The 115343-nt window shown below is 53.9% G+C and carries 98 protein-coding genes, 2 pseudogenes and 2 riboswitches (2 of these 102 cut by a window edge); of the genes and pseudogenes, 62 read left to right on the plus strand and 38 right to left on the minus strand.

Annotation, left to right across the window (positions count from 1 at the left end; translation table 11 throughout):
* Nucleotides 1-676: the 3' portion of a galactose/methyl galactoside ABC transporter permease MglC gene (mglC, locus tag HV157_RS22575; RefSeq protein ID WP_014170905.1), read on the plus strand. 335 nt of this gene lie to the left of the window's left edge; the window shows 676 of its 1011 coding nt (coding positions 336-1011); the start codon falls outside the window, past its left edge; the stop codon is at nucleotides 674-676.
* 49 nt (nucleotides 677-725) lie between these two features.
* Here mglC and HV157_RS22580 read toward each other — a convergent pair whose 3' ends face one another.
* From HV157_RS22580 to HV157_RS22600, 5 genes are all read right to left on the minus strand, one after another.
* On the minus strand, nucleotides 726-2114 hold the full coding sequence (locus tag HV157_RS22580) for a glutamine synthetase family protein (protein ID WP_182268948.1): 1389 nt from the start codon (nucleotides 2112-2114) through the stop codon (nucleotides 726-728).
* A gap of 121 nt (nucleotides 2115-2235) precedes the next feature.
* Nucleotides 2236-2955, minus strand: a complete 720-nt coding sequence (gene sanA, locus HV157_RS22585) for an outer membrane permeability protein SanA (RefSeq protein WP_014170903.1) — start codon at nucleotides 2953-2955, stop codon at nucleotides 2236-2238.
* Nucleotides 2956-3082: 127 nt separating this feature from the next.
* Nucleotides 3083-3967 carry a cytidine deaminase gene (gene cdd / locus HV157_RS22590; RefSeq protein WP_020883200.1) on the minus strand — a complete coding sequence of 295 codons (885 nt, stop codon included), beginning with the start codon at nucleotides 3965-3967 and terminating at the stop codon, nucleotides 3083-3085.
* Nucleotides 3968-4096: 129 nt separating this feature from the next.
* Nucleotides 4097-4792 carry a CidB/LrgB family autolysis modulator gene (locus HV157_RS22595; protein WP_014170901.1) on the minus strand — a complete coding sequence of 232 codons (696 nt, stop codon included), beginning with the start codon at nucleotides 4790-4792 and terminating at the stop codon, nucleotides 4097-4099.
* A complete protein-coding gene (locus tag HV157_RS22600) occupies nucleotides 4789-5187 on the minus strand; it encodes a CidA/LrgA family protein (protein ID WP_020883202.1) in 399 nt (132 codons plus the stop codon). Before HV157_RS22600 ends, HV157_RS22595 begins: the two co-directional genes overlap by 4 nt.
* 194 nt (nucleotides 5188-5381) lie before the next feature.
* Here HV157_RS22600 and dusC point away from each other — a divergent pair, with 194 nt between their 5' ends.
* The 3 genes from dusC (at nucleotide 5382) to HV157_RS22615 (ending at nucleotide 8860) form a co-directional block, all read left to right on the plus strand.
* The gene (dusC, locus tag HV157_RS22605) at nucleotides 5382-6314 is read left to right on the plus strand and encodes a tRNA dihydrouridine(16) synthase DusC (protein WP_047355772.1); all 933 of its coding nucleotides are present in this window, start codon (nucleotides 5382-5384) and stop codon (nucleotides 6312-6314) included.
* A gap of 321 nt (nucleotides 6315-6635) precedes the next feature.
* Nucleotides 6636-8045, plus strand: a complete 1410-nt coding sequence (mdtQ, locus tag HV157_RS22610) for a multidrug resistance outer membrane protein MdtQ (protein WP_151887816.1) — start codon at nucleotides 6636-6638, stop codon at nucleotides 8043-8045.
* 50 nt (nucleotides 8046-8095) lie between these two features.
* Nucleotides 8096-8860 carry an SDR family oxidoreductase gene (locus HV157_RS22615; RefSeq protein ID WP_149376374.1) on the plus strand — a complete coding sequence of 255 codons (765 nt, stop codon included), beginning with the start codon at nucleotides 8096-8098 and terminating at the stop codon, nucleotides 8858-8860.
* A 42-nt stretch (nucleotides 8861-8902) separates the two neighbouring features.
* Here HV157_RS22615 and HV157_RS22620 read toward each other — a convergent pair whose 3' ends face one another.
* Entirely contained in the window at nucleotides 8903-9475 is a 573-nt protein-coding gene (locus tag HV157_RS22620) for a DedA family protein (RefSeq protein WP_032678567.1), read from the minus strand.
* Nucleotides 9476-9632: 157 nt separating this feature from the next.
* Between HV157_RS22620 and HV157_RS22625 the strand changes: the two genes are divergently transcribed.
* Entirely contained in the window at nucleotides 9633-10220 is a 588-nt protein-coding gene (locus HV157_RS22625; RefSeq protein ID WP_014170891.1) for a Yip1 family protein, read from the plus strand.
* A gap of 167 nt (nucleotides 10221-10387) precedes the next feature.
* Nucleotides 10388-11311, plus strand: coding sequence for a D-alanyl-D-alanine endopeptidase (pbpG, locus tag HV157_RS22630; RefSeq protein WP_014170890.1), 924 nt, complete (start codon nucleotides 10388-10390; stop codon nucleotides 11309-11311).
* A 66-nt stretch (nucleotides 11312-11377) separates the two neighbouring features.
* Here pbpG and HV157_RS22635 read toward each other — a convergent pair whose 3' ends face one another.
* Nucleotides 11378-11932, minus strand: coding sequence for a GNAT family N-acetyltransferase (locus tag HV157_RS22635; protein WP_014170889.1), 555 nt, complete (start codon nucleotides 11930-11932; stop codon nucleotides 11378-11380).
* Nucleotides 11933-12043: 111 nt separating this feature from the next.
* The gene (dld, locus tag HV157_RS22640) at nucleotides 12044-13792 is read right to left on the minus strand and encodes a D-lactate dehydrogenase (RefSeq protein ID WP_020883209.1); all 1749 of its coding nucleotides are present in this window, start codon (nucleotides 13790-13792) and stop codon (nucleotides 12044-12046) included.
* Nucleotides 13793-13981: 189 nt separating this feature from the next.
* On the opposite strand from dld, the gene bglX reads away from it, so the two are divergent.
* The 5 genes from bglX to HV157_RS22665 all read left to right on the plus strand — a co-directional run bounded on the left by bglX (nucleotide 13982) and on the right by HV157_RS22665 (nucleotide 20177).
* A complete protein-coding gene (bglX, locus tag HV157_RS22645) occupies nucleotides 13982-16279 on the plus strand; it encodes a beta-glucosidase BglX (protein ID WP_032678566.1) in 2298 nt (765 codons plus the stop codon).
* Nucleotides 16280-16425: 146 nt separating this feature from the next.
* A complete protein-coding gene (locus HV157_RS22650) occupies nucleotides 16426-17343 on the plus strand; it encodes an ABC transporter substrate-binding protein (protein ID WP_014170886.1) in 918 nt (305 codons plus the stop codon).
* Nucleotides 17344-17355: 12 nt separating this feature from the next.
* Nucleotides 17356-18513 carry an ABC transporter permease gene (locus tag HV157_RS22655; RefSeq protein ID WP_182268949.1) on the plus strand — a complete coding sequence of 386 codons (1158 nt, stop codon included), beginning with the start codon at nucleotides 17356-17358 and terminating at the stop codon, nucleotides 18511-18513.
* Nucleotides 18506-19456 carry an ABC transporter ATP-binding protein gene (locus HV157_RS22660; RefSeq protein ID WP_020883212.1) on the plus strand — a complete coding sequence of 317 codons (951 nt, stop codon included), beginning with the start codon at nucleotides 18506-18508 and terminating at the stop codon, nucleotides 19454-19456. Before HV157_RS22655 ends, HV157_RS22660 begins: the two co-directional genes overlap by 8 nt.
* Nucleotides 19440-20177 (plus strand): ABC transporter permease, encoded by a 738-nt coding sequence (locus HV157_RS22665; protein WP_025203651.1) that lies wholly within the window; start codon nucleotides 19440-19442, stop codon nucleotides 20175-20177. The genes HV157_RS22660 and HV157_RS22665 overlap by 17 nt, the downstream gene beginning before the upstream one ends.
* On the opposite strand, the gene HV157_RS22670 is transcribed toward HV157_RS22665, so the two are convergent.
* Nucleotides 20152-20265 carry a protein YohO gene (locus tag HV157_RS22670; RefSeq protein ID WP_010433613.1) on the minus strand — a complete coding sequence of 38 codons (114 nt, stop codon included), beginning with the start codon at nucleotides 20263-20265 and terminating at the stop codon, nucleotides 20152-20154. The two genes, HV157_RS22665 and HV157_RS22670, sit on opposite strands and share 26 nt — an antisense overlap.
* Nucleotides 20266-20334: 69 nt before the next feature.
* A complete protein-coding gene (mlrA, locus tag HV157_RS22675) occupies nucleotides 20335-21075 on the minus strand; it encodes an HTH-type transcriptional regulator MlrA (RefSeq protein ID WP_020883214.1) in 741 nt (246 codons plus the stop codon).
* A gap of 217 nt (nucleotides 21076-21292) precedes the next feature.
* On the opposite strand from mlrA, the gene HV157_RS22680 reads away from it, so the two are divergent.
* The 3 genes from HV157_RS22680 to HV157_RS22690 are packed head-to-tail and all read left to right on the plus strand — an operon-like array spanning nucleotide 21293 to nucleotide 24214.
* Entirely contained in the window at nucleotides 21293-22978 is a 1686-nt protein-coding gene (locus HV157_RS22680) for a sensor histidine kinase (protein WP_025203652.1), read from the plus strand.
* The gene (gene btsR / locus HV157_RS22685; protein ID WP_182268950.1) at nucleotides 22972-23691 is read left to right on the plus strand and encodes a two-component system response regulator BtsR; all 720 of its coding nucleotides are present in this window, start codon (nucleotides 22972-22974) and stop codon (nucleotides 23689-23691) included. Before HV157_RS22680 ends, btsR begins: the two co-directional genes overlap by 7 nt.
* Nucleotides 23692-23743: 52 nt before the next feature.
* Nucleotides 23744-24214, plus strand: coding sequence for a DUF1456 family protein (locus tag HV157_RS22690; protein WP_014170878.1), 471 nt, complete (start codon nucleotides 23744-23746; stop codon nucleotides 24212-24214).
* A gap of 64 nt (nucleotides 24215-24278) precedes the next feature.
* Here the strand turns inward: HV157_RS22690 and metG are convergent, their stop codons facing one another.
* Nucleotides 24279-26312, minus strand: a complete 2034-nt coding sequence (gene metG / locus HV157_RS22695) for a methionine--tRNA ligase (protein WP_182268951.1) — start codon at nucleotides 26310-26312, stop codon at nucleotides 24279-24281.
* A 137-nt stretch (nucleotides 26313-26449) separates the two neighbouring features.
* On the opposite strand from metG, the gene apbC reads away from it, so the two are divergent.
* Nucleotides 26450-27559 (plus strand): iron-sulfur cluster carrier protein ApbC, encoded by a 1110-nt coding sequence (gene apbC, locus HV157_RS22700; RefSeq protein WP_020883218.1) that lies wholly within the window; start codon nucleotides 26450-26452, stop codon nucleotides 27557-27559.
* Between the two features lie 94 nt (nucleotides 27560-27653).
* Here apbC and HV157_RS22705 read toward each other — a convergent pair whose 3' ends face one another.
* Both HV157_RS22705 and HV157_RS22710 read right to left on the minus strand, forming a co-directional pair.
* A complete protein-coding gene (locus HV157_RS22705) occupies nucleotides 27654-28133 on the minus strand; it encodes a GNAT family N-acetyltransferase (protein WP_032669999.1) in 480 nt (159 codons plus the stop codon).
* Nucleotides 28084-28416: an RcnB family protein gene (locus HV157_RS22710; RefSeq protein WP_008500887.1), complete on the minus strand. Its 333-nt coding sequence runs from the start codon at nucleotides 28414-28416 to the stop codon at nucleotides 28084-28086. The genes HV157_RS22705 and HV157_RS22710 overlap by 50 nt, the downstream gene beginning before the upstream one ends.
* 490 nt (nucleotides 28417-28906) lie before the next feature.
* Between HV157_RS22710 and HV157_RS22715 the strand changes: the two genes are divergently transcribed.
* Genes HV157_RS22715 through HV157_RS22725 form a run of 3 tightly spaced genes read left to right on the plus strand, consistent with a single transcriptional unit; the run spans nucleotide 28907 to nucleotide 32693 of the window.
* Entirely contained in the window at nucleotides 28907-30046 is a 1140-nt protein-coding gene (locus HV157_RS22715) for a polysaccharide export protein (RefSeq protein WP_148576207.1), read from the plus strand.
* On the plus strand, nucleotides 30046-30495 hold the full coding sequence (locus tag HV157_RS22720) for a protein-tyrosine-phosphatase (protein WP_050737094.1): 450 nt from the start codon (nucleotides 30046-30048) through the stop codon (nucleotides 30493-30495). Before HV157_RS22715 ends, HV157_RS22720 begins: the two co-directional genes overlap by 1 nt.
* Nucleotides 30495-32693 (plus strand): polysaccharide biosynthesis tyrosine autokinase, encoded by a 2199-nt coding sequence (locus HV157_RS22725; protein ID WP_182268952.1) that lies wholly within the window; start codon nucleotides 30495-30497, stop codon nucleotides 32691-32693. Before HV157_RS22720 ends, HV157_RS22725 begins: the two co-directional genes overlap by 1 nt.
* Here the strand turns inward: HV157_RS22725 and HV157_RS22730 are convergent.
* Both HV157_RS22730 and HV157_RS22735 read right to left on the minus strand, forming a co-directional pair.
* Nucleotides 32690-34033, minus strand: a complete 1344-nt coding sequence (locus tag HV157_RS22730) for an NCS2 family permease (RefSeq protein ID WP_182268953.1) — start codon at nucleotides 34031-34033, stop codon at nucleotides 32690-32692. The genes HV157_RS22725 and HV157_RS22730 overlap by 4 nt on opposite strands.
* Before the next feature lie 20 nt (nucleotides 34034-34053).
* Nucleotides 34054-35832: an adenine deaminase C-terminal domain-containing protein gene (locus tag HV157_RS22735; RefSeq protein ID WP_182268954.1), complete on the minus strand. Its 1779-nt coding sequence runs from the start codon at nucleotides 35830-35832 to the stop codon at nucleotides 34054-34056.
* A gap of 122 nt (nucleotides 35833-35954) precedes the next feature.
* On the opposite strand from HV157_RS22735, the gene HV157_RS22740 reads away from it, so the two are divergent.
* Both HV157_RS22740 and HV157_RS22745 read left to right on the plus strand, forming a co-directional pair.
* The gene (locus HV157_RS22740) at nucleotides 35955-36875 is read left to right on the plus strand and encodes a LysR family transcriptional regulator (protein WP_182269141.1); all 921 of its coding nucleotides are present in this window, start codon (nucleotides 35955-35957) and stop codon (nucleotides 36873-36875) included.
* A 70-nt stretch (nucleotides 36876-36945) separates the two neighbouring features.
* A complete protein-coding gene (locus HV157_RS22745; protein WP_014170867.1) occupies nucleotides 36946-37461 on the plus strand; it encodes a protein disulfide oxidoreductase in 516 nt (171 codons plus the stop codon).
* A 36-nt stretch (nucleotides 37462-37497) separates the two neighbouring features.
* Here the strand turns inward: HV157_RS22745 and HV157_RS22750 are convergent, their stop codons facing one another.
* A complete protein-coding gene (locus tag HV157_RS22750; protein WP_041162772.1) occupies nucleotides 37498-38964 on the minus strand; it encodes an aspartate aminotransferase family protein in 1467 nt (488 codons plus the stop codon).
* An 18-nt stretch (nucleotides 38965-38982) separates the two neighbouring features.
* The gene (locus HV157_RS22755) at nucleotides 38983-40359 is read right to left on the minus strand and encodes a diaminobutyrate--2-oxoglutarate transaminase (protein WP_014170865.1); all 1377 of its coding nucleotides are present in this window, start codon (nucleotides 40357-40359) and stop codon (nucleotides 38983-38985) included.
* Between the two features lie 493 nt (nucleotides 40360-40852).
* Nucleotides 40853-40953, plus strand: a riboswitch (TPP riboswitch).
* A 63-nt stretch (nucleotides 40954-41016) separates the two neighbouring features.
* On the opposite strand from HV157_RS22755, the gene HV157_RS22760 reads away from it, so the two are divergent.
* A complete protein-coding gene (locus HV157_RS22760) occupies nucleotides 41017-42372 on the plus strand; it encodes a tyrosine-type recombinase/integrase (RefSeq protein WP_062932785.1) in 1356 nt (451 codons plus the stop codon).
* 91 nt (nucleotides 42373-42463) lie between these two features.
* Here the strand turns inward: HV157_RS22760 and HV157_RS22765 are convergent, their stop codons facing one another.
* Nucleotides 42464-43486, minus strand: coding sequence for a DUF4062 domain-containing protein (locus HV157_RS22765; protein WP_061354403.1), 1023 nt, complete (start codon nucleotides 43484-43486; stop codon nucleotides 42464-42466).
* A gap of 813 nt (nucleotides 43487-44299) precedes the next feature.
* Complete coding sequence (locus HV157_RS22770; RefSeq protein WP_062932786.1) at nucleotides 44300-44860, minus strand: tyrosine-type recombinase/integrase; 561 nt, start codon at nucleotides 44858-44860, stop codon at nucleotides 44300-44302.
* A 1643-nt stretch (nucleotides 44861-46503) separates the two neighbouring features.
* On the opposite strand from HV157_RS22770, the gene HV157_RS22775 reads away from it, so the two are divergent.
* From HV157_RS22775 to HV157_RS22810, 8 genes are all read left to right on the plus strand, one after another.
* Nucleotides 46504-46932 (plus strand): hypothetical protein, encoded by a 429-nt coding sequence (locus tag HV157_RS22775; RefSeq protein ID WP_062932787.1) that lies wholly within the window; start codon nucleotides 46504-46506, stop codon nucleotides 46930-46932.
* A 293-nt stretch (nucleotides 46933-47225) separates the two neighbouring features.
* Nucleotides 47226-48293, plus strand: a complete 1068-nt coding sequence (locus HV157_RS22780; protein ID WP_062932788.1) for a hypothetical protein — start codon at nucleotides 47226-47228, stop codon at nucleotides 48291-48293.
* A 14-nt stretch (nucleotides 48294-48307) separates the two neighbouring features.
* Nucleotides 48308-48790, plus strand: a complete 483-nt coding sequence (locus tag HV157_RS22785; RefSeq protein ID WP_062932789.1) for a hypothetical protein — start codon at nucleotides 48308-48310, stop codon at nucleotides 48788-48790.
* A gap of 112 nt (nucleotides 48791-48902) precedes the next feature.
* Complete coding sequence (locus HV157_RS22790) at nucleotides 48903-49235, plus strand: hypothetical protein (protein ID WP_062932790.1); 333 nt, start codon at nucleotides 48903-48905, stop codon at nucleotides 49233-49235.
* Nucleotides 49235-51406, plus strand: coding sequence for a hypothetical protein (locus tag HV157_RS22795; protein WP_062932791.1), 2172 nt, complete (start codon nucleotides 49235-49237; stop codon nucleotides 51404-51406). Before HV157_RS22790 ends, HV157_RS22795 begins: the two co-directional genes overlap by 1 nt.
* A gap of 622 nt (nucleotides 51407-52028) precedes the next feature.
* On the plus strand, nucleotides 52029-52379 hold the full coding sequence (locus tag HV157_RS22800; protein WP_047719261.1) for a hypothetical protein: 351 nt from the start codon (nucleotides 52029-52031) through the stop codon (nucleotides 52377-52379).
* Between the two features lie 23 nt (nucleotides 52380-52402).
* The gene (locus tag HV157_RS22805) at nucleotides 52403-53443 is read left to right on the plus strand and encodes a major capsid protein (RefSeq protein ID WP_062932792.1); all 1041 of its coding nucleotides are present in this window, start codon (nucleotides 52403-52405) and stop codon (nucleotides 53441-53443) included.
* A 65-nt stretch (nucleotides 53444-53508) separates the two neighbouring features.
* Nucleotides 53509-53715 carry a hypothetical protein gene (locus tag HV157_RS22810; protein WP_062932793.1) on the plus strand — a complete coding sequence of 69 codons (207 nt, stop codon included), beginning with the start codon at nucleotides 53509-53511 and terminating at the stop codon, nucleotides 53713-53715.
* A gap of 23 nt (nucleotides 53716-53738) precedes the next feature.
* Here HV157_RS22810 and HV157_RS22815 read toward each other — a convergent pair whose 3' ends face one another.
* Nucleotides 53739-54410, minus strand: coding sequence for an EAL domain-containing protein (locus tag HV157_RS22815; RefSeq protein ID WP_062932794.1), 672 nt, complete (start codon nucleotides 54408-54410; stop codon nucleotides 53739-53741).
* Between the two features lie 397 nt (nucleotides 54411-54807).
* A riboswitch (TPP riboswitch) is annotated at nucleotides 54808-54904 on the plus strand.
* Between the two features lie 35 nt (nucleotides 54905-54939).
* Here HV157_RS22815 and thiM point away from each other — a divergent pair.
* Genes thiM through HV157_RS22830 form a run of 3 tightly spaced genes read left to right on the plus strand, consistent with a single transcriptional unit; the run spans nucleotide 54940 to nucleotide 57296 of the window.
* Nucleotides 54940-55710: a hydroxyethylthiazole kinase gene (gene thiM / locus HV157_RS22820; protein ID WP_182268961.1), complete on the plus strand. Its 771-nt coding sequence runs from the start codon at nucleotides 54940-54942 to the stop codon at nucleotides 55708-55710.
* Nucleotides 55707-56507 (plus strand): bifunctional hydroxymethylpyrimidine kinase/phosphomethylpyrimidine kinase, encoded by an 801-nt coding sequence (gene thiD, locus HV157_RS22825; RefSeq protein WP_182268962.1) that lies wholly within the window; start codon nucleotides 55707-55709, stop codon nucleotides 56505-56507. Before thiM ends, thiD begins: the two co-directional genes overlap by 4 nt.
* A gap of 42 nt (nucleotides 56508-56549) precedes the next feature.
* Entirely contained in the window at nucleotides 56550-57296 is a 747-nt protein-coding gene (locus tag HV157_RS22830; protein ID WP_014170861.1) for a GntR family transcriptional regulator, read from the plus strand.
* Here HV157_RS22830 and HV157_RS22835 read toward each other — a convergent pair.
* From HV157_RS22835 to HV157_RS22845, 3 genes are read right to left on the minus strand one after another with little or no spacing between them, the layout of a single operon-like run.
* Complete coding sequence (locus HV157_RS22835; protein WP_020883236.1) at nucleotides 57270-58223, minus strand: PfkB family carbohydrate kinase; 954 nt, start codon at nucleotides 58221-58223, stop codon at nucleotides 57270-57272. The genes HV157_RS22830 and HV157_RS22835 overlap by 27 nt on opposite strands.
* On the minus strand, nucleotides 58220-59224 hold the full coding sequence (locus HV157_RS22840; protein WP_020883237.1) for an ADP-ribosylglycohydrolase family protein: 1005 nt from the start codon (nucleotides 59222-59224) through the stop codon (nucleotides 58220-58222). The genes HV157_RS22835 and HV157_RS22840 overlap by 4 nt, the downstream gene beginning before the upstream one ends.
* Entirely contained in the window at nucleotides 59221-60498 is a 1278-nt protein-coding gene (locus tag HV157_RS22845) for a nucleoside permease (RefSeq protein WP_020883238.1), read from the minus strand. The genes HV157_RS22840 and HV157_RS22845 overlap by 4 nt, the downstream gene beginning before the upstream one ends.
* A 251-nt stretch (nucleotides 60499-60749) precedes the next feature.
* Between HV157_RS22845 and fbaB the strand changes: the two genes are divergently transcribed.
* Nucleotides 60750-61802, plus strand: coding sequence for a class I fructose-bisphosphate aldolase (gene fbaB / locus HV157_RS22850; protein ID WP_014170857.1), 1053 nt, complete (start codon nucleotides 60750-60752; stop codon nucleotides 61800-61802).
* 54 nt (nucleotides 61803-61856) lie between these two features.
* Here fbaB and yegS read toward each other — a convergent pair whose 3' ends face one another.
* The 9 genes from yegS to HV157_RS22895 all read right to left on the minus strand — a co-directional run bounded on the left by yegS (nucleotide 61857) and on the right by HV157_RS22895 (nucleotide 75932).
* Nucleotides 61857-62756, minus strand: coding sequence for a lipid kinase YegS (gene yegS / locus HV157_RS22855; protein WP_149376386.1), 900 nt, complete (start codon nucleotides 62754-62756; stop codon nucleotides 61857-61859).
* A 248-nt stretch (nucleotides 62757-63004) separates the two neighbouring features.
* The gene (gene yegQ / locus HV157_RS22860; protein ID WP_014170855.1) at nucleotides 63005-64366 is read right to left on the minus strand and encodes a tRNA 5-hydroxyuridine modification protein YegQ; all 1362 of its coding nucleotides are present in this window, start codon (nucleotides 64364-64366) and stop codon (nucleotides 63005-63007) included.
* Nucleotides 64367-64520: 154 nt separating this feature from the next.
* Entirely contained in the window at nucleotides 64521-64853 is a 333-nt protein-coding gene (locus tag HV157_RS22865) for a YegP family protein (RefSeq protein ID WP_014170853.1), read from the minus strand.
* 135 nt (nucleotides 64854-64988) lie between these two features.
* Nucleotides 64989-65711, minus strand: coding sequence for a two-component system response regulator BaeR (baeR, locus tag HV157_RS22870; RefSeq protein WP_182268963.1), 723 nt, complete (start codon nucleotides 65709-65711; stop codon nucleotides 64989-64991).
* Nucleotides 65708-67111 (minus strand): two-component system sensor histidine kinase BaeS, encoded by a 1404-nt coding sequence (baeS, locus tag HV157_RS22875; RefSeq protein WP_020883244.1) that lies wholly within the window; start codon nucleotides 67109-67111, stop codon nucleotides 65708-65710. The genes baeR and baeS overlap by 4 nt, the downstream gene beginning before the upstream one ends.
* Nucleotides 67108-68523: an MFS transporter gene (locus HV157_RS22880; RefSeq protein ID WP_182268964.1), complete on the minus strand. Its 1416-nt coding sequence runs from the start codon at nucleotides 68521-68523 to the stop codon at nucleotides 67108-67110. The genes baeS and HV157_RS22880 overlap by 4 nt, the downstream gene beginning before the upstream one ends.
* On the minus strand, nucleotides 68524-71601 hold the full coding sequence (mdtC, locus tag HV157_RS22885) for a multidrug efflux RND transporter permease subunit MdtC (protein WP_182268965.1): 3078 nt from the start codon (nucleotides 71599-71601) through the stop codon (nucleotides 68524-68526). It lies immediately after the preceding gene.
* On the minus strand, nucleotides 71602-74724 hold the full coding sequence (locus HV157_RS22890) for an MdtB/MuxB family multidrug efflux RND transporter permease subunit (RefSeq protein ID WP_014170848.1): 3123 nt from the start codon (nucleotides 74722-74724) through the stop codon (nucleotides 71602-71604).
* On the minus strand, nucleotides 74724-75932 hold the full coding sequence (locus HV157_RS22895; protein WP_182268966.1) for an MdtA/MuxA family multidrug efflux RND transporter periplasmic adaptor subunit: 1209 nt from the start codon (nucleotides 75930-75932) through the stop codon (nucleotides 74724-74726). Before HV157_RS22895 ends, HV157_RS22890 begins: the two co-directional genes overlap by 1 nt.
* 729 nt (nucleotides 75933-76661) lie before the next feature.
* Here HV157_RS22895 and HV157_RS22900 point away from each other — a divergent pair.
* The 8 genes from HV157_RS22900 (at nucleotide 76662) to HV157_RS22935 (ending at nucleotide 85955) form a co-directional block, all read left to right on the plus strand.
* Nucleotides 76662-77246 carry a common pilus major fimbrillin subunit EcpA gene (locus tag HV157_RS22900; protein ID WP_020883247.1) on the plus strand — a complete coding sequence of 195 codons (585 nt, stop codon included), beginning with the start codon at nucleotides 76662-76664 and terminating at the stop codon, nucleotides 77244-77246.
* Nucleotides 77247-77297: 51 nt separating this feature from the next.
* Nucleotides 77298-77975: a hypothetical protein gene (locus HV157_RS22905; RefSeq protein ID WP_014170844.1), complete on the plus strand. Its 678-nt coding sequence runs from the start codon at nucleotides 77298-77300 to the stop codon at nucleotides 77973-77975.
* 55 nt (nucleotides 77976-78030) lie between these two features.
* On the plus strand, nucleotides 78031-80523 hold the full coding sequence (locus HV157_RS22910) for a TcfC E-set like domain-containing protein (protein WP_182268967.1): 2493 nt from the start codon (nucleotides 78031-78033) through the stop codon (nucleotides 80521-80523).
* 4 nt (nucleotides 80524-80527) lie between these two features.
* The gene (locus tag HV157_RS22915) at nucleotides 80528-82144 is read left to right on the plus strand and encodes a fimbrial protein (RefSeq protein WP_164724163.1); all 1617 of its coding nucleotides are present in this window, start codon (nucleotides 80528-80530) and stop codon (nucleotides 82142-82144) included.
* Nucleotides 82141-82836 carry a fimbria/pilus periplasmic chaperone gene (locus HV157_RS22920; protein ID WP_182268968.1) on the plus strand — a complete coding sequence of 232 codons (696 nt, stop codon included), beginning with the start codon at nucleotides 82141-82143 and terminating at the stop codon, nucleotides 82834-82836. The genes HV157_RS22915 and HV157_RS22920 overlap by 4 nt, the downstream gene beginning before the upstream one ends.
* 96 nt (nucleotides 82837-82932) lie before the next feature.
* The gene (locus HV157_RS22925; RefSeq protein WP_182268969.1) at nucleotides 82933-83661 is read left to right on the plus strand and encodes a winged helix-turn-helix domain-containing protein; all 729 of its coding nucleotides are present in this window, start codon (nucleotides 82933-82935) and stop codon (nucleotides 83659-83661) included.
* Nucleotides 83636-84109, plus strand: coding sequence for a hypothetical protein (locus HV157_RS22930; protein WP_020883251.1), 474 nt, complete (start codon nucleotides 83636-83638; stop codon nucleotides 84107-84109). The genes HV157_RS22925 and HV157_RS22930 overlap by 26 nt, the downstream gene beginning before the upstream one ends.
* Before the next feature lie 358 nt (nucleotides 84110-84467).
* The gene (locus HV157_RS22935) at nucleotides 84468-85955 is read left to right on the plus strand and encodes an EAL domain-containing protein (RefSeq protein ID WP_233100644.1); all 1488 of its coding nucleotides are present in this window, start codon (nucleotides 84468-84470) and stop codon (nucleotides 85953-85955) included.
* Nucleotides 85956-85996: 41 nt separating this feature from the next.
* Here the strand turns inward: HV157_RS22935 and yegD are convergent, their stop codons facing one another.
* Entirely contained in the window at nucleotides 85997-87349 is a 1353-nt protein-coding gene (gene yegD / locus HV157_RS22940; RefSeq protein WP_020883253.1) for a molecular chaperone, read from the minus strand.
* A gap of 130 nt (nucleotides 87350-87479) precedes the next feature.
* Between yegD and alkA the strand changes: the two genes are divergently transcribed.
* The gene (alkA, locus tag HV157_RS22945; RefSeq protein WP_182268971.1) at nucleotides 87480-88352 is read left to right on the plus strand and encodes a DNA-3-methyladenine glycosylase 2; all 873 of its coding nucleotides are present in this window, start codon (nucleotides 87480-87482) and stop codon (nucleotides 88350-88352) included.
* Here the strand turns inward: alkA and HV157_RS22950 are convergent.
* Nucleotides 88317-90110, minus strand: a pseudogene (locus HV157_RS22950) (diguanylate cyclase); the annotation flags it as partial. The gene alkA and the pseudogene HV157_RS22950 overlap by 36 nt on opposite strands.
* Before the next feature lie 61 nt (nucleotides 90111-90171).
* On the opposite strand from HV157_RS22950, the gene HV157_RS22955 reads away from it, so the two are divergent.
* Entirely contained in the window at nucleotides 90172-91323 is a 1152-nt protein-coding gene (locus HV157_RS22955; protein ID WP_001254932.1) for an IS30-like element IS30 family transposase, read from the plus strand.
* A 7-nt stretch (nucleotides 91324-91330) separates the two neighbouring features.
* On the opposite strand, the pseudogene HV157_RS22960 reads toward HV157_RS22955, so the two are convergent.
* The 3 genes and pseudogenes from HV157_RS22960 to HV157_RS22965 form a co-directional block, all read right to left on the minus strand.
* Nucleotides 91331-91531 (minus strand): annotated as a pseudogene (locus tag HV157_RS22960) (PAS domain-containing protein); the annotation flags it as partial.
* Nucleotides 91503-91697, minus strand: coding sequence for a hypothetical protein (locus HV157_RS26455; protein ID WP_341767526.1), 195 nt, complete (start codon nucleotides 91695-91697; stop codon nucleotides 91503-91505). The gene HV157_RS26455 and the pseudogene HV157_RS22960, both read right to left, overlap by 29 nt.
* Nucleotides 91679-92659, minus strand: a complete 981-nt coding sequence (locus HV157_RS22965; protein ID WP_000019445.1) for an IS5-like element ISKpn26 family transposase — start codon at nucleotides 92657-92659, stop codon at nucleotides 91679-91681. Before HV157_RS22965 ends, HV157_RS26455 begins: the two co-directional genes overlap by 19 nt.
* Before the next feature lie 338 nt (nucleotides 92660-92997).
* On the opposite strand from HV157_RS22965, the gene udk reads away from it, so the two are divergent.
* The 3 genes from udk (at nucleotide 92998) to asmA (ending at nucleotide 96185) form a co-directional block, all read left to right on the plus strand.
* Nucleotides 92998-93639, plus strand: a complete 642-nt coding sequence (udk, locus tag HV157_RS22970) for a uridine kinase (RefSeq protein ID WP_020883256.1) — start codon at nucleotides 92998-93000, stop codon at nucleotides 93637-93639.
* A 91-nt stretch (nucleotides 93640-93730) separates the two neighbouring features.
* Nucleotides 93731-94312 carry a dCTP deaminase gene (dcd, locus tag HV157_RS22975; RefSeq protein ID WP_020883257.1) on the plus strand — a complete coding sequence of 194 codons (582 nt, stop codon included), beginning with the start codon at nucleotides 93731-93733 and terminating at the stop codon, nucleotides 94310-94312.
* A gap of 22 nt (nucleotides 94313-94334) precedes the next feature.
* Entirely contained in the window at nucleotides 94335-96185 is a 1851-nt protein-coding gene (gene asmA, locus HV157_RS22980) for an outer membrane assembly protein AsmA (RefSeq protein WP_182268972.1), read from the plus strand.
* 46 nt (nucleotides 96186-96231) lie between these two features.
* On the opposite strand, the gene HV157_RS22985 is transcribed toward asmA, so the two are convergent.
* Nucleotides 96232-97815 (minus strand): TerC family protein, encoded by a 1584-nt coding sequence (locus tag HV157_RS22985; protein ID WP_063924759.1) that lies wholly within the window; start codon nucleotides 97813-97815, stop codon nucleotides 96232-96234.
* Nucleotides 97816-98507: 692 nt separating this feature from the next.
* On the opposite strand from HV157_RS22985, the gene HV157_RS22990 reads away from it, so the two are divergent.
* From HV157_RS22990 to wcaJ, 16 genes are all read left to right on the plus strand, one after another.
* Nucleotides 98508-99647, plus strand: coding sequence for a polysaccharide export protein (locus tag HV157_RS22990; RefSeq protein ID WP_014170829.1), 1140 nt, complete (start codon nucleotides 98508-98510; stop codon nucleotides 99645-99647).
* A 6-nt stretch (nucleotides 99648-99653) separates the two neighbouring features.
* A complete protein-coding gene (wzb, locus tag HV157_RS22995) occupies nucleotides 99654-100097 on the plus strand; it encodes a low molecular weight protein-tyrosine-phosphatase Wzb (protein ID WP_014170828.1) in 444 nt (147 codons plus the stop codon).
* Nucleotides 100098-100099: 2 nt separating this feature from the next.
* On the plus strand, nucleotides 100100-102262 hold the full coding sequence (gene wzc / locus HV157_RS23000; RefSeq protein WP_182268973.1) for a tyrosine-protein kinase Wzc: 2163 nt from the start codon (nucleotides 100100-100102) through the stop codon (nucleotides 102260-102262).
* Between the two features lie 22 nt (nucleotides 102263-102284).
* On the plus strand, nucleotides 102285-103127 hold the full coding sequence (gene wcaA, locus HV157_RS23005) for a colanic acid biosynthesis glycosyltransferase WcaA (protein ID WP_014170826.1): 843 nt from the start codon (nucleotides 102285-102287) through the stop codon (nucleotides 103125-103127).
* Complete coding sequence (wcaB, locus tag HV157_RS23010) at nucleotides 103127-103618, plus strand: colanic acid biosynthesis acetyltransferase WcaB (RefSeq protein WP_014170825.1); 492 nt, start codon at nucleotides 103127-103129, stop codon at nucleotides 103616-103618. Before wcaA ends, wcaB begins: the two co-directional genes overlap by 1 nt.
* Complete coding sequence (gene wcaC / locus HV157_RS23015; protein ID WP_014170823.1) at nucleotides 103615-104832, plus strand: colanic acid biosynthesis glycosyltransferase WcaC; 1218 nt, start codon at nucleotides 103615-103617, stop codon at nucleotides 104830-104832. The genes wcaB and wcaC overlap by 4 nt, the downstream gene beginning before the upstream one ends.
* A complete protein-coding gene (gene wcaD / locus HV157_RS23020) occupies nucleotides 104807-106027 on the plus strand; it encodes a colanic acid polymerase WcaD (protein WP_020883262.1) in 1221 nt (406 codons plus the stop codon). The genes wcaC and wcaD overlap by 26 nt, the downstream gene beginning before the upstream one ends.
* A 16-nt stretch (nucleotides 106028-106043) precedes the next feature.
* On the plus strand, nucleotides 106044-106790 hold the full coding sequence (gene wcaE / locus HV157_RS23025) for a colanic acid biosynthesis glycosyltransferase WcaE (RefSeq protein WP_014170821.1): 747 nt from the start codon (nucleotides 106044-106046) through the stop codon (nucleotides 106788-106790).
* 15 nt (nucleotides 106791-106805) lie between these two features.
* Nucleotides 106806-107354, plus strand: a complete 549-nt coding sequence (gene wcaF, locus HV157_RS23030) for a colanic acid biosynthesis acetyltransferase WcaF (RefSeq protein WP_182268974.1) — start codon at nucleotides 106806-106808, stop codon at nucleotides 107352-107354.
* Between the two features lie 24 nt (nucleotides 107355-107378).
* Nucleotides 107379-108500 carry a GDP-mannose 4,6-dehydratase gene (gmd, locus tag HV157_RS23035; protein ID WP_014170819.1) on the plus strand — a complete coding sequence of 374 codons (1122 nt, stop codon included), beginning with the start codon at nucleotides 107379-107381 and terminating at the stop codon, nucleotides 108498-108500.
* A 2-nt stretch (nucleotides 108501-108502) separates the two neighbouring features.
* Nucleotides 108503-109468, plus strand: coding sequence for a GDP-L-fucose synthase (locus HV157_RS23040; protein ID WP_014170818.1), 966 nt, complete (start codon nucleotides 108503-108505; stop codon nucleotides 109466-109468).
* A gap of 2 nt (nucleotides 109469-109470) precedes the next feature.
* A complete protein-coding gene (locus tag HV157_RS23045) occupies nucleotides 109471-109950 on the plus strand; it encodes a GDP-mannose mannosyl hydrolase (RefSeq protein WP_072126435.1) in 480 nt (159 codons plus the stop codon).
* Nucleotides 109947-111170, plus strand: coding sequence for a colanic acid biosynthesis fucosyltransferase WcaI (wcaI, locus tag HV157_RS23050; protein ID WP_025203687.1), 1224 nt, complete (start codon nucleotides 109947-109949; stop codon nucleotides 111168-111170). The genes HV157_RS23045 and wcaI overlap by 4 nt, the downstream gene beginning before the upstream one ends.
* Nucleotides 111171-111173: 3 nt before the next feature.
* A complete protein-coding gene (cpsB, locus tag HV157_RS23055; RefSeq protein WP_014170815.1) occupies nucleotides 111174-112610 on the plus strand; it encodes a mannose-1-phosphate guanyltransferase in 1437 nt (478 codons plus the stop codon).
* Between the two features lie 109 nt (nucleotides 112611-112719).
* Complete coding sequence (cpsG, locus tag HV157_RS23060; RefSeq protein WP_032680630.1) at nucleotides 112720-114090, plus strand: colanic acid biosynthesis phosphomannomutase CpsG; 1371 nt, start codon at nucleotides 112720-112722, stop codon at nucleotides 114088-114090.
* A gap of 62 nt (nucleotides 114091-114152) precedes the next feature.
* Nucleotides 114153-115343 carry the 5' portion of an undecaprenyl-phosphate glucose phosphotransferase gene (gene wcaJ / locus HV157_RS23065; RefSeq protein WP_014170813.1) on the plus strand. 204 nt of this gene lie beyond the right edge of the window, so only the first 1191 of its 1395 coding nucleotides appear in the window; the start codon lies at nucleotides 114153-114155; its stop codon lies beyond the right edge, outside the window.

Genomic DNA, 115343 nt, shown 5'->3' on the forward strand with positions numbered 1-115343 from the left:
CTGTGCGATCGGCGCAGTGATTGGTCTGATTAACGGCATCATTATCGCTTACCTGAACGTGACGCCATTTATCACCACCTTAGGTACGATGATCATCGTTTACGGTATCAACTCTCTGTACTACGACTTCGTAGGGGCGTCGCCAATCTCTGGCTTCGACAGCGGGTTCTCGACCTTTACGCAAGGGTTTATCGCGCTGGGCAGTTTCCGCCTGTCGTACATTACCTTCTACGCCCTGATTGCCGTCGCTTTTGTCTGGATCCTGTGGAACAAAACCCGCTTCGGTAAAAACATCTTCGCTATCGGCGGTAACCCGGAAGCGGCGAAAGTGTCCGGCGTCAACGTTGCCCTGAACCTGCTGATGATCTACGCCCTGTCAGGTGTGTTCTACGCCTTTGGTGGGATGCTGGAAGCGGGCCGTATCGGCTCTGCAACGAACAACCTGGGCTTCATGTACGAACTGGATGCGATCGCAGCCTGTGTGGTCGGCGGCGTCTCCTTTAGCGGCGGCGTGGGTACCGTGTTCGGCGTGGTAACCGGTGTCATCATCTTTACCGTGATCAACTACGGTCTGACCTACATCGGTGTGAACCCGTACTGGCAGTACATCATCAAAGGCGGCATCATCATCTTTGCGGTCGCCCTGGATTCACTCAAATACGCGCGTAAAAAATAATCGCCTCTGGCATTACCTGGCCCGCTCATCGAGCGGGCTTTTTTGTGCTTCACGCCAGACTCGACTCCTCCCGGGTGACAATGCTCTCGAACCAGTCGAGTTCGGAGAGTTTGCAGGCAACCCACTGTTGAGAAAAAGCCTCTCCCAGGCTGTCGGTAAGATACTGACAGCGTGCAAATGTCTCGATCGCCTCCTGCTGAAACAGCGGCAGATCCGGCCCGTCCTGCTGAGGTTCAGGTAAATCCTGCTCGTCAAAATTTTCCAGCCCGTACAGCATTCCGCTCAGAAGCGTTGCCGCCACCAGATACGGGTTTGCATCAGCCCCGGCCAGCCGGTACTCAATACGCCGGTTATGGTCATCAGAGCAGGGAATACGCAGCGCGGCGGAGCGGGTGTTATAGCCCCAGGAGTTAAATAGCGGTTCCGTGAGGTTTTTACGCAGGCGGCGGAATGCGTTAACGCCAGGGGCGAGAATGGCGAGGGAGGCGGGCATCAGCGCCAGCTGGCCAGCGATGCAGAGGCGCATCATGCTGTTCAGCGCTTCCACCGGAGACGCGAATACGTTTTCGCCATGAATATCGTTCAGGCTGAAATGGAAGTGCAAACCGCTGCCGGACTGCTGGCTGAACGGTTTGGCCATAAAGTTGGCCTGCAGACCCTGTTTCTCCGCAACGTAGCGGGTCAGGCGTCGCAGGGCCAGCACGTTATCGCAGACTTCAACGACGCGATGGCTATGCTTCAGGTTTAACTCGAACTGGCCAGATTCGGCCTCGGCCACGATCCCGGTCAGGGGGATACGCTGCAGGTGCGCCAGCTGCTCCAGCTCGTCAAACAGCGCCGCGTGTGCCGTTGAGGTATCCATATGAAAGCAGCCCTGATTTTGTGGATCCTGCGTGCCGCGTCCGGTCAGGTAAAACTCAATTTCCGGGGCAATCACCGGGAAGAGCCCGTGCTGATGGAAACGAGCCAGAACGTTTTGCAATATCACCCTTGGCTCAAGCGGGCACGGTTTGCCGTCGCTCTCTTTCATGGTCAGCAGGATCTGCGCGTTATGCTGAGGGTCTTGCGAACAGGGGCGTAGGGAACCGCCGACGGGAACGCAGAGCCGGTCGGGCTCATCATCAAGCGGGGCGGCTATTTTGCCTTTATGGTCCATGGAGTAGACGGAGAGGGGGAAGTAACAGCCTTTTTCCAGATTCAGCATGCTTTCCACCGAGAGCCGCTTGCCGCGCATAATGCCATTGATATCGTTCAGGTAAACGTCAATATGTTTTGTCTGCGGGTAACGTTCCAGGTAATCCGCCACTTCCAGCGAGACGTTGTGCTGCATGGCATCAAGTTTGTCATCAAGCCAGAGGCCAGCGTTGAGCGCCGTCGGGAGTGATAAACCCGGGAAGTTAAAATAGGGGCGGATATTTTTCAGGAAAAACGCATTCATTATTGAGTTCATAGTCATTCTTCAATGAAGCCGTAGCGGCAGTGAACTCAGCTTAAAAGGGGCGGCGTAAAGGCGGGATAAAAAGCGTTACGCCCGGTATAAAGAAAGTATAAAGGCGAGGCTATTTTTTCTCTTTTTTCTGCATATCAAGCAGTTGTTCTGGCGTGACGGCCGGGTAGCCCTGCGCATCTTCCGGCACTTCATGCATCGCCGGAATGGGTACCAGCGGGCCTAAAAAGCGCGGTTCACGTTTGAAGATGTACAGATCGGCAAGAGCGCCAAAACGCGCGCCAAACTCACGTACGCGGACGCTCAGCATATCTTTAGGCGACGGCACGGCGTAGCACTGCGCCTGGATACCCATATGCAGTGCGATAAACAGCGCCCGTTCGCAGTGGAAGCGTTGGGTGATGATGATGAAATCGTTGGTGTCGAACACCTTGCGCGTACGCACGATGGAATCCAGAGTACGGAAACCCGCGTAGTCGAGCACGATATCGGCCGGATCGACGCCAGCGGCAATCAGGTCTTTGCGCATGGTGACCGGTTCGTTATAGCTTTGCAGCGCATTATCGCCGCTCAGCAGCAGGTAATTCACTTTGCCGCTGTTATACGCGTTCAGCGCGCCCTGAATGCGGTAACGGTAATACTGATTAATTACCCCGGTGCGGTAATACTTGGCGGTACCCAGCACAACGCCGACCTGACGATAGGGCAGGTCCTGCAGGTCGTCAAAGATATACGGAGCCGTTTTCCAGCTCATCCAGCGATCAAGACCCAGCACGATCAACAGCAGTATGCCGACCAGGACAGACAGGCTGTAAAAAGCGCGCTTTAACATGCAGATGGCTCGTACCGAAGGTGAAATTTAACTCAGGCTACTTTACCCGCCTGGTTAGCGCAAGAAACAGCGAATCAACTGAGGGGTTTTTCAGCAAAGCGGCGGGCATTTCTGCCCGCCGGAGGCATTACGCAAGCAAAACACGGTCAATAGTTGAGCAGCCGAGCGCTTTCAGCGTTGCGGCGGTGGCATCCCACTGGATCAACGGCGCGTCGGCTTTCTCTGCCAGAATAGCGCGCTGAATGTCCGGGTAGTCATAGCCATTGAGGCTCAGCAAATTCAGGGCGCCCTGAAGCGGTGGCAGCGTCGGGTTAAAGGCGGCGTTTTCGGCATAGCTTCCGGTGAAGATGCGACCATCACGACACTGCAGCGCCACACCGCTTGGGGAGTGACTGTATGGCGTGTGGCTCTTGTTCGCCGCGCGAATCGCGGCTTCGCTCAGCGCATCGCCGGAAAGGGCAAAACCGTGATCCTGTTCATCCATCAGCAGCGTTTTGATGTCGAGATCTTTCGGACCAAACGCGTCAGGCAGGTAATCCCCGAGGGTATGTGGCGCACGGCCTGGCAGATTGATGCGTAACTCCAGCCCGCTGTTCAGCTCGTTCATGAACTGGCGGCAGTGGCCGCAAGGGGTGTAGTTAACGGTAATGGCGCTCAGCGCTTGTTCACCGCGCAGCCAGGCGTGGCTGATGGCGCTTTGTTCCGCGTGAACGGTCTGCTGCATGGTCGCGCCCAGGAACTCCATGTTGCCACCGAAGTACCAGGTTCCGCTTACGCCGCGTGCAATCGCACCGACGTTGAAATGAGAGAGATCGGCGCGGGCGCAGGCTGCCGCCAGCGGCAGCAGCGCGAAGGCCAGCGCGTCGTCGTCCAGCCCTGTGGCTTCTTTCAGTGCCGTGACGTGTTCAGCCGTCAGCAGGGCCGGGAAATGCTCATCCGCCAGAATCGGGGCCAGAGCTGATTGCACATTCTCTGCAAGCTGGGCGAAAGCAGCTTGAAAACGTGGATGCATGGCGTTTGCCTCATAAAGGTTAATGGATCGGTAGTTTACGGAGCCGCTGGGGCTTTATATGTGATCCACTTCTCATTATGTATGCAACTTATGAAAACAAAATGAAATTTGCGCGACGCATCGCAAATTTTAACCCATGACCGCCACAATCAGCGGGAAAATAAACGGTGCGAGCAGGGAGGTGATAATCCCGCAGATCACCAGTGCGAGTGAGCTAAACGCCCCTTCCTGATAATCCAGTTCAGCGCAGCGCGCGGTGCCCAGGGCGTGCGACGCGGTACCCATCGCCAGACCTCGTGCCGCTTTGGTGTGGATACGCATCGCATTCAGCAGGGTATGTCCAAAGACCGCGCCGAGGATCCCCACGAATATCACACACATGGCGCTGATGGCCGGAATCCCCCCCAGGCTGCCGCCCACGGCCATCGCAATAGGCGTGGTGACCGACTTAGGCAGAATAGAGGCCGCAATTTGCGGGGACGCGCCCATCAGCAGCGCCACCGAGGTGCCGGTGATCATCGCCACCAGGCTCCCGACAAAACAGATGGTAATGATGGATTTCCAGCGGGCGCGGATCTGGTGCAATTGCTCATATAAAGGAAAGGCGAGCGCCACCACGGCGGGCTGCAGAAGGTCGTTCAAAATTTTGCTGCCGGCAAAGTAGCGTTCATAAGGAATGCCGGTGAGAAGCAGGAACGGGATAATCACCACCATCGCCACCAGCAGCGGATTAAGTAACGGCATTTTGAAACGCGCGGCGAGTTTGCGTGCGGCGAAGAACACTGCCAGCGTTAACGGCAGCGACCACCAGATATTGGCCATCATTGTTTTGTTCCTTTCTGCCCAACCACTTTACGTTCGCCATGCACCAGATGCGAACTCCAGCTTACTACCAGGAAAACCACCAGCGTACTGACCGCGCAGGACACCACAATGGGTCCGAATTGCGCCTGGAGCAAATCAAAATACTGCATAACCCCGACGCCGATAGGCACGAACAGCAGCGCCATATAGCGAATAAGGACAAAGCAGCCAGGGTTAACCCATCTGGCAGGCAAAATTTGCAACGCCAGCAAAACAAAGAGGATCAACATTCCGATGATGCTGCCAGGAATGGTGATGGGAAGCAGGGATGCGATAAAGATTCCGGCATACAGGCAGGCGTAAATCAGGACGAATGCGCGAAGATATTGCCAGATAATGTTCAATGATTTTCTCATGGTGAAAGTCCTTGATGAAACGCATTCATCATACAATTAAACCTAAAAATGTGCCACGGATCACATCATGAATTTTGAGCATACCAGACATTCCGAAATGGAACGTCTGGTATAACCTCACCGGGTTAACCGCCGGGCTTTCCTCATGCCGGGAGAGCGGCTACTATAGCGCGTCTTTTTTCACAGGTACTGCTATGCGTGTTTTACTGGCCCCAATGGAAGGCGTGCTCGACTCTCTCGTGCGCGAGCTTCTGACCGAGGTGAACGACTACGATCTCTGCGTGACGGAGTTTTTGCGCGTGGTCGATATGTTGTTGCCAGTAAAATCATTCTATCGCCTTTGCCCGGAACTGCATCATCAGAGCCGCACCTCTTCCGGCACGCTGGTGCGCATTCAGCTATTGGGTCAGTATCCCGAATGGCTGGCGGAGAACGCGGCCCGTGCCGTAGAGCTTGGTTCCTTTGGGGTTGACCTCAACTGCGGTTGCCCATCAAAACTGGTGAATGGCAGCGGCGGCGGCGCCACCTTGCTGAAAGATCCGGAGCTGATTTACCGTGGCGCAAAAGCCATGCGTGAGGCTGTACCGTCGCATCTGCCGGTGACGGTAAAGGTGCGTCTGGGATGGGACAGCGACGCGCGGCAATTTGAGATTGCCGATGCCGTGCAGCAGGCCGGGGCCACTGAGCTGGTGGTGCATGGCCGCACCAAAGAAGATGGCTATAAAGCCGAACGTATTAACTGGCAGGCGATTGGCGAGATCCGCAAAAGACTCACCATTCCCGTTATTGCCAACGGCGAAATCTGGGATTACGAAAGCGCGCAGGCGTGCCTGAAAGAGACTGGCTGCGATGCGGTGATGATTGGCCGCGGCGCGCTTAACGTACCAAACCTCAGCCGGGTGATTAAATATAACGAACCACGTATGCCGTGGGCTGATGTGGTCACGCTACTGAAAAAGTACAGCCGCCTCGAAAAACAGGGTGATACTGGGTTATATCACGTCGCGCGAATTAAGCAGTGGCTCAGTTATTTACGCAAAGAGTACAGTGAAGCGCTGGAGTTATTTCAGGAGATCCGCACGCTGCAGACTTCCGCTGATATTGCACGGGTGATTCAGTCCAGGTAACGGAATTTGCCCGGCGCTGAGCCGGGCAATGAAATCAGAAAATCATCTTGAATACACCGGTTACCACCAGCAGCCCTATCAGAAATATAATTAAAATAACCCACAGTAATATTTTCATTCGTTTCTCCTGCGTCTGTTTGTCGAAAGTAAGTGTAGCAGTGAATTTATAATGAAGATGAATTCACTCATTTAATTCATTCTTATGATGAATAATTTTCTGAGTATGAAAATGTATGACAAATTGCGGGTTGCCACGCGTTACTAAAAAAAAGAGCGACGTCTGGCGTAAGTTGCGCCTTTATTTTTCGCGTGAATGGCGTAATGAAACCTTTATCTCTGAGTATTCCCCTGGTTTTTATTCTGGTGGCCTGCGCGCCGGAACATGCCTCGGTTTCCCCTGTAAATATGCAATCAACAATGGCTGCGGTGAATACTACGCTGAGCCATACCGCGTGGCCGAAAGATGCATGGTGGAAAACGTATAACGATCCTGAACTCAATTCGCTGATTGCGAAGGCGCTGAACGATGCGCCGGATATGCAAATTGCCCGTCAGCGCATCACGCTGGCGGAAGCGCAGGCAAAAGCCACCCTGGCCGCCGGGGGGCCGGAAATTGATTTCGCAGCGGATGCTGAACGGCAAAAAATGTCGGCCGAAGGGTTGATGGGGCCCTTTGCGATAACCGATCCGGCGGCGGGAACCACCGGACCGTGGTACACCAACGGTACTTTTGGTCTGAGCGCGGGCTGGGATCTCGATTTGTGGGGGAAAAATCGTGCACGGGTTGAAGCCCGAATTGGCCGGGTAAACGCGCAAAAAGCGGAGCTTGAGCAAACCCGACAACTGCTTGCCAGCAGCGTCGCACGTCTTTACTGGGCGTGGCAAACCCAGGCCGCGGTGGGGGATGTCCTCACGGAGATTAAACACCAGCAGGACACGATTATTGCAGCCGACCGCGAACTGTATCAGCATGGGATCACCTCTTCCGTAGAGGGCGTCGAGACCGACATCAACGCCAGCAAAACTGACGAGCAGCTGGCAGAAGTGAACGGAAAAATGAAAGCCATTGAGGCGCGTCTGAGCGCCCTGACGAACACCTCCTCAGTGACGCTTACACACCACGCCTTACCCACAGTAGAAGCCTCGCTCCCGGCCACGCTGGGGTATGAACTGCTGGCACGTCGACCGGATTTGCAGGAGGCTCGCTGGTATATCGAGGCCTCCATGAGTGACGTTGAGGCCGCCAGAGCAGCCTTCTATCCCGATGTGAATCTGATGGCTTTCTTACAGCAGGATGCCCTGCATCTGAGCGATTTGTTCCGCTCTTCTGCGCAGCAGATGGGCGTCACCGCCGGGCTGACGTTGCCCATTTTCGACAGCGGCAGGCTAAACGCCGAGCTGGATATTGCCCAGGCGCAGAACAATCTCTCCGTCGCGCGTTATAACAAAGCGGTGGTGGATGCGGTGAATCAGGTGGCGCGCACGGCCAGCGAAGTCGAAACACTGACCGCAAAAAACCAGCACCAGCAGAGTGTCGAAAAAGAGGCTGCCCGCGTTGTTGCACTGGCTCAGGCCCGCTTTCGCGCCGGCATTATCGCCGGCTCCCGCGTAAGTGAGGCCAGAATACCGGCCCTCAGGGAGCAGCTCACCGGGGTGATGCTCAAAGGCCAGTACGTTGACGCCACGCTGCAGCTGACCTCGGCGCTGGGTGGCGGCTATCATCAGGGCTAAAAAGCGCGATTATCTATACTTACCTCTTTGCAGCTTTTCTGGAGGTGAGTATGACCAAAGTCGCGATTGTTACCGCATCGGATTCCGGGATTGGGAAAACCACGGCCCTGATGCTGGCTGAACGAGGGTTTGATATCGGCGTCACCTGGCATTCCGACGAAAAAGGTGCGCTGGGAACCTGCCGCGAAGTCGAGGCGAAGGGGCGGCGTGCAGAGGCGGTTCAACTTGATTTAAGCACTCTCCCGCAGGGGGCGCAGGCCATTGAAACGTTAATTACGCGCTTTGGTCGGCTGGACGTGCTGGTCAACAATGCCGGGGCGATGACCAAAGCGCCGTTTCTCGACATGCCGTTTGAGGAGTGGCGGGGGATTTTTACCGTTGACGTGGATGGCGCGTTTCTCTGTTCACAGATCGCTGCGCGTCAGATGGTCAAGCAGGGAGAAGGGGGGCGAATTGTGAACATTACCTCGGTGCATGAACACACGCCTTTACCGGATGCCAGTGCGTATACGGCGGCCAAGCATGCCCTGGGCGGATTAACCAAATCCATGGCGCTGGAGCTGGTCGAGCATAACATTCTGGTGAATGCCGTTGCGCCAGGTGCCATTGCCACGCCAATGAATGATATGGACGACAGTGAAGTGAAGGCCGGTTCGATGCCCGCGATCCCGCTCGCGCGGCCGGGGCATACCAAAGAGATTGCCAGCCTGGTGGCGTGGCTGTGTGACGGTGACGCCAGCTATGCTACCGGACAATCATTTATTGTCGACGGCGGTTTTATGCTGGCGAATCCGCAATTTAAACCCGCCGGGTAGAAACTTTTCGCCCTCTCTTTCTGCGAGAGGGCGCCATTGCACTTACTCTTCATCCCGCGTCTTTTCCCGATGCTTCAGCCACAGCCGGACCGCAATTACCACCACGACAATCAGGATAACCCATGCCCAGTGCTTCAGATGCTGGTCAACATTATGCAGCCACGGACCAATCACTTCTCCACCCACATAACCGAGCGTGGTAAAGATCAGGGCCCAGGCAATCGCGCCAAGAATGTTCAGCGGCAGGAAAATTTTCGGCGGTAAATGGCTGGCGCCAATCAGTATTGGGCCGATAATCCGAAAGCCGTACATAAAACGGGTGCCAATCACGAACAGGTAAGGGTGACGCTGGATAAGCCGTTGGGCACGGTGAATTTTCTTGCGGTGCTTTGAAAAGCGCTTCAAAAGCGTGGGGCCAAAGCGCAGTCCCAGAAAGTAGAGCAGCTGATCGCCAATCATCCCGCCGAGTGCGACTGCGGCAACAACAAGTGGGAATTTGAGTAACCCCTGATGCGCGGCCACCCCGCCGAGCAGCGTGATGGTTTCTCCTTCCGCCACGCTGCCAACGACCAGTGCAGCGTATCCATATTGTTCAATAAGACTGTTGATATCCATTACGTCAATGTCATCTCCCTTATTATGCCTCGTTTAATCATATACCCCATGAATCAATAACGGGGCAATCAACGGAAATTTCCCACTGTACATAAAATAATCTCTGGCCTGCATTATACTTAAGATATTGCTGACGGGCCGACAACAAGGGGGCGTTATGAACCATGTCTGGGGACTTTTCTCCCATCCCGATCGTGAAATGCATGTCATCAAAACGGAGAACGAAACGGTCTCGCATCATTACACGCATCATGTGCTGCTGATGGCAGCGGTGCCTGTAATCTGCGCGTTTATTGGCACAACACAAATCGGCTGGAACTTTGGTGATGGCACCGTGGTTCAGCTTTCCTGGTTTACCGGTCTTTCACTGGCCATTCTCTTTTATGGCCTGATGCTGGCGGGTGTGGCTGTCATGGGGCGTGTCATTCACTGGATGGCGCGTAACTATCCGCAACGTCCTTCGCTGGCACACTGTATGGTTTTCGCCGGGTATGTCGCGACGCCGCTGTTCTTAAGCGGTATTGTGGCGCTGTACCCACTGGTCTGGTTGTGCGCGCTGATCGGTACTATTGCCCTCTTTTACACCGGTTATCTGCTGTATCTGGGGGTACCAACCTTCCTCAATATCAATAAAGAAGAGGGCCTGAGCTTCTCCAGTTCAACGCTCGCCATCGGCGTGCTGGTGCTGGAAGCGCTACTGGCTCTGACGGTTATTCTGTGGGGTTATGGATACCGTCTCTTCTAGGCTCACTGCATTGCTGGCGTAAATGCCAGCAATGCAGCATCTGTTCACGATTATCCTCTGGCGACAAAGCCCGGTGACCGCTATGATGCCGAAGCCAGCCTGCGTTTCTCCATCGACACAGGCGGTGTACGTCATAACGTGCGTGAATAATTATCAGAAGTCTCACCATGCTGAAATTCCGAGTCTCTTTACTTAGCCTGGCCCTGTTGCTGGGAGCGTCCGCTGCCGCGCCAGCGATCGCCAAAACGCCCGCCGTGACCACCGCTGCTGCCCAGCCGCAAATCGCTTCCGGCAGTGCGATGATTGTTGATCTCAACACCAATAAGGTGATTTACGCCAGCCATCCGGATCTGGTACGCCCGATCGCCTCGATTACCAAATTAATGACCGCGATGGTGGTGCTTGATGCACATCTGCCGCTGGACGAAAAACTGAAAGTGGATATCAGCCATACGCCGGAGATGAAAGGGATCTACTCCCGCGTGCGACTGAACAGCGAAATCAGCCGTAAAAACATGCTGCTGCTGGCGCTGATGTCTTCTGAAAACCGCGCGGCGGCGAGCCTGGCCCACCACTATCCGGGTGGCTACGACGCATTTATTCGTGCGATGAACGCAAAAGCCAAATCGCTGGGGATGACCAATACCCGTTACGTCGAGCCGACTGGCCTGTCGATTCACAACGTCTCCACGGCCCGCGACCTGACAAAACTGCTGATTGCCAGCAAACAGTACCCGCTGATTGGTCAGCTCAGTACGACCCGTGAAGAGATGGCGACCTTTGCGAACCCGGCCTATTCGCTGCCGTTCCGTAATACTAACCATCTGGTGTACCGGGATAACTGGAATATTCAGTTAACGAAAACCGGGTTTACCAACGCGGCGGGCCACTGCCTGGTGATGCGTACCGTATTCAACGGTAAACCGGTGGCGCTGGTGGTGATGGATGCCTTTGGTAAATACACCCACTTCGCGGATGCAAGCCGACTTCGTACCTGGATTGAGACGGGGAAAGTGCAGCCGGTACCGGCCGCGGCGTTGACCTACAAAAAGCAGAAAGCAGAGCAGATGGCAACCGCCCAGAACGACTGAGCCGGATTGCTGATGACTGTGTTTTCGCCCTCTCCCGCGGGAGAGGGCAACAGACCTCGCTGCGCCTTACTCCGGCAGCGTCCAGTCTCCGTCATTGAGTGAGCGCTGCATGATCACCGTATCCCGCCAGTCACCTTTCTTATACCCGACGCTGCGTAACTGACCGACGATTTCGAAGCCGTATTTCTTATGCAACCGTAACGAGCCGGCATTGTTGTTGCCATCCCCCACAACGGCAATCATCTGCCGCCACGGTCCTTGCTCGCAGCGGGCGATCAGCGCATCCATCAGGACGGAGCCAAAACCACGACCGGTAGTACTCGCATCCACGTAAATCGACTCTTCCAGAGTGTAGCGATAGGCATGGCGCGGACGGTAAGGCGTCGCGTAGCAGTAGCCTACGACGATGCCGCGATACAGTGCGACAAGCCACGGTAAGCCATTCTCGGCCACGCTTTTCATTCGCTGACGCATTTCATCAACGGTGGGGGGAACTTCTTCAAAGGATGCGCGCCCGTGAAGCACATGCCAGGCGTAGATAGCGGCGATAGCATGCACATCGTCGGGAAGGGCATCGCGCACTTCCACTTCGGTTTCGGATAAAATATCAACAGCCGACATGATGTGCCTGCTCCTCGTAACAGATGCCGGAGAAACGTTTCTCCGGCGACAGAACGCTACTCTAGTACGATTAAGGCGCGCTTAACAATCTCTCAAATTTGGCTGTGGGAATTAATCAGACGCTTGCGTCACGGGCTGCTCCGCGTCAGGACTCTCTTTCCAGTATTTATTCCGCGTTGTTTTACCAATGCCGGGGTTCATGCTGTTTGTGGGGTCATTCTCGCGATAAAACTGCTTAAGTGCGTCAGGAGCCTTATAAAGATGCCCCACGTTATGTTCCGCAGGATATTGTGCGCCTCGCGCGTGCAGCAGCGCGAGCATCTGCTCTTTCAGCGCGTGCGCATCCACCCCTTTCTTAACGATGTAATCCTGGTGGAAGACGTAGCACATAAAGTGGCCGTAATAGAGCTTGTGGACCAGCTTGCTGTCGATTTCCGGAGGCAGGTGTTCAAACCACTCGGTATCGTTGCGGCGAAGGGCGATATCCAGCGCCAGAATGTCTTCCACCTCGTCTGAATGCACCGCCTGATAACGAATGGCGGCACCCGCAGCGGCGAAACGGTGCAGGAAGGCTTTGCTGCCCTCTTCAGGGGTACAGGCAAAGAAATCGCCTTCGGCAGTTTTGAAGAATTCACTGAGCCAGGTTTGCGCTTCGGCAATTCCGTCCCCGGCCATTTTCAGCAGCAGGTGATGCTCGTACTTATCGCGCCAGGTTTTCATCCGCTCCGGCAGATGTGACGGGAAGACGTTGCCCAGTTTCTGCATAAAGCGGTCGGTAAAGTGGGGTTTAAAGAGCGGCACTTTTTCCAGCATCGCGTCGGTACGGCCCTTCATGGTGAAGAAGAACGGCATTTTATCGGTGCCGAGCTTGTCGATCATCAGGAACGTATCTTTGCCGTAGCGTTCCGCGATGTCGTAAATATCACGGTGCATGTACTCGCCCGCCACCGGCAGGTGAGCGAACTCGCCCAGAATATGACGACGGATCTCGGTCAGCACGTCCGGCTGATTGGTGCCGATGTAGAACACCTGCTGTTTTTTCTCGGCCGGGAAGGTGTCGAGGCGCACGGCAAAAACAGCCAGCTTGCCCGCACAGCCCGAAGATTCAAACAGGCGGTCAGGGTCGGCGTTGTAACGTGCCGGGGTATCCGCTTCGATATCCCGCACGCGGGTGATGTAATCGTGGTCGTGAGCATGACGACCGTCGTGTTGGACGTCTTCATCTTTCACCCGATCGTCGTCGAGCTTACTCAGGATCTGCTCCGGCGTAACGCCAAGATCAATGCCCAGATGGTTGACCAGGGTCAGCTTGCCGTTTTCGTCGATACGGGCAAAAAGTGACATCTCGGTGTAAGCCGGGCCGCGCTGCACCAGCGAACCGCCGGAGTTATTGCAGATCCCGCCGATCACGGAGGCGCCAATACAGGATGAGCCAATGACCGAATGCGGTTCGCGTCCCAGCGGCTTAAGCGCTTTTTCAAGGGAGTAGAGCGTCGTGCCAGGGAACGCGAGCACCTGCTCGCCTTTATCCAGCAGATGCAGTTTGTCGAGACGAAGGGTGCTGATGATCACGATGTCACGATCGTAATCGTTGCCGTTCGGCGTTGAGCCTTCAGTCAGGCCGGTGTTAGCCGCCTGCATGAGAATAATTTTGTCGGCGGCCACGCAGGCGCTCAGGACGCGCCAGAGTTCAAGCAGCGTGCCGGGAAATACCACCGCCAGCGCCTCGCCCTGACCGGAACGAAAGCCCTTACGGTAGCGGGCGGTTTTTGCCGGGTCGGTAAGCAGGTGAGAGGAGCCAACCAGGCGCGACAGTTCGTTAATAAACGTCGTGTTATCGTGAGTTCGAACAGAAGACATCTTCCACTCCTTGTGGTGGGGCAAATTTCTCGCTGTAAAGCATAGCGCGATTAACTGTTAAGCGGTCGAGTATTCACGAGAAAAATCAGAGAATAACCCTGCAACGTTCTGAGGGTTTGTGGCACACTGCGCTTTTCGCACGGTCTGGCCGAGTTCTTCCGGCGGTTATTGATGAGAGAGTAAAACGACATGAAATGGCTATGTTCTGTAGGTGTCGCCGTCAGCCTGGCGCTGCAACCTGCGCTGGCAGAGGATTTGTTTGGCAATCACCCGCTCACGCCTGAAGCCCGGGACGCGTTTGTCACGGAATTGCTCAAGAAAATGACGGTCGATGAGAAAATTGGCCAGTTGCGTCTTATCAGCGTCGGCCCGGATAACCCGAAAGAGGCCATCCGCGAGATGATCAAAGACGGGCAGGTCGGGGCTATTTTTAACACCGTCACCCGCCCGGATATCCGCAAAATGCAGGATCAGGTGATGGAACTCAGCCGTCTGAAAATTCCGCTGTTCTTCGCCTATGACGTGGTGCACGGTCAGCGTACCGTCTTCCCGATTAGCCTTGGTCTGGCATCGTCCTTTAACCTTGATGCGGTGAAAACCGTGGGGCGCGTTTCCGCCTATGAAGCGGCGGATGATGGCCTGAATATGACCTGGGCACCGATGGTGGACGTCTCCCGCGATCCGCGCTGGGGCCGCGGCTCAGAAGGGTTCGGTGAAGATACCTATTTAACAGCCACGATGGGGAAAACCATGGTGGAAGCGATGCAGGGTAAGAGCCCGGCAGATCGCTACGCGGTGATGACCAGCGTCAAACACTTCGCGGCCTATGGCGCCGTGGAAGGGGGTAAAGAGTATAACACCGTGGATATGAGCCCGCAGCGGCTGTTCAACGACTACATGCCACCGTACAAAGCGGGGCTGGATGCCGGCAGCGGCGCGGTGATGGTGGCGCTGAACTCCCTCAACGGCACGCCGGCGACCTCCGATTCGTGGCTGCTGAAAGACGTTCTGCGTGACCAGTGGGGCTTTAAGGGCATTACCGTCTCTGACCACGGCGCCATTAAAGAGCTCATTAAGCACGGTACCGCCTCCGATCCGGAAGACGCGGTACGCGTGGCGCTCAAGTCCGGCATTAACATGAGCATGAGCGACGAGTACTACAGCAAATACCTGCCGGGGCTGGTGAAGAGCGGTAAGGTGACCATGGCGGAGCTGGATGACGCCACGCGCCACGTGCTGAACGTGAAATATGATATGGGGCTGTTTAACGACCCGTACAGCCACCTGGGGCCGAAAGATTCTGACCCGGTAGACACCAACGCGGAAAGCCGTCTGCACCGCAAAGAGGCCCGCGATGTGGCACGCGAAAGCCTGGTGCTGCTGAAAAACCGCCTCGACACGCTGCCGCTGAAGAAATCCGGTACCATTGCCGTGGTGGGCCCGCTGGCTGACAGCAAGCGCGACGTGATGGGGAGCTGGTCTGCAGCAGGGGTGGCCGATCAGTCCGTCACGGTGCTGACCGGTATCAAGAACGCCGTGGGTGAGAATGCGAAAGTGGTTTACGCCAAAGGGGCGAACGTCACCAACGATAAAGACATTGTCACCTTCCTCAATCAGTACGAAGAGGCGGTGAAGGTCGATCCGCGTTCGCCGAAAGAGATGATTGATGAAGCGGTGAACACCGCTAAGCAATCTGACGTGGTTGTTGCGGTAGTGGGGGAAGCGCAGGGAATGGCGCATGAAGCCTCCAGCCGTACCGACATCACCATTCCGCAAAGCCAGCGCGATCTGATTGCCGCCCTGAAGGCGACCGGCAAGCCGCTGGTGCTGGTGTTGATGAACGGTCGTCCGCTGGCGCTGGTCAAAGAAGACCAGCAGGCCGACGCGATCCTGGAAACCTGGTTCGCCGGTACTGAAGGCGGTAACGCGATTGCCGACGTGCTGTTTGGCGATTACAACCCGTCAGGCAAGCTGCCAATGTCCTTCCCGCGCTCGGTCGGGCAGATCCCGGTTTACTACAGCCACCTGAATACCGGCCGGCCGTACAACGCCGACAAACCGAATAAGTACACCTCCCGTTACTTCGATGAAGCGAACGGCCCGCTGTATCCGTTTGGTTACGGTCTGAGCTACACCACCTTCAAGGTTTCTGACGTCAAAATGTCTGCGCCGACCCTGAAGCGTGACGGCAAAGTTACCGCAAGCGTCGAGGTGAGCAACACCGGTAAACGCGAAGGGGCAACGGTCATTCAGATGTACGTCCAGGATGTGACCGCCTCCATGAGCCGTCCGGTGAAACAGCTGCGTGGCTTCGAGAAGGTCAACCTGAAGCCGGGCGAAACCAAAACCATCAGCTTCCCCATCGACGTGGATGCGCTGAAGTTCTGGAACCAGCAGATGAAATATGATGCGGAGCCAGGCAAGTTTAACGTCTTTATCGGGGTCGATTCCGCCCGAGTAAATAAAGGCGAGTTCGAGCTGCTCTGACGTTTCCCTCCCTTGCATCCCCCGCTTTGCGGGGGATGCGTCTTACCTTATGTTAAAAAGGCATTTTGACGGTTAATTCCGCCGTTTTAAGCTACGCTTTTCTCTCAAGCCTCTGAAAAAGGCAGCAAAAAAATGAGGACAGTGGAATGACGATTGCAAAGGGGATGTTGGGTTCAGCGGTGTTACTGGCGGCGCTGAGTCTGCCATTACAGGCGGCAGAACCGGTAAAAGTGGGTTCCAAGATAGATACCGAAGGTGCGCTGCTCGGTAACATTATTCTGCAGGTACTGGAAAGCCACGGTGTTAAAACCGTCAATAAAGTCCAGCTGGGAACCACGCCTGTGGTACGCGGCGCGATTACCTCCGGCGAACTGGATATCTACCCGGAATACACCGGCAACGGCGCGTTCTTCTTCAAAGATGAAAACGATCCGGCGTGGAAAAATGCCAAAGCCGGGTATGAAAAAGTCAAAAAACTCGACGCTGAGCAAAATAAGCTGGTCTGGCTGACGCCGGCGCCGGCCAACAATACCTGGACCATCGCAGTGCGCAAGGACGTGGCGGAGAAAGGAAAGCTGACCTCGCTTGCGGATTTGAGTCGCTACCTGAAAGAGAAGGGTGACTTTAAGCTTGCGGCTTCCGCTGAGTTTATTGAGCGTCCGGATGCGCTGCCGGCGTTTGAAAAAGCCTATGATTTCAAACTGGATCAGGCCCAGCTGCTCTCTCTGGCGGGCGGTGATACCGCGGTGACCATCAAAGCCGCTGCGCAGCAAACGTCGGGCGTTAATGCGGCGATGGCTTACGGCACCGACGGCCCGGTCGCGGCGCTTGGCCTGCAAACCTTAACCGATCCAAAAGGCGTCCAGCCGATTTACGCCCCGGCACCTGTCGTGCGGGAAGCGGTACTTAAAGCGTACCCGGATATTGCTGAATGGCTCAAACCGGTCTTCGAAAAGCTGGATGCAAAAACGCTGCAACAGCTGAATGCCAGCATTGCCGTTGAGGGACTGGATGCCAAAAAAGTGGCCGCCGATTTCCTGAAACAACAAGGGCTTGTGAAGTAACAGGACAGGGCTGTGCCAATAAAATGTCATAACCGCGTACTGCTGCTGTTGGCCTGTGTGGCCATCGCGGCGGTCGCGTTACCGTTTGTGAATGTGGCCCCGAATCGCCTGATGTCGGGGGAGAGTCGCTCGCTCTGGCAGGTCTGGTCATTTACGCCGTGGTTGCTGGTGACGGCGCTGGGCGCGTGGGTTGCGTTGTCGCTCTGGCAAGGACGCACGGCTCAGTGGCTGACGCTGCTCCTTTGTGAAGGGCTGTTTATCGCCTTATTCTGGGGAGGCGGGCTTGCGGCAACACACATGACCTCGGCGGAAAGTCCGCTGGCAAGAACCTCTGTGGGTAGCGGTTTGTGGTTCTGGCTGGCGGTGTGTCTGCTGGCCTGCAGCGATGCTATTCGCCGTCTTATCTCCACATCCGTCTGGCGCTGGATACTCAATGCCCAGATATGGTGTATTCCATTGCTGCTGCTGTTTAGCGGTGAGCTGAATAATCTCTCGCTGTTAAAAGAGTACGCCAACCGTCAGGAGGTGTTTAATGACGCCCTGGCGCAACACCTCACGATCCTCTTCGGCACCCTGATCCCGGCCTTACTGCTCGGCATACCGCTGGGTATGTGGTGCTATCGCCATCCTTCACGTCAGGGCGGGGTGTTTGCCGTACTGAATGTAATTCAGACCATCCCGTCCGTCGCTCTGTTTGGCCTGTTAATTGCTCCGCTGGCCGGGCTGGTGAAGTCGTTCCCGGTGCTGGGAACGATGGGGATCGCCGGAACCGGTTTAACGCCAGCCCTTATCGCGCTGGTGCTCTATGCGCTGCTGCCGTTGGTGCGCGGCGTGGTGGCCGGGCTGAGCCAGGTCGCGCCGGACGTGCTGGAAAGTGCCCATGCAATGGGGATGAGCGCGAGACAATGTTTCTGGAAGATCCAGTTGCCGCTGGCTTTGCCCCTGCTGCTGCGCAGCCTGCGGGTGGTGGCGGTGCAAACCGTTGGCATGGCGGTGATTGCGGCGCTGATTGGCGCGGGCGGCTTTGGCGCGCTGGTTTTCCAGGGGCTGTTGAGTAGCGCCCTGGACCTGGTGTTATTGGGCGTGGTGCCCACGATTGCGCTGGCGGTTGTCATCGACGCGCTGTTTGCTTTATGGCTCGCGCTGCTCAGGAGAAGAGCCAATGATTGAATTTCACGATGTCAGTAAAACCTTTGCGGGTCGTCCGGCGGCAAGCCATCTCAACCTGAATTTTGCCGAGGGCGCATTTTCCGTGCTGATTGGCACTTCGGGGTCGGGAAAATCCACCACCCTGAAGATGATTAACCGCCTGGTTGAGCATGACAGCGGTCTGATCCGCTTTGCCGGAGAAGAGATCCGCAGCCTGCCTGTGCTGGAGCTGCGTCGTCGTATGGGGTATGCCATCCAGTCCATCGGCCTGTTTCCGCACTGGACGGTCGCGCAGAACATCGCCACCGTGCTGCAGCTGGAGAAATGGTCGCGGGCAAAAACTGCCGACCGGGTTGATGAACTGATGTCTCTGCTCGGGTTAGAACCTGCGCTGCGTGAACGCTACCCGCACCAGCTTTCCGGAGGCCAGCAGCAGCGGGTGGGCGTGGCGCGTGCGCTGGCGGCCAATCCGCAGGTGTTATTGATGGATGAACCCTTCGGCGCGCTGGATCCGGTCACGCGCGCCGCACTGCAGGCGGAAATGACCCGCATTCATCGCATTCTGGGGCGAACAATCATTCTTGTGACGCACGATATTGATGAGGCGCTGCGTCTGGCCGACCATCTGGTGCTGATGGACCATGGCGAGGTGGTGCAGCAGGGGACGCCGCTTGAACTGCTGACCTGGCCGAAGAACGATTTTGTGCGTGAGTTTTTTGGCCGCAGCGAGCTGGGCGTCAGGCTGCTCTCGCTGCGTACGGTCAGCGACTATATGCGTCGACAGGACGCGACGGTGAGTGGCGAGCCTCTGCAGGAACAGATGAGCTTGCGGGATGCGCTTTCGGCGTTTGTTGCCCGCCAGTGTGAAGTGTTGCCCGTTGCGGATGCCCGTGGCGCGCCAAGTGGCACCCTGCATTTTCGCGATCTGCTGGCAGGGGAGGTGACACGTGAAGGCACTTCGTGATCCGCTGCTCTGGCTGGTCGTGCTCTTTGTCGCTTTGCTGTTTCTGATGCCGCACAGCGCGGCGCTGTTTAGCACACTCTTCCCCGACTTGCCGCGCCCGGTGTATCAGCAGGAGAGTTTTATTAATCTTGCCCTGGCCCATCTCTGGCTGGTGGTGCTCTCAAGTGCCATCGCTATTGTACTGGGCGTGGGGGCGGGCATCGCGGTCACGCGGCCCGCGGGACGGGAGTTTCGCCCGCTGGTGGAGACCATTGCGGCGATTGGCCAGACGTTTCCGCCGGTGGCGGTGCTGGCGATTGCAGTGCCGGTGATGGGCTTTGGTCAGCAACCTGCCATCATTGCGCTGATTTTATACGGTGTGTTGCCCATTCTGCAGGGTACGCTGGCCGGTATTGCGGCGGTACCTGCGTCGGTACTGAGCGTTGCTGAAGGGATGGGGATGAGTCGCGCAGAGCGGCTGCGCAAAGTTGAACTCCCCCTGGCGGCACCGGTCATCCTTGCGGGGATCCGTACGTCGGTGATCATCAATATCGGGACGGCGACCATTGCGTCGACGGTGGGAGCCAATACCCTGGGAACGCCGATTATCATCGGCTTAAGCGGGTTCAATACGGCCTATATTGTGCAGGGGGCGTTGCTGGTCGCGCTGGCGGCAATCGTCGTCGATCGCGTTTTTGAGCGTCTGGCGCAGTATCTCAGCCGACACCGCCACGAACAATAAACGAATACCCGGCCAGCATCACGCCGCCGATACCGCTTACGGCCATCAGAACAAAAAGGGTAATTACGGCCAGTTTGGTTGCCTTCATCATGTGCTCCTGTTGTTAACGGAACAATTATACGGTGAAGCGCAGCTGTTAATGAACCATTAAATGCCGTTACGGCTCTTCCGGGCCAAGCGAGTAAACCGGGTAACCATGTTCACGCCATTCCGTCATCAGCTGTTGCTGCGAGGCGGAAGGCACTTCCCCGCACCAGACCAGCAGGGTCTGGCCGTCGAACAATTCAGGGCGAAATTGCGCCAGCGAGTGCACAAGGACATCAACGCGCCAGCCATTCTGGGTGGCAATCCAGGCCTCCAGCCACAGACGAGTAGTATCGTGCACGTTCCAGCCGACCACCAGCGCGTCTTTTCCGTGCTTGTTCTTCGCCGAGGCAAGGCAGACGGCAATGTAGTTGATCAGGACGCCGTCGAGCATACTCAGCAGCGCCTGCAGGGTGGTCTGCTGGCACTGCAGGCGTCGACGGAGCGGGATGAAAAGATGCGTGATCAGCGTTTGCGCGGGATAATCGCGCCCTTGCTCTTTTATCCATGCACGCAAGCGCTGCAGATTGCCCGCCTGCAGAAGGCGCAGCAACGTTTCCTGTTGTTCGCGCCAGAGAAGCTGCGTGTCAGGATCGTCATGGCTGAGCAGGGATTTCACTTTGCCAACTTGCACACCGTTATCGATCCAGCTTTTGATCTCGCGGATCCGGTCGATATCGGCATCGTTGAAGAGACGATGGCCTCCGTCCGTTCTCTGCGGTTTGAGTAATCCATACCGTCGCTGCCATGCCCGTAGCGTGACGGGATTGATATCACAAAGGAGTGCCACTTCACCGATTGTGTAAAGCGCCATATTCGCCCCCTGGCTTACGCGTCCCCAGCTTAACTGTAGTCCCTGTTTACTGAACCAGGAAGAAATGGTTGTTTTTTGCACGAATAATGCGAAGCAGGCGTTAGGTTCGGCAAAAGGTGTGATGCCGGGCACGAATTGCAGCTTTTTTGCCGCGCTTCAAAGAAAGTTTACCGCCAGCAGTGTATGTTACGCGTTTTGAGGGTGTGCGGTTTTGAGTATGTACGAGTTTAATCTGGTGCTGCTGTTGCTTCAGCAGATGTGCGTGTTTCTTGTCATCGCATGGTTGATGAGTAAAACGCGTCTGTTCATTCCGCTGATGCAAGTTACCGTACGCCTGCCGCACAAGCTGCTCTGCTACGTGACCTTCTCGATTTTCTGCATTATGGGAACCTATTTTGGTCTCCATATCGAAGACTCCATTGCCAATACGCGAGCCATCGGTGCCGTGATGGGCGGGCTGCTTGGCGGCCCTGTGGTCGGTGGGCTGGTCGGATTAACCGGCGGCCTGCATCGGTATTCGATGGGCGGCATGACGGCGCTGAGCTGTATGATCTCAACGATCGTCGAAGGGCTGCTCGGCGGACTGGTTCACAGCTACATGATTAAGCGTGGTCGTCCGGATAAAGTCTTTAGCCCGCTCACCGCCGGGGCGATCACCTTTGTCGCTGAAATGGCGCAAATGGCCATCATCTTGCTGATTGCCCGACCGTTTGACGATGCGCTCCATCTGGTGAGCAATATCGCCGCCCCGATGATGGTGACAAATACCGTGGGTGCTGCGCTGTTTATGCGTATTCTGCTCGACAAGCGCGCCATGTTTGAGAAGTACACCTCGGCGTTTTCCGCGACGGCCCTGAAGGTCGCCGCTTCGACGGAGGGGATCCTGCGTCAGGGCTTTAACGAAGAGAACAGCATGAAGGTGGCGCAGGTGCTTTATAAGGAGCTGGATATCGGCGCGGTGGCGATAACCGACCGCGAACGGTTGCTGGCTTTTACCGGCACGGGCGACGATCACCATCTGCCCGGGAAACCGATCTCCTCCGCCTATACGCTGCGCGCCATTGAAACCGGGGAAGTGGTGTATGCCGACGGCAACGAAGTTCCTTACCGCTGTTCGCTGCACCCGCAGTGTAAACTGGGCTCCACGCTGGTCATTCCGCTGCGCGGGGAAAACCAGCGGGTAATGGGCACCATCAAGCTTTATGAAGCGAAAAACCGTCTGTTCAGCTCTATCAACCGTACGCTGGGAGAGGGCATCGCTCAGCTGCTCTCCGCGCAGATCCTCGCCGGGCAGTATGAGCGTCAGAAAGCATTGCTGACGCAATCCGAAATTAAACTCCTGCACGCTCAGGTGAATCCGCATTTCCTGTTCAATGCGCTTAATACGCTCAAAGCGGTGATCCGCCGCGACAGCGATCAGGCCGCGCAGCTGGTTCAGTTCCTGTCGACGTTTTTCCGCAAAAACCTTAAACGTCCGTCCGAGATTGTAACCCTGGCCGATGAAATAGAACACGTTAATGCCTACCTGCAGATTGAGCAGGCCCGCTTCCAGACTCGTCTGCAGGTGTCGTTATCCGTCCCGGATGAGCTGGCGTATCAGCATCTTCCGGCCTTTACCCTGCAGCCTATTGTGGAAAACGCCATTAAACACGGTACGTCACAGCTGTTGGGGATTGGGGAAATCACCATTTCCGCCAGCCGCTTTAACCATCATCTGGTGCTGGATATTGAAGATAACGCCGGGCTTTACGTGCCTTCCACCTCAGGCGGATTAGGGATGAGCCTGGTGGATAAACGCCTGCGCGCGCACTTTGGTGATGACTGTGGCATTACCGTTGCCTGTGAGCCCGACCGATTCACCCGTATTACGTTACGACTGCCGCTGGAGGAAAACGCATGCTAAGAGTGCTGATTGTGGATGATGAGCCGTTAGCACGGGAAAACCTGCGCGTTCTGTTGCAGGAGCAGCCTGACATTGAGATTGTGGGGGAGTGCGCAAACGCCATTGAGGCCATTGGCGCCGTGCACAAACTGCGCCCGGACGTGCTGTTCCTCGACATTCAGATGCCCCGAATTAGCGGCCTGGAGATGGTCGGAATGCTCGACCCGGAGCATCGCCCCTACATTGTGTTTTTGACCGCCTTCGATGAATACGCCGTCAAAGCCTTTGAGGAGCACGCATTCGATTATTTACTGAAACCGATTGAAGAGAAGCGTCTTGAAAAGACCCTCAGCCGTTTGCGCCAGGAGCGCACCGTGCAGGATGTCACGCTGTTGCCGGAAAACCAGCAGCCGCTGAAGTTTATCCCCTGCACCGGCCACAGTCGGATTTACCTTCTGCAGATGGACGATGTGGCGTTTGTCAGCAGCCGTTTGAGCGGCGTATTTGTTACCAGCGCGCAGGGGAACGAAGGCTTTACCGAGCTGACGCTGCGGACGCTGGAGAGCCGAACGCCGCTCGTTCGTTGCCATCGCCAGTATCTGGTGAACATGGCGCACCTGAAAGAGATCCGGCTGGAAGACAACGGACAGGCAGAGCTGGTGCTGCGTGCCGGGCAAACCGTCCCCGTCAGTCGCCGCTACCTTAAGAGTTTGAAAGAGGCGATCGGCCTGTAAAACTGGTACACTGCGCCCCATTGCATCATCGACAGTTAAGTTAAAGGCACCCATGCTCAGTAATGATATTCTCCGTAGCCTGCGCTACACCCTGAAAGCAAACAATAACGATATGGTGCGCATTCTTGCGCTTGCTGGCATGGAGTCCACCTCTGCCGGTTTCGACACCTGGATGACAAAAGAGGATGAAGAGGGGTTTGTTCGCTGCCCTGACATTATCCTGTCTGGCTTCCTGAACGGCCTCATCTACGACAAGCGCGGGAAAGATGACTCAGCACCAGAACTGGCGCTTGAGCGTCGGGTGAATAACAACACGGTGCTGAAAAAGCTGCGTATCGCGTTTTCACTGAAAACAGACGACATTCTGGCGATTATGACAGAGCAGAAGCACCGCGTGTCGATGCCGGAGATCACCGCCATGATGCGTGCGCCGGACCATAAGAACTACCGCGAGTGCGGCGACCAGTTTTTGCGTTATTTTTTACGCGGACTGACTCACCGGGTGCATCACGCTAAGCCGTGAGTGGTACCGGGGCGTGAAGGATGAAGAGGCAAAAAAAAGCCGGAGATTATCTCCGGCTTTTTTATTATTTCACCTGCTGACCTGGTTTGGCGCCTTCATCAGGGCTTAACAGGAAGATATCTTTCCCGCCAGGACCTGCCGCCATCACCATGCCTTCCGAGATGCCGAAGCGCATTTTGCGCGGTGCCAGGTTAGCAACCATCACGGTCTGACGGCCAATCAGCACCTGCGGATCAGGATAGGCAGAACGGATACCGGAGAAGACGTTACGCTTCTCACCGCCCAGATCCAGCGTCAGGCGCAGCAGTTTGTCCGAGCCTTCGACAAATTCCGCGTTTTCAATCAGTGCGACACGCAGATCGACCTTGGCGAAATCATCAAAGGTAATGGTCTCCTGAATCGGATCGTCTGCCAGCGGGCCGGTTACCGGCGCAGCGGCAGCCTTCACCTCTTCTTTAGACGCTTCCACCAGGGATTCTACCTGCTTCATCTCGATGCGGTTGTACAGCGCCTTGAAGGTATTCACCTTGTGGCTGAGCAGCGGCTGCTGGATAGCATCCCAGGTCAGCTCGGTGTTGAGGAACGCTTCAGCGCGGGAGGCCAGCTGTGGCAGTACCGGCTTCAGCCAGGTCATCAGCACGCGGAACATGTTCAGGCCCATGGTGCAGATCGCCTGCAGGTCGGCGTCACGGCCTTCCTGTTTTGCGACAACCCACGGTGCCTGCTCGTCAACGTAGCGGTTAGCCACGTCAGCCAGCGCCATGATTTCACGAATCGCTTTACCGAACTCACGGCTTTCCCAGGCTTCGCCAACCGCCGCGGCGGCGTCGGTGAAGGTTTTGTACAGCTCAGGATCGGCCAGTTCGGCAGACAGCACGCCGTCGAAACGCTTGGCGATAAAGCCTGCGTTACGGGAAGCCAGGTTCACGACTTTGTTGACGATGTCGGCGTTCACGCGCTGCACGAAATCTTCCAGGTTCAGGTCGATATCGTCGATGCGAGAAGAGAGCTTCGCCGTGTAGTAATAACGCAGGCTGTCCGCGTCGAAGTGGTTCAGCCAGGTGCTGGCTTTGATGAACGTACCGCGAGATTTGGACATCTTAGCGCCGTTGACCGTCACATAGCCGTGCACAAACAGGTTGGTTGGTTTACGGAAGTTACTGCCTTCCAGCATCGCCGGCCAGAACAGGCTGTGGAAGTAAACAATGTCTTTGCCGATAAAGTGATACAGCTCGGCGTTGGAATCTTTCTTCCAGTATTCGTCAAAGCTGACGGTGTCGCCGCGCTTGTCGCACAGGTTCTTGAAGGAGCCCATGTACCCGATTGGCGCATCCAGCCAGACGTAGAAGTATTTACCCGGTGCGTTCGGAATTTCGAAACCGAAGTACGGTGCATCGCGGGAGATATCCCACTGCTGCAGACCGGATTCGAACCACTCCTGCATTTTGTTCGCGACCTGCTCCTGCAGCGCGCCGCTGCGGGTCCACGCCTGCAGCATTTCGCTGAAGGACGGCAGGTCGAAGAAGAAGTGCTCGGAATCACGCATTACCGGTGTGGCACCCGAAACAACAGATTTCGGATCGATAAGCTCGGTCGGGCTGTAGGTTGCGCCGCACACTTCGCAGTTATCGCCATACTGATCCGGTGATTTACATTTCGGGCAGGTACCTTTGACAAAGCGGTCCGGCAGGAACATTCCTTTTTCCGGATCGTACAGCTGAGAGATGGTGCGGTTTTTAATAAAACCGTTCTCTTTCAGGCGAGAGTAGATCAGCTCCGACAGCTCACGGTTTTCGTCGCTGTGCGTGGAGTGATAGTTGTCATAGCTGATGTCAAAGCCCGCAAAATCGGTCTGATGCTCCTGACTCATTTCGGCAATCATCTGCTCTGGGGAGATCCCCAACTGCTGCGCTTTCAGCATGATCGGCGTGCCGTGGGCATCGTCCGCGCAGATGAAGTTAACCTCGTGGCCGCGCATTCGCTGGTAACGGACCCAGACATCAGCCTGGATATGCTCCAGCATGTGGCCGAGGTGGATTGAGCCGTTGGCGTACGGCAGTGCGCACGTTACCAGAATTTTCTTCGCGACTTGAGTCATAGTAGGCATTACTTCTTTTAACTGTGAAAAGGGTTTTTGATATTACCAAAAGGGGCATTATTAAGTAAGCACAAACCACGGCCTTTCAGGTAAACTTGTTCATCTAAGGTCTTATTCACAAGAACAAAGGAGTCGGGATGAGTTCTCAATCCCAGGCCAAATCACCGGAAGCCTTAAGAGCAATGGTCGCCGGGACGCTGGCTAACTTTCAGCATCCAACCCTGAAGCACAATCTCACCACGCTGAAAGCGTTACACCATGTCGCATGGCTGGACGATACGCTGCACATCGAGTTGCAGATGCCCTTCGTCTGGACCAGCGCGTTCGACGCGCTGAAAGAGCAAACCAGCTCTGAGCTGCTGCGCATTACCGGCGCGAAAGCCATTGACTGGAAGCTGACCCACAGCATCGCCACCCTCAAGCGTGTGAAAAACCACCCGGGCGTTAACGGCGTGAAAAACATCATTGCCGTCAGTTCAGGCAAGGGTGGTGTGGGTAAATCCTCCACGGCGGTAAACCTGGCGCTCGCGCTGGCAGCCGAAGGGGCGAAAGTCGGTATTCTGGACGCCGATATTTACGGACCGTCTGTGCCTAACATGCTGGGCGCGGAAAACCAGCGCCCAACCTCGCCGGATGGCACGCACATGGCACCGATCATGGCCCACGGTCTGGCAACCAACTCCATTGGTTATCTGGTGACTGACGATAACGCCATGGTGTGGCGTGGCCCGATGGCCAGCAAAGCGCTGATGCAGATGTTGCAGGAGACAATGTGGCCCGATCTGGATTATCTGGTGCTGGATATGCCGCCGGGCACCGGTGACATTCAGCTGACGCTGGCGCAAAACATTCCGGTCACGGGAGCGGTCGTGGTAACCACCCCGCAGGATATCGCGCTGATCGACGCCAAAAAAGGCATCGTGATGTTCGAGAAAGTGGACGTGCCGGTGCTGGGTATTGTCGAGAACATGAGCATGCATATCTGCAGCAACTGCGGACACCATGAGCCTATCTTTGGCACCGGTGGGGCAGAAAAACTGGCTGCGCAGTATCACACCCAACTGCTTGGGCAGATGCCGCTGCACATCTCGCTGCGTGAAGATCTGGACAGCGGGAAGCCGACGGTCGTCAGCCGTCCGGACAGTGAATTTGCAGAGATGTATCGACAGCTGGCGGGGCGCGTTGCGGCGCAGCTTTACTGGCAGGGCGAAGTCATCCCGAGTGAAATTGCGTTTCGCGCGGTGTGAGTGCTTTAGTCTGAATTGCCGGGCGGCGTTTGCGCCTGACCCGGCCTAAGGAAATAACGTGTTGTAGGCCGGCTCAGCGAAGCGTCACCCGCGTTTAACGCTGTACGTAATGCATTAAAAAGTACTCGCCTTCCGGCGAGTCACCCTTCGCTTCAATATGCCAGCCATGGCGCTGGTAAAAGGCAACAGCCCTGTCATTCTTTACCAGACACTTCAGCGAACCCGTACTGGTGAACGCGTTTTGCACCTGTTCAAGGAGCAAATGACCGACGCCCAGACCTTGATACTGCGGATCGACAAACAGATTGTGCAGGAAATTGTCGTTCGTCCACACCGAAGCAAAACCCAGTCGATGCCCGTCCTGAACGGCCACCCAAATCACTTCATCGCGGGTTGCCGCGTCAAAGTCTTCAAGCTGCCACTCGGAACCGTCCAGCCATGGCCAGGCCTCGCGCCGCGCGTGGAGATAGAGTGTTCGCAAAAAGGGGCGATCGCTCTCCTGCCAGGGCCGGATTAAAATGTCATTAGCGGTGATAGAAGATATCTCCATTGTAGGCTTTGTAGATTTTGCCATCTGCATCGCCAATCAGGACGTAGTTCTCGCCCATATAGGTCCAGTGGGTACCCGCATCCGGGGCCGGCAGGTTACGCAGCTGGTACTGTTTAATGGTGTACTCAGGCGTTTGATACTGCGCCGGTGCGGTGTCGCCAATCTTGAATTTGGTGAAATCAGCGATGAACTCTTGTTCCTCATAGGCTTTAATGCCTGATGGCGCAGCGGCGGTTTGCGGGGCAGAAAACGCGGAACCCGCCAGAGACAGTAATACACCCAGAAGCAGCAATTTACGCTTAGCCATTTTTTCTCCAGTGATATCGTTACAGATACTTTTCGTCTGCGGGTTCATGGAACGCGAGGCAGACAGTCCATTTTAAGTACCAAAGCATGGTGTGTTTGAAAAAAAATGTAACAAAAATGGACGGTTTTGTGTAGTCGTAATGACGCGCGCAGTATCACTACAGTCAATATCTCCCGAATTTGATATTTCCAATATTTATTATTTCATTAATCAATTCTGAAAATACCTTCTCACTTCGCAAATGGACTGTTCAACGCATGCTTTCCCACGTAAGAACATTTAATATCGCCTCCGTATGACATCAATCTCTTTCCATTTTTTTCAAAAGAATGGGAACGATTTTGCTTTTTTTATCGCCAGGAAGGGAAACGTTGTCTGTTTTTTGTAATACGTCCGCTAAAACAATAACCCGTTGAAAATTTTAATGTAAATGAATTTATTTTTTATCTGTTTAACAACAAACACAACAATAAAAGAACTTTTTATATAAATGAAAAATACAACGCTATTTTCACTTTTATTTCTTTCAGTCGGCCAGTTAACTGGTTGCGTATTTTCGCCAGGTCAGGATCTCAGCATTACCGGGAAAAAAGTCATGGCTGACGGAGAAGCGAATTATCAGCTCGATCAACACGTGGAAATTTATCCCCTGACCCCGGTGCTCGTTGAAAGATTGCGACCGCCTGTCCTCAAATCTCAGGCAAATCCTACTCTGGATGAGCAGGTCAAAAACTGGGAATACCGCATAGGCACCGGCGACATCCTGACGGTCACCGTCTGGGATCATCCGGAATTAACCACGCCCGCAGGGCAGTATCGTACCGCGAGTGACGCGGGTAACTGGGTGAATGCGGATGGAACGCTCTTCTATCCCTACGTCGGAAAATTGCATGTTGCAGGCAAAACGGTCGCGCAGGTGCGTGAAGCAATCACCGCGCAACTGGAGAAGGTTATTGAGAGCCCGCAGGTGGATGTCAGCGTGGCGTCTTTCCGCTCACAAAAAGCCTATGTGACAGGAGAGGTGGCAAAATCAGGCCAGCAACCGATAACCAATATTCCGTTGACGGTAATGGACGCGGTCAACGCCGCAGGTGGGCTTTCAGCGGATGCCGACTGGCGTAACGTGGTTCTCACGCATAATGGCCAGGACGCGCGCCTTTCGCTCTATGCGCTGATGCAGCATGGTGATTTAAGCCAGAATAAGCTGCTGTATCCGGGCGATATCCTCTTTGTTCCGCGTAACGATGCCTTAAAAGTGTTCGTGATGGGCGAGGTGGTGAAGCAGAGCACATTGAAGATGGATCGTAGCGGAATGACCCTGGCGGAAGCCCTGGGGAATGCAGGTGGGCTGGATCAGAATATGGCCGATGCAACCGGGATTTTTGTTATTCGCTCGGTAGCGAAAAAAGGGGCGACGGACAAAATTGCCAATATCTATCAGCTCAATGCGAAGGATGCCTCCGCGATGGTACTGGGGACGGAATTCCAGCTTGAACCGTATGACATTGTCTACGTCACCACCGCGCCGTTGTCACGCTGGAATCGCGTGATCACACAGCTGGTACCTACCATCAGCGGTGTCCATGACCTGACCGAAACCGTCCGCTTCATCCGTTCATGGCCGCAATAATGTTCAACTCAATCTTAGTGGTTTGCACCGGCAATATTTGCCGTTCGCCGATGGGGGAGCGGCTGTTGCGACAACAGCTGCCCGGCAGACTTGTGACATCGGCTGGGATTTACGGATTTGAAGGACGCCCGGCGGATGCAACTGCACGGGAGGTGGCCCGGTGTTACGGCGTTTCGCTGGAGGGGCACGTGGCACGCAAGATGACGCGCAGCATGTTGCAAACTTCCGATTTAATTCTGGTGATGGAGCCGGAGCACCTGCGTTTTATTGCCGCTGTGTCGCCCGAATGTCGCGGAAAATCGCTGCTGTTTGGCCAATGGCTGGAAAACAGGGACATTCCCGATCCTTACCGCAAAAGTCGTGAAGCGTTTGAATATGTTTTCGGGCAGCTGGTAAAAGCCAGTCAGGAATGGGCTCGTCGTGTGGGTCAAAAAGGAATTAAGCATTAATGTCTTCTCATACATCAGACAAATACGGTGCTGCCGCACCGCACAGTAATGAAATCGATCTTATGCAGCTATTTGCTGAGATGATTGATCACCGCATGCTAATCGGGCTGGTCACGCTCCTGTTTACGGTGTGCGCGGGGCTCTACGCGTTTAGCGCCACGCCGGTCTACCAGGCGGATGCCCTGGTACAGATAGAAGCAAAGCAGGACAACTCGTTGCTTAAAAGCTTAAGCCAGTTTGGGTCTGACCTTTCACCCGACGCCGAACCTGAACTGTTGCTGCTTAAATCGCGCATGATCCTGGGGGGAACCGTTGATAATCTGGGGCTGACATATCAGGTAAAACAGCGCGTTCTCCCGGTTGTGGGGCGCCTCTGGGAACGTCTACGCGGCAGTAAACCGGGCAACATGACGATAGGTGAGCTTACCCTGCCCCAGCAGGAGGGAAAACCGCAAGTGGTTGTCCTGACCGTGCTGGAGCAGGGCCGGTATCGCCTGGAAGGGGAGACGCTTAAGGCTGACGGTAGGGTTGGCAAACGGCTGGTGAAAGACGGGGTCACGCTTCTGGTGACCTCGCTCAGCGCGGAGCCGGGGACCCAATTTACCCTTCAAGCCTTTACCAGGCTTGAGGCAATTAACGCGCTGCAGAAGAGACTCTTTGTCGCGGAATCCGGTAAACAGAGCGGTATGATCACCCTGACGCTGACGGGTGAAGACCCGGACAGGATAGCGGTGGTGCTCAATACGATTGCTGAAAATTATCTCAACCAGAATATTGCGCGCCAGGAGGCGCAGGATTCCCGAAGTCTGGCGTTTTTGCAGGAGCAGTTACCTAAGGTCCGTCACGAACTGGATGAGGCCGAAGCACGACTGAATGCCTATCGGGCGAAGCGCGATTCCGTCGACTTATCCCTTGAGGCGAAGTCCGTACTGGATCAGGTCGTTAACGTGGAAAATCAGCTCAACGAACTGACTTTTCGTGAGGCAGAGGTTTCTCAGCTTTTCAAAAAGGATCACCCGACCTATCGCGCATTACGGGAGAAGCGACAAACGCTCGAAGAGGGACGCGCGCGCCTGAACAGCCGGGTTTCATCTATGCCTTCTACCCAGCAGGAAGTGTTGCGCCTGAGCCGTGATGTCGAGTCCGGGCGTACCATTTACCTGCAGCTGCTGACACGCCAACAGGAACTGAACATTTCACGCTCCAGCGCCATCGGCAACGTGCGGATCATTGATACCGCGGTTACGCAACCTGAGCCAATAAAGCCCCGTAAAGCGCTTATTATTCTGCCTGGTGTGCTGCTAGGGCTGATGGTCTCCATGGGTTGGGTGTTGGTTCGTACTGCCTGTCGGCGAGGGATCACCTCGTCTGAGCAAATAGAAGAGCAGGGGATGCCGGTTCTGGCGACGCTGCCGCGCTCGGTCTGGCTGTGGAAAAAAACGCATTTGCGCCGAAAGCACTTTTTGGCGCCCCACGGGAAACACAAAACTTCGGATATCCCCTTCCTGCCCACAGACCGGCCAGCGGATATGTTTGTTGAAGCGATGCGCGGACTGCGTACCAGCTTGCATTTCACGATGATGGATGCCTCAAACCAGATCGTGGTGATTACGGGCCCCACGCAGAATTGCGGCAAAACGCTGGTCAGCACGTCACTGGCATCAATAGCGGCTCAGGCCGGAAAGCGGGTGCTCTTTATCGATGCGGATATGCGTAAAGGCTATGTGCATAATCTCTTTAAGCTGAACAACCATCACGGATTATCCGCTGTCCTTGAGGGAAATGTGGCATGGCAGGAGGCGATCCAGCGCGTTGATAAGGCGGGCTTTGATGTTCTGACCTGTGGTCCCCAGCCGTTACGTCCCGTGGAGCTGCTCATGGGAGAACGCTTCCAGGAGGTGATGTCGGGGATGAATGCACACTATGACGTTGTTATCGTTGATACACCGCCGGTGCTGGCCGTGACCGATGCGGTGCTGATTGCCAGAGTGGCCGCAACCACGTTACTGGTTGCCCGCTTTGGTAAAACCAACGTGAAAGAGACGGAAAACTGTGTAAAGCGTCTGCAGCAGATGGGTGTGCAGGTGAACGGTGCCATTCTCAATGATATCGTGAAATCTGCGGCGCTGTATTACAGCGCGGGGTATAGCCATTTCGATTACGGCTATACCCCGAAGGAAAAGCGGCGTGAGGGTTAGTGCTTCACCAGCGTGGCGAAGTAATACACCAGGGGAATGGCGAGGATCCAAAGACCGACGGGGATATCGCGCCATTTCCCGGCAATCGCTTTGATAACGATATAAAACAGCAGCCCGCCCGCAATACCGGTCCCGAAACTGTTGGCAATCAGCGTAATCATCACCATCATCAACACCGGCAAGCCGTCGGTGAAGTTCGCCAGATCAACCTTACGTAAACCGCTAAACATATTCAGCCCGATGAGGATCAGGGCGGGCGCCGTGGCTTCTTTCGGGATCATCAGCGCCACAGGGGTAAACAGCAGCATCAGCAGGAACATTACCGCCGCGGCCAGCGCGGTCATGCCGGTTTTGCCGCCGGCTTCCGCGGCTGCGGACGATTCAATCAGCGCCGTGGCGGCAGGAATGCCTACCCACGGGCCAATCGCGGCGGCAATGGAGTCCACCATAAACGGGCGGTTAATGTTTGGCATATTGCCTTCTTCATCCAGCAGCCCTGCTTCCCCGCCCACCGCCAGCGTTGTTCCCATGGTGGAGAAAAACTCGGAGGCGAAGAAGACAAACAGGAACGGCAGAAAGGCAATATTCAGCGCGCCCAGCATATCGACATGCCCAAGGACGGGAGTGATGGAGTGGGGCACATCGATAAAACTGGCGGGTAATTTCGTGACGCCCATCGGAATACCCACGAGGGTCGCGAGCAGGATAGCCCACAGGATCGCACCCGGAATACGACGAGCCTGCAGGCCGATAGCCAGGAACAGGCCGAGTAACGCCACCAGTGCACCGGGTGATAAAAAATCTCCCAGCATCAGTGCGTTCGTTTTGGCATTCGCCAGCACCAGCCCGGCGTTGCGGAAACCGAGTACGGCGACAAACAGCCCGATGGAGGCCGTCAGCCCCAGCTTGATGGACTGCGGCACCGAGCGGGTCACCACTTCACGCAGGCCAAACCGGGTCAGCAGGAAGAATAAAATCCCCGACCAGCAGGCGATACCCAGACCAATTTGCCAGCCAATGCCTTCACTGCCCGCAAGCGTCACCCCGACCAGCACCGAGCCACCAATTCCTGGCCCGACGATAAACGGCAGGTTGGCGTAAAACGCCATCAGCAGCGTCCCGGCAACGAAGACCAGAATGGTGCCCGTGGTCGCGGCGCCTTTGTCCATTCCTCCCACGGCCAGCAGCCCCGGGATCACCACCAGCAAATAGGCGGCGGCGAGAAAACCGGTGATACCCGCCAGGCACTCGGTGCGCACGGTGCTCCCGCGTGCACGGAGTGCAAAACGACGTTCAAGCCAGCGCCCTGGTGCTGGCGAATTAACGGTATTGTCGGCCATTATCCGGCTCTCCTTCGGTATTATTGTGTGTTGTCCGGGGTTTCCCGGTAAGAAATCAGCGGATCGACAATCTGGCGCGTGCTGCCATCGGTCAGTCCAAGATCGGTCAAATGTGGCCCGGCATTACAGGCAAGGCAGGTTCCTTCGATGGCCTTAAAGACCCGATACGGCGGTTCCCAGTCGGCAATCAGACTGCTGCGATCGCGCAGCGTCCTGAACTGCAGCGCCAGCTCGGCAGGTGGCAGTTCTGACAGCATGCCCGCAATCGGCATGGCAACGTGGGCAATCACGTCACCCTGTTGCGCCAGCGCCATGCCACCACCGCTGTTGATAAGCGTATTGGCAGCCAGCGCCATATCGTTCGGATCGCGGCCCAAAACCACCAGGTTGTGAGAGTCGTGCGAGTAGCTGGTGGCAATCGCCCCGCGCAGTTCCCCCCAGCCTTCAAGCAGGGCAATTTGCGGTTTTGCTGCATGACGGGCATGGCGATGCTGAACCCAGATCAGACTAAAACCGTCCGGGATCTGCACGCACCCGTTGCGCACCTGCACATCTGTTTCACCCCAGCGGGTAAAGCGCGCGCCGCAGATGTGGCGCAAGCGAGCCACGCCATGGTTCGCATTGCCAATGCGCATGCAAAAATCATCAGCGGTCAGGGCAGACAACCGTACGGTATCACGCGGCAACGTAAGAGACGTATCAGCAACAGGTTCGAGCGTTGCCCCGTCCCGGGCAATCAGCTTTCCGGCGACGTAGACCTGGCGCGCCGTCAGTTTATCCAGCGAGTCAAACACCACCAGATCCGCGCGACGCCCGGCGGCAATCAGCCCCAGGTCGTTACGCTGCAGGCGAATGGCCGCATTGAGCGTTGCAAAACGCAGTGCGTCGGTGGCCGCTAATCCATGTTCAATCAGCAGGTTCAGCAGCGCGATAATCCCGCCTTTTTCCATGAGGATGTCTGGCGGAACATCATCGGTGCAAACCGTGATGTGAGACGAAAGATGGGGGAGCGTTTTCAGGGCGCTGACAATATCGGGCAGCAGATAAGGGTGCGAACCGCGGATCTCCAGCGTCAGCCCGGCACGCAGTTTTTCCAGCGCATCGTCAGCCGACGTTAACTCATGGTCAGAAGTCACGCCTGCTGCAAGATAAGCCTGTAAATCAGCACCGCTGAGACCGCGGGCATGGCCTTCAATCAGCTTTCCGCTGTCGAGACCGGCCTGCATAATTTCAAGCATACGCTGGCTGCCATTAAGCACTCCGTGCATGTCCATCACTTCAGCCACACCGCGCACTTCCGGCCAGCCGAGCAGGGTGTTCATCTCGTCTCCGGCAAAATCCGCCCCGGACATTTCCAGGCCGGGCGTTGAGGGCACGCTTGAAGGCGCGGCGACCATCACCTGCAGCGGCAGATTGCGGCTGGCCTCAATGGCAAAACGGACGCCGTCAATGCCCAGCACGTTGGCCAGTTCATGCGGATCCCAGAAGACCGCCGTGGTGCCCTGTGCAAGCACAATCTCCGCGTAGCGGGCGGGCATAAGATGGGAGCTTTCAAGGTGGACGTGGGTATCCATCAGCCCTGGCGACAGAAACTGGTTGTTCAGCGCGTGGGTCTCATGTGCGTCGTTGCGGCTGCCGCGAGGATGGACACTGGCAATCAGTGATCCCACGATACCGACATCCGCTTCGCGGATCTCACCGGTGACCATATCCACAATACGGGTATCGGTGAGCAGCAGGTCAAAGGGCATTTCGCCTCGTGCAGCCTGAACGGCGCGGCGTCGGGTTTCAGCAGTCATGCAATTAACAGTTCCAGCATCAAAATAATGACGCTACTCTATGCACACGGCAAACGTTTGCCCAGCTGATAAAATTTATCGCCCGATAACCCCGGGTTATTCTGTGACGCGTGTAATGGATAATCATGACGGAACCCTGGCAGCGCTTGCCCGCGCTCTCTCTTCGACAGCTACAGTATTTTGTCACTCTGGCGCAGCTGCGTCATTTTACTGATACCGCCAGCAAACTGGCTATCAGCCAGCCGGCCCTCAGCAGTGCGTTGCGGCAAATCGAGACGGTGCTTGGGGGCAAACTGGTTAACCGGACCGCTTCGGCCGTGACGTTGACGGAGCTTGGCAATGCCATCCTGCCGCACGCGCAGCGGGTGCTCAGCGTGGCGCAGCTTGCGTTTGACGACATGCAGCACATTGTTCAGGCGGGCGGCGAAGGAACGGTGCGTATCGGGTTGATCCCTTCCGTGAGTTCGCTGCTGTTCCCCTTGTTGCCCCGGACGCTCGCGCAGGCTTTTCCCCGCCTCAGGGTGGAATTTCACGATCAAACCAACGATGCGCTGGTGGCCCAGCTGCTGAAAGGGCAGATTGATTTCGGCATTGGTGCGCTCGATAACTCTGTTCCCGGCCAGCTGAACGTGTTTCCCTTACAGGATGACCCGTTTGTCGCGGTCATTCACAGCGACGATCCGCTGGCCGCGTCGGCGCACCTGCCCTGGAAGCAACTGGCAGGGCGGGATATCGCCGTGTTCTCAAAAGGCAATATTCAGCGTCTGGTTGCGGCGCTCGCGGAAAGCCACCGTTTGTCGTTGCCGACACGCTATCAGGTGGACTACATCGAAACTTTGTACGGTCTGGTGCGCTCGAAACTCGCCGTGGCGATTTTACCGCAGCTCTATACCACGCACCTCCAGGACCCGCAGCTCAGGGTGGTACATCTTCAACAACCGGCCCTGGCCCGCACGGTGGCGTTAATGCGCGCGCCGCAGCCGCTTCCTCCGCTTATCGAATCCTGCTTTACGCTGATGGCCGACACGTTGCGAACGAAATGACCCGACACTTCTTTACAGCGTGATGGTGCATTGCTCGCTAAGATGACCGTCGATTCATCAAGAGGTCACAATGGAAAACCGCAAATTCAGTCGACTGCGCCGCTGGGCGCGGGAAGGGATCATCTTCTTTCTGCTCGCGCTGGCCGTAATGTGGGGTGTGGATCAATACCGCAAGCCCACACTCCCCGCCAGCTTTAGCGCTACACCGATGCACAGCATCGACGGAAAGATCCACGATATAACGGCACTCAGCCAGGAACGCCCGCTGCTGATATACGTATGGGCAACCTGGTGCAGCATCTGCCGGTTTACGACGCCCTCGGTCAATACGCTGGCAGAACAGGGTGGCAACGTCGTGAGTATCGCCATGCGTTCCGGCGACGATGCAAAGCTGGCGCGCTGGGTCGACAAGAAACAGCTGGTCATGCCGGTGGTCAACGATGCCAACGGTGCGCTGTCACAGGCGTGGCAGGTGAGCGTAACACCGACGCTGGTGATCGTGTCGAAGGGGAAAGTGGTCAGTACTACTACGGGGTGGACAAGTTACTGGGGAATGAAGCTCAGACTGTGGTGGGCAGGGCTGTAAAGAGAGCCCCTCTTCCGGCGGAAGAGGGGCTGGATATTACTTCGCCAGAACTTCCTGTGCGGTACGCTCAACCAGCGACAGCAGGACTTTAATGTCCTCCAGGGTCACGGTTGGGTTCAGCAGAGTCAGCTTCAGGCAGGTGACGCCGTTATGCTCGGTCACGCCGACGTTAGCACGGCCGGATTCCAGCAGCGCATCACCAATTTTCTGGTTCAACAGGGCGATACCCGCGTCGTCCATCTGTACCTGTCCACGGAAGCGGAACAGTACGCTTGCCAGCTGCGGCTGCATAACCAGTTCCAGAGCAGGCTGCTCTTTCACGTAAGCCGCAACCTGCTGTGCCAGCGTAACACCGTGATCGATGATCGCCGCGTATTGTTCCTGACCCAGCGCTTCCAGGCTCATCCACAGCTTCAGCGCGTCGAAACGACGGGTCGTCTGCAGAGATTTGGACACCAGGTTAGGCACGCCAGCTTCTTCATCGAACTCAGAGTTCAGATAGGCCGCCTGATAGCGCATCAGCTCATAGTGGCGCGCTTCTTTGAGCAGGAACGCACCGCAGCTGATGGTCTGGAAGAACTGCTTGTGGAAGTCCAGAGTAACGGAATCCACCAGCTCGATACCGTCCAGGTAGTGACGATACTGCTCAGACATCAGCAGCGCGCCGCCCCAGGCCGCATCAACGTGTACCCAGATATTCTGTTTCGCCGCCAGTTCAGCAATGGCACGCAGCGGATCGATTGCACCTGCATCGGTAGTACCGGCAGTGGCAACAATCGCCAGGATCTGCTCGCCGTTAGCATTGCACTGCTCAATTTTCGCTGCCAGATCGCTGAGATCCATGCGCGAAAATTCATCCGTTTTCACCTGCACGACGGACTGGTAGCCCAGACCCATCAGCGCCATGTTCTTCTGCACGGAGAAGTGTGCGTTTTCAGAGCACAGCACGCGGATTTTACGCAGATCGCCAACCAGGCCGTCCTGCTGAACGGAATGACCCTGACGCGCGAAGAACGCATCACGGGCCAGCATCAGACCCATCAGGTTACTCTGCGTGCCGCCGCTGGTGAACACACCGGCGTCGCCAGCCTGATAACCCACGCGGGTACGCAGCCATTCGATCAGCTTGATCTCAATGATGGTTGCGGACGGGCTTTGATCCCAGGAGTCCATGCTCTGGTTAGTGGCGTTAATCAGTACTTCCGCCGCCTGGCTAACCACCAGGCTTGGGCAGTGCAGGTGCGCCACACACTGCGGGTGATGAACGGACAGGCTGTCTTTCAGGAAGAACTCCACGGCGCGTTCAATCGCCGCTTCGTTACCCAGCCCTTTCGGGTTGAAATCCAGCTTAATACGGTCGCGCAGTTCCGCGACCGTTTTGCCCTGATACATCTCAGGCTGTTTCAGCCACTGCATCACAGCCTGAGTGCTTTGTTCAATCGCCTGCTGGTAAGCTTCAATGCTCTGCGCAGAGGAGAACAAAATTGGGTTTGAATCTGACATCGTGTTCAACAACTCCGGTTACGCCGGGCGAACGCCCGCAGCAAGCAGTGCCTGCTCGAATTTATCCAGGAAGACTTTCAGCTCATCATCGCTGATCAGCAGGGAAGGCAGCAGACGCAGAACAATACCGTTGCGACCACCGCGCTCCAGAATCAGGCCGGCTTCGAAGCACTTCTTCTGAATCAGTGCAGACAGCTCGCCATCACCCGGGTAGCAACCCATGTGGTCTGCCGCTTCGTGTGGCTTAACGATCTCAATCCCGATCATCATGCCCAGGCCGCGAACGTGACCGATAACCGGATAGCGTTTCGCCATCTCGTTCAGCTGGCCTTTCAGCCATTCGCCCTGTGCGGCCACTTTGCCCGCGATATTCTGGTCTTTCAGGATTTTCAGCGTTGTCAGACCGGTTGCCATTGCCAGCTGGTTGCCGCGGAAGGTACCGGTGTGGTGGCCTGGTGCCCACGCATCGAACTGTTTTTTGATGCCGAGTACCGCCAGTGGCAGACCGCCGCCAACCGCTTTAGACATCACGATGATGTCTGGCTCAATGCCCGCGTGTTCGAAGGCGAAGAATTTACCGGTACGGGCAAAGCCAGCCTGAACTTCGTCGAGGATCAGCAGAATGCCGTGTTCCTGAGTCACTTTACGGATGCGCTGCAGCCACTCAACCGGAGCCGGGTTCACGCCGCCTTCACCCTGAACGGCTTCAAGGATCACTGCCGCAGGTTTACGCACGCCGCTTTCAACGTCGTTGATCAGGTTTTCGAAATAGTAGGTCAGCGCTTTCACACCCGCTTCACCGCCGATACCCAGTGGGCAACGGTACTGGTGTGGGTAAGGCATGAACTGCACTTCTGGCATCATACCGTTAACCGCTTCTTTCGGAGACAGGTTGCCGGTAACGGCCAGTGCGCCGTGAGTCATACCGTGGTAACCACCAGAGAAGCTGATGATACCGCTACGACCGGTCACTTTTTTCGCCAGTTTCAGCGCTGCTTCAACGGCATCAGCACCGGATGGACCGGTGAACTGCAGGCAGTACTCTTTGCCCTGACCAGGCAGCAGAGAGAGCAGATATTCTGAGAACGCGTCTTTCAGAGGCGTAGTCAGATCCAGAGTATGTAACGGCAAGCCGCTGGTAATGACATTTTGGATGCTTTTCAGCACATCAGGATGGTTATGTCCAAGCGCAAGGGTGCCTGCGCCTGCTAAACAGTCAAGGTATTCTTTATTGTCTGCATCGGTGATCCACACGCCTTCTGCTTTAGTGATTGCTAAAGGCAGTTTGCGCGGATAACTCCTGACGTTAGATTCAAACTCGGCCTGACGGGCCAGATAGGTTTCGTTGCTTTTGTGGGCATCTACGGTGTCAATACGGACTTTATCCGTCATCATATCACTCCTACAACCGCCGCTTCGTTATGAGCAACGATTGAATAAAAAGTTAAAAAACAGATGGGGGCCTGAAAAAAACGCCGCCAATATAGAGCCTTTTGTCACGAGGCTCAATGGTTAATTTGTTTACTGTTTTATGACATGCGGTACGGGGGAGGGAATATCCTCATTTTAAGAAGAAAAATTGCGCTTTATGCCAAACAAAAACAGCCGGTTACGCGTATTTTGTCAGGACTATAAAAAGAGAGAAAAGTGTGTGACAAATCGTGCCATTGAGGGACGTTAAGGGGGGCAGATAGCCCCTTTAAGCGTATTATCTCGACATTACCTGCAAAATACCGGGGTCACGACAGGTTGTTTTTATTCCCGGACATAGCGGTTACAGGCTTCTCATTACATCTGATTGGTATAACAAAATCGTGAAAGCGAGAAATCAACAGGTCTTGCATCACTGGTACTCTTCCCCTAATCTGCCAAATGTAAGTGAATTCTTACCAATGACTCGGGGTGCCCTTCTTAAATGAAGGCTGAGAAATACCCGTATTACCTGATCTGGATAATGCCAGCGTAGTCTGGCTGTTATCCATTGAAAATAAAAAGAAATTTCTAGCTTCAACGTCCTGTTTTGATAGTTCATTACTCAATGAGGCTTTCAGAATGGGCCACAAAACCATACGTCACACCATCACACGTAACGGGATTTATTACGTTCGTTTCCGCCTGCCCGGTAATAAATATTTCCGCAAGTCGCTAGAGACTGACAGCCACACCCAGGCGCAGTTGCTTATGTCCTTTGCATCTCCTGTAATTCCTCTGGTTCAACGGGGAACCATCCAGCCGGGTCACTTCGGTAAGCGTCTTTCTGAATATGGCAATAGCCTGAAGCAGCAGAATGAACAATGGCTGGCGCACCAATTTCTGAATGATGAGCAGTGCAATATTCAGCCGATAGTTGCTCAGGAATACCGCGAGGTCGTCACTCCTTTGGGAGATGAGGAAGAACAAACGGAAGCACAACCAAAGGATGTGTTAACACTGGCTGGCGCTTGGAATATGTACAAAAAGGAGAAAGCCCAAAACTGGACGAAGGCAATTTCACAGGCCAATGAGCGCTTTATGGAAGTCATGTTCATTGTCCTTGGTGCATCAACAGATGTAATGACGATCACCAAACAGGACATCAAGCAGGTGATGGAAGTTGTTGAAAACTTGCCAAAGCGTGTTGTGCAGCCTTATCGGTCAATGACGGTTCAGCAACTGATCGAGTGTGATGATGTTCCGCCAGAAGATTTGGTTGGCGCTGAGTCTATCCACAAGCATTTGAAGATTTACAAATCGCTGTTCAAAACCTTCCTGACTGACAATAAAGATATTCTGGAGAAATCACCGACTGATGGTGTAGTCGCCGCACCGTCGAAAGCGAGGTTTGGAGCTTACAGTGCAGCAGAAATGAGAAAGTTTGTAGGGTGGGCGCTCAAGCAGCCTGATGGCTGGCAAAAATGGATCACTCTTTTGTTGGCGTATACGGGAGCCAGGAGAGGGGAGATCGCCAAGCTGGAGAAATCACAGATCAAATTTGATGAAGATAGCCAGCGGCACTATCTCCTGATCGCGGAAGGAGGGCAGGGTAAAACCGAGAACGCTACAAGGCAGGTGGCGATCCATCCCAAACTGATCGAGTGGGGGTTCCTCGATTTTGTAAATCGCCAATGGAAAGAGAAAATCTTCTCGCCTGTGTCGGGTAAGAACATGCCGAAGATCGGCAAAGTTTTAGCCGATGTCCGCGATCAACTTGGTATTCCGTACCTTGATGATTATGGGCAGCGGCGGCTAGTTCACAGTTTCCGGCATACCATGATTTCAACCTGTTTAGCTGGCTGGGTTGGTAATCTGGCACACCTGCAACAGGTGGTAGGCCATGAGAAAAGCGGCTCAGGGATCACTAGACGCTACCTACACACGTTCCCTTTATCAACGATCTGTTATGTGATTGATGGGTTGGGGTGGGAATAGCTGTTTATTAATAAAAGAAAAGCACTAGAAATATTTCCTTTAGTAAGTTTTGGGTATCATTCGCCCCGTAATGGGGCGAAATCAAAACTAGCTATTCGGAAGTGACTTGGCTTTGCTTTTTTATCGTTCTGGTTTTCAACATTTCAATCTGGCCAGCTTCGGTTAATGACCAGAAAGTATTCATGCTGCCATTGGTGGTTTTTAAATATTCAATTTTTATCAAACCATATGCCCTAAATTGCACTCCTATCGTTTTAAGGTCTTGAGAAGACACTTTTGCTGATGTGCCTCCCTTGCCTGCGACCTTTTGAGCGCTTTTGGCAATTGTGTATGATACGCTTGATTCAGTATAATATTGAGTGAGATAGGGGGATATTGAGTGAAAAATATCCTTCCATTTCATTTTCACGGACCAGTGTTTTGTTCCACCGGGATCATACCCGATTCGAGGAAAGGTGGACTCACATCTAAATTCAAAATCATCATCAAAGTCAGCCAGATCCAGATCAAGTGTTTGACTAAGATTACTTGTGGCCTTGGCTAGTTCACTTTTTAACCATTCATTCTCTTTTTGTAAATCAACCATAGCACGTAAATCAGTTTCAGAAGACGTTAGGTTGGCTCTTACCCATCCGATTGCAGGATAAGTTTTCATCGTTTTACTCATACTTAAAGCAACCAACCCGGGTAAATCTTTGGCTGTTGCCCATGTTTTCCTGAGACGATTGGTTGAGGCCTTCTCTATGAATGCAGCTAGCTTCTCTCTGAGTTCAGAATCTTTTTCTGATTTGGCTAAAGGTAGATTTTCCGGATTCTCATGTACCAAAACAACGACGCGTAAACCTTTTGAAACTGCGTAATCAAATTCCTTTTCGGTGTAACTTAAACCATCTTCCGCGACAGAGCCATAACGACCACCAATGATCAACAGATAATAATCACAGTCATCGATTACTTTTTTTATGAACTCCCATTGGCCTTCATCGATTGCTGGGAACAACTCCATGCCTGCTGGAATGCAATCCATTTCCATCAGAGTTTGTATGACGTGTTTTCGTTCTTCTTCTAAATCTGTAAAAGTTGAACTTACGAAAACCTGGTAACGTTTATCCATTTTTATCCCTTAAAAGAGGAAGGGGCCATAAGCCCCTTCATTCAACATTAACCAGCGTGACGGTAGGATTCACGCACACCATCACGATAACCATCAGCAAACGCTGCTTGAGGACTTTTGTGGCGAACGGTACCCGCCTGGCTATCAGGTAAGGCGGCTAAGTCTACCCAAACCTGACCTGTGCGAGCCAAGCCAGCGCGGTAACCCTGATCGTAAGCGCAGCCACAACATTTATGGCGACCCTCACCACCTTGATCGTGAGGTAAGCTAATGAAAAGAGTGTTGTAACGGTGTGATTGTTTACAAATAGTCATGCATTGCTCCTTATGAGCGTCATTTTATGGTTTACATGATCCTCTTTGCCTGGCACAATCAAGCCGTGAAAAATGAAGGCAAGGCTAAGATTCATACGAGTTTGGCGACTCGTATTGGTCATGCTTTGTAAGCCGGGTTCATGCAAATGAATCCGGTTTTTTTACGCCTAAAATTCAGGCGCGGCACTACATGTGGGGGTGGTCAATCAATAGCGGCCCCACATAGTCGATATTCTAGTGATGATTCTTTTCTGCACAAGGGTTGATTTTGACGTTAAATTGAGGTTGTGAAAGGGTAAAAATGCAAAACCCTACACAGCATAAGGCCTGGAAGACATGTCAATGATTAAGAAAAAAAAATCAAAATTTGATCGAGTGCTGATTTCTTCAACGGGAGGGCAGAATTGCGCAACATGATATCGCGCAATCTTTATAAGAATAATGAATGTGCCAGTGGTTTTGATAGTTGCGTGCAACATATAGTTAACATCAACAGTCCTTAATAGTCGATGGTCTGGAATACTTCTTCAACATCCTTATCCATGATCCCACAATACGCCAGCGTGACCGCCTGCGATGAATGCCCGTACAGCTTCGTGAGCGTCGGCAGACTTACCCCACGTTTTATGGCGTGATAGCCAAGGTTCTTACGTGGACTGTGCGCCGCAATGTGCAAATTGAGCATATCCCCGGCTTCTTTGAATTTGGCTGAGACCGTCACCCGGCTGATCGGTTTTCCTTTGGCCCGGTTGCTGTCCACTTCGAACAGGTATTCATGACCGGGATTGTCAGCACGACGTTGTGCAACCAGTTCAAGCGCTTTGGCAGTCAGCATGATCGAGCGGATTTTCCCTGTCTTCTGTTCCTTTAGGTTCAACACGTTCCCTTCGATGTGATTAAAGTCGGCATAACGCAACTTGAGAGCGTCACCAATACGCGCCGCTGTCTGATTCAGGAACACCCACAAATCACCGTAGATAGCGCTGCTGTTATGCTGACGCAGCAGTCTTTCAACCTCTGCGATCTTCTCTTTGTCTCTTACCGGTTCGACCTTCTTCATACAATTCCCCTATTGCTATCTCATTAAGTAAGTTACAAAGCAAATATTGATCATAAAATTATCATTGTAAAGGGTTTTTTATATGTTATTACACCAACTCCCACGCGGTGGAAAACGAAAGTTGGGGTTACTCTTCAGGTTCCAGAGTCGGAAAATATCCCTAGCAGCCTTTGGCTGTGAAGCGTGGCTTCATCCGGTTACGGACTCCCAGCACATGGGCTGATGTGCTGAACCCCCCTCCATGATGGTTCAATAAAAATGAAACATCATTTCAAAATATCGCGGGTGACTCTTTGCACACACAGCGCAGGTGCATAGAACGTGCATAGATGGTGCATAAGACAGCGTGTAGACGCTTCTTTGATGTTCATCCACAACACAACTCATAAGAATCAATGGCTTGCTAAGTTACACATGTACATTGTGTAAGTTAGATGTGAGTTCTTATACCTGCCAGCAGGCCACTACGTCAGCCTCCAACAGGCGAAATTCTTCCGCCCAGCAGGTCACGGATACGTACCTTTTCCCACACCAGCGCAAGCAGTCCCACCAATAGCCCCGTATGCTCCACCAGAAGCGCTACAGCGCGTCATCTCAACACAATTGTAAACTGACCCACCGATAGCACAGCGCCCCACTGAGAGGCTCTCACAGGCCCAGAAATGGAGGTTTTTTATTGTTTTTGCACGAGAAATTATTTTTTCGGTATGGAAGGGCGGATCGGTGATTGTGTTTAGCCACACCACGAGTGACAGATCTGCCGAGGCCGTGCCATTACTGGCTTCGTTGTATACCTTACACCATAACGATCAGCACATCCCACAGGCGAGCCAGTGAAACGAGGTTGTATTAACAGTGACATATGGTCCTTTAAAGGCGTATTTCAGGCTATTTATTCCAAGCGTTGCGATGGCGAGTCATCGGAGAGAGTGTTACTGCTACGGGGGTATACTGGTTATAACAGAAAGGGTTTACCGGTTATTACCGAGAAGGTACACCGGTTATAACAGGGGGGGTAATACTGGTTATTACCAGTAACAACTAGACCCGTACGAGATCCTTACAAAATCTTTCACAAGATCTAACCCCAAGACCTAAGACCTTAAGGTCAAAGGCAGGAATAGACATGCGTCTATTTTATTGTTGGTGTTGATGTTAAGTGAACAGGCCAGCCTGTTTACGCTCTGTGTGGAAGACAAGCGCAAGCGCGTCAGTTCAATGTGAACGACTGCGATGCAGTCAGGAGCTTTAAACGCGACGTAACTCCCCCCTTGGAGGGGCGGCGCTCCCCCCTCAATCTCGCAAGGCGATAACGGCCCTCTGATTCTGTGGCGATGCCATGATGCACAGCGGTCCTGTAACGCTCCCTGTCGCGTTCAGGGCGTCTTTCTCCTGTTGCTGGTCACTTTGTACCGCTTCGCTTACAGCGTTGAATCTGAAGCGTCTGAGAGCGTTTTGTGATGGTGGTACTTGACAAAGGAAATGGACATGTATATGGTGGCGGGGTGTTGACATAAAACACAGCCACTATTATATGTAAATAATGAGAATTGTATTGACAATCATTCTCATTTACTGTAAACTGTATATTATCAATTGAGATGATTTTTATGACTAAACAATAACTTAAATAGGAGAGATACATGGCGAAGCCTGTTCTGTTCGATTTCTCGAACGCCACTTCCTCAGAGATTGTCGCTGCAATCGATGCAAAAATTACCACAGCTCAAAACCTTCACGCTTTCCGCACTCGTATGGGCGGAGCCAAGAAAGCTGATAAGCTCTATCCAGCTACTCGCGAAGCACTGAACATCATCAAACGCCTGCGACAGCAAGCAAAAGACGCAAAAATCATCCGGGATATTCTTAAACCATACTCAGCAGAGTTGGCAAAAGGCCGTGATGTTATGGAAATCATTGAACCAGTGCTCTCTGCCTGGCGTGTCTATTACGCCTCTCATGGCATCGGTCTGATGAATGAGCAGATCCTTCTGCTTAAGATGATTGAGTCTGGCGGTGAACTCGAAGGCATTACCGGAAAAGCCATTCCCGAACTGACCACAACCGAATAACCATTCTCAGCTTTACTCCGTTGGCAGCAACGCCACCAAACGAAATCGCCGCAAACACGGCTCCTTACCCCTGATCAATTCCATGATCGCAGGGGCGCACCCGCATATCTAACGCATAGGAGAGATGATTGTGAAACTGTCACTAGACGATGAAACATATGCAATTTTACGCGAAGAATCTGACCGTTTGGGGATGCCGGTTCCGAGGATGATCCGGAACATGTGCCAGAACCTGGCGAAACACATTCAGAAACGCAATGAACAACCACTGACGAACCCACAGGGAGAACAACATGACCGAGACAGTAGAAGCTAAGCCTAATTTTGACCAAGCCGCCAGCCCGTTAAAAGGTATCAAAAACATCATTACACCTTCCGGAGTTGTAATGCGTGTCGCTGCTGTTGATCTACAGTGGTTCAATCACTTTTACACCTTCGAGGCGCAGGGCAAGAAATGTTACCAGAGCATTAAAACAATAGCTAAGGAGATGGGCCGAGCCGTCTCAGTAGCACAGGAGAGGATCGACAAACTGCAAGCGCTGGGCCTTCTGGAAGTAGGTAAAGAGCCATTCAAGGACGGTTGGCGCAATACGTACACCTGTACGCCGATTGATATCGTCGTGTCTCGCATGACTGATGCACCAGTGACACCCCAAGTTAAGCCGCTGAAAAAATCACAGCTCAATTCCTTACTGAAGAAGTCCGGACAAGTTGATCCCCATGCAGTTAACCGTGGGATCAAGGTGATGGCAAAAACTATCGCAAATCGTGATCTCTCTGATGAAGAGGTGATGCAATTTGCCTTTCAGATCGCGACTGAGAAATTAGCCGCGCTTGGGTGGAATATTGAAACAATCATTGAGGAGAGGAATGATGAAGACGAACAGCAACCTGTTACTGATGCCCCTGAGACTGCCGCGCCTGTTGCTGGACAAACCGGATCTTTACCTCCTGTGGATGCTGGTGATGATGTTGGCCTATCCTCTGATGCTGATGCGATGAATCAGATAACGATCTTCGATGAAGATGGTGTGGTTACTGAGGAGTTTATCAATTCCCTGAGCGGTGGCGCTGCCCCTAATCGTAATGCTGACGGTACGTTGCAGAGTTTCCGGTACGTGTATTGGGTTGCCCGACATTCACAAGATGAACGTGACGGTATACCTGTACGGACACGCGAGGAATACATGGAAGAAGCCAAACCAGAATACTTCCCTTTTCACTTACTGCCTGATGATGTACCCGCGCCTATAACAGAACCAGCGCCAGCAATGCAGCAGGTTAATGGGCCTGATGTGGACCACATCAACTGTGAAGATAGTGAAGAAACACAGGAAGAAGTGTTTGAACCCCCATTTTAACATTTGGAGGAAAATTGTGTGAGAACGTAACTGGCAACAGCCACTCTCTGGCTGACCAGAAAAAACCAGATTTAGAGCGTCTTTTTAAAAAGCGCCGCCGTGATGAGGATATTGTTAAAACCGCTAAGGCACTCCTTGTGCATGGCATGACCCCCGGCAAAGTTGCCTTGCTATTACGTCTTGATCCGGAGTTTGTAGCTGAACTGGCTAAGACATGGAATCCCAAGTTTCGAAAGGTGAAGTACACCAGTCAGTACGCAACTAAGCGAACTGTACGCCAATATTTTGACTCGGGTGCAATGCTCGAAAAAATCTGTGCTGACCTCCAGTTACCTCTATTTTCTGTGATCACGTTTCTTCAACGTGACGGAGTAAGCGATCAGGAAATGGCATCCCGAATGCCTGTTAGTGACGATCCGTTGTTCATTGAGTACCGGAAGACTATTTCACGCAAGCAGGCAGCGCCCCAACGCCGATCACCACGCCTGCATTATTAATACCCCAGCCGGGGAAACTTGACCCTATTTGAATATTTATCCTTTCTGCCGTTAACGGTAGCCGTATTTCTATGGCTTCGTGACGGCCTGGACCTCTACAGGAAACATAAAAATGAAAAACGTAAACGACATCCGCGCCGATATTCTCTCCGCAATGCAGGCCGCTGCCGAACCGGAGAGCGGAGATCTGAATAAAAGCGCCGATCAGGTGTTGGCTGATGCTATCGAGGGATATCTGACCGCTTCGACTGCAACAGCCAGCAAGTCAGCCCCGAAAGCAAAGACCATAAAGGAAAAAGGGATCGCGCTGTGCCACCAGGCCCAAGGTTATAGCGCTAATCTGCGTCCGGTCAGCCTCATGATGAAGGCAAGCCTTGATGAGCTAACACCTGAACAACGCGCCGCGCTTGAGCGTCTGGGCTACGTTATCAATCAGGGGGTGTGATGAGTAGTGGAGCAACCAACAAGATAGTGACGAGCACCGTCAATATCGTAAGCTGGGAAATTTCCCGCTCTAGTTACGAAGCAGCGAAGAAGAAAATTCTGTCACTTCAGCAATTAACTACCAAACCCGCTAAAGCGCTGGAGCAAGCTCAGAAGCGAACCGCCCAGAGTGAGGGTAAATCGGCTCTTGAAGCAGCCCGCGCTCAAACACAGCGCCTCAAAATGGCTCAAAACCTTTCGCTAGAGCAACAACGCCAGGCCCAAGCCCAGGCAAAGATCGCAAAACAGGAAGAGGCTCACGCCCGGAAAATGCAGGCTCTTAACGCCAGAGGGCAGGCTCAACAATTGGCAGATAGTGAACAGATCCGGAGACAAAACGCCCGTTTAGCCAATATATCCGCAAAAGTGCAGGCCGCAGCCAGATCACGAGCGATGACCTACAACCCTAACATGGGCGGTCAACATTACGATCCTGATGTTGTAGCCAGACAGAATGCGGCTATGAATCGCTCACATGGTGCTGTTGCTGCCGACATCGCAGCCACCAAAAGGGCTATGGCCTTAGAAGAGAAGCGCCAGCGTGAGAAAGAGGCCAGTCTGAAACGCCAGAGCACTGCATACGATACTCTACGCCGTGCCAGTTTAACTATCAGTCATATCGAAGGCGCTAGCCTGGCTGACAAAATGAAAGCGGTGCAGGCAATCAAAGAAGCTACAAAAGGCTACGCCGAGCAGCGTTATACCATTGCAGAGATGCGCCATGAACTTGCTAAAGCGACTCTGGAAACCAGACGCCAGGCAAGATTAAACCGCCAGATTGTTAAAGATAAAGCGAAAGCCGAGCGAGCAGGGCGCATCAATACTCAACGTCTGACCCGTGAACGTAGCGAACGTGGTTATGGTGGCCTTGCTGCCACTGGTGTAATTGCAGGTGGTTCCCTGATTGGCTCAATGGGAGTTGCTCGTGTTGGTCAGACCCTCCAGGGGAGTCTTGAACGCTCCAGAGAGGCGCAGCAATTAAGGCAGTATGACATTAGCCAGCTTGAATTTAATGCTATCCATGACGTTGTACAGAAGCGTACAGGGTACGACCTGACCGTAGATAAGTATGCGTCCATGAATAAGGATTACTTCGAGAAAGCAGGTGAGCTACTGAATACCGGTTCCTTTAAAACTAACAAGCAAGGGGTAACAACATTCAGCGGAGGTGGTGAACTTGCCGATCTGGTGAATGCAGTTCTTAGCAAAACCAACCAGCGAACAGCACAAAAAGTGATTGGCGAGCTTCAGAAATTGGACATGGGGACCTTCGTTACCTACGTGCGGCAGTTGGGTAAACAATTCGGCTGGACAGAGAATTCCATGCGTCATTTTTTGGAAGCGATCGATGACGGATCGGTCTTGATGGCGGGTATCAGTGGGGAAGGTGATGAAGTTATTGCCCGTATGCATCAACTCGCTTCTGAAGGATGGACCCTATCTGATGCACAGCAGGCCAACCTTGATAAGCTGGCAGCTTTGGGTGCTGAGTACAACCGAGTACAAACAAGTCTTGCGGATCACTTCTCAGCCTCGTTTGTTGAAGGCCTGGGGCAGTACGCTGCCAATACTGACACTCTACGTCAGAATATGACTGGACTGATCCCAATTTCCGATGCCCTCGGCGTTGCTCTTGGTGAGCTAACCACCAACATTCTTTCCTTCGCTGGTCGAGTCGGTGAAGAACTCAAGAAAGGCGCAACATTGCCGGATGCGGTTTATACGAGCGTGGTAGATGATTCAGCAAACGGTGCTGCCGATTGGATTAAGGAAAAGACAGGCTTTGATCCTCGAAGTATCGGTCAAACGCTCAAACAGATTTACCCGTGGCTGGATAGTTCCGCTTCGAGCAATATCGGCTCAGGCACGGCTTACAACGATCCAGCGCTAGCGTTGAATGTTCCTGGCCTGAACTATCTGACACCCCAGCAACCAACGTTCACGGTTCCGACAATTGATAGCATAGTTCAACGACAGCCGATTCCTGTTGCGGTCACTGGCGAAGCTGAGATTAAACTCTCACCGCTTGATATCAACGTTAATGATGGTGCGATTAACGGTCTAATTGATACAAAGCTGAGGGACTACGAACAGGCCCAAAACAACCTGATTCTTGGTGTAGCGCAGAATTAATATATAGGGCGGCGAATCTGCCGCTCATATATCAAATTTAGCGACAAATCAAAGATCTCTCGTGAAATTTGTTGCAAATGATAATCATTCGTGTTAAAATAATATGCATAGGGTGATGATTTAAATTGTATGTGCGTACAAAAGCCGTTGTCATTCTTTCTCCTTACGAAATATAAAGTGCCTGTGTGAACACCGTGCGGGCCTTTTCTCATACAGCCAATATCCGCACCCTCTCACGGTAAGGTTAGGCCATTGCCGCTGGCTGTATCAGAAAAGATTTCCACCTAAGGTGGATTTGCCAAAAGTCCTGTCCTCGGCGGGCTGTCAGCCGGACACTAACGGCATCAGGTGGCAACGTTTTTGGGTCTCCTTACCCATTCTTTGGAGCGTTGTCGCCTCCTTATTCCTGAAGCGTGACCCACCGATCATGCTTTCTAAATCTCTCCATCAGAAAACTACTGACCTACACCAGGCGGGATATTCTCGCCTTGGTCTTTTTCTGTATGGAAAACGAAGTGAACGAAGTCGCTGATAGCGGCTTTCTTTTCGCCCCTCAATGGCAAATTTGCCAGAGAAATAATAACGCCATCATTGGCGATGACCTGAATGGAGATTCAAGACTGTGAAACTGGAAGATTATCCAAAAACGTATAACAACGTGGTGAAGAATTCTGCAACGGCCAATTTTGACCGCAGAGCGATTGTATTCGCGACACTCGCACAGGCTGTGGAACCAGGTTCCGTGGTGACCTCTACCGGAACGCTTTACACCTCTGGGACTGATGCGCTTCTGTGCCTCTCCTACGCTGAGGCAGGTTCTGATGTTCCTGTCATCGTGGCTGACCGCCTGATTTATGTGTACCCAGAAGCAATCCGCGCCGTAATGGGTTCAGCAACAAATGCAGCACTAGCAGCATTGACCGCTAACGGAAACATTCGCCTGACCTCTGACGATGTTGTCATCGCAGAATAACTAACAAGAAAAGGACTTCAAAAATGGCTATTAAATCATTTGATTATGTTAATTACAGCAAGGTCTTCCGTACTCAGGTTCCACAGAGCAATTTACTGCTGACTCACCTTAATGTATTTGCAGACCGTCAGATCGCAGATTCCCACAAAGTTAGTATGGATCGTATCCAAGAGGCATCTATTGGTGTGGATGCGCCATTGATGCGTTTCAGTTCGGAGTGGGGGACTATCGAGAAGCCGACAGCAGGATCATATCTCTACGAGTTGCCTTGGGCGGGTGTGACTGACCGTGTGACTTCGGCAGATCTCAAAGGTTACCGTAAGCCGGGCAGCACTATTGAGCAGTCTCTTGATGAGATTGAGGCCAATAAGTTTATTCATATGCGTGCTAAGTTTGAACGCTCCCGCGAATACGCCTATTGGCAGACGCTGATCTTCAACAAGGTTGATGCATTTGGTACACAGCAGAGTGAGATCGACTGGGCTGTAGAGTTTGGACTGAACCAGCGAACCGCTGACCTTCATCAGGATGTTAGTGATGATCCGATGCGCGATATTGACGATCAGGTCAGTGCCACAAAAGCACTGATGGGTGGTTTGACTCAATACCTGCGTGGCTGGGTTCTGCTGTGTGGCTCTGATGCCTATCGTGCTGTGCGATATCATCCACAAATCCGCGAACTCCTGGTCTATTCAAACGGTCTGGTTGGTTCTGATGTGCTGTTCCCGTCTGACGTTCTGCCGGGCTTTAGTTCCTTTATGTTGGGTTCTGTACGTCTGATTGAGGTTAGCGATTCCGCATTTAGTGGAGTGAAAAGCAACGAGGCATTCCTCGTGCCTGTATTCGGCAACGCTCCGGTTGACCAAAGTCTGCCAATGGGACGTTTCGTTGGTCCGTGCGCCCGCCATCTGGAGATCTCCGCTTCTGGTGATATTGAAGATTGGTATGCCTACCGTGCGTTTGATGAACTTCGAAACCGCAACCTGTACTCAGAAAGTAGCCTTCTGGCATACAACTTCAGGCCGGATCTGGTCTGTAAGCTGACACTGCTACCAACGGCATAAAAAAGCGGTTTGTGGGAGCGCATTGCTCCCGCTGCCAGGCGAGGCAAAGGAAAGGAGATTTACATATGCACATGAAACTGTTCAATTCAAAGGGGCTGCCACTTCTGGCAATGAGTCTCGATAACCGATCCGATAAATGGCTGAACCTGTCAGCCATTGCTAGATACTTCAATGTTCCCCGTAGCACATTTCTACAGCGCGTGAACGATTACGGCTGGGAGTCAGCATTAGCTCACTTTGAGCAGCAGCGAAAGAAAAAACTGAAAGCATAAGAGCCGGGTTAATCCCGGCTTTTTTATAACAATTTTTCAACTTTGTGAAACGGGACCGATTTGAAAAGGTATCCTTGAACTCCCCAAATACCAACCTCCTGTAGAAGGTCGAGATACTGTCTGCTTTCTACGCCTTCCACCACTATCTTATCGCAGTACCGCTTTATATTTTTTATCAATAGAGGAAATGTGGGTTTATCAATTTGTTCATTAAAGAAATGACGGTCAATCTTCGCCACTTCGAAGTAACCCTCAAGTAGGCTGGCAACATTTGCATTTCCGGCTCCCAGATCATCCAGCCACAGGGAGTTAACACCCTGACATAATGATTTCAGAATCGGGCTTTTAAGCCCTTGTTCAAGACCAGGAAAATCTTCTGAAACTTCAAGTTTGATAAATGGCATGGAACTGACGGTTAGTTGTAACAAACCGTCATGCCTTAAGAGTGTCGCCATATCGTAGTCAACATTGAGCGAGCAGAACAACCCGTGATGCTCGAACCAGTCCTGCTTACTGGCTATGACCCCAAACTGTTTGTATAGAAAAAGTCGTTTCTGATCGAAATCCCATCCTGAAATGACAAACGCTGGGTGAAGGGGCCGTTTGGACTCTGAGATAAACCGCGTAAGAAGTTCGACTCCTAACAGCTTACCTTCAAGGTTCATGATGGGTTCAGCAACGAATTCAGAGTGCATGTTATGTTCCAGTTGAGTGATAACTGCCTGATAATGCACCTTTAAAAATTATTGATCAATAATAACGATCAATAATCAATTAATGATCGATAAAAACGATAACGCTATGCTGTTGATTTTGTTTGCTAATTTATTTTTAGGATTATTTTTGGGTTGGCGAGCGCTAACAGGTTTATTCATCACATGCATAGCTACGGGTTCGAAACAACGAAAGATCACAATTAAACGAGGCTGGGGCAACCCGGCTTTTTTGTGTCTGTAGTTTGCTATTGGGTCACTTCTTGGGCCGCGATGTGGAGCACATGCTGTTTTTGAGGGGGTTGTGTCTTTGGCTTCCCGCTGGCATGATCCAGAACAGGGATTAACGGGACGTTAATCGCAAGCTTTTGATTTTGATTTATTTGACTCGGGGTGCCCTTCTTTGTGAAGGCTGAGAAATACCCGTATTACCTGATCTGGATAATGCCAGCGTAGGGAAGTCAGATGCCTTCCCGGTCATCGCTTCTTCACGCACGGCAGGAGCGATACCATGCAGCCTGACCTGCTCGATTTACACGTTTTACATCAGTTTCGAACCCGTTCCCCGCTTACCCACTGTATGACCAACGATGTGGTACAGACCTTTACGGCCAATGTGTTACTGGCGCTTGGCGCTTCTCCGGCTATGGTGATTGAAGCCGAAGAGGCCGAGCAGTTTGCCGCGCTCGCAGATGCCCTGCTGATAAACGTCGGGACGCTGACGGCGCCGCGCGCCCAGTCGATGCGCCGGGCGATTGAGAGTGCAGTGACAGCAGGGAAACCCTGGACGCTAGACCCGGTTGCCGTAGGGGCGCTGACGTTCCGCACCCGTTTTTGCCACCAAATTCTCGCCCTGAAACCGGCGGCCATTCGCGGCAATGCCTCGGAAATTCTCGCCCTTGCCGGGATGAGTGCGGGCGGGCGCGGCGTCGATACCACCGACACGGCGGCGGCTGCGCTGCCTGCCGCGCAGGCGCTGGCTCGCCAGACGAATGCCATTGTGGTGGTCACCGGTGCACGGGATTACGTCACCGACGGGCAACGCACCCGCACGGTCGTGGGCGGTGACCCGATAATGACCCGCGTGGTGGGAACGGGATGCGCGCTCTCGGCAGTCGTGGCGGCGAGCTGCTCGCTTCCCGGTGACCGGCTGGATAACATCGCCGCCGCTTGCGGATGGATGAAACGTGCCGGAACGGCGGCCGTCGCCCGGTCTGGTGGTCCCGGCAGTTTTGCCAGCGCGTTCCTCGACGCGCTCTACACTCTGGAGGAACGGGTATGAAACGGATTAACGCCCTTACCATTGCCGGTACCGACCCAAGCGGCGGCGCGGGCATTCAGGCTGATTTGAAAACTTTCTCCGCACTCGGCGCATACGGCTGCTCGGTGATTACCGCGCTGGTGGCGCAAAATACGCGTGGCGTGCAGTCGGTTTACCGCATTGAGCCGGACTTTGTCGCCGCACAGCTGGATTCGGTTTTCAGCGATGTGCGAATCGACACCACCAAGATTGGGATGCTGGCCGAGACCGACATTGTTGAAGCGGTGGCAGAACGGCTTAAACGTTACCAGGTGCAAAACGTGGTGCTGGATACCGTGATGCTGGCAAAAAGCGGTGACCCGCTGCTGTCCGCCTCCGCCGTCGAGACGCTGCGAAATAAGCTGCTGCCGCAGGTTGCGCTTATCACGCCTAATCTGCCTGAAGCCGCTGCGCTGCTGGATGCGCCGCACGCGCAGAATGAGCGCGAAATGAAAGAGCAGGGGAATGCGCTCCTGGCGATGGGCTGCGGCGCCGTGCTGATGAAAGGCGGTCATCTTGATGATGAAGAAAGCCCTGACTGGTTGTTTACCCACGACGGTGCGCTGCGTTTCACGGCCCCGCGGGTACAGACCAAAAACACCCACGGGACCGGCTGCACACTCTCTGCCGCGCTGGCGGCTTTGCGCCCTCGTCGTGACAACTGGGGGGAGACGGTCCGCGACGCTAAAATCTGGCTCTCCGAAGCGCTGGCAAAAGCCGATACTCTCGAGGTTGGTCACGGTATTGGTCCGGTACACCATTTTCATGCCTGGTGGTAAGCCGTATACTGGCAACACACACCAGGCCTGAGAAAAACAGAGATGGAACAAGCGCATACCCGGTTAATCGACCAACTGAATGAACGCATTGCCGCCCCGGACAACACGCCGCTGTATCTGAAATTTGCCGAAACGGTAAAAAACGCGGTACGCAACGGGGTGCTGGAGCATGGGAATATACTGCCCGGCGAGCGCGATCTCAGTCAGTTAACCGGCGTGTCGCGCATTACCGTGCGCAAAGCGATGCAGGCTCTGGAAGCCGAGGGCGTAGTGACGCGCGCCCGCGGCTACGGGACGCAAATCAATAACATCTTTGAATACTCGCTCAAGGAAGCGCGCGGTTTTTCTCAGCAGGTGGTGCTGCGCGGCAAAAAACCCAACACGCTGTGGGTGAATAAACGGGTGGTGAAATGCCCGGAAGAGGTGGCCAGCCAGCTGTCAGTGCCGCCGGAGAGCGAGGTCTTTTTGCTTAAGCGCATCCGCTATGTGGATGATGACGCCGTATCGATTGAGGAGTCCTGGGTGCCGGTAGGGTTGATTCACGATCCGGATGCAATTGGGATTTCCCTGTATGACTACTTCCGTAGCCAGAATATCTTCCCGCAGCGCACCCGCTCGCGCGTCAGTGCCCGCATGCCGGACAGCGAGTTTCAGACGCATATCCGCATGGATGACAAAATCCCGGTGCTGGTGATCAAGCAGGTTGCACTTGATCAGCAGAACCGGCCCATTGAGTTCAGCATCAGCTACTGCCGTAGCGATTTATACGTCTTTGTGTGCGAGGAGTAACGCCTCGCGCCCTGGCGCGCAGTCGCCGCCGCGGTGGCTAACGACCCAGGCCGCCACTGCGTTGCCAAGCGTAACGGCATCAGCCAGCGACCATCCTGCCGCCAGCCCGGCAAGCGTGCCACCGGCGTGGCTGTCGCCCGCACCGATCGTGTCGACGACGGTTGCGGGAAACGCCGGAACGTAGCCCGATTTATCACCCTCATACCAGGCGGCACCGTCTTTATCGTGGCGAATAATCAGCGCAGAACTAAACCGCTGTAGCCACTGCGGGCCGAGTGTTTCAGCTTCCATGCCAAATCGTCCCGCTGCCATCTCCGCTTCCTGGCGATTAAGCGATACCATCGGCTTACAGGCCATGATCCGCGCCATCAGCGCATCAGGAATATCGGCAATGCGCGGCCCAAAGTCGATAAACGCGGTAACGTTTTCCAGGCCTTCCAGCCAGTCCGTCAGGAGCTCTCCGCACGGTGACGCCAGCTGATAGCCTGAGAGGTAGACCAGGCTTTCAGGCGGCACGTGCAGCGCATCCAGCCAGCGCTGTTGCCACTGGTTCTCCACGCCGCTAAACGACATAAAGGTCCGCTCACCGTCCGGTTCGACCAGCGCCAGACACCAGCCGTTGTCGCCCGTTTCTACTTCAACGACGCTGTGCAGATCCTGTTTTGCCATGGCGTTACGGATGATGTCTGCCCACACTCCGTGGCCGACGGGGAGCGCGTTTTGCGCGGCGATCCCGAGCCGTTTCAGCGCAATAGCAATATTCAGTGCACAGCCGCCGATATTGACACCCTGTTGTTTGAGTTCGATATCACACCCGCGCCAGGGCAGGGCATAGGCGTCGGCGATCACGTCGATGACCGCGGCACCCAACACCGTGACCGGGCGAGTGGCGTGCAGTGTTTCAAGGCGTGCAGCAAAAGCACTCATACGCCCTCCCTTTGCTCCCGGAAGTGCAGCAGTTTTTCACAGTAGTGGTTAAAGTCGAGGCGGTTTACGGCGTCGAGTTCCTCCTTGTACGCCGGGTCAATCGCCTGTACGCCGTGAAGCGCACCGCAGATTGCCGTCGCCATCGCGCCGATGGTGTCCGTATCACCGCCGAGGTTGGCACACAAAATGGCGCAGCGGTTCGGGTCGGTGCCTGCCAGTTCGACCATCGCAATCGCCGCTGGAACCGACTCAAGCGTGCTGGTGCCCGCGCCAATAAGCTGGTAAACCTGCTCGCTGGCGGAATCGATGCCGTTGGCTTCACGCACGGTCTTAAGGGCGAGCTCAATCCGTGCCGCCAGCGATGCGCTGAAGGTGGTTGTTTTCGCTTCCTGTGCGTAGCGGGCAATACCTGGCAGGGCATCGACGATGTTCTGCCAGCGTTCACCGTCAATGGCACGCGACACTGCCCAGGCTATCACCACCGCGCCGGCAATCGCGAGGTCGGATTTATGGGTCGGGCTGGAGGCCAGCGCCACCTCTGCGACAAAGTGCTCCAGACGCGTGGCCGGCAGCAGGCAGCCCAGCGGAGAGGCGCGCATCGCCGCACCGTTGGTGACGCCGTTGTTTTCCAGCTCACTGACCGGCTTGCCGTCACGAATAGCGTTAAGCGCAATCTTCGATGTCGGACCTAACACATTCTTGTTAAACGCATCGAACGACTCCGCCCAGTGCAGAATATGTTTGCCGATAACATCTGCGTTGATCTGCCCGTCGCATTCGATAATCGCATCCGCCAGGCATAACGCCATTGACGTATCGTCGGTGAATTCTGCCTGCTTAAAATAGCAGGCGGCGTTATTTTCAGCCGGTCCGGGTAAAAAACGGTCGATCCAGCCGAAGTGCGCTTTGACGCGCTTTCTCGGCCAAAGCTCCGACGGCATGCCCATCGCATCCCCTAACGCTTGCCCGTAAAGGGCACCGAGAACACGTTCTTGTTTCATTTAACTTCCCCTCGTGTCAGCGCGGTATCGCCTTCAACCACCTCAATTGCGGTGATCTCTTTGTCCGATTCGCGGAAAAACAGCATAAACAGCACGGCGATCACGGCAATCATGATCCCTCCGAATGCCCACATTCCGGCCCAGTTGAAGGTCAACCCATTCACCGGCTCTTTGTATGCGAACATTTTTTCCATCATCACGCCGCCCAGGCGGTAACCTAACAGGCTACCAAACCCCTGACAGCACAGCGTAATCAGGCCTTGTGCGGCGGTGCGCATATGCACCGGCGCTTTTTTATCCACGTAGATATACGCGGTCACATAGTAGAAGTCGTAGCTCACGCCATGCAGCAAAATGCCGAGGAACAGCAGGGCATAGGTGAAGTACTGGTCGGCACCACCGTAAACAAAGAAGCCATAGCGGATGGCGGCGGTGAGCAGGCCCAGCAGCAAGACCTTCTTAATACCAAAGCGTTTGGTGAAGAAAGGCAGCGCCAGCATAAAGAAGATTTCGGAGAACTGGCCGAGCGTCATCCAGCCGGTGGCGTTTTTCATCCCCACTTCGGTGAGATAGCCGTTGGCAAAGATGTAATAGAAGGCCAGCGGCATTGCGAACAGAAATGAGCAGAAGAAGAACACCAGGAAGTTTTTATCGCGCAGCAGGATCAGCGCATCCAGCCCCAGCATGACTTTGAAATCCATCTTGCCGGTACTCTTCGGCGGGGTGTTCGGCAGGAACAGCGCAAAGACACCGAGCAGGGCGGAGCTGCCCGCCGTCATCAGCAGCGGAATATTGGTATCGGAAATGTCGTTATAGCCCATCATCTGCGGCAGGAAACCGCACGCCAGTCCCGAGGCGATCCAGCCGAGGGTGCCCATCACGCGGATACGCGGGAAATCAGCCTCCACATCATCCACATTGGCGAAGGCAATACTGTTGGTCAGCGCAATGGTCGGCATATAGGTCAGGGAGTAAATCAGCAGCAGCGGGAAAAAGGTGCTGAACTGGGTTTGCTGTGCGGCGAAGTACATCACGATGGCACCGGCGAACATCAGTACAGCCAGTACTTTCTGCGCAGCGAAAAAGCGGTCGGTCAGTGAACCCACCAGAATGGGGGAGAGGATCGCGGCAATCGCGGTACAGGCATAAGACCAGCCAATTTCCCCGGCGGTAAAACCGCTTTTGCTCAGCCACAACCACAGCGGTACAAACCACGCGCCCCAGATAAACCATTCAACAAACATCATGAATGACAGTTGGACTTTCGTTTTCATTGTTTAATCCTGCATGTCAGAGAGGGTACGCCTTTAACATACCACCTAATAATACCTTTTAAATACCTTTGCGGTGATTGTTTGATCAATGTAACAGTTTTGTTGTACACGAATCGAGCCAGCAGATTGTGCTGAAAAAAAATGCAAATGGTGGAAAATCTGTTAAGTCGGTACCAGGCTTAGTCTGCCCATAACGCTATGGGTCTGGATAAACACTCACCGACATTACGTCGGGCTTACGGGAGCATCACATGACTGATATTGCGCAGTTGCTTGGCAAAGACGCCGACAGCCTTTTACAGCACCGTTGTATGACCATTCCAGCCGACCAGCTTTATCTGCCTGGCCACGATTACGTCGACCGCGTGATGGTTGATAACAACCGTCCGCCTGCGGTACTGCGAAATATGCAGACCCTCTATAATACCGGGCGACTGGGGGGAACCGGGTATCTTTCTATTCTGCCGGTTGACCAGGGCGTTGAGCACTCCGCGGGCGCCTCCTTTGCGGCGAACCCGCTGTATTTCGATCCGAAGAACATCGTCGAACTGGCGATAGAAGCGGGCTGTAACTGCGTGGCGTCCACCTATGGCGTACTGGCCTCCGTATCGCGTCGCTATGCCCACCGCATTCCATTCCTCGTCAAACTGAATCACAACGAAACCCTGAGCTACCCGACCGAATACGATCAGACGCTTTACGCCAGCGTAGAGCAGGCGTTCAATATGGGTGCAGTCGCGGTTGGGGCGACGATCTACTTTGGTTCTGAGCAGTCGCGTCGCCAGATTGAAGAAATTTCTGCTGCCTTCGAACGCGCGCATGAGCTGGGTATGGTCACCGTTCTGTGGGCGTATCTGCGTAACTCCGCATTCAAGAAAGACGGAGTGGACTACCACGTTTCTGCCGACCTGACCGGCCAGGCGAACCATCTGGCGGCAACCATTGGCGCGGATATCGTGAAGCAGAAGATGGCGGAAAATAACGGCGGTTATAAAGCGGTAAACTTCGGTTACACCGATGACCGGGTCTACAGCAAACTGACCAGCGAAAACCCTATCGACCTGGTGCGTTATCAGCTGGCGAACTGCTATATGGGACGTGCCGGGTTAATTAACTCCGGTGGTGCGGCGGGTGGCGACACCGATCTCTCCGACGCGGTGCGCACGGCGGTTATCAATAAGCGCGCGGGCGGTATGGGGCTGATCCTGGGCCGTAAGGCGTTTAAAAAATCGATGGCTGACGGCGTGAAGCTGATCAATGCCGTGCAGGATGTGTACCTGGACAGCAAAGTGACTATCGCTTAAGACTTTTTGTAAAACGCTGGCCGGGTCAGGCGTTACCGCCGCCCGGCCACACTGTCAACGCAGAAGCTGGCAGTCCGGTGGCAGCCGGCACTGTAGCGCGCCCGGTAACACCTCAATGCGGAACTGCTTCCCGCTCAGCGGCTCCCCGTCAAGATTAAACGTCATGCCGTGTGGGGCATTCACTTCAAACCACGCGGATTTACCGGCAATAATATTCGGGCTCTCCTCTGGCTGGGTCAGGGTGGTAAACAGTGCAGGCAGCAGGCCATCACCCGTGAAAATACGCAGCTGTAACTGACCATCATTGATCAGCGCCTCCGGGCATAACTGCTGTCCGCCACCGGCCTGACGGCCATTGCCGATACCAATCACCAGCGCATCACCCTGCCACTGAAAGTTCTCGCCGTGAATCTCACAGCGGTCCGGCTTCAGGGTATCCATGCGCATCAGGCCATGGATCAGATACGAGACGCCGCCCAGCGCTGCCTTCAGCTTTTCAGGGGTTTCGCTGGTAATGCGCGTCCCGAATCCACCGGTCGCCATATTGATAAAACAGGTTTTTTCATTCACCTGAGCAATATCCACGGCGGTGGCTTTGCCGAAGATAGCCAGCTGCAGGGCTTTTCCCAGTTCTTCCGGGATCCCGGCGCTGGTGGCGAAATCGTTGGCCGTACCGAGCGGCAAAATGCCCATCACCGGGCGGTCGGTTGCGGGAAGATCTATCAGAGCGCCGGCAATTTCATTAATGGTGCCATCGCCCCCGCCAGAAATAATGGTTTCGACTCCGAGCTTCAGGCCTTCGTCGATATAGCGTGCCGCATCACCTTTTTCCCACGTCACTCGCACGTGTATACGCGCACCGTCTTCACGCAAATCCGTCACTGCCTGGCGCAACAAATCGTTGCCCGCACTTTTGCCATTGAGAATCAATAAACTGTCTGGATAGATTGCCATCCGCGCTGCTCCCTTTTTTAGCGTTAGTAAGAGTGTATAGCAGGGAGGAAAAAAGCGGGTAAGAACAGGATGAAAGGGAAAAAATAAGCCCGCGTAAGGGAGATTACGCAGGCTAAGGAGGTGGTTCCTGGTACAGCTAGCATTTATGGGTTATGTTTTTCAGCGGGGGGATAATACCCGTATTGAACGAAGCGGTATGTGATCCGATTCTAAGAATTATCCCAGCGCGAAAAAATTTCCCTGCTTGACTATTTACTGTGCGGGTTACGGGTACTTTCACCGTTGAAATTACGCATCAGCAGCGCAAACTCCAGCTCCACTTCTTCGGGTACCGGCAGCCAGACGGTATGGCCGTTGCCTGGCGCCACGTCAATTGCTTCGCCTTTACCGTTTTCCAGATGTTCCAGGGTGAAGTTCATGTTGCCCTGCGGGGTCATTAACTCCAGGCTGTCGCCTTTAGTGAATTTGTTCTTCACCGCCACGGCGGCCAGCGCACCTTTGCGCTCACCGGTAAAATCACCGACAAACTGCTGGCGCTCGGAAACGGAATAGCCGTGTTCGTAGTTCTGGTAATCGTCATGGGTGTGACGACGCAGGAAGCCTTCGGTATAACCGCGATGCGCCAGGCCTTCCAGGGTTTCCAGCAGGCTGGTATCGAACGGCTTGCCGGCAGCGGCATCGTCGATGGCTTTACGGTACACCTGAGCAGTACGCGCGCAGTAGTAGTAGGACTTGGTACGGCCTTCAATTTTCAGGGAATGCACGCCCATCTGCGTCAGACGCTCAACGTGCGCAATCGCACGCAGGTCTTTGGAGTTCATGATGTAAGTGCCATGCTCGTCTTCAAAGGCGGTCATGTACTCACCCGGACGTTTGGCCTCTTCAATCATGAACACGCTGTCAGTTGGCGCGCCGATGCCTAAGGTTGGCTCCACGTTGGTCACCGGGATCGGCTCATGTTTGTGGACGATATTGCCGATGTCGTCTTCTTTGCCTTCCTGAACGTTATATTCCCAGCGGCAGGCGTTGGTGCAGGTACCCTGGTTCGGGTCACGCTTGTTGATATACCCCGAGAGCAGGCAACGACCGGAGTAGGCCATGCACAGCGCGCCGTGAACGAAGATTTCGATTTCCATATCCGGCACCTGCGTGCGGATCTCTTCAATCTCTTCCAGCGAAAGTTCACGAGACAGAATGACGCGGGTCAGCCCCATCTGTTTCCAGAATTTCACCGTTGCCCAGTTAACGGCGTTGGCCTGAACGGAGAGGTGAATATCCATCTCCGGGAAGTTCTCCCGAACCAGCATGATTAAACCCGGGTCCGACATGATCAGCGCGTCCGGTCCCATATCAACCACCGGCTTCAGATCGCGGATGAACGTTTTCAGCTTGGCGTTATGCGGCGCAATGTTGACCACCACGTAGAATTTTTTGCCCAGGGCATGTGCTTCGTTAATGCCGAGCTGCAGGTTCTCGTGGTTGAATTCATTGTTACGCACGCGCAGTGAGTAGCGCGGCTGGCCAGCATAGACGGCGTCAGCGCCATAGGCGAAAGCGTAACGCATATTTTGCAGCGTTCCCGCCGGGGAAAGGAGTTCCGGTTTAAACATGTTTGTTCTCGTTCTGATGACAGGTCAGATCCGCATGCACCAGGTGCAGCGGTAAGGGGAGATCCCCCACTTTAAGGGCGGGCATTGTAGCGCTGAGGGACAGGGAGGTAAAGCGCCGGGTCGTACCATCGCTAACCCGGCCGGAGGCGTGTCGTCAGGTATTGTCTTTTACCGTCTGGCTTGAACCGTTAGTTTTGACCGACGCGATGCCTTTATCTCGCGACTGTTCCGAGGCATACATCTGGCTGCTGCCAATAACCTGATGATTCCCGGCCTTCAGATTGAAGTGGAATTTACCGTTGGTGGCCACTTTCTTCTCATAACGTTCATCAGAAGGGCTATTGGTGCGAACGGAGGCGATACCGTTTTCGGCGGAATTTTTGGTGGTGTAAAGCTCACTGGTCAGGATCGTTTCTCCGTTTCCTGCTTTGAGAACAAACCTGAACTGACCATCACTGCTTTTGTTTAACTCGAACCAACCAGACATAGGAACTCCTTGAACGAAGTGGAATTATCTGCACCAGTTATCAATAAGCGAACCGGTAATGTGAGTATGGTTGATTCTTCGTTGCTTTCCAGAAATGAAAAACCCGCCAGCAGGCGGGTTCGGTAAACTAAATGCTCAGGCTATCCTGCACGCATCCGCTTCCCATCGGTAGCCCACGCCATACACCGCGCGGATAAATGACTGCTCCGCATCGAGCGATTCCAGCTTGCGGCGCAGGTTTTTAATATGGCTGTCGATGGTACGGTCAGTCACGACGCGGTAATCATCATACAGACGGTTCAGCAGCTGCTCGCGGGAGAAGACCTTCCCCGGCTCGTGGGAGAGGGTTTTCAACAGGCGGAATTCGGCGGGGGTGAGATCCAGCAGCTTGCCGCGCCAGCTCGCCTGGAAGCGGCTTTCATCGACGATAAGTGGGCTTTCCGCGTCCAGTACCTGCAGTTCACGATGGGGCTTACAGCGGCGCAGAATGGTTTTTACGCGCGCGACCACTTCACGCGGGCTGTATGGCTTGCAGATGTAATCATCCGCGCCAATTTCGAGGCCCAGCAGGCGGTCGATCTCTTCGATTTTCGCCGTCACCATTACCACCGGCACGTCCGAGAAGCGACGAATTTCCCGGCACAGGGTCAGGCCATCGGTTCCGGGGAGCATCAGATCCAGCAGGATCAGGTCCGGCGGCGTCTGGCGCACATAAGGCAGCACCTGATCGCCATGGCTGATAAGCGTGGGGGCATAGCTTGCCGCGCGTAAATAGTCGATCAGTAACTGCCCGAGCTTCGGCTCGTCTTCGACAATCAAAATGCGTGGCGTGTTTTCGTCAATCGGTAACTCGGTCATGCTTCTCTCGATAAATCCCGTTCCAGAGGTAACTCTACTGTAATGCTTACCCCGCCAAAAGGCGAATGGGCGGCGCGGATCGTGCCATTATGGGCCTCGACGATGTTTACGCAAATCGCCAGTCCCAGACCGGACCCGCCGCTGGCGCGATTGCGGGAGCCTTCGGTGCGATAAAATCGCTCAAACAGTTTTTCCAGCTGTGCATCCTGCACGCCGGGGGCGGAATCCGCAAAGGTCAGGGCAAAATGCCCGTTTTCTTGTTTGCCGGAAATATGCAGGCCACCGCCGCTGTCGGTGTAGCGCAGGCTATTTTCCAGCAGATTGTTGAACAGCTGCATCAGGCGGTCTTTGTCGCCAAACACCACGGCACTGTCAGGCAGTGAGAGATCGATTTTCAGGTTGCGGCTGGCGAAACGTTCGCGGAAGGCACCGCTTACCACCTCCAGCACGTTTATCACATCGACGGGCGCTTTCTGGTAGGCCAGCGCGCCTTCGTCCGACATGGAGAGCTGGTGGAGGTCATCGACCAGTTTGGTCAGCGTGCCCACTTCCGCCTGCAGCGAGGCCACCGATTCGGGAGTGAACTGACGCACGCCGTCCTGAATAGCTTCCAGCTCGCCGCGCAGCACCGCCAGCGGCGTGCGGAGTTCATGGGAAATATCGGCCATAAAATCGCGTCGCATCTGCTGGTTTTTTTCCAGGGTGCTGGCGAGCTGGTTAAAGTCCTGCGCCAGCTTGCCGAGTTCGTCCTGGCTACGGGTATCGACGCGGGTGGAGAAATCCCCGGCGGCCAGCTTATGCGTCCCTTCCACCAGCCGTTTAACCGGCGCGAGCAGGCCACGGGCCAGCGGGAAGGTCGCGAGCGCGGCCAGCAGGGTGGAGAGCGCGACAATCAACCAGCTGGTGCGGCGCTGCTGGCGATCAAAGTTGATATCGGTGTTACGCGTCAGGCGTTCAACCGGCGAGGCGATCACCCAGCCGACGGTAGCGTTATTCACTGTGATCGCCCGCTTTGTGCCATCCGGCGGAATGGGCGCGCGCGGGCCAACCAGTACGCGCATATCCTGGTCTATCACCCAGAACTGGGTGCGCCAGCCGTGCGGCGGCATCCCGGGGCCCGGGCGATCGTCACCGGTATCATGCTCAAGCGAGCGCAGGATCTGGAATACGAAGCGGTCGTTATTGCGCAGAAAACGCCAGTTACCGTGCAGGGCATACTGATCGCTCAGCGCATCGCTCAGCCCCTGTAAACGCTGTTCATTTCCATGCTTGATGTAATCAATAAAACCCCGTTCGAAACTGACCCGCACGGCCCAGTGCATGGTGACCAGCAGCACGATACAGGTGGCAAATATCGCCACAAAGAGTTTACCGGTAATGCCCGGACGCCAGAATTTCATGGTGCACTCCTTTTGCCGTGTCGGATAACGACGTTCTTACGGGTATCATCCGGCACTCTGGCGAAGATGAACGCGGGCAGGGCGATAATCACCGCCATGCTGAGATAGGTATACAAAAAGACCTGATGGGCGACCGGCGTGTCGACGCTGAGATGATGCTGTCCGTACATGCCGAGCAGTAAACCGGCAAGGGTCACCCCTACGCTCATGGAGAGCTGCATGATCATCGACAGCAGGCTGTTTCCGCTGCTCGCCAGGTCATCCGGGAGTGCTTTTAACGTCAGGGTATTCATTGACGAAAAGCGCACAGAGTTAATTATGCCCTGGCAGAACAGCACCAGCGGCAGCGCGTAGTACCAGCCCAGCAGCGCCACGGCCATAAACAGCAGGCTCACCAGGGCTAACCCAAGCGTCGCGGCAACCAGGACGTGGCGATAACCAAAACGGTTAACCACCTGCACCACGATGCGTTTCATTCCCATGCTGCCAAGTACCATCGGGATCATCATCAAGCCGGCGTGAAACGGTGAAAATCCCATTCCAATCTGCAAAAAGACCGGCGTCATAAAGGGCAACATGCCGCTGCCGACGCGCCCGGCAAAGCTCCCGAACAGGCCCAGACGATAGGTGGGGTTTTTAAACAGATCGAGCGTAAACAACGCGCTCTCGTTACCTCTGGCATGCCAGAGATACCACAGGATAGCGGTAATGCCGAGCGCCACCAGAAGGCCAAGCGTCAGGGCGGAAATCCCGAGGCCTTTTTGGCCATCAAGCGCGAGGGTGAGCATCGCCATCCCCGCCGCCAGCAGGATAAAACTCAGGAAATCAAAGCGCCGGGTCTGCATGGTGTAGTTAGGCATCAGCATCAGGGTGGCAATCGCGCCGATGATGCCCACCGGCAGGTTGATTAAGAAGATCCAGTGCCAGGAGGCATACTCTACCAGCACTCCGCCCAGCGCCGGGCCAAGCAGCGGGCCGACCTGGCCGGGCAGGGTGACGAAGGTCATCGCGGCCATATACTGCTCGCGGGGCACAATCTTCATCACCGTCAGCCGCCCGACAGGCACCATCATCGCCCCGCCAATGCCCTGTAACGCGCGGGCCATCACCAGCTGATCCAGCGTATTCGCCTGGGCGCAAAACAGCGAGCCTGTGGTAAACAGCACGATGGCGGTGAAAAAGATATTCCGCACGCCCACTTTGTCCGCCAGCCAGCCGCTGGCCGGAAGCATAACGGCTACCGTTAACACATAAGAGACAATCACCATATGCATGTGCAGCGGACTCTCCCCCAGGCTTTTTGCCATCGAGGGGAGGGCGGTATTGACGATGGTTGTATCCAGCGACTGCATAAAGAAGCCGAAGGCGACAATCCACAGCTGCCAGCGCACGTGACGTGGGAGGTCGGTCATTTATTCGGTTACCGTCGTTCTGTTTTTACGCGAAAAACGCACCCGCAGACGGTCAAAGAACAGATAGACCACCGGCGTGGTGTAGAGCGTCAGCAGCTGGCTCATCACCAGCCCCCCGACAATGGTGATCCCCAGCGGCTGGCGCAATTCTGAGCCGTCACCGCTGGAAATCACCAGCGGCAGCGCGCCAAACAGCGCCGCCAGCGTGGTCATCATGATCGGACGAAAACGCAGCAGACAGGCCTGGAATATGGCCTCTTCTGGCGTCAGGTTGCCATTTCGCTGGGCGTCCAGCGCGAAGTCCACCATCATGATGGCGTTTTTCTTCACGATGCCAATTAACAGCATGATACCAATCAGCGCAATCAGGCTGAAGGGCGCGCCGAACAGCGCCAGCGCCAGCAGCGCCCCGACGCCCGCCGACGGCAGCGTGGAGAGAATGGTCAGCGGATGGACGTAGCTTTCATAAAGAACGCCCAGCACGATATAGACTGTCGCAATGGCGGCCAGAATCAAAATCACCTGCGAATTCATCGTCTCCTGAAACACCTGCGCGGTACCGGCAAAACTGCCGCGTACCGTGGATGGCACGCCAAGCTGGGTCATCGCACGGTTGATTGCATCGCTGGCCTCAGAGAGTGACGAACCGGCTGGCAGGTTAAAGGAGATGGTCGACGCCGCCGAAAGGCCCTGGTGGTTCACCGACAGCGGCGCGTTCGCCGGCTGCCAGCTGGCAAAGTAAGAGAGCGGGATCGCCTTACCGTCGTTATTAATCACAAACATGTTGTCCAGCGCGCTGATGTCCTGGGTGTAACGTGGGTCCACCTCCATCACCACCTTGTATTGGTTCATGGGCTGGTAGATGGTGGAAATCTCACGCTGGCCGAAGGCATTGTTCAGCAGGCTGTTGGCGGCATCGACGTTAATCCCCAGACGTGACATGGTTTCGCGATTGTAGGTCAGCGCCATTTCTGCGCCGTTGTCCTGCTGATCGGAGTTAACATCCGCCAGCTGTGGCAGGGCGGCCAGCGCCTTGCGGATCTTAGGCTCCCACTCGCGCAGGGCGGCTAAATCGTCAGAGAGTAACGTGTACTGATAGCTGGCGTTAGCCTGACGCCCGCCGACGCGGATATCCTGAACGGCCATCAAAAACAGATTAGCGCCCGGCTCTTTGGCGAGCTTCACGCGCAGGCGATCGATAACCTGCTGGGCGGTTTCATTGCGCTCGTCACGCGGCTTCAGGGTGATAAACATCATCCCGCTGTTCACCCGTGAACCGCCGGTAAAGCCGGTTACGTTATCTACCGCTTTATCTTCGCGGATGATCTTCATAAAGTCCTGCAGCTTGCCGCGCATGGCCTGAAACGAAATACTCTGATCTGCCTGGATCCCGCCCATCAGCACTCCGGTGTCCTGCTCCGGGAAGAAGGTTTTGGGGATAGTAATGTACATCCAGACGTTGAGCACGATGGTGCCAATCAGCACCAGGCCGACAATGCGCGTATGCCTCAGCACCCACTTCAGGGACTTACCATAGCTCTCCTGCATCGCCAGCAGGAAGCGACCAAATCCCTTACGGCGCGGCTGAGAGTGTGGCTTGCTGCGTTTTAACATCCAGCCGCACATCATCGGCGTGAGCGTGAGGGACACGATCAATGAAATACCGATGGCGACCGAGAGCGTGACGGCAAATTCCCGTAACAGCCGGCCAGGGAGGCCGCCCATCAGCAGTAACGGCAGGAACACCGCCACCAGCGACAGGCTCATCGACAGTACCGTAAAGCCCACTTCACGCGTTCCCTGCAGCGAGGCCTGCAGCGGTTTCATCCCCGCCTCCAGATGGCGCGAGATGTTCTCCAGCACCACAATGGCGTCATCCACCACGAAGCCGGTGGCAATCGTCAGCGCCATCAGCGACAGGTTGTTAAGGCTAAATCCGCACAGGTACATCGCCGCGAAAGTCCCTATCAGCGAGACAGGCACTGCCACCGCGGGGATCAGCGTGGCCCGGCCTGAACGCAGAAACAGGAAGACCACCAGAATCACCAGCGCAACGGAGATCACAAGCGTCTGCTCCACCTCTTCGAGCGAGGCGCGAATGGTGGGGGAGCGATCCTGGGCAATCTGCAGATCGATCGCCGCCGGGATGGTCTGCTGGAGTTCCGGCAATCTCGCGCGGATACCGTTCACCGTCTCAATAATGTTGGCTTCCGGCAGCTTGCGTATCATCAGCAAAATGGCCGGTTTGGCGTTGGTCATCCCGGCGTTACGCACGTCCTGCACCGAGTCAGTGACGCTCGCGACATCGCTCAGGCGCACCGCCGCACCGTTGTTGTAGTGAATGATCAACGGCTGGTATTCCGCAGCGGTTTTCAGCTCATCGTTAGTCTGGATTTGCCAGCGGTGACTACTGTTCTCAATGGCCCCCTGCGGTTTGCGCACGTTTGCATTGCTGATGGCAGAGCGCACATCGTCCAGTGAAACACCCTGGTTAAACAGCGCCTGCGGGTTTAAGCCCACGCGCACGGCGGGCAGAGAGCTTCCGCCAACGCTGACATCACCCACGCCGTTAATCTGGGCGAGGGTCTGCGCCAGTTGGGTGGAGGCGAAATCGTACAGCTGCCCCTGCGAATAGGTGTCCGAGGTAAGCGTCAGGATCATGATCGGCGCATCGGACGGGTTCGCTTTACGGTATGTCGGACGGCCCGGCATCCCGCTCGGTAGCAGGTTCTGCGCGGCGTTGATCGCCGCCTGCACATCGCGCGCGGCGCCGTTAATATCCCGGTCGAAGCTGAATTCCAGAATGATACGCGTGCTGCCAAGCGAGCTGCTGGAGGTCATCTCGTTGACCCCGGCAATTCGCCCGAGTGAACGTTCCAGCGGTGTGGCAACCGACGAGGCCATGGTTTCCGGTGATGCACCGGGCAGCGAGGCGCTGACCATGATCACCGGGAAATCCACCTGCGGCAGCGGGGCCACCGGCAGCAGCCGGAAGCCCAGGACGCCGCACAGGGTGATGGCGAGTGAGAGTAAAATCGTCGCCACCGGGCGATAAATGAAGAGGGCGAAAAACTTCATTTACGCCTCCTCTTCACGTTTCGGGAAGCGGCTTTTCGTCCACAGCGCCAGACGGTCAAACAGCAGATAAATGACCGGCGTGGTGAACAGGGTCAGGACCTGGCTAACTAGCAGGCCACCGACCATACCAATCCCCAGCGGACGACGCAGCTCGGCACCAACACCGGTACTGAGCATCAGCGGCAGGGCACCTAGCAGGGCGGCGAGCGTGGTCATCAGGATCGGGCGAAAACGCAGCAGACAGGCCTGGAAAATTGCCTCACGCGGCGACATCCCCTGCTCGCGCTCGGCGGCAAGGGCAAAGTCGATCATCATGATGGCGTTTTTCTTCACGATCCCGATAAGCAGGATGATCCCAATGATGGCAATCACGTCCAGCTCGCTCCCCGCCAGCATCAATGCCAGCAGCGCCCCCACGCCCGCCGTTGGCAGGGTGGAGAGGATGGTAATGGGGTGAATGAAGCTTTCATACAGCACACCGAGCACGATATACATCGCCACCACGGCCGCGACAATCAGCCAGATGGTGTTGCCCAGCGCGGCCTGGAACGCCAGCGTGCTGCCCTGGAACTGGGTCTGAATATCAGACGGGAAGTTCAGCGTCTTCTCTGCGGCCAGAATGGACTCCACCGCTTCGCCCAGTGAATAACCGTCCGGTACGTTAAACGAGATGGTGGTGGACGGGAACTGATCCAGATGGTTAATCGACAGCGGTGTGTAGCGCTCTTCCACCGTCGCGATGGCGCTGAGGGGCACGATGCCCCCGTCTTTGCTGGTCAGGCGCACCGAATCGAGCGCGGCCAGGCCGGGCGTGTTTTCCGTGTTGTGTTCCAGCACCACGCGATACTGATTCGCCTGGGTATAGATGGTGGAGATCAGACGCTGACCGAATGCGTTATACAGCGCGTTATCCACGTCGGCCATGGTGATCCCAAGCCGGCTGGCGGTATCACGGTTGACGTTCACATATGCCGCCAGCCCTTTGTCCTGCCAGTCGCTGCTGACGTCCGAGAGCTGCGGCAGGGCGTTGAGTTTATCCACCAGTTGCGGTACCCAGGTGCTGAGCGCATCAAGGGTGGTGGCCTGCAGCGTGAACTGGTACTGGGTACGGCTCACCTGGGTATCGATGGTTAAATCCTGAATCGGCTGGAGGTACAGCTCAATACCCGGCACGCGCGCTACGGCAGTTTGCAGGCGGTCGATCACCGTCTGCACGCGGTCGTCGCGATCGTCAAGCGGTTTAAGGTTGATCTGCAGGCGGGCACTGTTCAGCGACGGGTTGGTGCCATCGACACCGACATACGAGGTCAGGCTCTCTACTGCCGGATCTTTCATGATGATCTCTGACACCTGCTGCTGACGCTGCGCCATGTTAGCGAAGGAGACCGTCTGCGGTGCCTGAAGCGTGCCCTGGATAATGCCGTTGTCCTGAATCGGGAAGAAGCCTTTCGGGATGAAAATCCACAGCATAACGCTGAGCGCCAGCGTACCAAGCGCCACGCCAAGGGTTGCCCATGGATGGTTAAGCACTTTCGCCAGCACCCGTCCGTAAGCGGCAATAATGCGTTCGAACATCCGCTCAGAGGCGCGCGAGAAGCGGTTTTGCTTGCGCAGGGAGGCGTGGCTCAGCATACGGGCGCACATCATCGGCGTGAGGGTCAGTGACACCACGGCGGAAATCAGAATGGCGACGGCCAGCGTCACGGCAAATTCGCGGAACAAACGCCCGACGATATCGCCCATAAACAGCAGTGGGATCAGTACCGCAATCAGTGAGAAGGTGAGGGAGATAATGGTAAAGCCGATCTCGCCCGCTCCTTTCAGCGCCGCGGCTAACGGTTTTTCGCCTTTTTCGATATAGCGCGAGATGTTCTCGATAACAACGATAGCGTCATCGACCACAAAGCCGGTGGCAATGGTAAGGGCCATCAGCGTCAGGTTGTTTATCGAAAAATCGAGGAACACCATGACGGCAAATGTTCCCACCAGTGAGAGCGGCACGGCGACGGCAGGAATGAGGGTCGCCGGGACGTTACGCAGGAACAGATAGATGATCATCACCACCAGCGCAATCGCCAGCATCAGTTCAAACTGGGTGTCAGTCACGGACGCGCGAATATTGGTGGTCCGGTCAGACAGCACTTTCACGCTCACTGACCTGGGCAGGCTTTCAATCAGCTGCGGCAGCATAGTGCGAATGCTGTCTGCGGTTTCAATGATATTGGCACCCGGCTGGCGCTGGACGTTCATCACGATTGCCTGCTGTTTGTTGGCCCAGGCGCCGAGCCAGCTGTTTTCCGCACCTTGCTCAACGGTTGCCACATCGCCCAGGCGCACCGGCGCACCGTTCTGGTACGCGACAATCAGCTGTCGATATTCATCCGCGGACTGCATTTGATCGTTCGCCGAAAGGGTCACGGCCCGGGTTGGGCCATCAAGTGAGCCTTTCGCCGAGTTGACGTTAGCGTTACTGATGGCGCTGCGGATGGTTTCGCTGGTGAGGCCCAGCGCGGCAATGGCCTGGGCGTTGAGCTTCACGCGCACCGCCGGACGTTGACCGCCGGCAAGCGTAACCAGCCCCACGCCAGAGACCTGTGAAATTTTCTGCGCCACGCGCGTTTCGACCATGTCTTCGACCTGAGTCATCGGCATGGCGGAGGAGGTGACGGCGAGCGTCATGATCGGCGGATCCGCCGGGTTTACTTTGCTGTAGACCGGTGGGTTGGGCAGGTCCGATGGGAGCAGGTTGGTGGCTGCGTTAATCGCGGCCTGTACTTCCTGCTCGGCAACGTCGAGTGAGAGCGTAAGCTGGAACTGCAGCGTCACCACGGATGCTCCGCCGGAGCTTTGCGAGGACATTTGCTTCAGGCCAGACATCTGACCAAACTGGCGCTCCAGCGGCGCGGTGATGGCCGACGTCACCACATCCGGGCTCGCACCCGGATAAAGGGTGACCACCTGGATGGTGGGATAATCCACTTCCGGCAGCGCCGAGACGGGCAGGAAGCGATAGCCAATAATCCCGGCCAGCAGGATCGCCACCATTAACAGCGTGGTGGCAACAGGGCGCAGAATAAACAGGCGTGAAGGCCCACCTGTAGAGCTCGGTGGCATAACCTGCATCAGGAAGTCGCTCCTTGCTTAGCAGGCTGTTGCTGGCCTTCTACCACTTCGACTTTCGCCCCCTCGGTGAGACGATCAATGCCGTCGGTAACCACGCGGTCACCTGCGGAAAGGCCGGCGCTGATCACCACCGTCTGGCTGTCCTGAATGCCGGTTTTCACCAGATGCTTGCTGACGTTATTCTCACAGTCAAGCACCCAGACAAAGTTCCCTTCGTTGCCCATCTGCAGCGCCGCCGTCGGGATAACGACCGCATTTTCCTGCGTTGCGACCAGCATCCGCGCATTCACGAACTGATTCGGGAAAAGCGCATCATCCTGATTGTTAAAGCGGGCTTTTAACTTGATGGTGCCGGTGGTGGTGTCAATCTGGTTATCCAGACTGAGCAGGGTGCCTTCGCTCAATTTTTGCTTGTTGGTGCGATCCCAGGCTTCCACAACCAGCCCTTTGCCGGCTTTCTGCGCCTGAACCACGGTTGCGATGTCGCTCTCCGGCAGAGTAAAGACTAAATCGACAGGATGCGTCTGGGTGATGACCACGATACCGGTGGTATCGCCGCTGGAAATCTGGTTGCCAATATCAACCTGCTTCAGACCGACGCGGCCGTCAATCGGGGCGGTGATGCGGCTCCAGTCGAGCTGTAACTGTGCGCTGGCCACGGCGGCTTCGTCAGCTTTAAGGGTGCCCAGCGCTTCGCTGACCAGAGACTGCTGCGTATCCAGTTCCTGACGCGATACCAGGTTGGTTTTCACCAGTTGCTGATAGCGTGCCAAATCGCGTCGGGCGTTCGCGAGCGTAGCCTTGTCTTTCGCGAGCTGGCCCTGCGCCTGCGCGAGGGTGACTTTAAACTGGCTTGGGTCAATTTCTGCCAGTAAGTCCCCGGCTTTAACCTGCTGGCCTTCCTGGAAGTGAAGCGCCATCAGTTGCCCGTCCACACGGCTGCGAACCGTAACGGTGTTGGCGGCGGTAATGGTTCCCAGCCCGGAGAGATAACGGGGCACCGCTTTATTTACCGCAGTAGCCGCCTGAACGGGAGCCAGCGCACCGCCGCGCATGCCGTGACGTCCGCCACTCGCGGAACGCTGTGATGGGCTGCTGGCACCTGCGGAAGTGTCAGAAGAGTGATTGTGCCAGAACCAGGCGGCGGCAAGAGCCACCACAATGATGCCAGCGGCGATTGCCCAGCGGGATTTGTTACTGCCTTTCATCGTTATACGTTCTCATCCTGAATACTTCGGGGAATGATACTAGTTTAGTCAGGCAACACGGCAGAAAAATGGAGGAAATATGGAAGACTGTCTGGATTTGTCTGATTGGCAGGGGAAGGGGCGCGGCGTGAGGCGGCCTTCAAGTCGGATCAATTGCCAGTGCATAATTTACCAGGAATATTCCCTGCCACCTGAAATATTCTTATTATTTATCTGCCGGGTGAGAAACGGAGAAAGATAACAATTGGTTTTATTATTTAATTTGTCTTTAGGAAAATTTCATTATTCATCATGTAAGGATCGGAATATTCTCTGTTATACCAATATTTTTCATCTTGTTATCAAATCATTAACAAACTAATGATTTTTTGCAATGTGACGTATTTATTTGATTTGAAATATATTTTTGTTATTCCTTTCGATGCACCACTTTTGATTTGTATCAAAAAGTTAAAACAGTTTAAATTACCTAAAATTGCGATAATTATAGATTTTTATTTTAAAAATGTTATTTAAATGGTTTTATGTTTTTATTTAAGCGATCTCGTCATGAATGATTATGAGAAAAATCCTAACGACGGAGGGTTTTTTCGTTATTCGATTGGTTGTCCTGAAACATAATTCAAATAATACTTTTTCGGCGCGGTAAATCCCGTTCGCATTTAAATGGAGCTTCCAGGTTATTTATTAAATGGCACCTGGCAGTACGTTTGTTCTCAGGAGATGAAAATGAAAAAATTATTACTGGTGGCCTCTCTGGTTTCTGTATTTGCTGCTGCAAATGCTATGGCTGATGTTACGGCATCTGCCACCGCATCATGGGATGCAACGGCAACGAAAGATACAACCAGCCTGCTGGTCGTGACCCCATTGAACTCGCTGACGTTCCAGTATGCAGAGGGCCTGAATGGGTTTAACACTCAGGATGGCGCTTTTGATGTGACGATTCAGGGACAGGAAAGTGCAACCGATTTTGAACTGACTGCTCAGGTCATCAGCAATACGCTGACCAATGCAAGCGGTGATGCATCTACCCTGAATGTGGGCGTGGCATGGAATGGTCAGGCGCTGTCTAACTCTGCCGAAACCGTTCTGGTGAATGCGGCTTCCACTTCAGGTCTGGAAAGCCTGCTGGCCGATGGAGCTTATAACGGCGCTGAGCGTGTAAGCGATCAGTCCAGCTTCAAATTCTCCATCGCTTCAGCGACTTCTGACGGTTCGACTGCTGTAACTGACTATTCTGCGCTGCCAGATGGTTACTGGACGGGTGACGTAAAAGTTCAGTTCAATGCAACCTGGACCACTCCAGCGTAATGAATATTAATTCGGGAGAGGCTCTCTCCCGAATTTCGCAGGAATGCACTGATGAAGAAATATTTGCCACTCGCAGCGCTGGCAGGGATGGTCGTATCCTTTTCCAGTCTGGCGATTAATGTGGGTGATATCACGTCGATAATGACGGCCGATCAAAACGCGTTATCAAAAGAAATTATCAATACCACTGATTCCGCCCGCTATGTGAGCGTTACCGTAAAAAGGCTCTCTTCACCGCTGCCTGACGGAACAGAAATGCAATTTGAAACGTCGGGAGAATTACTTTCTACACCGGCGAGCCTTATTTTACCCGGTGATGCAAAAGATGTTTTTCGCTTTTTCTATAAAGGGCCAGAAGATGATAAAGAACGTTATTACCGGCTGCAGTGGGTTGACGAACCCGTAAGCGAAAGCGCATCGACTAAGGCTGGCAAAGCCGCGATTGCGACAGCGTCGGCAGAAATCGGGACAATACTGGTCGTGGCGCCACGCAAGGAACGATTTGAATACGGTCGTGACGGGGATGTCATCACCAACAAAGGCAACGTCTCGTTTCGGGTCATTGCTTACGGAGCCTGCAAAGAGGCGTCACAGGATCGGGGACGCGGGTGTCGCGAGCGTTATTACGTCATGCCAGGCACAAAAATAAGATTGCAGAAAAGCGATGTGTCAAACAGTCGCACCCGCATTGGGATTTGGCATGGCAAGCAATTTATTACAGTGAAGTAATACACGGCGTCATTTCCGGTACCAGTAATAAAAATACCGAAAAGTAAGGATGCGTATGTCTTTTAAATATCTTATAGGAGGGAGTTTATTACTCTCTTATGCGCTAACATCAGGGGTTGCGCATTCTGCACCGGTTAAGATTGGTAATTATGTTATTCCAGGGGCATTCGCGCGTTCTCTTGAACAGGGGATGACGGTCCCTGTTTATATCCGCTACCAGGAGACGGATACAAAAAGCCAACAAAAAATTGCTGATGCGGTCATCTCGCTGGTTGAGGGAAATATCGTTGTAAAATCCATTATGATTGCCGATTTGCCCAATAACGCGGTGCTTTCAGAGAAAACGCGCGAGATGGTGGAAAAAATAGGCGATGCGAAATTTATCGACAATACCTCTCTTGCCCTTTCGCGAGACGCACGGCTGAAATTAAACGTCTCCTCTTTTCATCTGGAGATGATTGTCAGCCGGGATGCCCTGACTGAAGCGGTAGTCGCCCGCAGTTCATTGCTGGGACCGTCCAGCGTTGATCGACTATCTAATGTGCTGAATTACAACTTTGGCACCTATTACAATGACTACCGCAATGGCAGCAGCTCTCGCAGTTATTTAACCCTGGATAACACCACCTCGTTGAGAGAGCACCACCTCAATATCAATGGCTCGGTCTATGGTATTGGCGAGAGTAACCGCTCCAGCAAACTGTATCGTGCCATGTATGAGCGCGATTATGAGGGTTATCGTCTGGCGTTGGGCATGCTCGACACCTGGAACGTTCAGTCGATCGCCAGCCTCAATGCGCTGAATGGCGGCAAGATCTACGGCGTCAGCTACGGCAATAAAGGCAGTACGGTGGTTGAAAACACCTCCCTGTCCTTGATCCCAATAACCATATTTTTACCGTCTGCCGGCGAAGTGCATGTGTTTCGTGATGGGCGCTTGTTAAGCGTTCAGAACTTCAACATGGGCAGCTACGAAATTGACACCAGCCGGTTCCCTTACGGTGTGTATGACGTCACGGTGGATGTCGTGGTAAATGGCCGGACGGTGAACACCCGCGTCAGTCGGGTGAATAAAATATTTGCCCGCCAGCAGGCCGCAGGCCTGCATGAAGTCGCATGGCAAATTTTTGGCGGTTCACTTGATTACGACCGCGTGAGTTATAAACGCAATCATTACCGTGATGCCGGCAGTGAACAGACCTGGATTGCGGGTGGTGCGGCCTCGTTAACCCTGGCAATGCTCTCCGGGCTCACCCTGAAAACGACAGGTTATGGGTTTGATGACAATGCCGTCAATGAAACGGACATTACTCTTAACGTCAACGAATATGTCAGCGTCGGGACACAAACGCTGGTGGCGAACGACGGAACATGGCGCAACGTCAGCAGCGCCAGTCTTAATGCTCCAGGCGGGTTTGGATCGCTGTGGGCGTCGCGGGAAGACAGCAAAATCGGTAACCGTCTGCCGGTGCAGGAGCGGGATAACTATTCGGTTGGCGCAACATTGAATCTGAGCCGGTTTATTCCGCACGGTGGCACGTTAACGGTCAGCCAGACCGAAAACCGCTATTCCGGTAATACCTACCGGAACCTGGATTACAGTACCACCCTCTATGCGGGACGGTACGCTACAGTGGGGTTACGGGCCGGGATACAGCGCTATTACTACAACAATACGAATGATGACGGACGTCAGGAACGCTATGTCAGCCTGGATTTATCGCTGCCGCTGGCCTCGTGGATGAGTGTCGGGGTTTCACGCGATCGCTACGGCGCAACACAGGGCAATATCAGCGCGCGTAAACAATTTGAGGATAGCGTTATTACGTCTGCAGGCATTTCCGCCTCGACTCGCCTGAGTGGAGAGCAGAACTACGACAACAATTATGCTGTAAATGGCAACCTGAGTTATGACACCCGCTATAACGGCGGGACGGTTTCGGTGACCCGTTCAGCGGACAACTCGACCAATATGAACTTCTCCTCTCAGGGTTCCGTTGCCTGGGCGGGTGGGGATTTTGGTCTGAGCAAAGAGCGACAGCGCTCGGGCATTATTGTGAAAACCGATCTTGTGGGTGATGGAAAGCTGGCCGCAAAAATAAATAACCGAAATTATATTCTTAGCGGCAAATCGAGCTTTATTGCACTCCCGCCTTACGCGCAATACAAGCTGGAAATTATGAATGATAAAAACTCTGAAGACAGTTTTGACATTGTCTCGGGCCGTAAACAGGCGCTTAACCTTTATCCCGGTAACGTCGGCGTGGTGTCACCTGAGGTGAAAAGCATGGTGACCGTGTTTGGCCGGGTGCGATATCCCAATGGTGGACTGGCGTCAAATACGGACATCCATAACCACATTGGCAAAACGCGCACCGACGCGAAAGGTGAGTTCGCCATTGATATTGATAAGAAGTATCCCGTTATTACCCTGGTGTCCGCCAACGGTAATATCTGCGAAGCGGATTTAGATCTGGAAAAAGCCAGGGGCGCTGCGTGGGTAGGGGATGTTAAATGTGCACCGCAAACCACGATGGCGCAGAGATAATGCTATGAAAAAAAGTGCTTCCGTTTTTATTCCGCTCCTGTTTTTGGCGGGATTGATTCCCTTCACCGCAAGGGCACTGACCGCCTCATCGTCAGGGGCGATCAACAACACGTTTTTATTTATCGAGAACGACATTGACGGTGAGTATTTCATTACGCCGTCCGCGTTAGATCCCCGTTTCAGCGGCTCAAATACCTGGGTTAAATACGGCACATCCCAGGTCAGCCTCGGTTACCTGGGTTATGTCATTTGGACTGCGCCGGCCAATAATTATCAGGATATGTGGATTGATAATTCGCCCATTGATGCTCCTTTCACAGGAATACGCTGCTACCGAGGTTCGCAGTGTCCGACGACGGGCTACATTGCCGGACAGGGGGTGGATAACAATGGTTTTTACCACGCGCAGGTTGGATCCGTGGCGGGGGTTATTGGCGGAGCGTATGGCTTTGCTTCGCTGAGCAACTCAGCCTATGAGTATTTTCGTAATATGCCGACGGGTGGCAGCGAAACCTATGTTTTTAACCGCTGCTATACCTCGGTTAACTATGATTACGCCTCAGGACAACGCTGTAAGGATCAGACAACAGGTCGCTGGAATTACATCAATTACACGTTAAACAAGCGGGGACATCTGGCGCTGGAATCAACAAGTGCCTTTCAGGAGCTGTGGATCGCCAGTGATGGAACCCCAAGTATCACAAATGATTCCGGATCCTGTGAGCTGGGTGTCGTCAGTAACGTTGATGGCGTAATTTGTAAAATGGTCAAATACAACCTTGAGCAGACGCAAAATTTGACGGCATCGTTGACATTCAGAGCGTATATCGATTCTGCTGCGTTGGGTTTTACCCCTTCCGCAACCACCGTGAAATATTCAGGAAATGGCTCGACATGGTATAACTTCAGCGCCTCGACGGCGTATTACAACGTCTTTTCGACATCTGGCCAGTATATCTATGTCTTTTTGTCGAAAACATTCCTTAAGAATCTGGTGGATGCAGGCGTCAGTATTACCAACAGCCAGCCCTTTACGTTTGCGTTTACGAATGCATTAACCCCGGAGTCAGGCTATTACCAGTTTACCCCCTCTTTACAGCTCAATATTGTGCCGAAGGAGTATGGGATTAGCATTGTCTCATCGAATAATACGGCCTCTGCCAGTGGAAGCGGCACCATCGGAGATGACGCGCCGATCGAGATGGATTACGTCGTCACCGTATCGGGACCCCGTCAGGCTGACAGTATTACGGCCCAGGTTATCGGGGACAGCACGACAATCAACGATACCCCTTACTGCCTGTTTACGTCGGCCCAGGGGGGGATAAACGTGCCTGTCCCTGCCTATCTGCAATACAACACCGCGTCGGGAAGCCCTACTCAGGTGAGGAACAGCTGCAGTGAAAATGCCATTAGTCTGAACGATGCGTTATGGCAACAGGTGCCATGGGATGCCAACAACACGGATGATGGCAGCTTTTTCAGCACCAACTTAACGCTGCTGTTCCCGATGAATGATTCCCGCTCAGCACTGACGGTGGCTGGCGCTGACTGGGAAGGCGTGGTCAGCGCCAGTGGTGAAATCAAAGTCACCGCGAACTGGCTGGGAGTAACAAAATGATGCGCTGGCGGAAGGTCACGGAGGGTGTGGTGGGACTCTGCATTGCGCTTTACACGCTTTCTGCCCACGCGCTGTATCTGGACTCCACGATCTATGATATCCCCGCAGATCGGTCGTTCATTAGCAAACGTATTTACAACGACAGCCACAAACAGAATGTGTACAGCATTTCGGCGATTAAAATCGACCGTCCAGGACCGGGTGGGGAAAAGCGTCTGCCAATAGAGGACGGGGAGTTGCTGTTTACACCGCTCACGTTTTCGCTCGCCCCGGACGCCGGGGAGTATTTTAAGATCTTCTATCGCGGGTCCGAGGATGACAAAGAGCGTTACTACCGGATTCAGTTTCGCGAGATGCCGGTAACGCTGTTTGCTCAACGTCATTCAGGCAAAGCAAGTGAAGCTGTGCCCGCTATTGCATTGGATACGATACTGGTGGTCAGGCCCAGAAAGCTGACGCTAGGTTATACTCTGGATGAGCAAAAAGGGGCGCTGACAAATACCGGCAATACGTTTTTCAGGATCATCGTACACAAGGGATGCCAGTCAACCGATGACGAGGCGACGATGCGCTACCTGCTGCCTGGAGAGACCTACCGAAGCAGCGCGTTAAACACTAAAAATAAAAAATTCATCGTTGCGTTGAAAAAATATATACCGATAGGCGATGGTTGTTTTAAAAATAACAGTTAAAGTTTAAAGAAACAGTTCTTATATTGCTAACTGAACTCTGGGAATATATTCTGTACTGCGTGCTGGCATTGCCGCCGATAATAAAAGAGTTCCCGGATGAAAAAGATAATCAATGATCATATTGTATACGATTCAGAGACCAGAGCGCTAAGTGTACAGGGAGAAAGAGTGGTTCTGTCCGCTGCAACGGCAAGATTACTGGAGCTCTTTATTGCGAATAACCGCAAACAATTACATCGGGATCTGATTATAGAAGAAGTGTGGGGAAGGTATGGGTTGATCCCATCAGGTCACAGTCTGAATAAAAATGTCAGTATTTTGCGCAAAACGTTAGCAGAACTGGGAATGGATAATCTGATCGCAACTATCCCCCGAGAAGGATTTGTTTTTCAGGCGCAGATCGAAAACGTAAAAGAAGATGCGTTGCCGCATAGCATCACTGCATTAACCTCCGCCACCAAACCCGGGTTAAGGCGATACGGTAAAACGATCGTTGGCGGAATGTTAGGCATCAGCCTGGTGATATCTGGCTTTGTCCTTCTGCCAAAATTATTACGAGATACCGATGGTGTCGTGCATGTACAAAAATCCGGTTCCTGTGAAATATTTACGACAGATGATAATTCAGTTGAGAAAATATCCACTTTTTTGAATTCATCCCGATGGCAGCAATTCAAATCTATCTGTAAGGGAAGAAATAAGGTCATTGTGTTTTATGATGACAATGGATTGTCTACGGGTAATAAACTAAAGGAATCATTTTTCAGTATATGTACGTTAGGCTCCCGGGGAGTTGCACATGCGTGCGAAAATTATGTATTTTAGTCTTGCCGTAGCGCTTGTTATCATTTTTTTGTTTTTATTTAAACGTCATGAGGTTCCGGCAGCGCTGGTATGCTCAGCGAAGAACCATCTTGTGCTCAATACGCAAAAAACAGGTATGCACATCGAAGGGGAGGTATTGCTGGTTTTCAGGATATCATCTGCTGAAGAGGGGGTATTGTCACAAGTGGGCGTGATTAATGTTAATGGGAAAAGCTACGCCATTAACCGTTCCACGATGCTTAAATTTTTAGGTAATGATAGTGACGGCTACATACGTACCCAACGGGTTTCTGTGATCAAAAATGATAATGATGATTTGCCTGATGAGATCACGGGATTAATTATGTCTAAGCAACACAACTTCTATTATAAAATAATGCATATTGCGCACAATGTGTACGGTATACGCGATTTGCGACGCACCCTGTTGGTGTGTCGGGCAGCGTAATCCTCAGAATAGGGTATCGCCTTATTCTGAAATAATAACCTATGTGTCGCATTATTTATGGCTTTTTATTCTGTTAAAATCGGGTTTATTATCACTAAAGTTTGTCTGAATGTGAATATAAGCGCATAAGTTTGTACTCATTTCGGACCTCAGAATTCGCTACCGATACAGCAAGAATATTCTTATCATTCCCCTGCGCTCAGTTTTATTGTAAGGGGGATGAGCTACTACACACTATGCAACCTAAAGGCATTTTATTTGTTTTACCTTAAGTCTATGTGAATACCAGGTCAATTGTGAATACACTTTCCTGTTCGGGAAGGCTGCGTTTTACAATGAAAACGTGATGGTGATTATTATGAATAAGAAAAAGGTCTTCCTGCTCAGTTATGACATTTATCTTTTCGCCGGGCTTAGGGCTTTTTTGCCTAATCTGGTACTGGTCGACAGTCAGACATTTATATCAGAGTCAGACCTTTCTTTTCAGCAATACAACTCCTGTCTGTTAATTGTTGATAACCGGATGCCCTTTTTCCTGGTGAAGAAATGGCTACATCGTAACAGTAGCCAGTTTATCATGGTAAACAGCGTTGTTCTCAGGGTGAGCGAAAATGAGTGTATTAATCGAGGCTATGAATACAGTACCTCAATTGATGTAACACTGCATTATACGACCGTCATCAATATACTCACGCGTATACTGATGACCACCCCGCAACCGGAACCACGCGTAAAATCAGATGAGCTGGACGTTTTCGCGCTAACCGAATTTGAGGCAGACATGCTTAATGCCATGATGACGAAAGAGGGGCAGGCCGAATTCTGCCGGGCAAATTCATTGACCACAAAATCCCTGTATCGCTACCGGGATAAAATAACGCACAGGCTTGGTTTTAAAAATTTTATTGAATCTATTATTTTTCTTATCCGCAATGGTTTCCTGACTGAAAGGGATGTGGGGCAGAACAGTATGCTAATGCGCAAATCCACCGGGCGTAGTTATGATAATAATGATGCGGGGCGTCTGAGTCTGGCACTCAAAAATGATGAAATTTTACCTTATTATCAACCCGTTGTCGGTGCAGGCGGTGAGCTGTGCGGTATAGAGATTTTGGCCCGCTGGCCATTAGGGCATAATTACACGATTTCGCAGCGAGAATTTATTCCGCTGGCAGAAAGTTGTGGCCTGATTAACGAACTCACCAGCTATTTAATGCATAAAGTTGCCAGTGACTTAAAGCAAAAGAGCAACGGGTTAAATACACCGCTGTTTGTGGCGTTTAATGTCAGTCCAACCACGTTAAGTAACCCGGTGTTTTATTGGGAGTGCCTCAATTTTTTAGAGCTGACAGAATCGTTACCGGTGAAGCTCATGATTGAGATCACCGAAAATCAAACGCTGGCCGTGACGCCTGCAATAAAAGAACTGATCCGTTCACTGCGTAATCGCGGGGTGATGTTTGCTCTGGATGACTTTGGTACAGGATACGCGAATTTATGCTATCTGAATGAACTCGAGCTGGATGTCATAAAAATTGATAAGACCTTTATCAACGCTATCCAGGCTGATAACCAACCGCTGCCGATGCTGGAATCGATTATTAATCTGGCGATGATTCTGGGGCTTCGTACCGTGGCGGAAGGGGTGGAGTACGCTTATCAGCGAGAGTGGCTTATCAGCAAACAGGTGGATTACCTGCAGGGGTATCATTTCCTGCCCCCGGTGCCGTTCGCTGATTTCCGGCGATTTGTCGAGCAAAGCCAGCCGACGACACGAGAAGCGGCATGCAAAAAGGGCAGCGTGCTGCCAGGTAAAAAGGAAAATGTGCGTTTTAACGCGCTGTAAACGACGGAAGCCCTGCGCATTTCGAGGGCTTCCGTCGGGGCTTAACGGAACATCACCTGTGCCCAGCGGGCCAGACCTGCCGTTACGGAGCCAAAGTCATCGCCACCGGCAATCGGAATACCCGGAAGCTGTTCCGCCAGCGCTTTCTTGATAAGCGGTGAGCGGGCGCTACCGCCGGTCAGGTAAATCACATCCGGCTTCTCTTTACCATTCTCCAGCGCCAGTTGCACCTGCTCGAGGATCCGCTGCAGCGGCTGGGCGAGTGCCGTTTCCAGCCCTTCCTGCGATATCGCGGTCGCCAGCTCATCACTGATAAAAGGTAATGAGACAGCGTGTTCAGCACGGTCAGAGAGGGCGATTTTGCTCTCTTCAGCGGTACGCACCACGCGATAGCTGAGACGCTGACGCCACACTTTATAGAGCAGGGCGACTTTATCCGCGTCCTGCGCGTCGCGTACCAGATCGTTCAGGAAGCGCCCGTTCGCGGTGCTGTAAAAATCACTCTGCGCCGGAACGTCGTTGATGGCGATGGCGTTCCACCAGGGCAGAATTGGCAGGGCAATGCCTTTTTCGGTTTGTCCGCCCATGCCGAGCAGCGGCATCAGGCTTTTAAATGCCAGAGCAATATCCAGGTCGTTACCGCCTACGCGGCAGCCGCTGTGGCCCAACAGGCTGGTTTCGCGGTCACGACGCTGATGCCATTGTGGCCCCATCAGCAGTAAAGAGCAGTCGGTGGTGCCCCCGCCGATATCCACAACGAGCACGCGTTGCTCTTGCGTTAATGTGGCTTCAAAATCCAGCCCTGCCGCTACCGGCTCATACTGGAAGACCACGTCACGGAAACCGGCCCGGTGTGCGGCGCGCTCGAGGATCCCCTGCGCTTGCTGGTTAGCCTCTTCACCGCCCAGACCCTGGAAGTTGATCGGGCGACCAATAACGGCCTGCGTGATGGGATCGGGTACCTGGGTCTGCGCCTGGTTACGGATGTGCAGCATCATGGCGCACACCAGGTCTTCGAACATCGCCACCTGCTGTGGTTTTAATCCGCTGGCGCCCAGAAACGACTTCGGGGATTTAACGAAGTAAACCTCTTCCGGATCGTCAATATAATGGCCCAGCGATGAGAGGCCAAACTGCACGCTGGAAGGGGTCACGTCGATATCTTCGTCGCGGTTAAAACTGACCGCCCGGCGCAGCAGCGCCTGGGTTTCCGCCGCGGTAGCGGGCACCTGATGATGACGGAACAGCCATTCGCTGACCGCTTCGCGAGTGGGTGCGCAGAGCATTGATGGCAGCAGCGTGCTCTCTTTTTCCATCTTCAGGAGCTGTGGTTGCCCGTTTTGCATAATGGCAACCGAACAGTTTGCCGTACCGTAGTCAAATCCAATAAACACGATTAATCCCCATGCCAGTGAGAAGGGGCGAGACTTTAGCGAAATGTCTGCCTGGCGACAACAGGAATATGAAAGCAAGGCGAAACAAGGCCTTTCGGTTTATGCTGAGGGGAACAAAAAAGGAGCGATGATGTATACCCTGACCTGGCAACCCCCTTACGACTGGCAATGGATGTTTAGTTTCCTTAGCGCACGTGCGGTAGCGGGCGTAGAGACCGTCACGGACCACTATTACGAGCGCAGTTTCGCCTGCGAGGGGCATCAGGGGATATTTCGCGTTACGCCTGACAGCCAAACCCCTACGCTTACCGTGACGCTCAGCCCGGGCTTGATTCCGGTTGCGCAGACCTGTCTTGAGCGTATCGGGCGACTTTTCGATCTTGGCTGCGATCCTCAGGCGATCCGCTCGACACTGGGGGATCTGGGGGCCGCACGGCCAGGCTTACGGTTGCCGGGGGCGATGGATGCCTGGGAGCATGGTGTGCGGGCGATACTCGGGCAACTGGTTAGCGTGGCGATGGCGGCAAAATTGGCTTCCCGCGTTGTCGCCCTGTGCGGGGAGCCGGTTGAAGACGCCCCGGGTTATCTCTGCTTCCCGACCCCGCACGCGCTGGCCGCAGCGGACCCGCTGGCGTTGAAAGCGCTTGGAATGCCGGTAAAGCGGGCGGAGTCGATCGTTCATCTGGCTCAATCTGTGGTGGACGGGACGTTTCCGCTTTCCCCTCCTGCGGATATTGAGGCGGGAATGAAGGCCTTACAGCAGCGGCCCGGGATAGGACGCTGGACGGCAAACTACCTGGCCCTGCGCGGCTGGCAGGCGAAGGACGTTTTTCTGCCGGATGATTATCTGATTAAGCAACGTTTTGCCGGGATGACGCCTGCGCAAATTCGGCGCTACGCCCAGCGCTGGCAGCCCTGGCGCTCGTATGCGTTGCTGCACATCTGGTATACCGACGGCTGGGCGCCATCAGTTGATGGCGAAATAGCTGGTATTAAGCAGTAGATCCAACGGCTGCGGCTCGGCGATGGTGTCGCCGTAAATAAAATCAATGCCGATGCCGGAGAGCGTGTCCATCATGATGGGCTGGTTACACGGACCGGCGATGGTTTTCATGCCCAGGCGCTGGGCGTGCCCCTGAACGATCGTCACCATCATCTCATCCATCAGGTTGCCATAAACATTCGTCACCATTTCCGTATCAAGCATCAGATAATCGGCCATATTGGCGCTGAGGTGGCTAAAGACGTTCATATCGCGTCCCACCTGGCTGAGCACGACGCGGCAGCCAGCATGGCGAAGTTTTTGCAGGCCCTGCTGCAGGTTCTCATCCGGGTTACATACCACGTCGGCAGCGATAACCAGATGCAGCAGACGGCCCGGCATGGGGCTCTTCTCCAGCAGGTCGACAAGTTCATCAACCAGCGTGACGCTTGCTAAACCCGCTTCAGACAGCGGAAGCGCGACCCCCATGCCTTTGTGGGCGACCTGTGCGGCGGAGGTGCGGAAAAACTCGTTGAAGATACGTCTGTCAAGGGCGTGCAACAGTTCAGGCTCCGCAAGTCCGGAGCGGAACGCATGCTCTTCCTGCACTTCGCCCTGGCTGGTCCACAGGCGTAATGAAATCAGCCAGAAGTTGCAGCTTTCCGGTATCCGTGGAGACGCGACGCTGCGGGCAATCATCATCAGGTGATTGTCTTTAATCATGTGCCACTGCTCATCAAGCGACATCATGCTGCGCATGCCGTGGTCCCGTTCCTGCTGGGGTTCGTAAACCGTGACGACGCCGCGTCCGCTGTTTTTCGAGGCGTAACAGGCGATATCCGCCTGTGACATGATTTCCGAAGCCTGATGGTTATTTTCATCAATCAGAGTGATACCCGCGCTGGCGCCGATCCGGTGCAGACGTCCTTCCCACATAAAGTGATAGTCATTGATGGTGTTAATCAGGCGGCCGGTAATATAACGCGCGCTTTCGATATTGCAGTCCGGGAGCAACAACCCGAATTCGTCCCCGCCGAGACGAGCCAGCACGTCGCTGGAGCGGAGCATAGTCAACATTAATGACGAAAGCTCCCGCAGCAGAGCATCACCCGCCGCATGGCCTGCGGTGTCGTTGACGGCTTTAAAACGATCGAGATCGATAAACACCAGCGCATGACGCTGGCGTGTCTCCTGTACAGTCTGTAAGAGCCGTTTGAGGTGATTTTCGAAACTGACCCGGTTTGCGAGGTGGGTGAGGGCATCGTGCGAGGCACTGTAACTGAGCTGACGCAGCATTTTGCGCGATTCCGTCACGTCCTGAATCACGATCACGGAGCCAATGTTTTGCCCGTCCAGCGTACTGAGCGGGGTGATGCTGTAGTGGATATCGTAGTTGCCGCCGGTACGGCAGTTCAGCACCACGTCCTGGTCTATATCGGAACGGGACATATCGCCGCTGTGAATATTCTCCATCAGCGGTCCCTTTTCACCAAAGGTGATGTGCAACACTTTCAGGACAGGCTGCCCGATAGCCTCGGTCTGCAGCCAGCCGCTCATCTTCTCGGCAACCGGGTTCATAAAGGTGACATTCATGTCGATATCGGTACACAACACCGCTTCGCCGATGGAATCGAGGGTAATGTGCAAACGCTCTTTTTCCTGGAACAGCGCTTCGTTGAGTTGCTTCACCTCGGTCATGTCCATGTTGATGCCGAGCAGGCGTTCGACTTCACCCTGTTTGTTCAGTACCCGGTTCGCCAGAGAGCGTATATGGCGCATGTAGATTCAATTGGTCAACGCAACAGTTATGTGAAAACATGGGGTTGCGGAGGTTTTTTGAATGAGACGAACATTTACAGCAGAGGAAAAAGCCTCTGTTTTTGAACTATGGAAGAACGGAACAGGCTTCAGTGAAATAGCGAATATCCTGGGTTCAAAACCCGGAACGATCTTCACTATGTTAAGGGATACTGGCGGCATAAAACCCCATGAGCGTAAGCGGGCTGTAGCTCACCTGACACTGTCTGAGCGCGAGGAGATACGAGCTGGTTTGTCAGCCAAAATGAGCATTCGTGCGATAGCTACTGCGCTGAATCGCAGTCCTTCGACGATCTCACGTGAAGTTCAGCGTAATCGGGGCAGACGCTATTACAAAGCTGTTGATGCTAATAACCGAGCCAACAGAATGGCGAAAAGGCCAAAACCGTGCTTACTGGATCAAAATTTACCATTGCGAAAGCTTGTTCTGGAAAAGCTGGAGATGAAATGGTCTCCAGAGCAAATATCAGGATGGTTAAGGCGAACAAAACCACGTCAAAAAACGCTGCGAATATCACCTGAGACAATTTATAAAACGCTGTACTTTCGTAGCCGTGAAGCGCTACACCACCTGAATATACAGCATCTGCGACGGTCGCATAGCCTTCGCCATGGCAGGCGTCATACCCGCAAAGGCGAAAGAGGTACGATTAACATAGTGAACGGAACACCAATTCACGAACGTTCCCGAAATATCGATAACAGACGCTCTCTGGGGCATTGGGAGGGCGATTTAGTCTCAGGTACAAAAAACTCTCATATAGCCACACTTGTAGACCGAAAATCACGTTATACGATCATCCTTAGACTCAGGGGCAAAGATTCTGTCTCAGTAAATCAGGCTCTTACCGACAAATTCCTGAGTTTACCGTCAGAACTCAGAAAATCACTGACATGGGACAGAGGAATGGAACTGGCCAGACATCTAGAATTTACTGTCAGCACCGGCGTTAAAGTTTACTTCTGCGATCCTCAGAGTCCTTGGCAGCGGGGAACAAATGAGAACACAAATGGGCTAATTCGGCAGTACTTTCCTAAAAAGACATGTCTTGCCCAATATACTCAACATGAACTAGATCTGGTTGCTGCTCAGCTAAACAACAGACCGAGAAAGACACTGAAGTTCAAAACACCGAAAGAGATAATTGAAAGGGGTGTTGCATTGACAGATTGAATCTACACACGCCTTCTTTAACACGAATGCGGAACTCAAGCTTAAACGGCAAACGTGAAATGAGGGAATCCCGGAGCACCTTTTCAGCGTGAGCGCGGTCTTCCGGGAGCATCGTTTCGTGCCAGAGCTGCCAGGTGGGCTTGATGTGCGGTGGGATCTCATACAGCTCAAACATCCGCTTATCCCAGCTGATAATGTCTGGCTCTAGGGAAGGTGCGAATAAGCAGGTCATGTCTTCCCAAGCTGACTCGTTGATTAAAATTTCGCGGATCTGGGCCGATTTTTTTCCCGCAAACACATCGAATCAGCCTATTTAGGCTATTTTTTCCACCATTTCTGGCGTTATTTCCGGTTTTTACTGAGATCTCTCCCACTGACGTATCATTTGGTCCACCCGAAACAGGTTGGCCAGGGTGAATAACATCGCCAGTTGGTTATCGTTTTTCAGCAGCCCCTTGTATCTGGCTTTCACGAAGCCGAACTGCCGCTTGATGATGCGAAACGGGTGCTCCACCCTGGCACGGATGCTGGCTTTCATGTATTCGATGTTGATGGCCGTTTTGTTCTTGCGCGGATGCTGCTTCAAGGTTTTTACCTTGCCGGGACGCTCGGCGATCAGCCAGTCCACATCCACCTCGGCCAGCTCCTCGCGCTGTGGCGCTCCTTGGTAGCCGGCATCGGCTGAGACAAATTGCTCCTCTCCATGAAGCAGATTACCCAGCTGATTGAGGTCATGCTCGTTGGCCGCGGTGGTGACCAGGCTGTGGGTCAGGCCACTCTTGGCATCGACACCAATGTGGGCCTTCATGCCAAAGTGCCACTGATTGCCTTTCTTGGTCTGATGCATCTCCGGATCGCGTTGCTGCTCTTTGTTCTTGGTAGAGCTGGGTGCCTCAATGATGGTGGCATCCACCAAAGTGCCTTGGGTCATCATGACGCCTGCTTCGGCCAGCCAGCGATTGATGGTCTTGAACAATTGACGGGCCAGTTGATGCTGCTCGAGCAGGTGGCGGAAATTCATGATGGTGGTGCGATCCGGCAGGGCGCTATCCAGGGATAATCGGGCAAACAGGCGCATGGAGGCGATTTCGTACAGGGCATCTTCCATGGCACCGTCGCTCAGGTTGTACCAATGCTGCATGCAGTGAATACGCAGCATGGTCTCCAGCGGATAGGGCCGTCGGCCATTGCCCGCCTTGGGATAAAACGGCTCGATGACAGCGGTCATATTCTGCCATGGCAGAATCTGCTCCATGCGGGAGAGGAAAATCTCTTTTCGGGTCTGACGGCGCTTAGTGCTGAATTCACTATCGGCGAAGGTGAGTTGATGGCTCATGATGTCCCTCTGGGATGCGCTCCGGATGAATATGATGATCTCATATCAGGAACTTGTTCGCACCTTCCCTAGTACAAACAATTTACAATTCATATGGCGACTGCTCATAATTTGACATCATAGACTTATTAAATAGTTACTCGGTAAAAAATCCCCGACAAACGCTGAAAAAACGTGCGTTTAAATTTCACAAAGGGATCATTTCGTCGCTTTTCACCCTGTCTCGCAGAACCTGCGCTTTCGACTGGTATCATGCCCGCGAAATCCCTATAATTGCCGCGTTTGACGCTCCGGCGTCGTCCTTCCTTAACATCCAGGTTAATCAGGTCGCTAAATTTATGACTGATAAGTCTCATCAGTGCGTCATTATAGGCATCGCCGGCGCATCGGCTTCAGGTAAAAGTCTTATTGCCAGTACGCTTTACCGCGAACTGCGTGAACAAGTTGGTGATGAGCATATCGGCGTCATTCCCGAAGACAGCTATTACAAAGATCAATCCCATCTGTCGATGGAAGAACGCGTAAAAACTAACTATGACCATCCTAATGCGATGGATCACAGCTTACTGTTCCAGCATTTAGAAGCACTTAAAAGCGGCCAGGCAATTGAACTTCCCGTCTATAGTTATGTAGAACATACCCGTACGCAGGAAACGATCCGTATCGAACCGAAGAAGGTCATTATCCTTGAAGGTATTTTGCTTCTGACCGACTCCCGTCTGCGTGAATCAATGAACTTCTCGATTTTCGTCGATACGCCGCTGGATATCTGCCTGATGCGCCGCATTAAGCGTGACGTGAATGAGCGTGGACGTTCAATGGACTCCGTAATGGCGCAATACCAGAAAACTGTCCGCCCGATGTTCCTGCAATTCATTGAACCATCCAAGCAATACGCCGATATCATCGTGCCTCGCGGCGGTAAAAACCGCATAGCCATTGATATCTTAAAAGCGAAAATCAGCCAGTTTTTTGAATAAGCCGCGCGAATTGTGTACCGTTCAGGGATAACCTGGTTTTGCCCTGAGTCTTTATGGCTTCAGGGTACGATGCATGAAAGGAGAAAGTGCGATGCGTCTTTGTGATCGCGATATTGAAGCCTGGCTGGATGAAGGCCGTCTGTCTATTACACCACGTCCACCCGTGGAGCGTATCAATGGTGTGACTGTTGATGTGCGCCTGGGAAATAAATTCCGCACCTTTAGCGGCCATACCGCACCGTTCATCGACCTTAGCGGGCCGAAGGATGAAGTCAGCGCCGCACTTGATCGCGTGATGAGTGATGAAATCGTTATTGACGAGGGCGAAGCCTTTTATCTGCATCCGGGTGAACTGGCGCTGGCGGTGACCTATGAATCCGTGACGCTGCCTGCGGACCTGGTCGGCTGGCTCGATGGCCGTTCTTCTCTGGCGCGACTGGGGCTGATGGTTCACGTGACCGCGCACCGTATCGATCCAGGCTGGTCGGGCCGTATCGTGCTCGAGTTCTTCAATGCCGGTAAACTGCCTCTGGCACTGCGTCCAGGGATGATGATCGGTGCGCTGAGCTTTGAACCGCTAACCGGTCCGGCAGATCGTCCTTATAACCGCCGTCAGGACGCTAAATATCGCGACCAGCAGGGTGCGGTCGCGAGCCGTATTGATAAAGACTGATCGTTAGTCCACTGAGGATGCTATGAGAAGAGTTCTGACAACGCTGATGATTTTGCTGGTGGTTCTGGTTGCTGGCCTTTCGGCGTTAGTCCTGCTTGTTAACCCTAATGATTTCCGTGCTTACATGGTGCGGCAGGTCGAAGCGCGTAGTGGTTATCAACTGAAGCTTGATGGGCCGCTGCGCTGGCACGTCTGGCCGCAACTCAGCATTCTCTCAGGCCGCATGTCGTTAACCGCGCCGGGTGCCTCCCAGCCGCTGGTCTCTGCCGATAACATGCGTCTTGATGTGGCGTTGATCCCGCTCTTTTCACACCAGTTGCAGGTCGACCAGGTGATGCTGAAAGGGGCGGTGATTCAGCTGACGCCGCAAACTGAAGCCGTGCGTGACTCGGATGCGCCGGTCGCCCCGCGGGAAAATACGCTGCCCGACGAGCCGACGGATACGGGCTGGTCATTTGATATAGCCAAACTGAAAGTCGCCGACAGCGTGCTGGTTTTCCAGCATGAGTCCGACGAGCAGGTAACCGTCCGTAACATCAACCTGAAGATGGAGCAGGACGCCCATCATATTGCCTCGCTGGAGTTTAGCGGAAGGCTGAACCGCGATCAGCGCGATCTGAATCTGTCGCTGAACGCCAATGTGAATGCCTCAGATTACCCCCATCAGCTCACGGCGGATATTCAGCAACTGAACTGGCAACTGACGGGAGCCGATCTTCCTGCCCAGGGGATCACCGGTCAGGGAACGCTGCAGGCCGTGTGGCGCGAAGAGCAAAAACAGCTTGAGCTGGATAACCTCAATCTGCAGGCGAATGACAGCAGTCTGACAGGGCAGGCGAGCGTCACGCTTGAGGAGAAGCCGAAGTGGGTAATGAATCTGCAGTTTGACAAGCTCAATCTGGAGAACTTACTTCCGCCTCAGCCAGCGGGTGCAACCGACGGGAACGCCGCTCAGAATGGGCAAAGCCAGCCGTCCAAGCCGCGTCCGGTCATCTCCTCGAGTCTTGATCAGCCAGACTATAACGGTCTGCGCGGATTCACGGCCGATATCTTACTGAAAGCTAACAGCCTGCGCTGGCGCGGTATCGATTTTACCGACGTGAGCAGCCAGATGTTTAACCATAACGGCTTGCTGGTGATCTCCGAACTGAGCGGCAAAATGGGCGCCGGACATCTTTCTCTGCCGGGCACGCTGGACGTGCGTAAAGAGACGGCCAGCGCCGAATTCCAGCCGCGTCTCGACAACGTTGAGATTGGTACCATCCTTAAAGCCTTTAATTACCCGATCTCCTTAACGGGCCAATTGACGCTGGCGGGTGACTTCTCGGGGACGAAGATTGATGCTGAGGCTTTCCGCCGCGAATGGCAGGGGCAGGCCCATCTTGATCTGAAAGATTCCCGTATGGAAGGGCTTAACTTCCAGCAGCTGGTGCAGCAGGCGGTGGAGCGCAGCAGTGATGTTAAAGCCCAGGAAAACTACGACAGCGCAACGCGCCTCGACAGCTTTACCACTGACCTGACGCTGGACAACGGGCAGCTCACTCTCGACGGAATGCAGGGGACCTCTTCACTCCTGTCGTTAACCGGTGAAGGTAAGCTGGATCTGGTGAAAGAGACGGCGGATACCCGATTTAACGTGCGGGTACTTTCCGGCTGGCAGGGTGAAAGTAAACTGATCGACTTCCTTAAAGAGACGCCGGTTCCACTCACTGTCTATGGCAAATGGCAGGCGCTGAATTACAGCCTTCAGGTGGATCAGATCCTGCGCAAACATCTGCAGGACGAAGCGAAACGTCGTCTGAAGGACTGGGCGGATCGGAATAAAGATTCTCAGTCAGGGAAGGATGTGAAGAAGCTGTTAGATAAGCTTTGATGCCCGAGCGCCCGGTAGCGCACATGCTACCGGGCAAAACAACTCACTAAACCTCATAGTCCAGTTCTTCATCATCCCGCAGTGGAATGAGCTGCACCTTCTGTACACGGTGGCTCTCAACCTGCAACGTTTTAAGCAGATAGTCCCCCACCTGAACCTCTTCTCCCGGTTGCGGGATACGCTGCAAATATTCCATCAGCAGACCGGCAATAGTGTGGTATTCGCGTTTTTCATCCAACGGCAGCGGCACATATTGCACCAGGTCTTCCAGCGGCATATGGCCGTTCGCCGTCCACGACCCGTCGGCATTTTTCTGGATGTCGTGGCGCGCATCAATCTCATCCACCTCGTTGGGCAAATTACCGGCGATGGTTTCCATGACGTCGCTGAGCGTGACCAGTCCTTCAACGGAACCGAATTCATCCACCACAAAGGCAAAGTGAGTGCGCGCGTTACGGAACTGCTCAAGGGCAGAAAGCAGCTGCAGTCCTTCAGGGAAGACCAGCGGCTGGCGTACCAGGGCGCGCAGATTGAGTGCTTCACCGTGCAGCTGCTGTTGCAGCAGGTCGATGACGTGCACCACGCCCAGCAACTCCTCTTCCTCTTCACCGCCGGTGACAACCACGCGGGTGTGCTGGTTTTTATCCAGCAGGGCGCGAATGTGCTCCTCCGGTGCCGTCAGGTCTATATGCTCGATGTCATGCCGTGATGTCATGATGCTGCTGACCGTCCGCTGATTCAGATTGAGCACCCGCTCAATCATCAGTCGCTCCTGCGGATTAAAGATCAGCCCGTCACTGTGATCGGCAAGCATCGCGGCGGATTCCGCATCCAGTTCTGCATCCTCTTTTTTCCCGCTCAGCAGGCGCATGACCGTGTCGGCCGTGCGTTGACGTAACGTCTGATTCGCTGAGAGGAAGCGGCGACGGTTGAATATCGCCAGCTGGTTCAGCGCTTCAATCATTACTGAGAAACCAATGGCGGCATACAGATAGCCTTTCGGAATGTGGAATCCAAACCCGTCTGCCACCAGGCTAAAGCCAATCATCAACAGGAAACTCAGGCAGAGAATAACAATGGTCGGGTGGCTGTTAACGAACCGGGTCAGGGCTTTACTCGCCATCACCATCAGCGTAATGGCAATGATCACTGCGGCCATCATCACGGCCAGGTGGTCAACCATCCCGACGGCGGTGATCACCGAGTCCAGTGAGAAGACGGCGTCCAGCACCACGATTTGCGCCACCACAGGCCAGAATTTTGCCCCGCGTCGCTGGGTCGGGTTTTCACTGTCTTTGCCTTCGAGCCGCTCATTAAGTTCAACCGTCGCTTTAAACAGCAGGAACAAGCCACCGAAGAGCATGATCAGGTCACGGGCGCTGAAGCTCAGGCCGTGAACGGAGAACAGAGGCTGTGTGAGCGTGACCAGCCAGGAGATAGAGGCCAGCAGCAGCAACCGCATCACCATCGCCAAAAGCAGGCCCGTTACGCGAGCGCGGTCACGCTGAGAAGGGGGCAGTTTTTCGGCGAGGATGGCGATAAAGACCAGATTATCAATACCGAGCACCAATTCGATGACGACCAGCGTCACCAGTCCGGCCCAGATTGATGGATCGGCAATCCATTCCATAGTAATAGCAATACCTTCTGTTATATGACGAATGTCACACTTCGATCATGGATAAAGCGGCGGGAAATTGCAATGCCGGGCTGAGATTTCTCTTAATAAGGCCGAACAAAAAGAGAGCAATACGCTGGCGCTGTAAATAAGGTAATTACGTATATTTTATTACGCACAGTACATTTTAGGATATATCGCAATTAATGGTTTTTATTGTTGCTTTGTCAATATAAAGAAAATCCTAAAAGGTCAAAAGTTTGCTCTTAATATTAATCTTAAAAACAGTTATTAGGACAGTTGTCTCCTTGCCTGCTATTAGGTTAGCTGCAACAATTCCTCCAGCATCAAATGTTAAATCTCCTTGTTGCTATTATTGTTTCGGTCTTCAGGAATGGTTATTGATTATCCGTCGGGCGTTTTTGCGGCTGATATATTTCCAGAAGACCTTGTTCAAGAGGGTGTCTATCCATAACACATTGTTTAGTCAGTGGATTGGTAACTGAAAGCCAAGGGCGGTAGCGTGCCTGAAAGCGTGTGAATCAGCCTCGATTATTCTGTCAATAGCCAATGGATGAATAAGCTTTTTTTAGGACTGATGCCAGTTATATTTCTATTTGATTAACTGCATGCTGAAACCCAATACGACCCGGCTTATTTTAAATTGCACAGGATAATTACTCTGCCAAAGTGATAAATAATCAATGATGAAATCCAAAATGAAATTGATGCCATTATTGGTGTCTGTGACCTTGATGAGTGGTTGTACGGTCTTTCCCGGCAGCAATATGTCAACAATGGGTAAGGATGTGATCAAGCAGCAGGATGCCGATTTTGATCTCGACAAAATGGTGAATGTTTATCCACTCACGCCACGTCTGGTCGAACAATTACGTCCACGTCCGAATGTTGCTCAGCCGAATATGTCTCTGGATCAGGAGATTGCCTCCTACCAGTACCGCGTGGGGCCGGGTGATGTCATCAACGTCACCGTCTGGGACCACCCTGAACTGACCACACCAGCGGGCCAGTACCGTAGCTCAAGCGACACCGGTAACTGGGTACAGTCAGACGGCACCATGTTCTATCCCTATATTGGCAAGGTACACGTTGCCGGGAAAACGCTCGCCGAAATCCGCAGTGATATTACCGGCCGCTTAGCGCAGTACATCGCCGATCCGCAGGTGGACGTTAATATCGCCGCATTCCGCTCGCAAAAAGCCTATATCTCCGGACAGGTGAATAAATCCGGTCAACAGGCCATCACCAACGTACCGCTGACCGTTCTGGATGCCATTAACGCCGCTGGTGGTTTAACCGACGGTGCCGACTGGCGCAACGTGGTTCTGACGCACAACGGCAAAGAGCAGCGCATTTCGCTGCAGGCGCTGATGCAAAACGGTGACCTGACTCAGAACCGTCTGCTCTATCCGGGCGACATTCTCTACGTACCGCGCAATGACGATCTGAAAGTGTTCGTGATGGGCGAAGTTAAGAAACAGAGCACCCTCAAAATGGACTTCAGCGGCATGACCCTGACCGAAGCGCTGGGTAATGCAGAGGGTATTGATCTGACCACCTCCAACGCCACCGGTATCTTCGTGATCCGTCCGCTGAAAGGTGAGGGCAGTGCGAAAGGCAAGATTGCCAACATCTACCAGCTGGATATGTCCGATGCGACGTCTCTGGTGATGGCAACGGAGTTCCGTCTCCAGCCATACGATGTGGTGTATGTCACCACCGCACCGGTTGCCCGCTGGAACCGTCTGATCAACCAGTTGCTGCCAACCATCAGTGGCGTTCGCTACATGACGGATACGGCGCGCGACATTCATACCTGGTAATCCGCGATGTTTAACAAAATTCTGGTGGTATGCGTGGGGAACATTTGCCGTTCCCCCACGGCTGAACGGCTGCTGAAACTCTACCAGCCCGAACTGACCGTTGAATCCGCAGGGCTGGGTGCGCTGGTCGGTAAAGGTGCCGATGAGCGCGCAACGAGCGTGGCCCGCGATCATAACCTTTCTCTCGACGGGCACATCGCCCGTCAGGTCACCGGCCGTATGTGCCGGGAGTATGACCTGATCCTGACGATGGAAAAACGCCATATCCATGCGCTGTGTGATATCGCACCGGAGATGCGCGGCAAGGTGATGCTGTTTGGTCACTGGGACAATGAACGCGAAATCCCCGATCCATATCGCAAAAGCCATGAGGCCTTCGAGGCGGTATACACCTTACTTGACCAGTCTGCCCGTCAGTGGGCGCAGGCACTGAAAGCTCAGCAGGGATAACAATGACAGAAAAAACAAAACCTTCTGCCGCCCCGACTTCGGGCAGTGATGAAATCGATATTGGTCGCCTGGTCGGCACCGTCGTAGAGGCAAAGTGGTGGGTGCTTGGGATCACCGCCGTGTTTGCCGCGGCGGCCGTCGTCTATACGCTGTTTGCGACGCCAATCTACAGTGCTGATGCGCTGGTGCAGATTGAGCAGAATACCGGTAACTCGCTGGTGCAGGACATTGGCTCCGCACTGGCGAACAAACCGCCGGCTTCCGATGCGGAAATTCAGCTGATCCAGTCGCGCCTGGTTCTGGGTAAAACCGTTCACGACCTCGGCCTTGATATCTCCGTCACCAAAAATACCTTCCCGATCTTTGGTGCTGGCTGGGACCGTCTGATGGGACGCAGCAACGACACGGTCAAAGTGACTGACTTTGTGCTGCCAAAAGGAAGCGCGGATCAGACCTTTACCCTGACGGTGTTAGGCCCGAAACAGTACCAGTTGACCAGCGATGCGGGCTTTAGCGCGCGCGGTGAAGTGGGGCAGATGCTGACGAAACAGGGTGTCAGCATGATGGTCAGCGCGATCCACGCCCAGGAGGGCGGTGAATTTACCGTGACCAAATTCTCCACGCTGGGAATGATTAACAATCTGCAGAACAACCTGACCGTCACCGAAAACGGTAAGGACACCGGTGTCCTGAGCATGACCTTTACCGGTGAAGATAAGGATCAGATCCGCGACATCCTCAATAGCATCACCCGTAACTATCTTGAGCAAAACGTTGAGCGTAAATCGGCTGAAGCGGCGAAAAGCCTGGCATTCCTCGCCAGACAGCTTCCGGAAGTCCGCGCCCGTCTGGATGATGCCGAGAACAAGCTGAACGCCTATCGTCAGGATAAAGACTCTGTCGACCTGCCGCTGGAAGCGAAATCCGTTCTCGACTCGATGGTTAACATTGATGCGCAGCTTAACGAGCTGACCTTCAAAGAGGCGGAGATTTCCAAGCTTTATACCAAGCGTCACCCGGCCTACCGTACGCTGCTCGAGAAACGCCGCACGCTGGAAGAAGAGAAGGCGAAACTCAACGACCGCGTCACTGCGATGCCTAAAACGCAGCAGGAAATCGTACGTCTGACCCGCGATGTGGAATCCGGACAGCAGGTGTACATGCAGCTGCTGAATAAACAGCAGGAGCTGAAAATTACCGAAGCCAGTACCGTTGGTGATGTGCGCATCGTTGACCCGGCCATCACCCAGCCTGGGGTGCTGAAGCCGAAGAAAGCCCTCATCATTCTCGGCAGCATTATTCTGGGTCTTATCCTCTCCATCGTTGGCGTGCTGCTTCGCTCGCTGTTCAACCGTGGAATCGAAAGCCCGCAGGCACTGGAAGAGAGCGGTATCAACGTCTACGCCAGCATCCCGCTGTCGGAGTGGCAAAAATCGCGTGACAGCGTCAAAACCACCAAAGGCGTTAAGCGTTACAAACAAAGTCAGCTGCTGGCCGTGGGTAACCCAACCGATCTGGCCATCGAAGCGATTCGTAGTCTGCGTACCAGTCTGCACTTCGCCATGATGCAGGCCAAAAACAACGTCCTGATGCTGACCGGTGTCAGCCCGTCAATTGGTAAGACCTTTGTCTGTGCCAACCTGGCGGCGGTGGTGAGCCAGACCAATAAACGGGTGCTGCTGATCGACTGTGATATGCGTAAGGGCTATACCCACGAACTGCTGGGTACCAATAACGTCAACGGGCTGTCGGAAATCCTGCTGGGCAAAGGTGAGATTAGCCAGAGTGCAAAACCGACGACGGTGCCGAAGTTTGACCTTATTCCGCGTGGTCAGGTGCCGCCGAATCCATCAGAGCTGCTGATGAGTGAACGTTTTAGCGAGCTGGTGGAGTGGGCGAGCAAAAACTATGACCTGGTGTTGATTGATACCCCACCGATTCTGGCGGTGACCGATGCCGCCATTGTGGGCCGCCATGCCGGCACCACGCTGATGGTGGCGCGTTACGCGGTGAACACGCTGAAGGAAGTGGAAACCAGCCTGAGCCGCTTCGAGCAAAACGGAATTGAAGTGAAAGGGGTGATCCTGAACTCCATCTTCCGTCGTGCGACCGGTTACCAGGACTACGGTTACTACGAGTACGAATACAAGTCTGACAGTCACTAATCGTTAGCTTTCGGGGAAGACCATGACTACACAACGCCCTTTAGTTTCTATTTATATGCCGACATGGAATCGTCAGCAGCTGGCGATCCGCGCAATAAAATCTGTGCTGCGACAGGATTACGATAACTGGGAACTGATCATCGTTGATGACTGTTCTTCCTCGTACGAACAGCTGCAAAAGTTTGTGACTGACCTTAACGACCCGCGCGTGGTTTACACGCATAACGAGATTAACTCCGGTGCGTGCGCGGTGCGTAACCAGGCGATTATGCAGGCTAAAGGCCAGTATCTGACCGGCATCGACGACGATGACGAATGGACGCCGAACCGTCTGTCGATCTTCCTGTCGCACAAAGCACAGCTGGTGACGCATGCGTTTTTGTATGCCAACGACTATGTCTGTCAGGGTGAAGTTTACTCGCAGCCTGCCAGCCTGCCGTTGTACCCGAAATCGCCTTACTCACGCCGCCTGTTCTATAAACGCAACATCATCGGTAATCAGGTCTTTACCTGGGCGTGGCGTTTTAAGGAGTGCCTGTTCGATACCGAGCTGAAGGCTGCGCAGGATTACGACATCTTCCTGCGCATGGTGATGGAGTATGGCGAGCCGTGGAAGGTGGAAGAGGCGACGCAGATCCTGCATATCAATCACGGGGAGATGCAAATCACCTCGTCGCCGAAGAAATTCTCTGGTTACTTCCACTTTTACCGCAAGCACAAGGACAAGTTCGACCGTGCCAGCCGGAAGTATCAGCTGTTTACCCTCTATCAGATCCGCAATAAGCGCATGAACTGGCGCACGCTGCTCACGTTGTTGTCCGTGCGTAACGGCAAGCGTCTGGCTGATGGACTTCGGGGGAAATAATGTTTCTGGAAGATTGCCGCGCTAACAGCTGGAGCCTGCGCCCGTGCTGCATGGTTCTGGCGTACCGCATCGCGCATTTTTGCTCGGTGTGGCGCAAGAAAAATGTTTTAAACAATCTCTGGGCGGCACCGGTGCTGGTGCTGTACCGCATCATTACTGAATGTTTTTTTGGTTATGAAATTCAGGCCGCTGCCACCATTGGTCGCCGTTTTACCATTCATCACGGTTATGCCGTGGTGATCAACAAATTCGTTGTAGCCGGTGATGATTTCACTATTCGCCACGCGGTCACCATCGGTAACCGTGGGCCCGACAGCCTGGCCTGCCCGGTGATTGGCAATAACGTCGAGCTGGGCGCGAACGTGGTCATCATTGGTGACATCACGATTGGTAACAACGTCACGATAGGCGCAGGCAGCGTGGTGCTGGACAGTATTCCGGATAACGCGCTGGTGGTGGGTGAAAAAGCCCGCGTGAAGGTGATCAAATGAACATTCTGCAATTTAACGTCCGTCTCGCAGAGGGCGGGGCGGCCGGTGTGGCGCTGGATCTTCACCAGCGCGCGCTGCAAAAAGGACTTCAGTCTCGTTTTATTTACGGTTATGGCAAAGGTGGTAAGAAAAGCGTCAGTCACGATAACTACCCGCAGGTGCATAAGCACACGCCGCGCCTGACTTCCGTGGCCAACATTGCCTTGTTCCGCCTGTTTAACCGCGATCTGTTTGGCAATCTTAACACCCTTTATCGCACCGTGACGCGCTCCCAGGGGCCGGTTGTGCTGCATTTCCACGTGCTACACAGCTACTGGCTGAATCTGGAAGAGGTGGTGGCGTTTTGTCAGAAGGTGCAGGCCCACAAACCGGATACCCGCTTCGTCTGGACGCTGCACGATCACTGGAGCGTGACCGGTCGCTGCGCCTTTACCGACGGGTGTGAAGGCTGGAAAAGCAACTGCCAGAAGTGCCCGACGCTGAGCAACTACCCGCCGGTGAAAGTGGATCGTGCCCATCAGCTGGTGGCCGGAAAGCGCCAGCTGTTCCGCGACATGCTCTCGCTCGGCTGTACGTTTATCTCTCCAAGCCAGCACGTTGCCGATGCCTTTAACAGTCTGTATGGGGCAGGGCGCTGTCAGATCATCAATAACGGTATCGACGTGGCGACGGAAGCGATTCTGGCCGAACTTACCCCGGTTGCAGAAACCCCGGGTAAACCAAAAATCGCTATCGTTGCGCATGACCTGCGTTACGACGGCAAAACCAATCAGCAGCTGGTGCGCGACATGATGGCGCTGGGTGACAAGATTGAACTGCACACCTTCGGTAAGTTCTCGCCGTTCGAAGGGGCTAACGTGGTGAATCACGGGTTTGAAACCGACAAGCGCAAACTGATGAGCGCCCTCAATGGGATGGATGCGCTGGTATTCAGTTCGCGCGTGGATAACTACCCGCTGATCCTGTGCGAAGCGCTCTCCATCGGTGTGCCGGTGATTGCCACCCACAGCGATGCGGCACGTGAAGTGCTGGAAAAATCGGGCGGGACCACGTTTGCGGAGCATGAGGTGCTGCCCCTGGTGCAACTGCCGAAGGCGCAGATCGCGCAGGCCGTTTTTGGCACCGACCTGGAATCGTTCCGCAACCGCAGCCGCAAGGCCTACAGTGGACAACAGATGCTGGAGGAATATGTCTCGTTCTATCAGAGTCTGTAGTTATCTGCTGCTGCCGCTGATTTATCTGCTGGTCAACGTCAAAATTGCCCAGCTTGGCGAAAGCTTCCCGATAACCATAGTGACCTTCCTGCCCGTTCTGCTTCTGCTGTATGTCGACAAAATCAACCTCAAGAAGCTGATGATGGCCTTAGGGCTGGGCGTGGGTCTGACGCTATTTAACTACATCTTTGGTCAGTCTCTGGATGCCAGTAAATACGTCACCTCCACCATGCTGTTTGTTTATATCGTCATTATTATTGGCATGGTCTGGAGTATTCGCTTCAAGGTTATTTCGCCACACAATTATCGGAAAATCCTTAGGTTCTTTTATATTGCCGTTGCGTTAATTGTTATGCTTGCCGCACTGGAAATGGCGCAAATTATTTTGACCGGTGGCAGTAGCCTGATGGAGATAATTTCGAAATATCTCATTTACAGTAACAGCTATGTATTGAACTTCATCAAGTTTGGCGGAAAACGTACGACAGCCCTCTATTTTGAACCGGCGTTTTTTGCTCTGGCACTAATCTCAATTTGGCTCAGCATCAAACAGTTTGGTATCAAAACCCCTAAGACCGATGCTATGATTCTTGCAGGAATTGTTCTGTCAGGATCGTTCTCAGGGGTAATGACATTTATCCTGTTTTACCTGCTGGAGTGGGCGTTCCAGTACCTGAACAAAGATGCGATTAAGAAAAAACTGCCGCTGGCGATTATCTCTCTGACAGTATTTATGGTTGGCGTGATATTTGCCTTCCCATACATCTCAGAACGCCTGGGAGATTTGGGAACCGAAGGCTCGTCATCCTATTATCGTATCATTGGTCCACTGGTGATGGTGGGTTATTCCTTAACCCATATCGATGGTGTAGTAAGATTCGGCTCACTTTACGAATATGTTGCATCATTCGGAATCTTTAACGGTGCGGATGTCGGTAAAACCATAGACAATGGCCTGTATCTGTTAATTATCTATTTTTCGTGGTTCGCCGTACTGTTGACACTGTGGTATCTGTTTAAAGTTTTCAAAATGATGATTAACGCGTTTGGTGATAACCAGAACTTTCGCGTGCAGCTTTATCTGTTTACACCGGTGTCGTTGTTTTTTACCGGGTCAATATTTAGCCCGGAATATGCTTTCTTGATTGTCTGTCCGTTTATTCTGCGCAAAGCGCTTAATATTACGAACGTATGACGAAATGAGGTGATTTATGTTTCTTAGCGTCATTACTGTCGCTTTTCGTAATTACGAAGGGGTGGTAAAAACCTGGCGCTCGCTGCGCAACCTGGCGCGCGATCCAAGTCTCACCTTTGAGTGGATTGTGGTCGATGGCGGCTCGAACGATGGTACGGCGGAGTTTCTGGAAAAACTCAACGGTGAGTTCAACTTACGTTTCATCAGCGAGAAAGATAAAGGCATCTACGATGCGATGAATAAAGGCATCGACATGGCGCAAGGCCGTTATGCCATCTTCCTGAATTCCGGTGACGTATTCCATGAGGATGTGGCGTTATTTGCCCGTCAGCTGGCGCGCCAGAAAGAGGATGCGATGTACATTGGCGACGCGCTGCTCGATTTTGGCGATGGCCATAAAGTTTGCCGCAGTGCGAAACCCGGCTGGTATATCTACCACAGTTTGCCTGCCAGCCATCAGGCCATTTTCTTCCCGGTAAAAGGTCTGAAAAAACAGCCTTACGATCTGCAGTATAAAGTTTCTTCAGATTATGCGCTGACTGCCAGTCTGTATAAATCAGGTTACCCGTTCCGTCGAATTAAAGGGCTGGTATCTGAATTTTCAATGGGTGGCGTGTCAACGTCTAATAATCTGGAACTGTGCCAGGATGCCAGAAATGTGCAGCGTAAAATATTAGGCGTGCCGGGGTTCTGGGCGGAATTATCTTATTTATTACGTCTGCGTACCACGGGTAAAACGAAAACCTTATATAACAAAGCCTGAATATAAGGAAACGTAATGCAGGATCTTAACGGTTTCTCCGTGCCGAAAGGCTTTCGGGGCGGGAGCGGTATTAAAGTGCAGTTGTGGTGGGCCGTACAGGCCACCTTATTTGCCTGGTCACCGCAAATACTGTACCGCTGGCGAGCTTTTTTATTGCGTCTGTTTGGCGCAAGAATCGGAAAAAACGTAGTCATTCGCCCGTCGGTAAAAATTACCTACCCGTGGAAATTAACGCTTGGGGATTATGCGTGGGTAGGGGATGACGCGGTGTTATATACCCTTGGCGATATTACGATTGGTGCAAATTCGGTGGTTTCACAGAAGTGTTATTTGTGCACCGGCAGTCACGATTTTATGAGTCAGCATTTTGATATTACCGCCACTCCGATTGTGATTGGCGAAAAATGCTGGCTGGCGACAGATGTTTTTGTTGCACCTGGTGTTTCTGTTGGCGATGGCACGGTAGTCGGTGCCCGCAGCAGCGTTTTTAAATCGCTACCGGCAAATAAAATTTGCCGTGGCAACCCCGCAGTGGTGATACGCGAACGCGTTGAAACTGATTAAATTCATAAGTAGAGGAATATAAACATGTCTAAAGTCGCTCTCATCACCGGCGTTACCGGACAGGATGGTTCTTACCTGGCAGAACTGCTGCTGGAAAAAGGTTATGAAGTACACGGTATTAAGCGTCGTGCTTCTTCATTCAACACCGAACGTGTGGATCACATTTATCAGGATCCTCATGCGGCGAACCCGAAATTCCATCTGCACTACGGCGACCTGACCGATACTTCCAACCTGACCCGTATTCTGCAGGAAGTGCAGCCGGATGAAGTGTACAACCTGGGCGCGATGAGCCACGTTGCGGTCTCCTTCGAATCTCCGGAATACACCGCTGACGTTGACGCAATGGGTACGCTGCGTCTGCTGGAAGCGATTCGCTTCCTCGGCCTTGAGAAGAAAACCCGTTTCTACCAGGCATCCACCTCTGAGCTGTACGGTCTGGTGCAGGAAATTCCTCAGAAAGAGACTACCCCGTTCTACCCACGTTCTCCGTATGCGGTGGCGAAACTGTACGCGTACTGGATCACCGTGAACTACCGTGAATCCTACGGCATGTATGCCTGTAACGGCATTCTGTTCAACCACGAATCCCCACGTCGTGGTGAAACTTTCGTTACCCGTAAAATCACCCGCGCTATCGCTAACATCGCACAGGGTCTGGAATCTTGCCTGCACCTCGGCAACATGGATTCCCTGCGTGACTGGGGCCATGCCAAAGACTACGTAAAAATGCAGTGGATGATGCTGCAGCAGGAAAAACCAGAAGACTTCGTTATCGCAACCGGCGTGCAGTACTCCGTACGTCAGTTCGTTGAGATGGCTGCCGCTCAGCTGGGTATCAAACTGCGCTTCGAAGGTACCGGCGTGGAAGAGAAAGGCATCGTGGTTTCCGTAACGGGCCATGACGCACCGGGCGTGAAACCGGGCGACGTGATTGTACAGGTTGACCCACGTTACTTCCGTCCTGCTGAAGTGGAAACCCTGCTGGGCGACCCAACCAAAGCACACGAAACACTGGGCTGGAAACCAGAAACGACTCTGCAGGAGATGGTTTCCGAGATGGTTGCCAAAGATCTTGAAGCAGCGAAAAAACACTCCCTGCTCAAGTCTCATGGCTACGAGGTTGCCATCGCGCTGGAGTCCTGAGAATGACAAAACAACGTATTTTTGTCGCGGGTCATCGCGGAATGGTGGGTTCCGCGATTGTTCGCCAGCTTGAACAGCGCGGTGATGTCGATGTGATTGTCCGTACCCGTGACGAGCTGAACCTGCTCGACAGCAAAGCGGTACAGGACTTCTTCGCCAGTGAACGTATTGACCAAGTGTATCTGGCGGCGGCGAAAGTGGGCGGCATTGTTGCCAACAACACGTATCCGGCGGATTTCATCTACGAGAACATGATGATTGAGAGCAACATCATTCACGCAGCGCATCTGCACAACGTGAATAAGCTGTTGTTCCTCGGCTCATCCTGTATCTACCCGAAAATGGCGAAGCAGCCGATCGCCGAGAGCGAACTGCTGCAAGGTACGCTGGAAGCAACCAACGAGCCGTATGCGATTGCCAAGATTGCCGGGATCAAGCTGTGCGAATCCTACAACCGTCAGTATAACCGCGACTATCGTTCGGTGATGCCGACCAACCTGTACGGACCGCATGACAACTTCCACCCGAGCAATTCGCACGTGATCCCGGCGCTGCTGCGTCGTTTCCACGAGGCAACGGCCGAAAATGCACCGGATGTGGTGGTGTGGGGCAGCGGGACGCCAATGCGTGAATTCCTGCATGTGGATGACATGGCGGCTGCCAGCATCCACGTAATGGAGCTGGATCGTGAGGTGTGGCAGGAAAACACCGAACCGATGCTGTCGCACATTAACGTCGGTACTGGCGTGGATTGCACCATTCGTGAGCTGGCGCAAACCATCGCGCAGGTGGTGGGTTACAAAGGCCGCGTGGTCTTTGACGCCACCAAACCGGACGGCACGCCGCGCAAACTGCTGGACGTGACCCGTCTGCATCAGCTGGGCTGGTATCACGAGGTATCACTGGAGCAGGGGCTGGCAAGCACCTACCAGTGGTTCCTTGAAAACCAGCACCGCTTCCGGGGGTAATGATGTTTTTAAGTCAGGAAGATTTTGCCACGGTAGTGCGTTCCACTCCGCTCATCTCAATTGATTTGGTGGTGGAGAACGAACGCGGCGAGTTCTTGCTGGGAAAACGAACCAACCGTCCTGCACAGGGCTTTTGGTTCGTGCCCGGCGGGCGCGTGCAGAAGGATGAGACGCTGGAAAATGCTTTTGAGCGTCTCACTCTGGCGGAACTGGGCCTGCAACTGCCGATGGCGGCAGGCCAGTTTTACGGGGTCTGGCAGCACTTCTATGACGATAACTTTTCGGGCACCGGTTTCACCACGCACTATGTGGTGCTCGGTTTTCGCCTGAAGGTGAGTGAGGCAGACCTGCGTCTGCCTGATTCTCAGCATGACGACTACCGCTGGCAGACGCCAGAGGCGTTGCTGGCCAGTGACAATGTGCATGACAACAGTCGTGCCTATTTCCTGGCCGATCGTCAGTCCGGAGTGCCGGGCTTATGAAAATTCTGGTGTACGGAATCAACTATTCGCCGGAGTTAACCGGCATCGGTAAATACACCGGCGAAATGGTCGAGTGGATGGCGAGCCAGGGACATGACGTGCGGGTCATTACCGCGCCGCCATACTACCCGGAATGGAAAGTAGGTGAGCGCTATTCAGGCTGGCGCTACCGTCGCGAAGAGGGTGCCGCGACCGTCTGGCGTTGCCCGCTGTACGTGCCGAAACAGCCTTCAACGCTGAAGCGGTTACTTCATCTGGGCAGCTTTGCCCTGAGCAGTTTCTTCCCGCTGATGGCGCAACGTCGCTGGAAGCCGGATCGCATTATCGGTGTGGTGCCAACGCTGTTCTGCACCCCAGGTATGCGCCTGCTGGGCAAACTCTCCGGCGCGCGCACGCTGCTTCACATTCAGGATTATGAAGTGGACGCCATGCTCGGCCTGGGAATGGCCGGCAAAGGTAAGAGCGGGAAGGTGGCGAAACTCGCCAGCGCCTTCGAGCGCAGCGGCCTGCATAACGTGGATTATGTCTCGACCATCTCGCGCTCAATGATGAACAAAGCGCAGGAGAAGGGCGTACCGGCGGAAAAAGTGATCTTTTTCCCCAACTGGTCTGAAGTGGCGCGTTTTCGCGACGTAACAGACAGTGACGCTCAGGCGCTACGCGCTCAGCTCGGTTTGCCTGACGACCAAAAAATCATTCTTTACTCAGGCAACATCGGCGAGAAGCAGGGGCTGGAGAGCGTCATCGACGCCGCACAGCAACTGAGCCATCAACCCTGGATGTTTGTCATCGTCGGGCAGGGCGGCGGAAAAGCGCGACTGGAAAAAATGGCCAGCGAGCGCGGCCTGACGAACGTGAAATTTTTCCCGCTTCAGTCTTACGAGGCACTGCCTGCGTTGCTGAAGATGGGCGACTGCCATCTGGTGGTACAAAAGCGCGGCGCGGCAGACGCGGTGCTGCCGTCCAAGCTGACCAACATTCTGGCAGTGGGCGGTAACGCGGTGATCACGGCGGAAGCCGAAACAGAATTAGGCCAGCTGTGCGACAGCTATCCGGGGATCGCCGTTTGCGTGGAACCGGAATCGGTCCCGGCGCTGGTCACTGGCATTGAACGGGCACTTGCCATGCCAAAAACGAACACGGTGGCACGTGAATATGCCGAACGCACGCTCGAGAAAGAGAACGTGCTGAGCCAATTTATTGCAGATATACGGGGATAAATCATGAGTCAAACCACTTTGTATCCGGTTGTGATGGCAGGTGGCTCTGGTAGCCGGTTGTGGCCGCTGTCCCGCGTGCTCTATCCAAAACAGTTCCTCTGCCTGAAAGGGGAGCTCACCATGCTGCAGACGACGGTTAACCGCCTGCAGGGTGTGGAGTGTGAAAGCCCGGTGGTGATTTGTAACGAACAACACCGCTTTATTGTCGCCGAGCAGCTGCGCCAGCTGAACAAACTCACAGAAAATATCATTCTGGAGCCTGCCGGACGTAACACCGCCCCCGCGATTGCGCTGGCGGCGCTGGCGGCCAAACGCAGCAGCCCGGATTGCGATCCGCTGATGCTGGTTCTGGCGGCAGACCATGTTATTCAACAGGAAGAGTCGTTCCGCGAGGCGGTACGCGCAGCTATTCCTTACGCCGAAAACGGCAAACTGGTGACTTTCGGCATCGTGCCGGACCTGCCGGAAACCGGCTACGGGTATATTCGTCGTGGCAATGTGACCCCGGGCGAAGGCGACAGCGTAGCGTTTGACGTGGCGCAGTTTGTCGAAAAACCGAATCTGGAAACCGCGCAGGCGTATGTGGCCAGCGGTGAATATTACTGGAACAGCGGGATGTTCCTGTTCCGCGCTGGCCGCTACCTGGAAGAGCTGCGCAAATATCGCCCGGATATTCTGGACGCCTGCGAGAAAGCGATGGCGGTAGTGGATCCGGATCTCGATTTTATCCGTGTTGACGAAGCGTCTTTCCTCGCCTGCCCGGAAGAGTCAATTGACTATGCGGTAATGGAACGCACGGCCGATGCCGTTGTGGTACCGATGGATGCGGGCTGGAGTGATGTTGGCTCCTGGTCCTCCCTGTGGGAGATCAGCGCCCATACCCCGGAGGGTAACGTCCACCACGGTGATGTTATCAGCCACAAAACGGAAAACAGCTATGTCTACGCCGAGTCCGGTCTGGTGACCACAGTTGGCGTGAAGGATCTGGTGGTCGTACAGACGAAAGACGCCGTGCTGATTGCTGACCGTAATGCCGTGCAGGACGTTAAAAAAGTGGTGGAGAAGATCAAGGCCGATGGTCGCCATGAACACCATATCCACCGCGAAGTGTATCGTCCGTGGGGCAAATATGACTCCATCGATGCCGGTGAACGTTACCAGGTGAAACGCATCACCGTGAAACCGGGGGAGGGGCTGTCGGTACAGATGCACCACCACCGTGCCGAGCACTGGGTCGTGGTGGCGGGTACCGCCAAAGTCACGATTGATGGCGAAGTGAAACTGCTGGGCGAAAACGAGTCAATCTATATTCCGCTGGGAGCCACGCACTGTCTGGAAAACCCGGGGAAAATTCCTCTCGACTTAATTGAAGTGCGCTCCGGTTCGTACCTGGAAGAAGACGATATTGTCCGTTTCCAGGACCGTTACGGGCGGGTATAGCGCCGTCTCTAAAGCCGGATAGCGTTTCGCGCATCCGGCCTGCGAATGAATAAAAACAAATTTGCCTGTTAATCGGGCGGGCCAACTGTTGCCTGAAAAAGGGGTCATCATGGAAAAATTAACCTGTTTTAAAGCCTACGATATTCGCGGCAAGCTGGGCGAAGAGCTGAATGAAGACATTGCGTGGCGCATTGGCCGCGCATACGGCGAATATCTTAAGCCACAAACGATTGTCCTGGGCGGCGATGTGCGCCTGACCAGTGAGTCCCTGAAGCTGGCGCTGGCAAAAGGGCTGCAGGATGCGGGAGTGGACGTGCTGGATATCGGCTTGTCCGGCACCGAAGAGATTTACTTTGCCACCTTCCACCTCGGCGTGGACGGCGGTATCGAAGTGACGGCCAGCCATAACCCGATGGACTACAACGGTATGAAGCTGGTGCGCAAGGGCGCGCGTCCTATCAGCGGCGATACCGGTCTGCGTGACGTGCAGCGTCTCGCCGAAGCTAACGATTTCCCGCCGGTGAATGAAGCGAAACGCGGCAGCTATAAGCAGATCGACCTGCGTAAAGCGTACATCGACCATCTGCTGGGCTACATCAACGTTGCAAACCTGAAACCGCTGAAGCTGGTGATCAACTCCGGTAACGGCGCGGCCGGCCCGGTGGTGGATGCGCTCGAAGCCCGCTTTAAGGCCCTGAACGTCCCGGTAACCTTCGTTAAGGTCCATAACACCCCGGACGGCAACTTCCCGAACGGTATCCCGAACCCGCTGCTGCCGGAGTGCCGCGACGACACCCGTAACGCGGTCATCGAACACGGTGCCGATATGGGTATCGCCTTTGACGGCGATTTCGACCGCTGCTTCCTGTTCGACGAAAAAGGCCAGTTCATCGAAGGCTACTACATTGTCGGTCTGCTGGCGGAAGCGTTCCTCGAGAAGAACCCGGGCGCGAAGATCATTCACGATCCGCGTCTGTCCTGGAACACCGTGGATGTGGTGAACGCCGCGGGCGGCCAGCCGGTGATGTCCAAAACCGGTCATGCCTTCATCAAAGAGCGTATGCGCGAAGAAGACGCCATTTATGGCGGCGAGATGAGCGCCCACCACTATTTCCGTGATTTTGCCTACTGCGACAGCGGGATGATCCCGTGGCTGCTGGTGACCGAGCTGCTGTGTCTGAAAGGGCAGACCCTTGGCGAGCTGGTACGCGACCGCATGGCGGCCTTCCCGGCAAGTGGCGAAATCAACAGCAAACTGGCGCAGCCGGCCGAGGCCATTGCCCGCGTGGAGCAGCATTTTGCCCTCCATGCGCTGGAAATTGACCGCACCGACGGCATCAGCATGGCGTTCCCGCAGTGGCGTTTTAACCTGCGCTCTTCAAATACCGAGCCGGTGGTGCGCCTGAACGTGGAATCCCGCGCGGATACCGCGCTGATGGAAGCGCGAACGAAGGACATTCTGGCGCTGTTGAATCAGTAAATAGCTTTCCCTCTCACCCTGATGTGGGGTGAGGGGGCAGGTGTTGAACTAAAGGAACAACGATGACGAATCTAAAAAAACGCGAACGAGCGAGAACGAATGCATCGTTAATCTCCATGGTGCAGCGTTTTTCTGATATCACCATCATGGTCGGCGGATTATGGGTGGTGAGTTGGGTAAGCGGGCAATCCTTCTTCTACATGCATCTGCTCATGGCGCTGATTGCGCTGGTTGTGTTCCAGATGATCGGGGGGATGACCGACTTCTACCGTTCGTGGCGTGGTGTGAAAATGACCACCGAACTGATGCTGTTGCTGCAGAACTGGACATTAAGCCTGATCTTCAGCGCAGGTCTGGTGGCATTCAGCCATGATTTTGATAATCGCCTGGTGACGTATCTGTGCTGGTACCTGATTACCAGCGTCGGCATGGTGGTATGCCGCACCCTGATCCGTTTTGGCGCCGGCTGGCTGCGTAACCGCGGTTATAACCGTCGCTTTGTCGCCGTGGCGGGGGATTTGCCGGTAGGGAAGGTGCTTCTCGATAGCTTCCGCAAAGAGCCATGGTTAGGTTTTGAAGTGGTCGGGATTTATCACGACGCGAAGCCTGGCGGCGTGCCTTCAGACTGGGCCGGTAATTACGAACAGCTTATTGAGGACGCGAAAGCCGGCAAAATTCATAACGTCTACATCGCGATGCAGATGAAAGATGAATCCCGCATTAAGAAACTGATGCGTGAACTGGCCGATACCACCTGTTCGGTGATCCTGATCCCGGACGTCTTTACCTTTAACATCCTCCACTCCCGTATTGAAGAAGTGAACGGCGTGCCGGTCGTGCCGCTGTATGACACCCCGCTGTCGGGTATCAACCGCGTGCTCAAGCGCCTGGAAGATATCGTGCTCTCTTCACTGATCTTACTGCTGATCTCCCCGGTGCTGTGCTGCATTGCTCTGGCGGTGAAGCTGAGCTCCCCGGGCCCGGTTATCTTCCGTCAGACCCGCTACGGCATGGACGGTAAGCCTATCATGGTGTGGAAATTCCGCTCAATGAAGGTGATGGAGAACGACAAGGTCGTGACCCAGGCGACGCAGAACGATCCTCGTGTTACGCGGGTGGGGAACTTCCTGCGCCGTACCTCGCTGGATGAGCTGCCGCAGTTTATCAACGTATTTACCGGTGGCATGTCGATTGTCGGACCCCGTCCCCATGCCGTGGCTCACAACGAACAGTACCGCTCGCTGATTGAAGGT

Source organism: Enterobacter sp. RHBSTW-00318, from assembly GCF_014101375.1.
In the GTDB taxonomy this organism is placed as follows: Bacteria; Pseudomonadota; Gammaproteobacteria; order Enterobacterales; family Enterobacteriaceae; genus Enterobacter; species Enterobacter ludwigii.

Coding starts and splice junctions, on each gene's coding strand:
- HV157_RS22680 (WP_025203652.1), top strand. CDS start 21,293: ATGTACGAGTTTAATCTGGTGCTGCTGTTGCTTCAGCAGATGTGCGTG.
- cdd (WP_020883200.1), bottom strand. CDS start 3,967: ATGCATCCACGTTTTCAAGCTGCTTTCGCCCAGCTTGCAGAGAATGTG.
- wcaI (WP_025203687.1), top strand. CDS start 109,947: ATGAAAATTCTGGTGTACGGAATCAACTATTCGCCGGAGTTAACCGGC.
- HV157_RS22840 (WP_020883237.1), bottom strand. CDS start 59,224: ATGAAACAAGAACGTGTTCTCGGTGCCCTTTACGGGCAAGCGTTAGGG.
- wzc (WP_182268973.1), top strand. CDS start 100,100: ATGACAGAAAAAACAAAACCTTCTGCCGCCCCGACTTCGGGCAGTGAT.
- wcaA (WP_014170826.1), top strand. CDS start 102,285: ATGACTACACAACGCCCTTTAGTTTCTATTTATATGCCGACATGGAAT.
- HV157_RS22600 (WP_020883202.1), bottom strand. CDS start 5,187: ATGAGAAAATCATTGAACATTATCTGGCAATATCTTCGCGCATTCGTC.
- HV157_RS22635 (WP_014170889.1), bottom strand. CDS start 11,932: ATGTCGGCTGTTGATATTTTATCCGAAACCGAAGTGGAAGTGCGCGAT.
- thiD (WP_182268962.1), top strand. CDS start 55,707: ATGAAACGGATTAACGCCCTTACCATTGCCGGTACCGACCCAAGCGGC.
- wcaD (WP_020883262.1), top strand. CDS start 104,807: ATGTCTCGTTCTATCAGAGTCTGTAGTTATCTGCTGCTGCCGCTGATT.
- fbaB (WP_014170857.1), top strand. CDS start 60,750: ATGACTGATATTGCGCAGTTGCTTGGCAAAGACGCCGACAGCCTTTTA.
- HV157_RS22725 (WP_182268952.1), top strand. CDS start 30,495: ATGTCTTCTCATACATCAGACAAATACGGTGCTGCCGCACCGCACAGT.
- HV157_RS22780 (WP_062932788.1), top strand. CDS start 47,226: ATGACCGAGACAGTAGAAGCTAAGCCTAATTTTGACCAAGCCGCCAGC.
- HV157_RS22865 (WP_014170853.1), bottom strand. CDS start 64,853: ATGTCTGGTTGGTTCGAGTTAAACAAAAGCAGTGATGGTCAGTTCAGG.
- asmA (WP_182268972.1), top strand. CDS start 94,335: ATGAGAAGAGTTCTGACAACGCTGATGATTTTGCTGGTGGTTCTGGTT.
- alkA (WP_182268971.1), top strand. CDS start 87,480: ATGTATACCCTGACCTGGCAACCCCCTTACGACTGGCAATGGATGTTT.
- HV157_RS23045 (WP_072126435.1), top strand. CDS start 109,471: ATGTTTTTAAGTCAGGAAGATTTTGCCACGGTAGTGCGTTCCACTCCG.
- HV157_RS22745 (WP_014170867.1), top strand. CDS start 36,946: ATGGAAAACCGCAAATTCAGTCGACTGCGCCGCTGGGCGCGGGAAGGG.
- cpsG (WP_032680630.1), top strand. CDS start 112,720: ATGGAAAAATTAACCTGTTTTAAAGCCTACGATATTCGCGGCAAGCTG.
- HV157_RS22715 (WP_148576207.1), top strand. CDS start 28,907: ATGAAAAATACAACGCTATTTTCACTTTTATTTCTTTCAGTCGGCCAG.
- apbC (WP_020883218.1), top strand. CDS start 26,450: ATGAGTTCTCAATCCCAGGCCAAATCACCGGAAGCCTTAAGAGCAATG.
- HV157_RS22795 (WP_062932791.1), top strand. CDS start 49,235: ATGAGTAGTGGAGCAACCAACAAGATAGTGACGAGCACCGTCAATATC.
- HV157_RS22920 (WP_182268968.1), top strand. CDS start 82,141: ATGATGCGCTGGCGGAAGGTCACGGAGGGTGTGGTGGGACTCTGCATT.
- HV157_RS22805 (WP_062932792.1), top strand. CDS start 52,403: ATGGCTATTAAATCATTTGATTATGTTAATTACAGCAAGGTCTTCCGT.
- HV157_RS22965 (WP_000019445.1), bottom strand. CDS start 92,659: ATGAGCCATCAACTCACCTTCGCCGATAGTGAATTCAGCACTAAGCGC.
- gmd (WP_014170819.1), top strand. CDS start 107,379: ATGTCTAAAGTCGCTCTCATCACCGGCGTTACCGGACAGGATGGTTCT.
- pbpG (WP_014170890.1), top strand. CDS start 10,388: ATGCTGAAATTCCGAGTCTCTTTACTTAGCCTGGCCCTGTTGCTGGGA.
- HV157_RS22905 (WP_014170844.1), top strand. CDS start 77,298: ATGAAGAAATATTTGCCACTCGCAGCGCTGGCAGGGATGGTCGTATCC.
- baeS (WP_020883244.1), bottom strand. CDS start 67,111: ATGAAATTCTGGCGTCCGGGCATTACCGGTAAACTCTTTGTGGCGATA.
- HV157_RS22955 (WP_001254932.1), top strand. CDS start 90,172: ATGAGACGAACATTTACAGCAGAGGAAAAAGCCTCTGTTTTTGAACTA.
- udk (WP_020883256.1), top strand. CDS start 92,998: ATGACTGATAAGTCTCATCAGTGCGTCATTATAGGCATCGCCGGCGCA.
- HV157_RS22895 (WP_182268966.1), bottom strand. CDS start 75,932: ATGAAAGGCAGTAACAAATCCCGCTGGGCAATCGCCGCTGGCATCATT.
- HV157_RS22710 (WP_008500887.1), bottom strand. CDS start 28,416: ATGGCTAAGCGTAAATTGCTGCTTCTGGGTGTATTACTGTCTCTGGCG.
- HV157_RS22620 (WP_032678567.1), bottom strand. CDS start 9,475: ATGGATATCAACAGTCTTATTGAACAATATGGATACGCTGCACTGGTC.
- HV157_RS22580 (WP_182268948.1), bottom strand. CDS start 2,114: ATGAATGCGTTTTTCCTGAAAAATATCCGCCCCTATTTTAACTTCCCG.
- HV157_RS22625 (WP_014170891.1), top strand. CDS start 9,633: ATGAACCATGTCTGGGGACTTTTCTCCCATCCCGATCGTGAAATGCAT.
- mlrA (WP_020883214.1), bottom strand. CDS start 21,075: ATGGCGCTTTACACAATCGGTGAAGTGGCACTCCTTTGTGATATCAAT.
- HV157_RS22750 (WP_041162772.1), bottom strand. CDS start 38,964: ATGTCAGATTCAAACCCAATTTTGTTCTCCTCTGCGCAGAGCATTGAA.
- wcaE (WP_014170821.1), top strand. CDS start 106,044: ATGTTTCTTAGCGTCATTACTGTCGCTTTTCGTAATTACGAAGGGGTG.
- HV157_RS22595 (WP_014170901.1), bottom strand. CDS start 4,792: ATGATGGCCAATATCTGGTGGTCGCTGCCGTTAACGCTGGCAGTGTTC.
- HV157_RS22810 (WP_062932793.1), top strand. CDS start 53,509: ATGCACATGAAACTGTTCAATTCAAAGGGGCTGCCACTTCTGGCAATG.
- baeR (WP_182268963.1), bottom strand. CDS start 65,711: ATGACCGAGTTACCGATTGACGAAAACACGCCACGCATTTTGATTGTC.
- HV157_RS22845 (WP_020883238.1), bottom strand. CDS start 60,498: ATGAAAACGAAAGTCCAACTGTCATTCATGATGTTTGTTGAATGGTTT.
- yegS (WP_149376386.1), bottom strand. CDS start 62,756: ATGGCAATCTATCCAGACAGTTTATTGATTCTCAATGGCAAAAGTGCG.
- wcaB (WP_014170825.1), top strand. CDS start 103,127: ATGTTTCTGGAAGATTGCCGCGCTAACAGCTGGAGCCTGCGCCCGTGC.
- mdtC (WP_182268965.1), bottom strand. CDS start 71,601: ATGAAGTTTTTCGCCCTCTTCATTTATCGCCCGGTGGCGACGATTTTA.
- thiM (WP_182268961.1), top strand. CDS start 54,940: ATGCAGCCTGACCTGCTCGATTTACACGTTTTACATCAGTTTCGAACC.
- HV157_RS22615 (WP_149376374.1), top strand. CDS start 8,096: ATGACCAAAGTCGCGATTGTTACCGCATCGGATTCCGGGATTGGGAAA.
- HV157_RS22760 (WP_062932785.1), top strand. CDS start 41,017: ATGGGCCACAAAACCATACGTCACACCATCACACGTAACGGGATTTAT.
- HV157_RS22985 (WP_063924759.1), bottom strand. CDS start 97,815: ATGGAATGGATTGCCGATCCATCAATCTGGGCCGGACTGGTGACGCTG.
- HV157_RS22720 (WP_050737094.1), top strand. CDS start 30,046: ATGTTCAACTCAATCTTAGTGGTTTGCACCGGCAATATTTGCCGTTCG.
- wcaC (WP_014170823.1), top strand. CDS start 103,615: ATGAACATTCTGCAATTTAACGTCCGTCTCGCAGAGGGCGGGGCGGCC.
- bglX (WP_032678566.1), top strand. CDS start 13,982: ATGAAATGGCTATGTTCTGTAGGTGTCGCCGTCAGCCTGGCGCTGCAA.
- dcd (WP_020883257.1), top strand. CDS start 93,731: ATGCGTCTTTGTGATCGCGATATTGAAGCCTGGCTGGATGAAGGCCGT.
- HV157_RS22755 (WP_014170865.1), bottom strand. CDS start 40,359: ATGATGACGGATAAAGTCCGTATTGACACCGTAGATGCCCACAAAAGC.
- HV157_RS22900 (WP_020883247.1), top strand. CDS start 76,662: ATGAAAAAATTATTACTGGTGGCCTCTCTGGTTTCTGTATTTGCTGCT.
- HV157_RS22770 (WP_062932786.1), bottom strand. CDS start 44,860: ATGAAGAAGGTCGAACCGGTAAGAGACAAAGAGAAGATCGCAGAGGTT.
- HV157_RS22830 (WP_014170861.1), top strand. CDS start 56,550: ATGGAACAAGCGCATACCCGGTTAATCGACCAACTGAATGAACGCATT.
- HV157_RS22735 (WP_182268954.1), bottom strand. CDS start 35,832: ATGACTGCTGAAACCCGACGCCGCGCCGTTCAGGCTGCACGAGGCGAA.
- dld (WP_020883209.1), bottom strand. CDS start 13,792: ATGTCTTCTGTTCGAACTCACGATAACACGACGTTTATTAACGAACTG.
- HV157_RS22775 (WP_062932787.1), top strand. CDS start 46,504: ATGGCGAAGCCTGTTCTGTTCGATTTCTCGAACGCCACTTCCTCAGAG.
- HV157_RS22835 (WP_020883236.1), bottom strand. CDS start 58,223: ATGAGTGCTTTTGCTGCACGCCTTGAAACACTGCACGCCACTCGCCCG.
- wcaF (WP_182268974.1), top strand. CDS start 106,806: ATGCAGGATCTTAACGGTTTCTCCGTGCCGAAAGGCTTTCGGGGCGGG.
- HV157_RS22670 (WP_010433613.1), bottom strand. CDS start 20,265: ATGAAGGCAACCAAACTGGCCGTAATTACCCTTTTTGTTCTGATGGCC.
- mdtQ (WP_151887816.1), top strand. CDS start 6,636: ATGAAACCTTTATCTCTGAGTATTCCCCTGGTTTTTATTCTGGTGGCC.
- btsR (WP_182268950.1), top strand. CDS start 22,972: ATGCTAAGAGTGCTGATTGTGGATGATGAGCCGTTAGCACGGGAAAAC.
- sanA (WP_014170903.1), bottom strand. CDS start 2,955: ATGTTAAAGCGCGCTTTTTACAGCCTGTCTGTCCTGGTCGGCATACTG.
- HV157_RS22815 (WP_062932794.1), bottom strand. CDS start 54,410: ATGCACTCTGAATTCGTTGCTGAACCCATCATGAACCTTGAAGGTAAG.
- cpsB (WP_014170815.1), top strand. CDS start 111,174: ATGAGTCAAACCACTTTGTATCCGGTTGTGATGGCAGGTGGCTCTGGT.
- HV157_RS22935 (WP_233100644.1), top strand. CDS start 84,468: ATGAATAAGAAAAAGGTCTTCCTGCTCAGTTATGACATTTATCTTTTC.
- dusC (WP_047355772.1), top strand. CDS start 5,382: ATGCGTGTTTTACTGGCCCCAATGGAAGGCGTGCTCGACTCTCTCGTG.
- HV157_RS22730 (WP_182268953.1), bottom strand. CDS start 34,033: ATGGCCGACAATACCGTTAATTCGCCAGCACCAGGGCGCTGGCTTGAA.
- HV157_RS22790 (WP_062932790.1), top strand. CDS start 48,903: ATGAAAAACGTAAACGACATCCGCGCCGATATTCTCTCCGCAATGCAG.
- HV157_RS22890 (WP_014170848.1), bottom strand. CDS start 74,724: ATGCAGGTTATGCCACCGAGCTCTACAGGTGGGCCTTCACGCCTGTTT.
- HV157_RS22915 (WP_164724163.1), top strand. CDS start 80,528: ATGAAAAAAAGTGCTTCCGTTTTTATTCCGCTCCTGTTTTTGGCGGGA.
- HV157_RS22990 (WP_014170829.1), top strand. CDS start 98,508: ATGATGAAATCCAAAATGAAATTGATGCCATTATTGGTGTCTGTGACC.
- metG (WP_182268951.1), bottom strand. CDS start 26,312: ATGACTCAAGTCGCGAAGAAAATTCTGGTAACGTGCGCACTGCCGTAC.
- HV157_RS22930 (WP_020883251.1), top strand. CDS start 83,636: ATGCGTGCGAAAATTATGTATTTTAGTCTTGCCGTAGCGCTTGTTATC.
- HV157_RS22660 (WP_020883212.1), top strand. CDS start 18,506: ATGATTGAATTTCACGATGTCAGTAAAACCTTTGCGGGTCGTCCGGCG.
- HV157_RS22650 (WP_014170886.1), top strand. CDS start 16,426: ATGACGATTGCAAAGGGGATGTTGGGTTCAGCGGTGTTACTGGCGGCG.
- HV157_RS22690 (WP_014170878.1), top strand. CDS start 23,744: ATGCTCAGTAATGATATTCTCCGTAGCCTGCGCTACACCCTGAAAGCA.
- HV157_RS22880 (WP_182268964.1), bottom strand. CDS start 68,523: ATGACCGACCTCCCACGTCACGTGCGCTGGCAGCTGTGGATTGTCGCC.
- HV157_RS22705 (WP_032669999.1), bottom strand. CDS start 28,133: ATGGCAAAATCTACAAAGCCTACAATGGAGATATCTTCTATCACCGCT.
- HV157_RS23040 (WP_014170818.1), top strand. CDS start 108,503: ATGACAAAACAACGTATTTTTGTCGCGGGTCATCGCGGAATGGTGGGT.
- wzb (WP_014170828.1), top strand. CDS start 99,654: ATGTTTAACAAAATTCTGGTGGTATGCGTGGGGAACATTTGCCGTTCC.
- HV157_RS22910 (WP_182268967.1), top strand. CDS start 78,031: ATGTCTTTTAAATATCTTATAGGAGGGAGTTTATTACTCTCTTATGCG.
- HV157_RS22925 (WP_182268969.1), top strand. CDS start 82,933: ATGAAAAAGATAATCAATGATCATATTGTATACGATTCAGAGACCAGA.
- HV157_RS22765 (WP_061354403.1), bottom strand. CDS start 43,486: ATGGATAAACGTTACCAGGTTTTCGTAAGTTCAACTTTTACAGATTTA.
- yegQ (WP_014170855.1), bottom strand. CDS start 64,366: ATGTTTAAACCGGAACTCCTTTCCCCGGCGGGAACGCTGCAAAATATG.